The 111,729-nt window shown below is 58.6% G+C and carries 116 protein-coding genes and 1 pseudogene; 58 read left to right on the top strand and 59 right to left on the bottom strand.

What is annotated here, in order from left to right:
* Nucleotides 1–163 precede the first annotated feature (163 nt).
* Nucleotides 164–784 carry a DUF106 domain-containing protein gene (locus tag HL45_RS02280; RefSeq protein ID WP_049969481.1) on the top strand — a complete coding sequence of 207 codons (621 nt, stop codon included), beginning with the start codon at nt 164–166 and terminating at the stop codon, nt 782–784.
* Between the two features lie 12 nt (nt 785–796).
* On the opposite strand, the gene rio1 is transcribed toward HL45_RS02280, so the two are convergent.
* Nucleotides 797–1,660 carry a serine/threonine-protein kinase Rio1 gene (rio1, locus tag HL45_RS02275; RefSeq protein ID WP_049969480.1) on the bottom strand — a complete coding sequence of 288 codons (864 nt, stop codon included), beginning with the start codon at nt 1,658–1,660 and terminating at the stop codon, nt 797–799.
* A gap of 84 nt (nt 1,661–1,744) precedes the next feature.
* Nucleotides 1,745–2,410, bottom strand: a complete 666-nt coding sequence (locus HL45_RS02270; protein ID WP_049969479.1) for a nitroreductase family protein — start codon at nt 2,408–2,410, stop codon at nt 1,745–1,747.
* A gap of 318 nt (nt 2,411–2,728) precedes the next feature.
* Here HL45_RS02270 and HL45_RS20680 point away from each other — a divergent pair, with 318 nt between their 5' ends.
* Nucleotides 2,729–2,881: a hypothetical protein gene (locus HL45_RS20680; protein ID WP_158413648.1), complete on the top strand. Its 153-nt coding sequence runs from the start codon at nt 2,729–2,731 to the stop codon at nt 2,879–2,881.
* Between the two features lie 6 nt (nt 2,882–2,887).
* Here the strand turns inward: HL45_RS20680 and eif1A are convergent, their stop codons facing one another.
* A complete protein-coding gene (gene eif1A, locus HL45_RS02265; RefSeq protein ID WP_049969478.1) occupies nt 2,888–3,172 on the bottom strand; it encodes a translation initiation factor eIF-1A in 285 nt (94 codons plus the stop codon).
* Between the two features lie 140 nt (nt 3,173–3,312).
* On the opposite strand from eif1A, the gene HL45_RS02260 reads away from it, so the two are divergent.
* From HL45_RS02260 to HL45_RS02250, 3 genes are all read left to right on the top strand, one after another.
* On the top strand, nt 3,313–3,516 hold the full coding sequence (locus HL45_RS02260; protein WP_049969477.1) for a DUF7470 family protein: 204 nt from the start codon (nt 3,313–3,315) through the stop codon (nt 3,514–3,516).
* 221 nt (nt 3,517–3,737) lie between these two features.
* Complete coding sequence (locus tag HL45_RS02255) at nt 3,738–4,214, top strand: cupin domain-containing protein (RefSeq protein WP_049969476.1); 477 nt, start codon at nt 3,738–3,740, stop codon at nt 4,212–4,214.
* A gap of 116 nt (nt 4,215–4,330) precedes the next feature.
* Nucleotides 4,331–5,257 (top strand): DMT family transporter, encoded by a 927-nt coding sequence (locus HL45_RS02250; RefSeq protein ID WP_049969475.1) that lies wholly within the window; start codon nt 4,331–4,333, stop codon nt 5,255–5,257.
* A 78-nt stretch (nt 5,258–5,335) separates the two neighbouring features.
* Here HL45_RS02250 and HL45_RS02245 read toward each other — a convergent pair whose 3' ends face one another.
* Nucleotides 5,336–6,313, bottom strand: a complete 978-nt coding sequence (locus HL45_RS02245; protein WP_049969474.1) for a tyrosine--tRNA ligase — start codon at nt 6,311–6,313, stop codon at nt 5,336–5,338.
* Between the two features lie 99 nt (nt 6,314–6,412).
* Between HL45_RS02245 and HL45_RS02240 the strand changes: the two genes are divergently transcribed.
* Nucleotides 6,413–6,613 carry a hypothetical protein gene (locus tag HL45_RS02240; RefSeq protein ID WP_049970063.1) on the top strand — a complete coding sequence of 67 codons (201 nt, stop codon included), beginning with the start codon at nt 6,413–6,415 and terminating at the stop codon, nt 6,611–6,613.
* Between the two features lie 346 nt (nt 6,614–6,959).
* On the opposite strand, the gene HL45_RS02230 is transcribed toward HL45_RS02240, so the two are convergent.
* The 3 genes from HL45_RS02230 to rnz all read right to left on the bottom strand — a co-directional run bounded on the left by HL45_RS02230 (nt 6,960) and on the right by rnz (nt 11,075).
* Nucleotides 6,960–8,999: a DUF460 domain-containing protein gene (locus HL45_RS02230; RefSeq protein WP_084156777.1), complete on the bottom strand. Its 2,040-nt coding sequence runs from the start codon at nt 8,997–8,999 to the stop codon at nt 6,960–6,962.
* A gap of 84 nt (nt 9,000–9,083) precedes the next feature.
* Nucleotides 9,084–9,950 (bottom strand): peptidoglycan recognition protein family protein, encoded by an 867-nt coding sequence (locus HL45_RS02225; protein WP_049969472.1) that lies wholly within the window; start codon nt 9,948–9,950, stop codon nt 9,084–9,086.
* A gap of 198 nt (nt 9,951–10,148) precedes the next feature.
* On the bottom strand, nt 10,149–11,075 hold the full coding sequence (gene rnz, locus HL45_RS02220) for a ribonuclease Z (protein ID WP_049969471.1): 927 nt from the start codon (nt 11,073–11,075) through the stop codon (nt 10,149–10,151).
* Between the two features lie 84 nt (nt 11,076–11,159).
* Between rnz and HL45_RS02215 the strand changes: the two genes are divergently transcribed.
* Both HL45_RS02215 and HL45_RS02210 read left to right on the top strand, forming a co-directional pair.
* Complete coding sequence (locus HL45_RS02215; protein WP_233274664.1) at nt 11,160–13,415, top strand: DUF7282 domain-containing protein; 2,256 nt, start codon at nt 11,160–11,162, stop codon at nt 13,413–13,415.
* Between the two features lie 112 nt (nt 13,416–13,527).
* Complete coding sequence (locus HL45_RS02210) at nt 13,528–14,589, top strand: AAA family ATPase (RefSeq protein ID WP_049969470.1); 1,062 nt, start codon at nt 13,528–13,530, stop codon at nt 14,587–14,589.
* A gap of 566 nt (nt 14,590–15,155) precedes the next feature.
* On the opposite strand, the gene hisG is transcribed toward HL45_RS02210, so the two are convergent.
* The gene (gene hisG / locus HL45_RS02205) at nt 15,156–16,004 is read right to left on the bottom strand and encodes an ATP phosphoribosyltransferase (RefSeq protein WP_049969469.1); all 849 of its coding nucleotides are present in this window, start codon (nt 16,002–16,004) and stop codon (nt 15,156–15,158) included.
* Nucleotides 16,005–16,100: 96 nt separating this feature from the next.
* Between hisG and HL45_RS02200 the strand changes: the two genes are divergently transcribed.
* A complete protein-coding gene (locus HL45_RS02200) occupies nt 16,101–17,405 on the top strand; it encodes an amidohydrolase (protein WP_049969468.1) in 1,305 nt (434 codons plus the stop codon).
* 126 nt (nt 17,406–17,531) lie between these two features.
* Nucleotides 17,532–18,815, top strand: a complete 1,284-nt coding sequence (locus HL45_RS02195) for an adenosylhomocysteinase (protein WP_049969467.1) — start codon at nt 17,532–17,534, stop codon at nt 18,813–18,815.
* A gap of 19 nt (nt 18,816–18,834) precedes the next feature.
* On the opposite strand, the gene HL45_RS02190 is transcribed toward HL45_RS02195, so the two are convergent.
* Nucleotides 18,835–19,629, bottom strand: coding sequence for a formate/nitrite transporter family protein (locus HL45_RS02190; protein WP_049970061.1), 795 nt, complete (start codon nt 19,627–19,629; stop codon nt 18,835–18,837).
* Nucleotides 19,630–19,817: 188 nt separating this feature from the next.
* Between HL45_RS02190 and hjc the strand changes: the two genes are divergently transcribed.
* The gene (gene hjc, locus HL45_RS02185; RefSeq protein WP_233274688.1) at nt 19,818–20,309 is read left to right on the top strand and encodes a Holliday junction resolvase Hjc; all 492 of its coding nucleotides are present in this window, start codon (nt 19,818–19,820) and stop codon (nt 20,307–20,309) included.
* Nucleotides 20,310–20,352: 43 nt separating this feature from the next.
* On the opposite strand, the gene HL45_RS02180 is transcribed toward hjc, so the two are convergent.
* The gene (locus HL45_RS02180) at nt 20,353–21,036 is read right to left on the bottom strand and encodes a hypothetical protein (protein ID WP_049969466.1); all 684 of its coding nucleotides are present in this window, start codon (nt 21,034–21,036) and stop codon (nt 20,353–20,355) included.
* Between the two features lie 776 nt (nt 21,037–21,812).
* On the opposite strand from HL45_RS02180, the gene HL45_RS02175 reads away from it, so the two are divergent.
* Nucleotides 21,813–22,016, top strand: a complete 204-nt coding sequence (locus HL45_RS02175; RefSeq protein WP_049969465.1) for a DUF7472 family protein — start codon at nt 21,813–21,815, stop codon at nt 22,014–22,016.
* 47 nt (nt 22,017–22,063) lie between these two features.
* Here the strand turns inward: HL45_RS02175 and HL45_RS02170 are convergent, their stop codons facing one another.
* On the bottom strand, nt 22,064–23,131 hold the full coding sequence (locus tag HL45_RS02170) for a DNA primase large subunit PriL (protein WP_049969464.1): 1,068 nt from the start codon (nt 23,129–23,131) through the stop codon (nt 22,064–22,066).
* 145 nt (nt 23,132–23,276) lie between these two features.
* Here HL45_RS02170 and HL45_RS02165 point away from each other — a divergent pair, with 145 nt between their 5' ends.
* A complete protein-coding gene (locus HL45_RS02165) occupies nt 23,277–23,864 on the top strand; it encodes a DUF7474 family protein (protein WP_049970059.1) in 588 nt (195 codons plus the stop codon).
* 45 nt (nt 23,865–23,909) lie between these two features.
* Here HL45_RS02165 and HL45_RS02160 read toward each other — a convergent pair whose 3' ends face one another.
* Entirely contained in the window at nt 23,910–24,653 is a 744-nt protein-coding gene (locus HL45_RS02160) for a DNA polymerase sliding clamp (RefSeq protein WP_049969463.1), read from the bottom strand.
* A gap of 422 nt (nt 24,654–25,075) precedes the next feature.
* Here HL45_RS02160 and HL45_RS02155 point away from each other — a divergent pair, with 422 nt between their 5' ends.
* Nucleotides 25,076–25,834, top strand: coding sequence for a 23S rRNA (uridine(2552)-2'-O)-methyltransferase (locus tag HL45_RS02155; RefSeq protein WP_049969462.1), 759 nt, complete (start codon nt 25,076–25,078; stop codon nt 25,832–25,834).
* Between the two features lie 39 nt (nt 25,835–25,873).
* Here the strand turns inward: HL45_RS02155 and HL45_RS02150 are convergent, their stop codons facing one another.
* The 4 genes from HL45_RS02150 to HL45_RS02135 all read right to left on the bottom strand — a co-directional run bounded on the left by HL45_RS02150 (nt 25,874) and on the right by HL45_RS02135 (nt 29,810).
* The gene (locus tag HL45_RS02150; protein ID WP_049969461.1) at nt 25,874–26,329 is read right to left on the bottom strand and encodes a hypothetical protein; all 456 of its coding nucleotides are present in this window, start codon (nt 26,327–26,329) and stop codon (nt 25,874–25,876) included.
* A 62-nt stretch (nt 26,330–26,391) separates the two neighbouring features.
* Nucleotides 26,392–27,117, bottom strand: a complete 726-nt coding sequence (locus HL45_RS02145; protein WP_049969460.1) for a queuosine precursor transporter — start codon at nt 27,115–27,117, stop codon at nt 26,392–26,394.
* Nucleotides 27,110–27,283 carry a ribbon-helix-helix domain-containing protein gene (locus HL45_RS02140; RefSeq protein ID WP_049969459.1) on the bottom strand — a complete coding sequence of 58 codons (174 nt, stop codon included), beginning with the start codon at nt 27,281–27,283 and terminating at the stop codon, nt 27,110–27,112. Before HL45_RS02140 ends, HL45_RS02145 begins: the two co-directional genes overlap by 8 nt.
* A gap of 46 nt (nt 27,284–27,329) precedes the next feature.
* Nucleotides 27,330–29,810, bottom strand: coding sequence for a twin-arginine translocase subunit TatC (locus tag HL45_RS02135; protein ID WP_084156776.1), 2,481 nt, complete (start codon nt 29,808–29,810; stop codon nt 27,330–27,332).
* A 94-nt stretch (nt 29,811–29,904) separates the two neighbouring features.
* On the opposite strand from HL45_RS02135, the gene tatC reads away from it, so the two are divergent.
* Nucleotides 29,905–30,768 (top strand): twin-arginine translocase subunit TatC, encoded by an 864-nt coding sequence (gene tatC / locus HL45_RS02130; RefSeq protein WP_049969458.1) that lies wholly within the window; start codon nt 29,905–29,907, stop codon nt 30,766–30,768.
* 207 nt (nt 30,769–30,975) lie between these two features.
* On the opposite strand, the gene larE is transcribed toward tatC, so the two are convergent.
* Nucleotides 30,976–31,875 (bottom strand): ATP-dependent sacrificial sulfur transferase LarE, encoded by a 900-nt coding sequence (gene larE, locus HL45_RS02125; RefSeq protein ID WP_049969457.1) that lies wholly within the window; start codon nt 31,873–31,875, stop codon nt 30,976–30,978.
* A 161-nt stretch (nt 31,876–32,036) separates the two neighbouring features.
* Between larE and HL45_RS02120 the strand changes: the two genes are divergently transcribed.
* The 5 genes from HL45_RS02120 (at nt 32,037) to HL45_RS20245 (ending at nt 36,961) form a co-directional block, all read left to right on the top strand.
* A complete protein-coding gene (locus HL45_RS02120) occupies nt 32,037–32,300 on the top strand; it encodes a hypothetical protein (protein ID WP_049969456.1) in 264 nt (87 codons plus the stop codon).
* A 103-nt stretch (nt 32,301–32,403) separates the two neighbouring features.
* Complete coding sequence (locus HL45_RS02115; RefSeq protein ID WP_049969455.1) at nt 32,404–34,383, top strand: MutS-related protein; 1,980 nt, start codon at nt 32,404–32,406, stop codon at nt 34,381–34,383.
* A gap of 95 nt (nt 34,384–34,478) precedes the next feature.
* Nucleotides 34,479–35,198 carry a TIGR00266 family protein gene (locus tag HL45_RS02110; RefSeq protein WP_233274661.1) on the top strand — a complete coding sequence of 240 codons (720 nt, stop codon included), beginning with the start codon at nt 34,479–34,481 and terminating at the stop codon, nt 35,196–35,198.
* 94 nt (nt 35,199–35,292) lie between these two features.
* Nucleotides 35,293–36,474 (top strand): pyridoxal-phosphate-dependent aminotransferase family protein, encoded by a 1,182-nt coding sequence (locus HL45_RS02105; protein ID WP_049969453.1) that lies wholly within the window; start codon nt 35,293–35,295, stop codon nt 36,472–36,474.
* Between the two features lie 64 nt (nt 36,475–36,538).
* Complete coding sequence (locus tag HL45_RS20245; RefSeq protein ID WP_144239985.1) at nt 36,539–36,961, top strand: hypothetical protein; 423 nt, start codon at nt 36,539–36,541, stop codon at nt 36,959–36,961.
* A 13-nt stretch (nt 36,962–36,974) separates the two neighbouring features.
* On the opposite strand, the gene HL45_RS20240 is transcribed toward HL45_RS20245, so the two are convergent.
* From HL45_RS20240 to HL45_RS02095, 3 genes are all read right to left on the bottom strand, one after another.
* The gene (locus HL45_RS20240) at nt 36,975–38,006 is read right to left on the bottom strand and encodes a hypothetical protein (RefSeq protein WP_144239984.1); all 1,032 of its coding nucleotides are present in this window, start codon (nt 38,004–38,006) and stop codon (nt 36,975–36,977) included.
* Nucleotides 38,007–38,115: 109 nt separating this feature from the next.
* The gene (locus tag HL45_RS02100) at nt 38,116–38,325 is read right to left on the bottom strand and encodes a hypothetical protein (RefSeq protein ID WP_233274660.1); all 210 of its coding nucleotides are present in this window, start codon (nt 38,323–38,325) and stop codon (nt 38,116–38,118) included.
* Nucleotides 38,322–38,936 (bottom strand): DUF3267 domain-containing protein, encoded by a 615-nt coding sequence (locus HL45_RS02095; RefSeq protein WP_049969452.1) that lies wholly within the window; start codon nt 38,934–38,936, stop codon nt 38,322–38,324. Before HL45_RS02095 ends, HL45_RS02100 begins: the two co-directional genes overlap by 4 nt.
* A gap of 110 nt (nt 38,937–39,046) precedes the next feature.
* On the opposite strand from HL45_RS02095, the gene HL45_RS02090 reads away from it, so the two are divergent.
* From HL45_RS02090 to HL45_RS02070, 5 genes are all read left to right on the top strand, one after another.
* Nucleotides 39,047–39,247 (top strand): hypothetical protein, encoded by a 201-nt coding sequence (locus HL45_RS02090; protein WP_049969451.1) that lies wholly within the window; start codon nt 39,047–39,049, stop codon nt 39,245–39,247.
* Nucleotides 39,248–39,306: 59 nt separating this feature from the next.
* Complete coding sequence (locus tag HL45_RS02085; RefSeq protein WP_049969450.1) at nt 39,307–39,516, top strand: hypothetical protein; 210 nt, start codon at nt 39,307–39,309, stop codon at nt 39,514–39,516.
* Between the two features lie 64 nt (nt 39,517–39,580).
* On the top strand, nt 39,581–40,858 hold the full coding sequence (locus HL45_RS02080) for an O-acetylhomoserine aminocarboxypropyltransferase/cysteine synthase family protein (protein WP_049969449.1): 1,278 nt from the start codon (nt 39,581–39,583) through the stop codon (nt 40,856–40,858).
* Nucleotides 40,855–42,024 (top strand): homoserine O-acetyltransferase MetX, encoded by a 1,170-nt coding sequence (gene metX / locus HL45_RS02075; RefSeq protein ID WP_049969448.1) that lies wholly within the window; start codon nt 40,855–40,857, stop codon nt 42,022–42,024. The genes HL45_RS02080 and metX overlap by 4 nt, the downstream gene beginning before the upstream one ends.
* A gap of 45 nt (nt 42,025–42,069) precedes the next feature.
* Nucleotides 42,070–43,158: a S1C family serine protease gene (locus HL45_RS02070; protein WP_049969447.1), complete on the top strand. Its 1,089-nt coding sequence runs from the start codon at nt 42,070–42,072 to the stop codon at nt 43,156–43,158.
* A gap of 11 nt (nt 43,159–43,169) precedes the next feature.
* On the opposite strand, the gene HL45_RS02065 is transcribed toward HL45_RS02070, so the two are convergent.
* Both HL45_RS02065 and serB read right to left on the bottom strand, forming a co-directional pair.
* Nucleotides 43,170–43,589, bottom strand: a complete 420-nt coding sequence (locus HL45_RS02065; RefSeq protein ID WP_049969446.1) for an Hsp20/alpha crystallin family protein — start codon at nt 43,587–43,589, stop codon at nt 43,170–43,172.
* A gap of 85 nt (nt 43,590–43,674) precedes the next feature.
* On the bottom strand, nt 43,675–44,310 hold the full coding sequence (serB, locus tag HL45_RS02060; RefSeq protein ID WP_049969445.1) for a phosphoserine phosphatase SerB: 636 nt from the start codon (nt 44,308–44,310) through the stop codon (nt 43,675–43,677).
* A gap of 319 nt (nt 44,311–44,629) precedes the next feature.
* On the opposite strand from serB, the gene HL45_RS02055 reads away from it, so the two are divergent.
* The 4 genes from HL45_RS02055 (at nt 44,630) to HL45_RS02040 (ending at nt 49,203) form a co-directional block, all read left to right on the top strand.
* Entirely contained in the window at nt 44,630–45,619 is a 990-nt protein-coding gene (locus tag HL45_RS02055) for a prohibitin family protein (RefSeq protein ID WP_049970057.1), read from the top strand.
* Nucleotides 45,619–46,089, top strand: a complete 471-nt coding sequence (locus HL45_RS02050; RefSeq protein ID WP_049969444.1) for a hypothetical protein — start codon at nt 45,619–45,621, stop codon at nt 46,087–46,089. The genes HL45_RS02055 and HL45_RS02050 overlap by 1 nt, the downstream gene beginning before the upstream one ends.
* Before the next feature lie 100 nt (nt 46,090–46,189).
* Nucleotides 46,190–47,770: a phosphoglycerate dehydrogenase gene (serA, locus tag HL45_RS02045; protein ID WP_049969443.1), complete on the top strand. Its 1,581-nt coding sequence runs from the start codon at nt 46,190–46,192 to the stop codon at nt 47,768–47,770.
* 206 nt (nt 47,771–47,976) lie between these two features.
* Nucleotides 47,977–49,203: an MFS transporter gene (locus HL45_RS02040; protein ID WP_049969442.1), complete on the top strand. Its 1,227-nt coding sequence runs from the start codon at nt 47,977–47,979 to the stop codon at nt 49,201–49,203.
* Here the strand turns inward: HL45_RS02040 and HL45_RS02035 are convergent.
* The 3 genes from HL45_RS02035 to HL45_RS02025 all read right to left on the bottom strand — a co-directional run bounded on the left by HL45_RS02035 (nt 49,200) and on the right by HL45_RS02025 (nt 52,877).
* Nucleotides 49,200–50,444, bottom strand: a complete 1,245-nt coding sequence (locus HL45_RS02035) for an FAD-dependent oxidoreductase (protein ID WP_049969441.1) — start codon at nt 50,442–50,444, stop codon at nt 49,200–49,202. The two genes, HL45_RS02040 and HL45_RS02035, sit on opposite strands and share 4 nt — an antisense overlap.
* A 71-nt stretch (nt 50,445–50,515) precedes the next feature.
* Nucleotides 50,516–51,784, bottom strand: a complete 1,269-nt coding sequence (gene thrC / locus HL45_RS02030) for a threonine synthase (protein ID WP_049969440.1) — start codon at nt 51,782–51,784, stop codon at nt 50,516–50,518.
* A gap of 97 nt (nt 51,785–51,881) precedes the next feature.
* A complete protein-coding gene (locus HL45_RS02025; protein WP_084156775.1) occupies nt 51,882–52,877 on the bottom strand; it encodes a CapA family protein in 996 nt (331 codons plus the stop codon).
* A gap of 169 nt (nt 52,878–53,046) precedes the next feature.
* Between HL45_RS02025 and HL45_RS02020 the strand changes: the two genes are divergently transcribed.
* Entirely contained in the window at nt 53,047–53,523 is a 477-nt protein-coding gene (locus HL45_RS02020) for a hypothetical protein (protein ID WP_049969439.1), read from the top strand.
* Between the two features lie 25 nt (nt 53,524–53,548).
* Here the strand turns inward: HL45_RS02020 and argF are convergent, their stop codons facing one another.
* From argF to HL45_RS01975, 9 genes are all read right to left on the bottom strand, one after another.
* Complete coding sequence (argF, locus tag HL45_RS02015; RefSeq protein WP_049969438.1) at nt 53,549–54,484, bottom strand: ornithine carbamoyltransferase; 936 nt, start codon at nt 54,482–54,484, stop codon at nt 53,549–53,551.
* Entirely contained in the window at nt 54,481–55,572 is a 1,092-nt protein-coding gene (locus tag HL45_RS02010) for a [LysW]-lysine hydrolase (RefSeq protein WP_162833837.1), read from the bottom strand. Before HL45_RS02010 ends, argF begins: the two co-directional genes overlap by 4 nt.
* Entirely contained in the window at nt 55,569–56,702 is a 1,134-nt protein-coding gene (locus HL45_RS02005) for an aspartate aminotransferase family protein (RefSeq protein WP_049969437.1), read from the bottom strand. The genes HL45_RS02010 and HL45_RS02005 overlap by 4 nt, the downstream gene beginning before the upstream one ends.
* The gene (locus HL45_RS02000) at nt 56,699–57,664 is read right to left on the bottom strand and encodes an acetylglutamate/acetylaminoadipate kinase (RefSeq protein WP_049969436.1); all 966 of its coding nucleotides are present in this window, start codon (nt 57,662–57,664) and stop codon (nt 56,699–56,701) included. The genes HL45_RS02005 and HL45_RS02000 overlap by 4 nt, the downstream gene beginning before the upstream one ends.
* On the bottom strand, nt 57,661–58,737 hold the full coding sequence (gene argC, locus HL45_RS01995; protein WP_049969435.1) for an N-acetyl-gamma-glutamyl-phosphate reductase: 1,077 nt from the start codon (nt 58,735–58,737) through the stop codon (nt 57,661–57,663). Before argC ends, HL45_RS02000 begins: the two co-directional genes overlap by 4 nt.
* Nucleotides 58,737–59,597, bottom strand: a complete 861-nt coding sequence (lysX, locus tag HL45_RS01990; protein WP_049970054.1) for a lysine biosynthesis protein LysX — start codon at nt 59,595–59,597, stop codon at nt 58,737–58,739. Before lysX ends, argC begins: the two co-directional genes overlap by 1 nt.
* A gap of 60 nt (nt 59,598–59,657) precedes the next feature.
* The gene (gene lysW / locus HL45_RS01985; protein WP_049969434.1) at nt 59,658–59,822 is read right to left on the bottom strand and encodes a lysine biosynthesis protein LysW; all 165 of its coding nucleotides are present in this window, start codon (nt 59,820–59,822) and stop codon (nt 59,658–59,660) included.
* A gap of 148 nt (nt 59,823–59,970) precedes the next feature.
* On the bottom strand, nt 59,971–61,467 hold the full coding sequence (argH, locus tag HL45_RS01980; RefSeq protein ID WP_049969433.1) for an argininosuccinate lyase: 1,497 nt from the start codon (nt 61,465–61,467) through the stop codon (nt 59,971–59,973).
* Nucleotides 61,460–62,629: an argininosuccinate synthase gene (locus tag HL45_RS01975; RefSeq protein WP_049970053.1), complete on the bottom strand. Its 1,170-nt coding sequence runs from the start codon at nt 62,627–62,629 to the stop codon at nt 61,460–61,462. The genes argH and HL45_RS01975 overlap by 8 nt, the downstream gene beginning before the upstream one ends.
* A 353-nt stretch (nt 62,630–62,982) precedes the next feature.
* Here HL45_RS01975 and HL45_RS01970 point away from each other — a divergent pair, with 353 nt between their 5' ends.
* The gene (locus HL45_RS01970) at nt 62,983–64,077 is read left to right on the top strand and encodes a hypothetical protein (RefSeq protein WP_049969432.1); all 1,095 of its coding nucleotides are present in this window, start codon (nt 62,983–62,985) and stop codon (nt 64,075–64,077) included.
* Nucleotides 64,078–64,122: 45 nt separating this feature from the next.
* Complete coding sequence (locus tag HL45_RS01965) at nt 64,123–64,623, top strand: 2'-5' RNA ligase family protein (RefSeq protein WP_049969431.1); 501 nt, start codon at nt 64,123–64,125, stop codon at nt 64,621–64,623.
* A gap of 27 nt (nt 64,624–64,650) precedes the next feature.
* On the opposite strand, the gene HL45_RS01960 is transcribed toward HL45_RS01965, so the two are convergent.
* Both HL45_RS01960 and HL45_RS01955 read right to left on the bottom strand, forming a co-directional pair.
* Nucleotides 64,651–66,834, bottom strand: a complete 2,184-nt coding sequence (locus tag HL45_RS01960) for an ATP-dependent DNA helicase (protein WP_049969430.1) — start codon at nt 66,832–66,834, stop codon at nt 64,651–64,653.
* A gap of 682 nt (nt 66,835–67,516) precedes the next feature.
* Nucleotides 67,517–68,488: a cation diffusion facilitator family transporter gene (locus tag HL45_RS01955; protein WP_049969429.1), complete on the bottom strand. Its 972-nt coding sequence runs from the start codon at nt 68,486–68,488 to the stop codon at nt 67,517–67,519.
* Between the two features lie 105 nt (nt 68,489–68,593).
* On the opposite strand from HL45_RS01955, the gene HL45_RS01950 reads away from it, so the two are divergent.
* Entirely contained in the window at nt 68,594–69,115 is a 522-nt protein-coding gene (locus HL45_RS01950) for a metallophosphoesterase (RefSeq protein WP_049969428.1), read from the top strand.
* Nucleotides 69,116–69,235: 120 nt separating this feature from the next.
* On the opposite strand, the gene HL45_RS01945 is transcribed toward HL45_RS01950, so the two are convergent.
* Nucleotides 69,236–69,874 (bottom strand): ArsR/SmtB family transcription factor, encoded by a 639-nt coding sequence (locus HL45_RS01945; RefSeq protein ID WP_049969427.1) that lies wholly within the window; start codon nt 69,872–69,874, stop codon nt 69,236–69,238.
* Nucleotides 69,875–69,959: 85 nt separating this feature from the next.
* Here HL45_RS01945 and HL45_RS21060 point away from each other — a divergent pair, with 85 nt between their 5' ends.
* Entirely contained in the window at nt 69,960–70,112 is a 153-nt protein-coding gene (locus HL45_RS21060) for a DUF7859 family protein (protein WP_162833836.1), read from the top strand.
* Between the two features lie 5 nt (nt 70,113–70,117).
* Here HL45_RS21060 and HL45_RS20675 read toward each other — a convergent pair whose 3' ends face one another.
* Together HL45_RS20675 and HL45_RS01940 are read right to left on the bottom strand one after the other, a co-directional pair.
* A complete protein-coding gene (locus HL45_RS20675; protein ID WP_158413647.1) occupies nt 70,118–70,291 on the bottom strand; it encodes a hypothetical protein in 174 nt (57 codons plus the stop codon).
* A gap of 73 nt (nt 70,292–70,364) precedes the next feature.
* The gene (locus tag HL45_RS01940) at nt 70,365–71,381 is read right to left on the bottom strand and encodes a threonine aldolase family protein (protein WP_049969426.1); all 1,017 of its coding nucleotides are present in this window, start codon (nt 71,379–71,381) and stop codon (nt 70,365–70,367) included.
* Nucleotides 71,382–71,533: 152 nt separating this feature from the next.
* Here HL45_RS01940 and HL45_RS01935 point away from each other — a divergent pair, with 152 nt between their 5' ends.
* Complete coding sequence (locus tag HL45_RS01935) at nt 71,534–72,616, top strand: aminopeptidase (RefSeq protein ID WP_049970052.1); 1,083 nt, start codon at nt 71,534–71,536, stop codon at nt 72,614–72,616.
* A 344-nt stretch (nt 72,617–72,960) separates the two neighbouring features.
* On the opposite strand, the gene HL45_RS20670 is transcribed toward HL45_RS01935, so the two are convergent.
* Entirely contained in the window at nt 72,961–73,206 is a 246-nt protein-coding gene (locus tag HL45_RS20670) for a hypothetical protein (protein ID WP_049969425.1), read from the bottom strand.
* An 8-nt stretch (nt 73,207–73,214) separates the two neighbouring features.
* Between HL45_RS20670 and HL45_RS01925 the strand changes: the two genes are divergently transcribed.
* Together HL45_RS01925 and ligA are read left to right on the top strand one after the other, a co-directional pair.
* Entirely contained in the window at nt 73,215–73,754 is a 540-nt protein-coding gene (locus HL45_RS01925; protein ID WP_049969424.1) for a YIP1 family protein, read from the top strand.
* A 74-nt stretch (nt 73,755–73,828) separates the two neighbouring features.
* Nucleotides 73,829–75,892, top strand: a complete 2,064-nt coding sequence (ligA, locus tag HL45_RS01920; protein ID WP_049969423.1) for an NAD-dependent DNA ligase LigA — start codon at nt 73,829–73,831, stop codon at nt 75,890–75,892.
* Nucleotides 75,893–75,918: 26 nt separating this feature from the next.
* Here ligA and HL45_RS01915 read toward each other — a convergent pair whose 3' ends face one another.
* The 3 genes from HL45_RS01915 to HL45_RS01905 are packed head-to-tail and all read right to left on the bottom strand — an operon-like array spanning nt 75,919 to nt 78,013.
* On the bottom strand, nt 75,919–76,800 hold the full coding sequence (locus HL45_RS01915) for an ABC transporter permease (RefSeq protein WP_049969422.1): 882 nt from the start codon (nt 76,798–76,800) through the stop codon (nt 75,919–75,921).
* Complete coding sequence (locus HL45_RS01910; RefSeq protein ID WP_049969421.1) at nt 76,797–77,714, bottom strand: ABC transporter ATP-binding protein; 918 nt, start codon at nt 77,712–77,714, stop codon at nt 76,797–76,799. Before HL45_RS01910 ends, HL45_RS01915 begins: the two co-directional genes overlap by 4 nt.
* A 44-nt stretch (nt 77,715–77,758) precedes the next feature.
* Nucleotides 77,759–78,013 carry a hypothetical protein gene (locus HL45_RS01905; protein WP_049969420.1) on the bottom strand — a complete coding sequence of 85 codons (255 nt, stop codon included), beginning with the start codon at nt 78,011–78,013 and terminating at the stop codon, nt 77,759–77,761.
* 89 nt (nt 78,014–78,102) lie between these two features.
* Here HL45_RS01905 and HL45_RS01900 point away from each other — a divergent pair, with 89 nt between their 5' ends.
* A complete protein-coding gene (locus tag HL45_RS01900; RefSeq protein ID WP_049969419.1) occupies nt 78,103–78,699 on the top strand; it encodes a hypothetical protein in 597 nt (198 codons plus the stop codon).
* A 28-nt stretch (nt 78,700–78,727) separates the two neighbouring features.
* Here HL45_RS01900 and HL45_RS01895 read toward each other — a convergent pair whose 3' ends face one another.
* On the bottom strand, nt 78,728–80,197 hold the full coding sequence (locus HL45_RS01895) for an arylsulfotransferase family protein (protein ID WP_049969418.1): 1,470 nt from the start codon (nt 80,195–80,197) through the stop codon (nt 78,728–78,730).
* 243 nt (nt 80,198–80,440) lie between these two features.
* Here HL45_RS01895 and HL45_RS01890 point away from each other — a divergent pair, with 243 nt between their 5' ends.
* Both HL45_RS01890 and HL45_RS01885 read left to right on the top strand, forming a co-directional pair.
* On the top strand, nt 80,441–82,174 hold the full coding sequence (locus HL45_RS01890) for an excinuclease ABC subunit C (RefSeq protein WP_049969417.1): 1,734 nt from the start codon (nt 80,441–80,443) through the stop codon (nt 82,172–82,174).
* A 718-nt stretch (nt 82,175–82,892) separates the two neighbouring features.
* A complete protein-coding gene (locus HL45_RS01885) occupies nt 82,893–84,017 on the top strand; it encodes an SPFH domain-containing protein (RefSeq protein WP_049969416.1) in 1,125 nt (374 codons plus the stop codon).
* An 8-nt stretch (nt 84,018–84,025) separates the two neighbouring features.
* On the opposite strand, the gene uvrB is transcribed toward HL45_RS01885, so the two are convergent.
* Nucleotides 84,026–86,104, bottom strand: coding sequence for an excinuclease ABC subunit UvrB (gene uvrB, locus HL45_RS01880; protein ID WP_049969415.1), 2,079 nt, complete (start codon nt 86,102–86,104; stop codon nt 84,026–84,028).
* A 280-nt stretch (nt 86,105–86,384) separates the two neighbouring features.
* Here uvrB and HL45_RS01875 point away from each other — a divergent pair, with 280 nt between their 5' ends.
* Nucleotides 86,385–86,786: a carboxymuconolactone decarboxylase family protein gene (locus tag HL45_RS01875; RefSeq protein ID WP_049970051.1), complete on the top strand. Its 402-nt coding sequence runs from the start codon at nt 86,385–86,387 to the stop codon at nt 86,784–86,786.
* Nucleotides 86,787–86,807: 21 nt separating this feature from the next.
* Here the strand turns inward: HL45_RS01875 and HL45_RS01870 are convergent, their stop codons facing one another.
* Nucleotides 86,808–87,134 carry an HVO_A0114 family putative DNA-binding protein gene (locus HL45_RS01870; protein ID WP_049969414.1) on the bottom strand — a complete coding sequence of 109 codons (327 nt, stop codon included), beginning with the start codon at nt 87,132–87,134 and terminating at the stop codon, nt 86,808–86,810.
* Nucleotides 87,135–87,276: 142 nt separating this feature from the next.
* On the opposite strand from HL45_RS01870, the gene HL45_RS01865 reads away from it, so the two are divergent.
* Nucleotides 87,277–87,528, top strand: a complete 252-nt coding sequence (locus HL45_RS01865) for a DUF7718 family protein (protein WP_049969413.1) — start codon at nt 87,277–87,279, stop codon at nt 87,526–87,528.
* Nucleotides 87,529–87,534: 6 nt separating this feature from the next.
* On the opposite strand, the gene HL45_RS01860 is transcribed toward HL45_RS01865, so the two are convergent.
* Together HL45_RS01860 and HL45_RS01855 are read right to left on the bottom strand one after the other, a co-directional pair.
* A complete protein-coding gene (locus HL45_RS01860; RefSeq protein WP_049969412.1) occupies nt 87,535–88,665 on the bottom strand; it encodes an ORC1-type DNA replication protein in 1,131 nt (376 codons plus the stop codon).
* Nucleotides 88,666–88,739: 74 nt separating this feature from the next.
* Entirely contained in the window at nt 88,740–88,898 is a 159-nt protein-coding gene (locus tag HL45_RS01855; protein ID WP_076430610.1) for a DUF1059 domain-containing protein, read from the bottom strand.
* Between the two features lie 170 nt (nt 88,899–89,068).
* On the opposite strand from HL45_RS01855, the gene HL45_RS01850 reads away from it, so the two are divergent.
* The 3 genes from HL45_RS01850 to HL45_RS20235 all read left to right on the top strand — a co-directional run bounded on the left by HL45_RS01850 (nt 89,069) and on the right by HL45_RS20235 (nt 91,790).
* Nucleotides 89,069–89,860, top strand: a complete 792-nt coding sequence (locus HL45_RS01850; protein ID WP_049969409.1) for an alpha/beta fold hydrolase — start codon at nt 89,069–89,071, stop codon at nt 89,858–89,860.
* 61 nt (nt 89,861–89,921) lie between these two features.
* Nucleotides 89,922–91,409 (top strand): class I adenylate-forming enzyme family protein, encoded by a 1,488-nt coding sequence (locus tag HL45_RS01845; protein WP_049969408.1) that lies wholly within the window; start codon nt 89,922–89,924, stop codon nt 91,407–91,409.
* Nucleotides 91,410–91,523: 114 nt separating this feature from the next.
* Entirely contained in the window at nt 91,524–91,790 is a 267-nt protein-coding gene (locus HL45_RS20235; protein WP_144239983.1) for a hypothetical protein, read from the top strand.
* A 17-nt stretch (nt 91,791–91,807) separates the two neighbouring features.
* On the opposite strand, the gene HL45_RS20230 is transcribed toward HL45_RS20235, so the two are convergent.
* Nucleotides 91,808–92,332: a hypothetical protein gene (locus tag HL45_RS20230; protein ID WP_144239982.1), complete on the bottom strand. Its 525-nt coding sequence runs from the start codon at nt 92,330–92,332 to the stop codon at nt 91,808–91,810.
* A gap of 315 nt (nt 92,333–92,647) precedes the next feature.
* On the opposite strand from HL45_RS20230, the gene HL45_RS01840 reads away from it, so the two are divergent.
* The 3 genes from HL45_RS01840 to HL45_RS01830 all read left to right on the top strand — a co-directional run bounded on the left by HL45_RS01840 (nt 92,648) and on the right by HL45_RS01830 (nt 95,241).
* On the top strand, nt 92,648–93,340 hold the full coding sequence (locus tag HL45_RS01840) for a type 1 glutamine amidotransferase (RefSeq protein ID WP_049969407.1): 693 nt from the start codon (nt 92,648–92,650) through the stop codon (nt 93,338–93,340).
* Nucleotides 93,341–93,420: 80 nt separating this feature from the next.
* Nucleotides 93,421–93,834, top strand: coding sequence for a DUF7344 domain-containing protein (locus HL45_RS01835; protein WP_049969406.1), 414 nt, complete (start codon nt 93,421–93,423; stop codon nt 93,832–93,834).
* A 243-nt stretch (nt 93,835–94,077) separates the two neighbouring features.
* Nucleotides 94,078–95,241 carry an acyl-CoA dehydrogenase family protein gene (locus tag HL45_RS01830; protein WP_049969405.1) on the top strand — a complete coding sequence of 388 codons (1,164 nt, stop codon included), beginning with the start codon at nt 94,078–94,080 and terminating at the stop codon, nt 95,239–95,241.
* A gap of 102 nt (nt 95,242–95,343) precedes the next feature.
* On the opposite strand, the gene HL45_RS01825 is transcribed toward HL45_RS01830, so the two are convergent.
* On the bottom strand, nt 95,344–97,677 hold the full coding sequence (locus tag HL45_RS01825) for a hypothetical protein (RefSeq protein WP_049969404.1): 2,334 nt from the start codon (nt 97,675–97,677) through the stop codon (nt 95,344–95,346).
* 280 nt (nt 97,678–97,957) lie between these two features.
* Here HL45_RS01825 and HL45_RS01820 point away from each other — a divergent pair, with 280 nt between their 5' ends.
* Together HL45_RS01820 and HL45_RS01815 are read left to right on the top strand one after the other, a co-directional pair.
* A complete protein-coding gene (locus tag HL45_RS01820; RefSeq protein WP_049969403.1) occupies nt 97,958–98,404 on the top strand; it encodes an MOSC domain-containing protein in 447 nt (148 codons plus the stop codon).
* Nucleotides 98,405–98,635: 231 nt separating this feature from the next.
* Nucleotides 98,636–99,517, top strand: a complete 882-nt coding sequence (locus HL45_RS01815; RefSeq protein ID WP_233274659.1) for a cupredoxin domain-containing protein — start codon at nt 98,636–98,638, stop codon at nt 99,515–99,517.
* Nucleotides 99,518–99,546: 29 nt separating this feature from the next.
* Here HL45_RS01815 and HL45_RS01810 read toward each other — a convergent pair whose 3' ends face one another.
* Nucleotides 99,547–100,338 (bottom strand): aldo/keto reductase, encoded by a 792-nt coding sequence (locus HL45_RS01810; protein WP_049969401.1) that lies wholly within the window; start codon nt 100,336–100,338, stop codon nt 99,547–99,549.
* Between the two features lie 65 nt (nt 100,339–100,403).
* Nucleotides 100,404–100,817, bottom strand: a complete 414-nt coding sequence (locus tag HL45_RS01805) for a hypothetical protein (RefSeq protein WP_144239981.1) — start codon at nt 100,815–100,817, stop codon at nt 100,404–100,406.
* Between the two features lie 522 nt (nt 100,818–101,339).
* Between HL45_RS01805 and HL45_RS01795 the strand changes: the two are divergent.
* Nucleotides 101,340–101,609 (top strand): annotated as a pseudogene (locus HL45_RS01795) (ArsR family transcriptional regulator); the annotation flags it as partial.
* A 54-nt stretch (nt 101,610–101,663) separates the two neighbouring features.
* Here HL45_RS01795 and HL45_RS01790 read toward each other — a convergent pair.
* The 3 genes from HL45_RS01790 to HL45_RS01780 all read right to left on the bottom strand — a co-directional run bounded on the left by HL45_RS01790 (nt 101,664) and on the right by HL45_RS01780 (nt 103,329).
* Complete coding sequence (locus tag HL45_RS01790; protein WP_049969397.1) at nt 101,664–102,251, bottom strand: protoglobin domain-containing protein; 588 nt, start codon at nt 102,249–102,251, stop codon at nt 101,664–101,666.
* 75 nt (nt 102,252–102,326) lie between these two features.
* Nucleotides 102,327–102,794 (bottom strand): cupin domain-containing protein, encoded by a 468-nt coding sequence (locus HL45_RS01785; RefSeq protein WP_049969396.1) that lies wholly within the window; start codon nt 102,792–102,794, stop codon nt 102,327–102,329.
* A 67-nt stretch (nt 102,795–102,861) separates the two neighbouring features.
* Nucleotides 102,862–103,329, bottom strand: a complete 468-nt coding sequence (locus tag HL45_RS01780; protein WP_049969395.1) for a cupin domain-containing protein — start codon at nt 103,327–103,329, stop codon at nt 102,862–102,864.
* A 211-nt stretch (nt 103,330–103,540) separates the two neighbouring features.
* On the opposite strand from HL45_RS01780, the gene HL45_RS01775 reads away from it, so the two are divergent.
* Both HL45_RS01775 and HL45_RS01770 read left to right on the top strand, forming a co-directional pair.
* A complete protein-coding gene (locus tag HL45_RS01775) occupies nt 103,541–103,861 on the top strand; it encodes a 4Fe-4S dicluster domain-containing protein (RefSeq protein WP_049969394.1) in 321 nt (106 codons plus the stop codon).
* Nucleotides 103,862–103,974: 113 nt separating this feature from the next.
* Nucleotides 103,975–104,352: a hypothetical protein gene (locus HL45_RS01770; protein ID WP_049970050.1), complete on the top strand. Its 378-nt coding sequence runs from the start codon at nt 103,975–103,977 to the stop codon at nt 104,350–104,352.
* A gap of 21 nt (nt 104,353–104,373) precedes the next feature.
* Here the strand turns inward: HL45_RS01770 and HL45_RS21055 are convergent, their stop codons facing one another.
* Both HL45_RS21055 and HL45_RS01765 read right to left on the bottom strand, forming a co-directional pair.
* On the bottom strand, nt 104,374–104,538 hold the full coding sequence (locus HL45_RS21055; RefSeq protein ID WP_162833835.1) for a DUF6757 family protein: 165 nt from the start codon (nt 104,536–104,538) through the stop codon (nt 104,374–104,376).
* Between the two features lie 38 nt (nt 104,539–104,576).
* The gene (locus HL45_RS01765; protein WP_049969393.1) at nt 104,577–105,365 is read right to left on the bottom strand and encodes a PHP domain-containing protein; all 789 of its coding nucleotides are present in this window, start codon (nt 105,363–105,365) and stop codon (nt 104,577–104,579) included.
* Between the two features lie 139 nt (nt 105,366–105,504).
* Between HL45_RS01765 and HL45_RS01760 the strand changes: the two genes are divergently transcribed.
* A complete protein-coding gene (locus tag HL45_RS01760; protein WP_049969392.1) occupies nt 105,505–105,789 on the top strand; it encodes a DUF5789 family protein in 285 nt (94 codons plus the stop codon).
* Between the two features lie 113 nt (nt 105,790–105,902).
* A complete protein-coding gene (locus HL45_RS20225; RefSeq protein WP_144239980.1) occupies nt 105,903–106,100 on the top strand; it encodes a hypothetical protein in 198 nt (65 codons plus the stop codon).
* 18 nt (nt 106,101–106,118) lie between these two features.
* On the opposite strand, the gene HL45_RS01755 is transcribed toward HL45_RS20225, so the two are convergent.
* Nucleotides 106,119–107,153: a DUF5784 family protein gene (locus tag HL45_RS01755; protein ID WP_049969391.1), complete on the bottom strand. Its 1,035-nt coding sequence runs from the start codon at nt 107,151–107,153 to the stop codon at nt 106,119–106,121.
* A gap of 212 nt (nt 107,154–107,365) precedes the next feature.
* Here HL45_RS01755 and HL45_RS01750 point away from each other — a divergent pair, with 212 nt between their 5' ends.
* Nucleotides 107,366–107,539, top strand: coding sequence for a DUF5786 family protein (locus HL45_RS01750; RefSeq protein ID WP_227776974.1), 174 nt, complete (start codon nt 107,366–107,368; stop codon nt 107,537–107,539).
* 21 nt (nt 107,540–107,560) lie between these two features.
* Here HL45_RS01750 and HL45_RS01745 read toward each other — a convergent pair whose 3' ends face one another.
* Nucleotides 107,561–108,427 carry a YkgJ family cysteine cluster protein gene (locus tag HL45_RS01745; RefSeq protein WP_049969389.1) on the bottom strand — a complete coding sequence of 289 codons (867 nt, stop codon included), beginning with the start codon at nt 108,425–108,427 and terminating at the stop codon, nt 107,561–107,563.
* 72 nt (nt 108,428–108,499) lie between these two features.
* Here HL45_RS01745 and HL45_RS01740 point away from each other — a divergent pair, with 72 nt between their 5' ends.
* The gene (locus HL45_RS01740) at nt 108,500–108,832 is read left to right on the top strand and encodes a hypothetical protein (RefSeq protein ID WP_084156771.1); all 333 of its coding nucleotides are present in this window, start codon (nt 108,500–108,502) and stop codon (nt 108,830–108,832) included.
* 120 nt (nt 108,833–108,952) lie between these two features.
* A complete protein-coding gene (locus HL45_RS01735; RefSeq protein WP_049969388.1) occupies nt 108,953–111,385 on the top strand; it encodes a lamin tail domain-containing protein in 2,433 nt (810 codons plus the stop codon).
* Nucleotides 111,386–111,729 lie beyond the last annotated feature (344 nt).

Genomic DNA, 111,729 nt, shown 5'->3' with positions numbered 1-111,729 from the left:
CCCGGTTGTGTCGTCTGCCGTTTTCGGTGGTCGCGTCGTCTTCCGAAACGGGTGCTGTCTTCTCTGCCACAGATGAGAAGTCGTAAGCTGAGGAAATTCGAGACACGGCTCAGAAATACAGCCGTGGGAAATGTTGATAAGGGATTGAAAATAACACACAGATATGGAATCGAAGAACGGCGGTTCGTGGTCGAAATACGATAAGCTGGCGGGGCTGTTGGCAGTCGGCCTGTTTACCGGCTACTTTGTTCAGCCGATAGAGGCGGCTATTGTCACCGTCGTTTCGCCGCTTCTCTCGCCGCTCGCGGTGTGGCTTCCGTTCTCGCTGTTCATGTTCACCCTCGCGGGAACGACGGGGCTGTACACCGCGATTTTGCAGACGAAGCTCCGCGACACGGAGCGAATGGAGCGGCTTCAGGAGAAGATGAAAACGCTTCAGGAGAACGTGAAAACTGCCCGAAAAGAGGGAGACGAGGACGAACTGGACGATCTGCGTGAGGAACAACAAGAGCTGATGCAGAGCCAGCTAAAGATGATGAAAAGCAGTGTTCGACCGATGGTATGGAGCCTTCTAGTTACCGCTCCGGCGTTCATTTGGCTCCGATGGGTACTCACGTCGCCTGCCGCCGCAATCACGCCAGTGGCGTTCTTCTTCCCGGTTATCGGCCAAATCGCGTGGACGGCGACAATCGTCGGGCCGCTACAGGTGTGGCTGGTTTGGTACATCGGCGCGTCGATTTCCTCGGGGTACGTCAGCCGAAAAATCGTCCAGCGAGTTGCGTAAGCGCGGTCGTTTTTATTTATCCGGGTCTGCGTTCTCCCGAATCCACGTTTCCAGTTCGTCACCGTGAACCTCCATTCCTTCCCGCTGGAAGAACGACGCGATGTTCGCACAGTCCCGAGTCAGAAACTCCCCGCTGTTGGGGTGGTGGTAGGTTACGGCCTGTCCTACGTCGATAATGCAGAGTTCGCCGTTGCTGACGAGGATGTTATACTCCGAAAGGTCGCCGTGGACGAGGCCTGAATCGAACAATCGGCGCATGTACTCCCTGACGACTTCGTAGGCCGTTTTGGGGTTTTCGAGTCGGGCGTCCGCGAGCGTCGGCGCTCGTCTACCGTCGTTACCCATGAACTCCATCACCAGCACGTTTCGCTGGACTGCAAGAGGTTCCGGCACCCGAACGCCCGCTTTTATCGCGCGCTTCAAGTTGGCAAATTCCTTGCGAACCCATGCGAGGACGACCCGTTTTTTGTCTCCGCCGAGTTCCTCGAATCGCGGGTCACCGACGAGATATTCACGCATGTCGCGGAAGTTGCTCGCATTGATTCGGTAGATTTTGACTGCGACTTCGCCGTTCTCCTCGTCCCCAAGCGCGCTGTAGACGGTCGCTTCCTTGCCGGACGAAATCGGCCCGCCGAACGCCTGCACGTAGCCGTCCTGCACGAGTTTGTACAGCGCAGCGAGCGTGGCGTCGTCAAAGACGGACTGCTCGACTTTGAACTGGTCTGAGTCTTTGACCCGCTCTCTGAATTGGCTGAACTCTCGGTCGCGCTTTCGCGCGATGCGGTCGGCTTCAGTGTCGGAAACGTCGATTTCCTCCCACTCGTCGCCGGGTGCCTCGGTGTTCTCTGGGTCAAGCAGTCCGTACTCCTCACTCATCTATCCCCGTCTATGGGGAGGAGCGGTAAAAGGGTGGCCTGTTTCGAAGACGACGATTCGTCCTGAATACTGTGATTTTTTCGGTCAGTACGATTCCTTGTGCAGGATTTCTTCGACAGAGCGCCGAGGAAGACGGTCGGATTCCTCGCCGCCGCTTGGGCCGACTGCGAGAAGCATCACTGGAATCTCGTCGTCGGGCAGGTCGAGGAACTCCGTGATACGCTCTTGGTCGAACCCAATCATCGGCGTGGCGGTCAGTCCTCTCGCGTGTGCGGAGACCATTAGATTCTCGGCGGCGAGGCTGGCGTTCCGAATCGCGTAGTCGCGGCCCATCTGCTCGTCGTCGTACATGCCGACCGTCTGGGCTTTCGTCTCCGCCGCAGTTTCCTCGTCCAGTCGGCCCGCTTCGACCCACTCGTCAAAAACGCGGTCTGCCGTCTTCGCGTCGGTGTGACCCACGACCAAAATTGCGGTTCCAGCATCGCGGATGTGTTCTTGGCCGTAGGCGATTTCTACGATTTCGTCCAATCGTTCGTCGTCTTGAATCGAGACGAACTCCCACGGCTGGAGGTTGTACGAAGACGGGGCGATTGCCGCGTCTCGAATCAGTTCTTCCAGCGTTTCTTCGTCCAACTCCTCATCGGGGTCGAAGTTGTGCCCCGACCGCCGGGTGTGGAGTGCTTCGATGACGTTCGGAAATTCGGCGTCGTGGTCTACATCCAACTCCTCGGGAGACAGATTCTGTGACATCGTGCTCCGAATTATGCACTCAGTATTTAACCCGAATGCGGAAACGGTCGAGATTTCCGATTGCGATGTGGTACCGTAGCTATGAAAATAACGAACAGGGGAAGAGCAAATCGAGTTCCCACTGTGAGTGGTAGGCCGAAGGAATAACCGCAGAAAAGCAGCGATTTACACATTCCCAGAAATCAGCAGTCTACACAACCGCCAGTGGCCAGCAGTTCACCGGAAGACCTGCGGTCTTCCGAGCCATCAAAATTGAACGCCAATTTTGAGACACCGCGAGCGAGGAGTAAAACGACGAGCGAGCGGGCCGACGACTGAATGGAGCTGGAACGTCTTTCGGTGCTTTTGGTACAGCTTTTACGGGAATGCGAGATAGCAGAGCTATCTCGTTCCGTCACGGACATCGCCCGTGAAGAAGACTGCCAGCGTCCGCGTCAAATCGACGCGGACGCTGGCTTTCGACCGTCGTAAAAGGTGTTAGCCGATATGCCCTTCTTCACGCAGTTGGTCGGCCTGCTGTTTGTCGTAGCGCCATTTGATGTCGGCTTTCTCGTCCTGCCAGTCCCACGGTTCTACGAGGACGATGTCGTCCTCCCGAATCCACACGCGCTTTTGCATCTTCCCGGGGATTCGAGCGGTTCGTTCCGTTCCGTCTGCGCACCGAACTTTGACGCGATTCGCACCGAGCATGTTGGTGACGGTAGCGAATACCTCATCATCGTCAGGCATGCGGAGGTTATTGCGTCCGCTGTTGTCACTCATACCCCACAGTTGGAGGTCATTGGTTTTAAATCCGCTGTCCCGCGCCAGATACGCCGACACGCCCCTTAGAAATTTCCGAACGAGACGAATCAATCCGCGCAACTGCCACTTTTAAGACGCTTCCGGACAGAGTCCGGGCTATGCTTGGAAAACTCGGTGCCAAAGGCATCGTCGGTCTGCTCGCACTGGTCGCCGGAATCGCGGTTATCGCACTCGAAAGTTACATCATCGCGGCAGGGATGGCCCTCGTCGTCCTCGGCTTCGTCCTGACCGCGTGGGGACTCGTTTCGGGCGTGCTGGAGAGTTTCGGAATGGGTGCGATGATGGGCGGCGGATTCGAGTAATCGAGCACCAATCGGACGATCGCCGGTTCGACTGTTCTAAGCGCTGAAATAGAGATTTTTACCGTTCGTTTTGGGGAGTTCATGCTACATTTTTTGAACGTATTTTATTCTCTAGACCTAAATATTATTTTAGTAGATTAATATTAGATTTTTTCAACTACACAAGTTAAGAAATATTAAGCAACATATAATTTAGTATGTGTAATGAATATTAATGTCATATGAGCGTTGATAGATCAAAGTCCGAAATCGAAGCAGCATTCACACAACTAGGCGACCACGAGGAGTACGACTGGGTGCCACTCCCTGGAGATCGTTTTGAGGGAGTGTACAACAAAGTGCTCTACACGAGTCGTGCAACAGGTGAAGTGTACGAACTGGTCAAAATAGAGGAGGGTGCCGAGTTCCCCACACACTATCACCCGACCCTCCAAACGCTGTACCTCACTGAAGGTAAACTCCGCCATCCGGACGGCGAAGTAACGAACCCCGGACGATTCGAGGTCATACCTGCTGGTGAAAAGCACGGCAACTACGTCGCCGAAGAAACCGCAATCCAGCACAAACACTTCTCGGGAACACCGATGTTCCATCTGGAAGATGGAAGCACCTACATTTATCAAGATGACGGGCACGTCATCGACTGTGGAAAACTTGATATGGGCCAGCGGCTGAATCAAGAGAACATGCTTCGATAAAGCTGGAAAGAGCGACGGCCAAACTTTTTCGTTCGCTGCTATAGCTTAAAATAATATAAAATATTATAAGAATCATTAAAGAGATTGTCGGTAGAATCACTACGCAAGAGCGTTTCATGGCAAATTACAAAAATTTCATTCTTTTTGTCGCTCTGGCAGCACTCTGGGGAATCGCTTTCATGGCTATCAAAGCAGGATTGGACTACTTCCCGCCGGTTCTTTTTGCGGCGATACGATATGACCTCGCTGCAATCATTATGTTGGGCTACGCATGGCTCGTTTCCGAACGTTGGATTCCGAAAACACGGAGTGATGTGTTTGCAGTCGTCATCGATGGAGTGCTATTAGTCGGAGTGTACAACGTTCTCGTTTTCTTAGGTGAACAAATAGTTACGAGCGCAGTTGCAGCGATTCTCGTGAGTTTGAATCCGATTCTCTCGACGGTCTTTTCACGGGGAATACTGCCCAGCGAGCGACTGACAAAGGCAGGAATTGGCGGACTGTTCATCGGATTCGTTGGCGTCGGCTTGGTCAGTGGATTGGAGCTTTCGGAACTAGGTACGAACAATATCGTTGGCCAACTGTTAATCGTGGGTGCAGCGGCGAGTTTCGCGTTCGGGAGCGTTGCCGTTCAGCTAATCGACGATGACATTTCGACGGAAGGCACCACAGCATGGGCGTGTGTCGTCGGTGCAATTGTCATACATTTAACAAGCTTTGGTCTCGGTGAAAACGTTACTAACGTTACGTGGAACATCGAATCGATTACTGCACTCGCGTACCTCGTCGTTGGGTCGAGCGCTATCGGCTACTTCATCTATTTCGACTTGCTGGAAAAGCTCGGCCCGATTGAAATCAACATGGTCTCTTATGCGGCACCCATTTTCGCAGCCGCCTCGGGATGGCTCGTTCTCGGAGAAACAGTGACGGTAAAGACTGTACTCGGATTTGTCCTCATTTTCGCGGGATTTAGTATTGTAAAACGCAGACAGCTTCGGGACGAATTTATAAAGGTATCGAGTGAGCACAGTTCCAGCGATTGATAGCGACTTGCGGGACATCGTAGCGAACGTGCGATGGTAGATGCGTTCCAACGGTGTGCGCTCAAAACGAACAGTTCGTTACTCTGCCTGCTGAATCTTTTCTCGTCCGGGCGCGATGAGGTTGTCCAAGTAGGACGAAAGCGCGCTCTTTGCGTCTGCCGGATGCAACTCGCCGCTCTCCAAATCGTCTTCGAGCGAGTGGTAGTCGTCGTATTCGAGATTGCCGCCGTACTTGTCGGGACGTTCGACAACGACCTGCTGGAATCGCGGGAAGACGTGGTATTCGAAGATTTGAAGCACCGGATTTTCGAGGTCGCCCTCGGGGTCGCGGGTCGGCGGGCAGAACGCCGAGTTTACCTTCTCCTCGATGTCTTCGGTCGAATCCTCCATCGAAATAGTGATGCCCTTGCTGGAGGACATCTTTCCTTCGCCAGAACCGAGGTCGGCGATGAGTGGCGTGTGGATGCAGGTCGGTGCGTCGTAGCCGATGCTCGGGAGGGTGTCGCGGGCGAGCATGTGGACTTTTCGCTGTTCCATGCCGCCGATTGCGAGGTCTAAGTCGAGGTATTCAATGTCGAGCGCCTGCATCAGGGGGTAGACTGCTTGGGAGACTTTCGTGGATTCGCCGCTCTGGATTTCCGACATCGCCCTTCTCGCGCGGTTGAGCGTCGTCTCCAGTTCGAGGCTGTGGAGGTCGAGGACGTAGTCGTCGTCCATCTGGAACTCGGAACCGAATCGGAACTCGGTGTTTTCCTCGTCCAGTCCGTAGGCGATGAACTGCTCTTTCATGCGCTCCGCAGTCTCTCGAATTTCCTCGAAGGTGCCCTTGTCGTTCAGGTAGGCGTGGACGTCGGCGAGGAGGATGACGACTTCGAAACCGGCCTCCTGCAAGTCGATGAGTTTGTTCGCGGTGAGCATGTGCCCGATGTGGAGGACACCGGAGGGTTCGTAGCCGACGTAGGCGCGCTTGCCTTCGGGGTCGGCGGCGAGGTCGCGCACCTCCTCTTCGGTCACTAACTCGTCGGCGTTCCGGGAGATTAAGTCGTAAGCGTCCATGCACGCAAAAAGATGGCTCATCGGCTTTAGGGTTACGTCATCTCGTCGGAGCGAAGAGAATGTCCCAACAGCCAAGTCGGATGGCGAGAAATGCGAGGTATGAACGCGGCGAGAATCGGACTCTGGTTGGTCGTCCTCGGTGGCCTCGCTCTCTTTCCGGCGATATATTTCGGAATGGGAGTCGGCACGACGACGAGCGAGTACGTGTTGTTGTACGCGGCGATACTGGCGGTTGGATTCGGAATTGCACTCTGGTTGCTCCACATCCTGCGGACGTTTTCGGTGGAATGGACGACGTAAGGGAAAGAATGATACATCAGATTCTTCCCAATAGGGAAGGGAATACTATGAAACGAGCGACACGAATCGGGTTTTGGGTAACAATCATCGGAACACTCCTGTTCGGCGGAATGGTCGCAACAAGGCCAACGGGCGGTTGCATTCCAGCAGTTGGGCGAGATCATAGCGCGCACATCAGCCATATCTCTGCCTCGGAGATACACTATACCTTCCTGGAGCGGACGTGCTACGTCGAAACCACGTATCTACTCGGATTCGTCGGATTCGCTCTTGCGATTTCCGGCGCGTTTCTCTGGAATTCCGGTGAACTGTCGAATGAACAAGCTTCGAAAAATAAATCTCGGAACTAATTGCCGAACGAAGAGGACGAGGAAGATGAAGACGAAGTAGATGAAGAGGACGACGACCGACGTTCGTCGGCCCTGCGCTCGGCGCGGTGTTCGCTGATGAGTTGGTCGAGTTGTTCCGTTTTTTCTTCTTTCCGGCGGTCTTCCGCCCGGTCACGCCACTCCTCGATGACCGTCTCTACTTCCGCTTCACGCGCGACTGCGAGTTCGTCGATTTCCTGAATCGTCACGTCGCTCGCAGGCCCGACCGGAATGTCGTTGTCGAACAGCAGTTCGTCGGCCACCTCCGAAATTCCGCCCGCCTTGAGCACGACTCGCGGACTGATGTCCGCGAGTCGTTTTGCAGTCGAGCGACCTGCTCCACTCGCGTCCCGGAGGTAAATCACGTCGTTCTCGGCGAGTCCGTAACTTTCGTGAGCAGCATCGATTGCGTCGTTGGTGAACTTCGAAATCGGTTTGACGGCGACGAGTCCGGCCTTCTGTTCGGCTACGTCGCTGAAGTTCGAGTGGTCGAGTTTCCACAGTTCTTTGAGTCGTTCCAGTTTGCCGTCCAACTCCTCGATTCGGTCGTCACGGTCATCCAGTTCGTCCTCCAGTCGGTTGTTCTCGCGCTGAAGTCGAGAGATTTCGCGTCTGGCGCGAACGTTTTCGCGCTCTTCGCGTCTGGCGTCCGAGAGGTCGCCTTCGAGTCCCTCGATTCGGTCGTCTTTCTCTTCCACGGTTTCCCGCAGGTCGTCAGTGTGCGACTGCAACCGTTCGACCTGCGATTCGAGTTGCTTGATTCGCTTTTCCTCGGCGGAGAGTTCCCGAACCGTGTGTTCAGACTTCTCTTCTTCCGGTTCCGGGTCGTCCGAGAGGGCTTCAACGGCGGCCTCGACGCTCTCGTCTCCCGCAACCACGCGGGCGGTGACTTCGCTCGGATTCATCCCTCCCGGGACTTTCCGAGCGATGCGCTCGAACTGGTCTTCGTGGCCGTCGAAGGCGAAAAACGCGGCGGCCATGGCGTCGCGCTGATGGTCGTTGTCGTAGTTTTCCTCCCGAGTTCGATGCTGTTTTTCGTCAATCGGAAGGTCGGTTTCGGGCGTCCACGGGGCCGCGTCGAAACTCCGGCGAATCTTCTCGACGGTTTCCGGCATCGGCGTCACGTCCGCGGCGACGATAATCGGGCGTCCGCGTTCGATTATCCATTCGATGACGTCCGCGGTGTCCGCGGTTCGCGTACTCCACACGTCGAGGAGCGACCCGTCCAAACCGGTCAGCGCGACTGCCGTGGTCGTTCCGGGGTCGATACCGACGATGACGTGGTCGCGGCGCTTGACGAGGGGTTCGAACTCGATGCCATCCCGACGGAGGCGCTCGATTTCGACGCGAACGTCGCCCGCTCTACGGGAGGAAACCGGAATGTCGCCCGGGCGTGCGGACACCTCGAACACCGCGTTGGAGTAGCCGCCGTACTTTTCGGTGACTTCGCGTTCGTACTCCAATCCGGCGCTCCGAAGTTCGGATTCGACTTTTCGGGTGGTTTCTTTCACGGAACCGTGGATTCTGCGAGTAAAGCGGTCTTCGCTCCACCCACCTTTTCCGGTCGAACGGCCGCGAGAAACCTTGACCCGAGTGGTGTCGGTGAACGCCGTTACTTCGTGGCCGACGTTCATCGCGGCGAGTCTGGCCGCCGCCTCCGCTTCGCGCATCGGCTTCTTGCCGTAAGGTACCCCGTGTCTGGATGCGACTCGGGAGAGCGGTTCCGGTCGTTCCGCACCGGTTACTTGAACGAGTCGCGTCACGTCCGGAAGCCCCCGAAGGAAGTGGACGAGGGCGTCCTTGTTCTCGGCGAGTTCGTACATGTTGTCCGTCGCCAACAGCGCGGGTTCGTCGCGCTCTACGAGGCGGCGGAGTTTCCGATAGGAAACGACATCGCGGTCTACCTGCTCGCCATCGTAGACGACGAGCGCGTAAGAGGGAGAATTACCCCGCACGTCCCCGCTTTGGATGTCAACGCCGTAGACGAGAACGTCGAGGGCACTCGTTCGCTCGCTCACGCTTCGCGGTAGGTGCCCTCGAAATATAAATCCGGCGCGGAAAACACCCGACGGGGAAGAGAGAACCGGTCGGTCGTGACGAGCCTATGCGTCGGCGAGGTACTGTTCGACCGACCAGCCCCACACGTTGCGGTCGAGCCAGTGGACGCCCCACCAGCGGTAGCCGTCTTTATCGACTGGGCCGTTCATGATTTCGCCGACTTCGCCGGGCGAAATCGTGGCGACGATTGGTTGGTCGGTTCCGGGTTGTTCGCGCGTATTCAGGTTGGCAGTCGGCGTAATTCGGTCGCCGTCAGCGAACCTGTTTCCGCCACCACCGCCGCTGTCACCGTTGACGAGGCTCATGAAGTAGTCCCAGTCCCACGTCGAACCGGGGTCGGTGTGGTCGTTGTAGCCGCAATCGGATTCTGGCACTTGATGGTGACCGATGATGCCGCTTCCGTCTCGGGCGTCGCACGGCGCAACTCCGGTTGGATGGGTCTTCGAGATGCCGTAGGTGTCACAGAGCCAACTGACGATGTTGGCGGATTTCTGGTACAGTGCGTCGGTGAAGTTCGTCTCGCCGACCCAGCCTTCGTGTTCGATACCGACGGAGTGGGCGTTGTAGTTCGTGCCGCCAGCGTGCCACGCGGTATCTTCGTTGTGAACCATCTGCGTGGTGTGGCCGTCGGAGTTCCGCATCACGTACTGGGCGCTGACGTTGGAGTCGGGATTCTGGAGCCAACTGACGGCCCCGGAATAGCTTCCCTGCGTTACGTGGATGACGACCCAATTAATCGAACTCGCACTCCTGTTCGTGTTCGAATAGTTGCTCGAATCCGCCGCGACCCATCTGTCCGCGTAGGGGTCTTGGACGTGTGCACTCGCCGTTCCGGACAGTCCAACGCTTCCGAATCCAACTGCACCAACCGCTCCGAGCTGTTTCAGTAGGTTTCTTCTATTCTGTTTCATCGCAGTTTATTTAATATACCTACCCATTATAATATTTTTTACCGTTAGTAAATATGTTCAAAGATGAATTTGCGGTCGTGAAATAACGGGACATCGAGGAAACGGGAGACCATCGTCTGCGTCGATTCGACCATTCAGAATCTCTGCTCGTTCCGCATTCGGGGATAACTCGTTACTCGTTCGCGCTACTCGTTCGCACTATTCTTCTCGATACGGGACGTCGATGATTTCGCCATCGTCGGGGGCGAACACCTCGCCGTCGAACTCCTCGCGGGCTTCCCGAAGATGTGCAGAAACGTTGCCCGCGTAGCGCGAGGAAACGTGCATCAATGCGAGTCGAACCGCCTCCGCTCGTTGGGCGATGTTTCCGGCCTCTGCCGCAGTCGAGTGAGCGGTCTTTTTCGCACGGTCGGCTCTGTCGTTTGCGAAGGTCGCATCGTGAACAAGCAGGTCGGCGTCTTCAGCCACCGAAACCACCTGTTCCGACGGGCGCGTGTCCGCGGTGTAGACGAATTTGCGGCCGGGTCGCGGGTCGCCGACGACCTGTTCGGGCTTGACCACGGTTCCGTCTTCGAGTTCGACCGGATTTCCGGCGTGGAGTTGCTGGAACTTCGGCCCGACCGGAACGCCGAGTTCTTCGGCATGTTCGCGGTCGAAGCGACCTTTTCGGTCGTCTTCGACCAGCGCGTAGCCCAAGGAATTAGTTTCGTGCTTGGTTCGAAACGCGCGGACTTCGTAGTCGTCGCGCCGGACGGCCACCTCGCCGGGCGCGACTTCCGTTATGTGAATCGGAAACGACGGCTGACTGCCAACCGCGTGAACCAGCGTGTCGATGTCGTCGCCGGTTCCGCGCGGCGTGTAAATCATCAGCGGGTCGTCACGGTCGTTGAAATTCCACGTCTGGACAAGGCCGGGAATCCCGAGGACGTGGTCGCCGTGGAGATGCGAGATGAATAGGTCAGAAACCGTAAATCCGGTTCCAAAGCGCATCATCTGGCGTTGGGTTCCCTCTGCTGCGTCGAACAGCAAACGGTCGCCTTCCCGGTTGACGAGGATGGCACTCGGGTTTCGCTCCGTCGTCGGCACTGCCCCACTGGTTCCGAGGAAGGTGACTCGCATCGACATCTACTGGCAGTTCGTGGACGGATAACTAAACCGCCTTCGAAACGGTCGTTCGATTCGGCGGGAAATACTGGCCTATGGGTCACGATGTTCGAGGGTACGGACGGCAGGAACGTCCTAACCCACCGAATCGGCGTCTTATCCCGTGAACGGTCGAAGCCGTTTATCGGGTGTGTCGCCGTCACCTCGTTCGCAGATGAGGAGGGAGATATGACACGAATCCCGAGAACAGTTAGTGCCACATTCGTGGCCGTTCTCGTGGTACTCGCCGGCGGTGTTGCGGTATCGCTCGGTGCCACGGGACAGACGGACACAGCAGCAGAAACGCGGGTTACAAACCTACAGGAGGAAGCACAATCGAACGTAACTATCAACGAACAGCAAAGTGACGGCGAAACCGTCGTTATCGAGTCAGTGACCATGTCGGAGGGCGGATTCGTCGCAATTCACGACGAAAGCCTGCTTGAGGGGAACGTCGTCGGAAGCGTCCTCGGCAATTCGGTGTATCTCGAACCCGGGACGCACGAGAACGTCACCGTGACGCTCGCACGATCCATCAACGAGACACAGACGCTCATCGCCATGCCGCACCTCGACACGAACGACAATCAGGTGTACGACTTCGTCATCGGCAACGGAACCGTTGACGGCCCGTATACCGAGCGAGGTGCGCCAGTCACCGAAGGTGCAGAGATTTCGGTCGATGAACCCGAAGAACAACCGGAAGACAACGTGACGGACGGGCAACTGCCCGACCAACTCGTCTTCCAAGTCGAATCGATGAACATCGACGAATGGTCGTTCATCGTGGGTGATAGCACCGAACCCGACCGCACCGAAACCGTGAGCGGCGTGGACTTGCAGGACGAGACGGTTCGTCTGAACACGACGGCGCTCCTTCAGAACGAATCCGCGCAGGAAGTCGTCCAGCGCGGACAGGACGTTTCGCAGGAGGACGTAGAGAAAACGATGGAATCGAGCAACGTCTCGGTTCCGAGTGACTTAGAAACCGTCCGCGTCGTCCTCCGCGACATCAGCGTGCAGAACGTGACGTTCGTGGTGGAACTGCCACCGAACCTGAACGCCACGATGATGCCCGAGCAGCCGGGCGTGCCCGAGCAACCGGAGGAACTCAACGCCAGCGTCACCTTCGAAGACCAAACCACGAGCGGTGAGACGGTAACCGTCGATTCGGTTACCATGTCGGAAGGTGGCTTCGTGACGATGCACGACGAGAGCCTTCTCGAAGGGAACGTCATCGGCAGCATTCTCGGGTCGTCGGAATACCTCGAACCCGGGACGCACGAGAACGTCACCGTGACGCTCGATGAGTCACTCACCGAGAGTCAGACGCTCATCGCCATGCCGCACCTCGACACGAACGGGAATCAGATGTACGACTTCGCCACGTCCGGGGGAGAAGAAGACCTCCCCTACGTCGTGGACAACGAAGTCGTGGTTGACCCGGCGAACGTGACCGTCGAGGACAGTGCGGAGACGACGACGCCGACAGAGGAGACAACAACTCCTGAAGAGACGACGACTCCGGCTGAAGAAACAACCACTCCGGAAGAGGAGACAACTACTCCGGCAGAGGAGACAACAACTCCGGAGGAAACCACGACGCCAGCGGAGGAAACAACAACTCCTACTGAAGAGACAACAACTCCGGAAGAGACGACCACCGCCGAAGACGACGGTGACGTCAGCAACGTCTCCGACCTCGGCCCGTCGCTGGACGTGCAGAACTTAGAAGCGCCGCAGAACGCGACGGTCGGCGACACCGTCACGGTGAACGCGACCATCACCAACCCAACCGACCAAGAACTCTCGCAGTTTGTGGACTTCCGATTGGACGGTGATGTTGTCGAGCGCAAAGACGTAGCACTCCCACCGGGTGGAAGCGTGGACGTGGCGTACCAAATCGACACCAGCGGAGTCGAACCCGGTACGTACACCCACGGCGTCTACACGGCTAACTTCGGCGAAATAGCGACCATTGCGATAGCGGGTGCCGAAGAAACCACGACGCCTGCCGAGACGACGACTCCGGCGGAAACCACGACGCCAGCAGCGGAAACGACCACCGTTGAAGAAACGACGACAGCAGCAGAAGAGACGACCACAGTGGCCAACGAGACGATAACTGCCGAGCCGGAAACCACCGTTTCCGAGGCGACGACGACTGCCGCCGCGGAAACGACGGTTGCGAATCAAACGACTGCTGTGAACCAGACGACTGTTGCGGACGAAACCACCGTCGCGGGTGAAACGACGGTCGTTTCGGACACGACGACAGAAGCAGGTGCCGCGACGACTATTGCAAACGAGACGAGCGCGTAAGCGAGTCTCGTGAACGCAGGCATTCCAAACATCCTTTTTTCGGCGAATCAGGGAGCGGATTCACGCGTCGCAACCGACCGATTCTTGTCCGGCGACCTGCTACGGTAGTTCGATGGAGTCGCCGCTGTGGACCGAAACGTATGCGCCCGACCTGTCCGACCTGCCCCAGCCAGCGGTGCGCGACTATCTGGAGCGGGCGGTAACCGAGCCGATAAACCTCGTTCTCTACGGGCCGGAAGGGAGCGGCAAAACCGCCGCCGTGCGGGCGCTAGCCCGTGAGGCGCACGACGACCCGGACAACGACCTCGTGGAAATCAACGTCGCGGATTTCTTCGATCGGACGAAAAAAGAGATACGGAACGACCCGCGATTTTCGAACTTTTTGCAGGGAGAAACCGCGTTCTCGAAGCAGTACCGCCACGGGTCGAGCAAGCGAAAAAAGTACAAACGGCAGTGGTCGAAACGGGAGATGATAAACCACGTTTTGAAGGAGTATGCAGGCTACGCGCCCTCCTCGGGCGAGTACAAAACTATCGTGCTGGACAACGCGGAAGCAATCCGCGAGGACTTCCAGCAGGCGCTTCGCCGAGTGATGGAACAGTACCACGAAACCACGCAGTTCGTCATCACGACGCGCCAACCGACGAAACTCATCCCGCCCATCAAATCGCGGTGTTTCCCCGTTTCGATGCGGGCACCCACCGAAGACGAGATTATCGGCGTCCTCGAACCGATTCTGGAGGCGGAGGAGGCAGAGTACGACGAAATGGGTCTTCGATTCGTCGCTGGCTACGCGAAGGGTGACCTACGCAAGGCGATTCTCGGTGCCCAACTGCTGTACGAACAGGAGGGTGCGGTTACCACCGACGCCTACGAAGTTCTCCGCGAGTTCGGCATCCGCGGGCGCGTGGAGGAAATGATGACGCAGGCCGAGAAGGGTCAGTTCACTAACGCTCGGAGTTCGCTGGACGAACTCCTCATCGACGAAGGCTACAGCGGCGGGGAAGTCCTTGAGGAGATTATGGACGCCTTCGGGCGCTCGAACAAGTACACGGGAGATGCGCTTGCAGAGGCGGTTCTGTTGGCCGCAGAGGTCGATATGGATTTGACCGAGGGAACCAACGACAGACTGCATCTCTCGCATCTTCTCGCGGAACTCGGTGCTGAATCGTAGCTAGCAGAGAAGAGGTAGGCAAGCGGGATTTCTTGTGTTTTAGAAGCCAACTGTTCGAACTGTGTTGGATTTGGAGTGTTTGTTTGGTTTGCCACCGATTTCGGCAGGACGAATTTCCGCAGTAGACGGCTAACCGAATTTGGGTTGCCGGGCGTGCTCGCACGCCCGGTCTTGCGTCCTGGTGTCCTGAAAAATCGGAGATTTTTCGGATGTGACGAACGCGGTGGTTCGTAACCAGCAGGGAAGAACGTGCTTCTTCCCGTGGCAACGGGCGAGAGAGAAGTGAGCGACTGGAAGGAGCGAACGACGAGGGAGGGCCGGGGGAAATCGGAGATTTCCTCGGGTGAGCAAACGTATCGCGTTTGCGAGTCACGGAAAACCGATGGTTTTCAGGTGCCGCGAAAGACGGAGTCTTTCGCAGGCGTGGCGTAGAGTCGTGAGTTGCAATAGTCACATCGACGGAACCAATTTCGGTAGCTTGTCGCCATCTCTTAGCAGTCACAACCCTGTGTTCACAAATTCGAGCTGAAAAACGACTGCAAAAACAAAATCCTCAACCCACGAAATTAGTCAACGAGTCGTTCGATTTCGGTCACCAAGATTCCACTTGCACCCAACTGCTTGACGTCGTTGATGGTTTCGAACACCTTGCGCTCGTCAACGACGGTATGCACCGCGACTTTGCCGTTACCGGCGATGTCCATCACGGTCGGGCCGCCGAGGCCGGGCATCACGTCTCGAATCTCGTCCAGTTTGTCCTCGGGCGCGTTCATCATCAGGTAGCGTTTGCCCTCGGCGGAGATGACGGATTCGAGTGCCATCATGACCTGTTCGACTTTGTCGTCCTCGGCCACGTCGTCGCGGGCGAACAGTCGAACCGAACTGGAAAGTACCTCGTCGATGATGCCGAGTCGATTGACCTTCAGCGTCGTGCCCGTGCTCGTGATGTCGATGATGGCGTCGGCCATATCGACGTGGGGCGTGAGTTCGGTCGCACCGGACACTTCGACGATTTCGGGTTCGATGTCGGTTTCGGCGAAATACTGCTTTGCGATGTTGGGGAACTCGGTAGCGACCGTCTTTCCGGCGAGGTCGGCGACCTCCTCGATGTCGCCGTCTTCCGGCGAAGCGAGAACGAGGCGACACTGGCCGTAGCCCAAATCGAGCAGGTCAACCACGTTGCCGGGGTCGGCTTCTCGCATCTGGTCGAGTCCGGTGATGCCGATGTCCGCCGCGCCGTCGCTCACGTACTCCGGGATGTCCGCCGCGCGGGCGAACAGCAGTGTCACGTCCGGGTCAACAGTCGTCGCGTACAGCTTTCGGTCTGCTCCGTCCACGACATGCAGTCCCGCGTGTTCAAGCAGTTCCATCGACGGGTCGTGCAGTCTGCCCTTGTTGGGGACGGCTATTCGCATTATCTCGGCATCTGTCCGCCAGACGGATTACTCTTGCTTTCCCGGCGCGAACTGCAATCCACCAAAGTCATGCAAGAGGATGGACAACCAGTAGGCATGACAACCCTCCGAATCGCGGGCGGGCAGGTACTGCGACCGGACATGACCGTCGAAGAAGCCGACGTGCTGGTTGACCAAGACGAGGGCGAAATCCTTACGGTCGGCCCGGCAGACGACTTTGACTCCGACGCCGACGAGACGCTGGACGCCGACGACGGACTCGTGATTCCCGGCCTCGTCAACGCGCACTGTCACGCCGCGATGACGCTCCTCCGTGGCTACGCCGACGACAAGCCACTCGAATCGTGGCTCAGAGAGGACATCTGGCCCGTCGAAGGCGAACTGACGCCGGAGGACGTTCGTGCCGGAACCGAACTCGGCCTGCTTGAGATGATACAGACGGGAACGACCGGCTTTGCGGACATGTACTTCCACGTCGAGAAAGTGGTCGAAGCGGTCGAAAACGCAGGCCTTCGCGCCCGACTCGGCCACGGCGTCGTCACGATTGGCCGGGACGAAGAGGCCGCCCGCGAAGACTTCGAAACCAGTCTCAAAATCGCGGCGGAGTTCGACGGTGCCGCTGACGGACGAATTTCGACGGCAGTGATGCCTCACAGTCTGACGACTGTCGGCGAGGAGTACTTGGAGGAGTACATTCCGCAAACGCGCGAACTCGGGGTTCCGCTGCACTACCACGCAAACGAAACGGACGACGAAGTCGCGCCAATCGTGGACGAACGCGGAGAACGACCGCTGGAGTACGCCGACGAGATGGATATGGCTCGTGCGAGCGATTTCGTGGCCCACGGCGTCCACGTCGACGAACCGGAAATCGAACTCCTCGCGGAGACGGGAACCGGCGTCGTTCACTGCCCGGCCTCGAACATGAAACTCGCCAGCGGGATGGCACCAGTGCAGGCAATGCTCGATGCAGGCGTCACGGTCGGACTGGGAACCGACGGCGCGGCGTCGAACAACGACCTCGACATGTTCGGCGAAATGCGCGACGCGGCCATGCTCGGCAAACTCGCCAGCAACGACGCCAGCGCGGTTGACGCCGAATCGGTCGTCCGGATGGCAACCGAGGGAAGCGCGACCGCCCTCGGTTTCGACAGCGGGAGAATCGAGGAGGGTGCGAACGCCGACCTCGCAGTTCTCGACCTGTCGGCGAGTCATCTCACCCCACGTCACGACCTCGTCAGCCACCTCGCCTACGCGGCACGTGGCAGTGACGTGAAACACACGATTTGTGACGGGAGCGTACTCATGGAGGACAGGGAGGTACTGGTTATGGACGAGGCATCCGTTCGAGCGACTGCCGACATCGGGGCAACATCGGTCGTCGAGCGCGCCACCCGATAGCGTCGGGCGCCGTTTTTTAACGGAGCGTTAGCACGGGAAACGGGAGACAAAAGGCCTATTTTCGCGAGAGTATCGAAGCCGACCGCCTTCGGTAGCATTTTGGGTGCGCTCCGCTTTCTCCGACGTATGGCAGAGTATCCATCGATTAGCGAGCAACTCGACGATGTCGAGAGTGCTCGCGTCGAAGGGCATCGGAAGATGGACTGGGCGCGACAGCACATGCCGATTATGACGGCGGTCAGAGAGGAGTTCGAAGGAGAGAAACCCCTCGACGGCCAGCGAATCGGGATGGCGATGCACGTCGAAGCGAAAACCGCCGTGTTGGTCGAAACCCTCGCAGACGGTGGCGCGGACGTCGCCGTCACGGGTTGCAACCCGCTTTCGACCCACGACGACGTGAGCGCCGCGCTGGACGAACACCCCAACATTACCTGCTACGCCAAACGCGGCGTGGACGACGAGGAATACTACAAAGCAATCGAGGCCGTCATCGACATCGAACCCACCATCACGGTGGACGACGGGATGGACATGGTCGCCGCGATTCACGAGGACTACCCCGAACTCATCGACTCCATCGTCGGCGGATGTGAGGAAACCACGACCGGCGTCCACCGACTCCGCGCGATGGACGCAGACGGCGCACTCGACTACCCCGTTTTCGCCGTCAACGACACGCCGATGAAACGCCTGTTCGACAACGTCCACGGCACGGGCGAATCCTCGCTCGCAACCATCGCCATGACGACGAACCTCTCGTGGGCCGGGAAAACCGTCGTTGTCGCTGGCTACGGCTACTGTGGCAAAGGCGTCGCAAAGAAGGCCGCGGGCCAGAACGCGAACGTCGTCGTCACGGAAGTCGAACCGCGCCGTGCCCTCGAAGCCCACATGGAAGGCTACGACGTCAAACCGATGACAGAGGCCGCGAAAGAAGGCGACGTGTTCATCACGACGACGGGCAACCGCGACGTGATTACGGAAGACCACTTCGGACAGATGAAAGACGGCGTCCTGCTCGCCAACGCAGGTCACTTCGACATCGAAATCGACCTAAACAAACTCTCCGACCTCGCCGTGAGCGAGCGAGACGCCCGCGACGGCGTCCACGAGTACGAGATGGAAGACGGTCGCCGCCTCAACGTCCTCGCCGAAGGTCGCCTCGTCAACCTCGCTGCACCGCTCGCGCTGGGTCACCCGGTCGAAGTGATGGACCAGAGCTTCGGCGTGCAGGCCGCCTGTGTCCGCGAGATGGTCGAAAACAGCGAGAAGTACGACGCTGGCGTTCACGACGTGCCGGACGAGTTGGACAAGGAAATCGCGGAAATCAAGCTCTCTGCGGACGGCGTCGAGTTCGACTCACTCACCGACGAGCAAGCCGACTACATGGGTAGCTGGCAGCACGGCACGTAAGCGACCAATCGCCTTCTTTCTATTCACCGCCGCGAACGACGTGGCTGTACTTCAACAGCGCGACGAACACGGTGCCACCGATGGCGTTGCCGACGGTTGCGAGCGCGAGGAATCGAAGATAGTGAAGAAGTGTGATTTCCGCGGACACGACCGTACCAGCCAGTACCTCGACGTTGCCCGCAATCGAGTGCGGGAGGTGGGCGACGCCGATACTCATCGTGACGAGCCAGATGGCGAATATCCGTGAGGTCGTTTCTTGGGACGCGGAGAGAAGCCACGAAAGTAGGCCCATCATCCACCCGGCGAGGACGCCGCCGGCGAGCAACACGAACGGCCCGTGGTCAACGAGTTTCTCTGCGATGTCCACGAACGCGCTTGTTTCCGCGATGCCATAGGCCGGGGCAAGGTACGCCATCGAAACGGCGAACATCGCACCGCCGACGATGTTGCCGAGATAGACGATTCCCCACAGGCGTCCGAGTTGCTTGACGGTGGCTTTTCGGTCGAGAACGGGCAACACCGCCAGCGTCGTGTGTTCGGTGAACAGTTCCGAGCGTCCGAGGATAACGAAGATAAAACCGACGGCGTAGGCGTTAGCGATGAGAAGGGTCGTCAACGGCGTTCCCCACGAACTTCCGACGAGTGTCGCCAAGACGACCATGAGCAGAGGGCCGAACCCGATATCCAATCCCGCCGACAGCGCGGAGAGAAACAGGCCGTTCGTGGGGCGTTCGAGTTCATTCAATCCCTCATCTATCTGTGATGCCAGAATCGACTCCCTCGGTTTCTGCTGGTCAGTGGGTCTGTCCTCGATTTCGGCGGTGTCGAGGTTCTGTGAAGTCACTACTATTCGGAACAGGAAGCGAGTCCAAAAATTATCCGGCCATCGGAGAATCGAGGTGTTGTCGGTTCGTTTCACTTTCACATCGCTTACGAGGGACTTAACACGCCGAAAGAACCATTTCCCACAATGAGCGAATCGGTGGCCATGCGGGGGCTATGGTGATGGCGAACGCGAAAGGCGATAGGCGGGAGCGCGAACTCGTCAACAAGTTGGACGAGGAAGGATTCGCGGTCATGCGCGCTCCTGCAAGCGGGGGTGCGACCCAGCGCGAACTGCCGGACGTGCTGGCCGGAAACGGGGACGTGTTCTACGCCATCGAGGCGAAATCCAGTTCCGGCGACCCGATTTATCTCTCCGGAGAGGAGGTCGAAGCACTCGTCTACTTCTCGCAGAACTTCGGCGCGAAACCGAAAATCGGCGTGCGCTTCGACCGCGAGGATTGGTACTTCTTCCACCCGGCGGACGTACATCAGACCGACGGGGGAAACTACCGAGTGAAAAAAGAAACCGCGCTGGAGGAGGGCAACCCGATGGTCGCCCTCCAAACCGACGACGAAGACGAGGGGTCGGAACACGAAATCGGCGACGTGTTGAACGCAGTTGCGGAAGGAATCCTCACGGTGGAAGAAGCGGAAGAGATGCTGAAGTAGGAACTGGCTCGAACGAGAATTTCGGCAAAAAACAACGGCGTGACTACTCGACCGATATCTCCGAAAAATCCGTCAGTTCGGACTGGTCGGCGGGCGGCTCGGGACGCCGGAGCCGCGAGCACGGGAACGAATATCGGCGCAGGTGCGACGGTTTCAACTGCTCGGGGCGCAGTCCCGTCGGAATCGGATAGAGGACTTCAACCACGGGGTCACTCTCCGGGTAGCTCTCGTTCGCGGGGTACTCGGCCACGGTACAGTCCTTCCCGGGCACGTCCACGGAATCGGCGCGGTACCCCGGCATCTTGACGACGACCATGAGGTCACCCGTGTTTCGGTCGATGACCGCTTCGCCGGGGTGGAGTTCGCAGTGGTCACAGAAGTGGATTGCATCCGCTTTCTGTTCGTCCACGAAAACGGTCGATTCACAGCGGGCGCATTCGACCGCCTCCTTGCCCGGCGGCGGAACTCGCCCCTCGTTGATTTCGATGGCCACCCGACGGAGGTGTTTGCACCGAACCCCGCGCATCATGTGGTCGGGGCAGGTACATCGCCCGCCGAGCAGGTCGGCGAAGTAGGTGTGGTCGCTCTGGCTTTCGACTTCGTACAGACCGCCACCGAGCGGCGTGACGGCCATCCGCTCCGCTCTGGCGCGCTGTGAGCGAGGGTCAGTCTCGCCAGTGTCCGCCAGCGGAGCCAACGATACTTTTCTGGAAGCTGTTGTGTTCATACTAGTGCTTCCTCCTACGCGAAACGAATACGGCGAAAATCGGCGCGTTCCGACGTCTCTACGCTCGTTTCTACGTACTAACTGTACGCGCCGGACGGTCGTAAGGCTTTCACCCGTTTTCACACATCGGTCGTGTATTTTTGCGTGGTTTCGACGGTAATGGCTCGTTGAAACAGGACGCATGGAGGTGGTTTTCGAAAGTTCGCGTTTGGTTTTGTGAATTTCCGATTGTGGTTTTGCTTCTTCAGTTGTGACCGCAGTTGCCGACTCCAACGAAACCGCCACCGTATGCAGGCGGGTGCGCCGACCACTGGCGCACCTGCCTGCCACGTCCCCTCTCCTCCCCGCGTGGTTGGACGCTTCGCCGACCGCTGGCTCAGCGTCCACCCGGCGCGTCCAGTGGGTTGGTCAGTCTGCCGTTTTCGAAATCTACACACCCGGCTTGAGGACGCGCAGTGAGGGGGTCTGCGCCAGCGGTCGGCGCAGGCACGCGAACGTCGGGGAGGGCAGGGGAAACGAGGCAAGCGGTCTGCCTCGATTGCGAGCGGGGAGGGACGACCCGCGAGCGCCGCTCCGCATACGGTCATGTGGAGTCGTGACTTGCAGTCACAGCATCCGAGAATGTAGCTGTGCTCACGAAGAGGTAATCGAGAACCGCGGAATCCCCGTCACTGACAAAAGCAGAGAGTCACGGTTAATTGAAACCGCACTCGAAGAATTCTCGCTCTCGGCTTCGAAACGGAGAACTTTTGACCGAACCGTGGGAAACGCCAAACATGAATATCGAGGGCGAGACGATTCGTGACATCGTCGTCTCCGTCGTGTCGGTCGGTCTATTTATCGCAGCCACAGTTTTCGTCGGCACTCAGTACGACAGCGGCGGCCTCACGGAACAGGGCGCGCTCGCACTCGTCGCCGTCATGGTCGGCTTCGTGTTCCTGATGACCGGCGTCGGTCTCTGGCTAGCGAATCAACACTAAGCGTCGAAAAGAAGAACCGCACCGAGGAGTCTGCCGACCGAGCGTGACTACCGGTCGCGCCAGTCCGTCACGGCCCCGTTCTCGTCCAGCGCGTCCTCGTAGTAGACGAGGGGATGCGTAATCGTCTCACAGCGGTCGTCTTTGTTCACGCAGTCGCCGTAAGCGTCCAGCGTCGCGCAACTGGGCGGGGCGAACTGCGCGCTTCGCTCGTCGCGGACACGTTCGACGCGGTAGCGCAGGCGATCTGCACGCGACGAATCGCGCACTTCACAGAGCGCCAGCACCTCGTCGGCGTCGAGTCCAATGCTGGCGAGAAACGATACGAGCGAAAACTCCGATGCGGGAGCAAGCGATTTCCCATCCCGCATATCCGTGAGCAGCGCCTTCATACACGGCGGGAAGAATCCGGGCGCGAGCGTGTCGATGTCGTGTGAAAAGTCCGCGTCGGTAAAGGACGATTCCAGTTCCGCCACTTCCGCCGAAAGCGCATCCGCGATTTCCTCCGGCACGGAAAGCGGGAGGTCAGAGGCGATTCGTTCTTCGGCCGCGGCGCGAAGCAGTTCGTGGAGTTCCGCCTGCGACACCCCGACTACGCCGTCCGAAAGTCGCCGCGAAACGAGTCGCCAGTCGTCGCCCGGAAAATCGCCGACGAGCGAGAGATAGGTGCCGACCGCAACGCCGAAATCGTCCTCGCGTCTCGTCACCGACCCGGAAAGGTCGAAATCAGAAAGGAGCGATTCGAGCGTGAGCGAGGTACCTTGCGTGCTTTTCAGGCCGTCGTCGGACGATTCGAAATCCCCGACGAACTGCTCGTAGGCCGTTCCCGCCTCCGCACTGGCGTACTTTTCGACTGCGCCGGGGGCATCGAGCAGCGACACCAACATCCGGGCGATGGGATACGAGAGGACTTCCGCGGTCACACCCCATCGCGGGCCGTCTGCGGGTGAACGAACCGTCCCGTCCAGCAGTGCGCGGCGCACGCGCTCCACGCCACGCTCGACCGCGGGATGGCGGTCACCCTCGCCAGCGATGACTTCGGCGAGGACGAGATTCGCGTCCCGAACCGCCTCACGGGAACTCGTGAGGAACGGGTATCGGGCGTGGAGCGAGTTCATACTCGCCAATTTGTGCGGTCACGAATAAACGCGACGGTCGCTCGGTAACGGACGATTACCTCGATTTGGGAGAATGGAAACGCGAGATTTCCAGAGCGCGCTGGAATCCAATCATCTATTACCGCCGCGCGAGAAACCGATTTCTGTGCCACGTTTCGCGTATCCGTGTCCCGACTGCCGAACCACGACGAACCTCCACGGTCCGGACTGCCGGTTCGACGGCGAACCGTGGGCCGACATCGAGAAGTCGTACACGGACATCGTCGCGGTGCTCTCCACCGATTCGCACACGGAAGAAGAGCTTCGTGAGACGATTCACGGGCGCTGGGATGGCCTTCACGCGGCGGCGCTGAGTCGCCTCAAACACGAAAAACGAGTGGTCGAAAGCGACGGCGCGCTCCGCCTTCTCAGCGCAGAGGAGTTCCGCGAGACGGTGTCCGAACCGAGTTTCGAACCGATGGAGACGATTTACGAGAAAGGGAGCGTTCCCGGAACCCACGACAACGCCGTCTTCGCCATGATTGCGTGGTACGAAATGGTCGGCCTGTCGTGGCCCGAAACACGCGAAAACGTCGTCGAGTGGCTCCACAAAAGCGGGACGTGGGGACGCGGCGGATTCGAAGAATCCTCACCCGAGGAACTGGTCGAAAACAAGCGTCACGTCTACGAGGCGGGCTACGGATGGAAGGAAAAAGCCCAGTCGGCGAAGGCGGTTATCGACCGGAATCTGTGATTTCGGTCGGTATCGAACGAACAGGAATAGAAACGAATCGCGTCGTTAGTCGCTCTGAATACGCGGTGCGAGCATGTACGTCACTTCGCCCATGCCTTCTGCAGTCTCGAAATGAAGTTTCAACGGGAACTCCTCGCCGAGGTCGATGGTCACTTCGCCGTTTTTCGGGAGCGCCTTGTTCATATCCTTCAGATAGTCGAGACTGAACAAGGAGTGGGCCGGGCCCGCGGTGAGGTCGATGAGGTCGTCGGTGTCGAGTTTCAAATCGACGTTGTCGGTGTCGCCTTCCGCTTCGACGTAGAACACGTCCTCGTCTTCGTCAACGCCGAGTGCGATGTGGTCGGAAACCATATCCGCGGCTTTGACGGCGCGGTCGATGTCCGAGCCTTCGACGACGATGGTCGCCGGGAGGTCTAAGTCCGGAATGTCGGGTTCCTGCCGGATGGAGTCGGGGTCGATGAGTGCGAGAGTGTACTCCAGTCCGTCGATTTTGATGTGAAGTTTGCGGGTTTCTTCGTCCAGTTCCAACTCGATTAGTTGGTCGGAACTGGCCATTCCCGCAATGCTTTCGAGTCGGTCAAGATTGACGCCGATGACGCCGCCGTCCGCTTCGTAGGATTCGAATGCCTCGTTGGAGAGTTGGAGGTCAACCATGCCGACGTTGGCCGGGTCAACCGCCTTGATAGCGAGGCCATCCTCTTCGAGGTGGATTTTACACTCATCCACCAGTACGCCCACGGAATCAATCGTCGTCCGGAGCGTATCCGCGCTCACGATAGCCTTGAACATGTTGGCGATTGCTACGAAACGGCGGCATAAAAAGTCACCCGTTCGCGCGCGCGACGTGTGCGTATGACAAACAGTTTGTGCCCATCTTACCGCCTGCACACGATTATTACGCTCGATAACAAACAGATTTTTGATAAACGTTTTACGGGAGAAGGTACTCTTCTCATATATGTCGCAGGAGTGGCGGCCAGAAGGATACACGCTCGATGAAGATGACCCACGTTGGGGAATATGCGACTATTGCAATAAGAAAGTCTTCGTCGGCGGGAAGAATAAATCGGATCTCGTCCGGCATCAGGACGAGTGTGAACATCGCTGACACGAACTTTCCGGTGGTTATTTTTCATCGAGAAGTCCTGACTACGAGGACGACGGACGAACGAAGGGCGTTTACGCCTCGGAACGATACCATTTAGCAACAAATGGCTCGCAAAGACCAGTACTACAATAAATCCAAACAGGAGGGTTACCGCGCTCGGTCGGCCTACAAACTAAAACAGTTGGACGAGGAGGCGAACCTCATCGACAGCGGCGAAACGGTCATCGACCTCGGTGCCGCCCCCGGCGGGTGGCTACAGGTTGCAAAGGAGACAGTCGGCGACTCCGGAACCGTCGTCGGCGTTGACCTCCAGCGAATCGACGAACTAGACGGCGTCGAGACGATTCGCGGCGACATGACCGAGGAGAAAACGCGCGACAAAGTCCGCGAGTCGGTCGGCACTGCCGACGTGGTACTCTCGGACATGGCACCGAATATGACCGGTGAATACAGTCTTGACCACGCCCGCTCTGTCTACCTCGCCCGGCAGGCGTTCGAGACGGCGCTAGAGATACTCGATAGCGGCGGCGACTTCGTCGCAAAGGTGTTTCAGGGGCCGGATTTGGCCGACCTGCGCGCCGACATCGAAGGCGAGTTCGAATACGTCAGGACGATGAGTCCCGACGCTTCGCGCGACGAATCCTCGGAAGTGTATCTCGTTGCTCGTGGCTATCTCACCGCACCTGTCGAAGCGGGCGACACCCTCGAAGTGACCATCAAGAACGTCGGAAGCGAGGGCGACGGCATCGCAAAAGTCGAAGGCTACACGCTGTTCGTTCCGAGCACGGAGGCCGGTGAAACGGTCGAAATTCGCGTCGAGGAAGTCAAACCGCGATTCGGCTTCGCCCAGCGAATCGACTAACTCGTTGGTCGATTCGCGCGAAAAGCGGTTTGCGACTCGTCACGAGCGTGGGGCCGCGAAGATGAAGAGCGAAGTCACGATTCCGAACAGTCCGAGGAGAGTCAATCGCACGACGCCAAATCCGTCGGGATTCAGCATCGGAATCGCCGCAAACGCGGCGATTCCGACGACTGCGAGCACGGCCGCGAGAATCCGGTCGTACTTCTCGTCGTACTCGATATTCGCGGCCCGAACCCACGGATTTTCGTCCGGGTCGCTACTGTAGGTGCGTCGTCGCCGCTCGATTCCATCCACGGTTCTGACGGCGTAGAACACCCGCCGCATGGACACCAAAATAGCGCCGAATATCGCGCCGACGAACAGGCCCACAACGAGATTGTCGCCGCTCCCGAGGGTGGCCACGGCGAGTCCGAAACCAAGCGTCGGAAGGAGAAACAGGCCAACCAGTTCCAGCATATCGACGACTGGTACCGTTTTCTCCTGCGGAGATTGCATCAGTGTATTGGATACTATTTTCTCATCACGTATAGCTGTATCCCGAAAATAACGAATCGCCGTCAGTCCGTCGCAGTCGAATACGGCAGTGCGTGACCTTGCGAGCGCAGATAGCCGACGACGGCGTAAACGAACGGCGTGTCGATGGCCGCGATGAGCAGTTTGAAGATGTACTGTCCGACGATGAGCGAGAGGATGACGTTTCCGGGGAGTTGCGCCCCGATGCCGAGATACTGGGGGAAGACGAAAAACGCAACAGTGACGAAAATGACCGTGTCGATGGCCTGACTGCTCGCCGTCGAACCGATGTTGCGCGCCCAAAGGTGCGCGCCGTCGGTGAGTTCGCGGATTTTGTGGAAGACGAAAACGTCCCAGTTCTGGCTCACAACGTAGGCCAACAGACTACCGACGACGATTGGCGTACTCGCGCCAAGGACGGTTTCGAACATCGCCGGGTCAACGCTAGACTGCGCCGCGGGCGCTTGGATGGTTGACCAGACGAGGACGAGCATAACGAAGTTCATGACCAAACCGACGTTCACGAGTCTCGTCGCGGCGCGTCGTCCGTACAACTCGGAATAGCAGTCCGACGCGAAGAAGGTCAGCGCGTAGGCCAACGCCGCACCCGGAAGAACCAACGCGTCCTTGGTAATCGGGAGCGAAAACGGAAGGCCAAAGGCCAGTACTTTCGCGGCGGTGAGTTGGGCCGTCACGAGGGCCGTGACGAACAGTCCGGCGATGGCGAGTTGGCCGGTGGCGAGAGCGGATTCTGGCCTTCTATCAGTCATCCTGTAATCTCCCGTGGCGCTCGTCTATCTCGTCTAAAACGTCCAGCATCTTCCTGACGGAGGCACGAATCGCCTCGCTTCGGTTGACGAATTTGCCGTCCTCACCGACGTGTGCATCCAAGTCGGCCAGCAGTTCGTCGGGCACTTCGACGCTTATCTTGCTCATACCAGAAGAATATCGGAAGAATACAATAAGTCGTTCGGGACGAGCGTTATCGCTGTCGCGCTCGGTGAGACCGCACCGCGAACGCAACCAGTCCGACGACGAGCGAGACCAGCGCACTAGCCACCGAAGCGACGGTGATGGCGGTTGTTCGGTCGCGTCCGAGCAACTGCTCCACCAACAGCGACTCCGGTTGAATCGCGGTCGGAAGCGCCGAGAGGAAGGCCTGATTCAGCCAGACGTCGCCACCACCGAGGAAGAAGGCGTACACTGCGAGGAAGCCAACGGTAGCGATTCCCAACAGATGGAGACCTTTCGTTCGGATGAGGCGACTGGAGCCGAGCATCGCCAGTCCCAGTCCGTACGCCAGTGAAGTCGGGATTGCGACGAGGAACATCGTGTAGAGGCTGTCCGGCGTCACCAGTCCCGCGATTGCGAAGGTTCCGACGACAAACACTCGCCAGCGGTTGCGCATCGACTCGTAGCTGAGGATGCCGCCCGTGTGGAACAGCAACATCGAAACCGGGATGTTTGCGAGCAGGCCGATACCGACTGTGGTGAAAAAGACGAGCCAGAAGAAGCTCTTCACCCGGTAGGAGATCATCATCTCCGCGGCGTGCGCGTCGGTAACGAGCCACGAAATAATGCTCGGCGCGATGAGTCCGTAACCGATGGCACTCCCGACGGCGAGGCCGATGAAGAGCGCCAGACCCCAGACGAAGAACACGTTGCGGTTCCCCTTGACGAGTTTGCGCTCTTTCATCGCGGGCCAGCCGTAGTACAGCACCATCGGAAGCACAGAGACGGCGGCGAGCAGGGTACTGATTTTCACCTCGAAGATAAGCGCCTCGACGGGGTGAAGCGTCACGATGTTGAGCAGGTCACCCTGTCGAACGATTTCCTGCGGGACGCGCTGCGTGAAGTCGTCGTTGATCTCACCCATACCGCCGTTGTAGAGCCAGACGAACACACCCGCAAGGACGAGCATGAACATCCCGACGATGCGGAACATCTTCGACGTGAGGCTCCGGAAGATGAACGCGATGTCGTAGTAGTAGCCGCCGATGTCGTCTTCCGTCGTTTCGTCGTCGGTAAAGGCGTTTGCCATCCCGGCGGCCGTGCTTTGAACGACGTTTCCGTCGTCGTCCTTATTATGCTGTCTCGCAACGTCCTCGGCGAGTGGAGCACCGTCGGCGTCGCGGGCTTCGGGGTCTTCTTCTTCCTCGTCCTCTTCGTTGACTTCGTCCCAGCGGTCGAGGATGAGCTGTGCTTTGTCGGGGTTATCGTTCTCCATCGCGGTGCGCGCGTGGTCAAGCGACTCCCCTTCGCTCATCTCCTCGAACACTTCTGGTGGGGCCGCTCGAACGCCCGCCGAATCGAGTTCGTCAACATCGAGCGCGCTCGGCGCACCCGATGGCTCCATCGTCGAACCGGCTTCGAGCGAGGCGAACAGGAAGTAGAGAACTGCGATAACGATTCCCAAGAGCGCGAATCCGGCGACAACCGCGATAATGGCCGTCTCTCGCGGAAGACCGAGGAACTGCTGAAGGGTCGGGATGTCGTTCACTGGGCGGTACTCCGCCGGAAGCATCGGAAGCAGTTCGTTCTGGACGTAGAGGCCACCACCCTGCGAGATGAACAGGTACGCTCCGCCACCGGTGACCAGCATGATGCCGACGATGTGGTTCCACTTCTCCCGAACCGTCCTTCCGAGGCTTACCTCCTCACTTCCGCGACGGATGGTGACGACGATTTTCGTCAGGTAGAGGCTGAACGCGTACAGGACGAGCAGTGGCGCGGCCCACATAATCTGCGTGAAGGGGTCTGGCGGGGAGAAAAACGCGCCGAAGACGAAGATGCCGATGACCGCGTATCGCCACTTGTCGCGGAACGTTTCGTAGCGGACGATGCCCGTGTAGCCGAGCGAACTCATGACGAGGGGCATCTCGGCGGCGAGGCCGAACGAAAGGGTCAGAACGAGAACGAACTCCGTCCATTCGACGATGCCGTAGTTCGGGCTGAATCCCGCGTTGACCGCGTTCTCGGCGAGAAACCCGAACATTATCGGGAAGAAAAGCGAGTAGCCGTAGGAAAGACCCCCGATGAAGAGGACGATGGCGAGGACGACCATCGGGAAGATTTTCCAGTACGAAATCGAGAGGTCGGGGTACCATTCGCGTTGTCGAAGCGAATCGCGGCTAAGATACAGAAGGACGGGAAGCGCAATGAGTGCACCGGCAATCATCGCTATCTTCGCTTGCAGGAGGATGACGTCGAAAGGCGTCACCGCGACGATGTTGACTTGGTTCATTATTCTGTCCGGCATCCCCGAAGTCGTCACATCCTCCAAAAATGGCCAGACAGCCATCGACATCGCGTAGAACGAACCGAGGAAGCCGAGAACGAATACGATAAAGACTTTTTGCAGATGCTTCTGCGCGCTCGAAAGCATCGCACCAATCGTCTCACGGCCGCTGGCGACCGTCTTCGCGGTATCTTCGCCGATAAGGCTGTTCCCCGAGGTAGACATTCCTTGCGAATGGTAACCCCGTCCCAGTTATCAATCTTCTCGTCTCGCAAGATGAAGAAAGCCTATAATAACCCGGATGCTTAGCACCGGGTGAATGGGCGAAGAATCGGAGGCGTCGGCAGGAAGTAATCTATCCAAGACTCCGGCCCCGGAGGAGGGTCGAGAGCCGCCGGAGGAGAAAGAGCACCTGTACGCGCCGGAAGACCCGGAGCCGGCAGTCGAGCGACCGAGCCAGCCGACGAGCGACCAGGAGATGCCGCTGGCCGACCACATCGAGGAGATGATAAAACGGCTCGCGGTCGTCCTCATTATAGCTGGCGTCGTGAGCGTCGTCACCCTCCCGTTCGCGGAGAGAGTCATCAACTTCCTGTGGTACTCGGTGCTTCCGGTTGACCCCACCACTCGTCCGCGACTCTACCACCCGCTCGCGCTCGTCATGACGGAACTCAAGGTCGCCAGTCTCGCCGGAGTTCTCATCGCTCTGCCCGTGATGGTGTACCAGACGTACCTGTTCATGCGCCCCGGTCTGTATCCGAACGAGCGCCGCTACTACCTCGCCGCAGTGCCGACAAGCCTCGTCCTCGCCTTCGTCGGCGTCAGCTTCGCCCACTTCCTCATCCTGCCAGCCATCTTCACTTACTTCCTCTCGTACACGGATAACGCGGCCGTCGTCGATGTCGCGTTCGGACTGACAAAAACGTTCGACCTCATCCTGATGATGATGGGCGTGCTGGCGGTCGTGTTCCAGATTCCACTGCTCATCATGCTCGCCATCATGATGGGGCTGACGACCCGGAAATGGCTTGCGGACAAGCGGCTGTACTTTTGGAGCGGTTTCCTCGGCTTCTCGTTCCTCTTCAGCCCCGACCCGACGGGAATGGCACCGTTCCTCGTCGCGCTCACCATGGTCGGCCTGTTCGAAGGAACGCTCCTGCTGTTGAAGTGGACGGGCCGGTAACGGCCTCCTGTTCTGTCTTCACAACAAAATATTCCAGCCGTACAATGACGGCTTTCGGAACTCGTAACCGGCTTATAACTAAGGGAGGTGGTTACGTATCACGTGGTAGCGTTCGTGCCTGTGCCCTTAGCTCGCGTGCCAGCAGCTACAGACCGCAGTTCGCGTGCCAGCAAACTGCCACCCGTTGGGTGCGAACGCCGTCGATTTCTATGAATCACCGGTCGGATAGTCGGTGCTAAACACGTCTTCGACCAGCGGTTCGTCGGTGTGCTTCGACTCGCTTTCAGCATCCGCTGATTCGCCTTCCGGACTCACGCTCCCCGTCCTGTAGCCACCTAAATCGAGCGTAACGTGGTCGAAGCCGAGTTCCGTGAGATAGTTGCGGGCGGCACTGGCGAACTCCTCATCCAGCGCGCGTGAGAGTTCGTCTGCACCGACTTCGATACGCGCGAGGCCGTCGTGGTCGCGGATGCGAAACTGGGAGAATCCCCACTGTCGAAGGAGGGTTTCCGCGTGCTCGATTCGGGACAGCCGTTTTTCCGTCACCTCCAAGCCAGTCGGAATCCGAGAGGAGAGACACGCCATCGCGGGTTTGTCTGCGACCGAGAGGTCGTACATGTCCGCGATTTCGCGCACTTCGGCTTTCGAGATGTCGTGTTGAAGAAGCGGCGAATAGGCGTCGAGTTCTTCCACCGCGCGCAAACCGGGGCGGTGTCCGGCGTCCACGTCGTCGGCGTTCGTCCCGTCACAGACGATGTCGATGCCGAGTTCGCTCGCGCGCTCGAACATCGTCCCAAGTCGCATGGTTCGGCAGTGATAACAGCGGTCGTCGTCGTTGGCGACGAACACGGGGTCGTCCAGTTCGCTGAACTCGGCGATTTCGTGCCGGATTCCGATTTCCTCGGCTACTTCGTTTGCGTCTTCCAGTTCGGCGTCGGGAAGTGTTTCGCTCTTTGCGGTACAGGCGACGGCGTCGTCACCGAGTGCATCGTGCGCAAGGGCGGCGACGACGCTCGAATCGACCCCGCCGCTGAACGCGACGAGGACGCCGTCGCGATCGGCGAGGTCTGCTTTCATCGCGGCCAGTTTCTCCTCGACGGTCGGCATACAACGTCCTCGCATCTACGCACGCAAAAGCCCCTCGTGATGGAAGTCAGGAAGCCGGAAAGAAACGAGTGATTCTACTCAAACGATGTGAGGTGGGAGAACGAGGCATTAATTTTATCTCTGATTTAATATTAAATAATTATAAATGGAGTTATTTATGTATGTCCCACGATAACACAGACGGCTCGGAGACGAGTCGCCGAACGCTCCTCAAAGCAATCGGTGCTGGTGCAGTCGCGGGCGCCGGAATAGCCGCTAGCAGTGCAACAGGCGCAGCAGATCCCTCGAACTGCTACACCGAGTACGACTGTAGCGGTGCGGAATATCAGTACAGAGACGCCTACCAGCGATACAGTCGGCAGTGCTGTGACTACGGCGATGGCACATACCAGTGCGGAAGTTGGGAAGAAGACGGTTGCTGTTAGGCAGCAAGTGACAAAACGCCAAATCGGATTTCTATTTACTCTCCACACAATCCCGCCTCGCGTCGGGAACGTTTTTTATGGGTGACGAAATATCACGGAGCGAATGGATTTCGAGGCGATACCGGGTGTCGGTGCGAAGACGGCCGACGCGCTCGCGGAACTCGACGGCTCCGTAGACGCGCTTGAAACCGGCGATGTGGCCACTCTCGCACGGGCACCCAACATCTCGGAGGGGCGCGCCGCGGCCATCGCGCGCGCCGCAATCAGGATTCGACACGACGACCCCGGCGGCTTTCTCGCAACCGACAGATCACGCGAACTGTACCGTGACGTTCTCACCCTGCTCCAAGCGCGAGCCGTCACGACCTACGCCGAAAAGCGCCTCGAAACGCTGTACCCCAGCGCGACGGCCTCCCGAATCGAGGAGGTGCACGAGTTCACCGCGCAGGCGATGGAACGAGAACCGACGGCCGAGGTTCAGAATGCATTGGCGGACGTCGAACCCCTGTCGAATCCGCGCGACGTGACCGTTCGCGACCGCTGTCTAGCGACGACGGACGCCGAGCGGTACGCAAAAGCCCGCAAAAAGATTCCCGAACTGCCCGTCGAAGTGGTCGAAGACGCCCGCGAGTTGGCCGAACTGGCGCGCGGATACTCCACCGTCGTCGCGCTGGACGAATCGTTCACGGGCGTCACCGTCGAAGGAGACGTTCGCGTCGAACCCGGCGCGCTGGAAACTCCGTCGGAACTCGTCCCCGAGCGACCGCTCGCCTTCTTCGCGGAAAATCGGGACACGCTTCTCGCCGCCGTGGACGTGCATCAGGTCGCGGGAATGGACGCACCGCTCGACATCGAAGAACTGGAATCGGCGCTCGCCCGCGTGACGACGGACGGCAACGTGACGGGCGACGACGAACTGGCCCGTTTGACCGATGCGATTTCCGATTTGGACGCTGGCGTGTCGATGGCGGAAAGCGTGGCTAACGACCGCCTTCGGGACGCGATTCGGGAGCGCGACGTGACCATCGAAGGCTCGGATTTACTGTCCTTAGTCGAACAAGGTGCAGGTGTAGATTCCCTCCTTTCACGCGAACTGGCGGACGAGTACGACGCCGCAATCGAGTCGGCACGAGGGCATCTGATTGAGACGCTTTCGTTGGACGCTGGCGAAACAGAAATCGCTCGGCAGTCGTTCCCCGACGAACCCTCGTTTCCGGTCGAACACGACGAGAGCGTGATTGCGCGTCTCCGGGAGCAGTTGGAGGCCGAGAAATCCCGTCGGGAAGAGCGACACAAACGCGACTTGGCGCGGACGCTTGCGGACGAACGCGAGTCGGCGGAGGAACTCGTCCACGCCGCGCTCGAACTGGACGTGGAACTCGCGGTTTCGCGGTTCGCGCGGGATTTCGACTGTGTGTTACCGGAGTTCGAAACTGGTGGAAACGGCTTCGAAATCGTCGGTGGACGGTCGCCACTGCTGGACGTTGATTTTGCTGCGGTCGAACCGGTCGATTACGGCGTTTCGGGCGTCGCACTTCTCTCGGGAGTCAACAGCGGCGGGAAGACCTCCACGCTCGATTTGGTGGCCCTCATCGTCATCCTCGCCCAGATGGGGCTTCCAGTGCCCGCCAAATCGGTTCGATTGGGCCGATTCGAGGAACTGCACTATCACGGCAAGACGCAGGGGACCCTCGACGCCGGGGCGTTCGAGAGCACGCTTCGGGAGTTCGCCTCCCTCGCGGACGGGGAGACGGGCCGACTCGTGCTGGTGGACGAACTCGAAAGCATCACGGAACCCGGTGCCAGCGCGAAAATCATCGCCGGGATTTTGGAAGAACTCGGCGAGCGCGACGTAACCGGCGTGTTCGTCTCCCACCTTGCAGACGAGATTCGTGACGTTGCCGACGAGGATGTTGCAGTGGACGGCATCGAAGCCAAGGGGTTGGTTGACGGCGAACTGGTCGTCGAACGTTCTCCAGTAAAAAACCATCTTGCGCGCTCGACGCCCGAGTTAATCGTGGAGAAGTTAGCAGATGGCGGTGAAAGTGGGTTTTACGAACGACTGCTTGAGAAGTTCGAGTAGGAAACTTATCGCTCCGTTCCTCCGTCGCAATGTGCATCTCGGATACATGCTTCGCAACTAGCACATCAAACACGCGTCAAGAGGCCACGAGGGCTATGAATCTTCATCCCGTGGTTCGTGCGAGTATGGAGTACGAAATCACGAATCAACCGGGGTTCGCACAACTCGATATGACACTGGATACGGAGGAGGAGATTCGGGCCGAAGCAGGGTCGCTGGTCAGCCATTCTCGGGGAGTGGAAATCACGGGGAACGAAGCTGATGGAACAGACTCACCGAGCCATGTACTGCAGGAGAGTAACCGACCGTTCGCCACGACGTTCACCGCGGAACGACCCGGCACCGTGACGCTAGCACCGCCGTTTCCGGGCGATATCTTTCACTTCAAACTGCGCGACGAAATCCTGTACGCTCCCTCCTGTTCGTTTCTCGCGGTCGAGTTCGGCGTCGAGTTCGACGCCGAATTTGGCGAAAACGAAACGTTCGTGGAGTGCGAAAACGACTTCCTGCTGGAACTGTCGGGTACTGGGTCGTCGTTTCTGTCGAGCTACGGCGCTCTTTCGGTCGTCAGTCTCGACCCCGAAGAACGGTACGAAGTGGACACGGGTCACGTCGTCGCGTTCGAGGAAGCGGTCGATTTTTCGGTTCGCCGGGAGAGTAGCGTGACCTCCGTCTCTGGACACGGCGACGGACTCCTGTGTGAGTTCGAAGGACCGGGAACCATCTGGACGCAGTCGCGTAGTCCAACCGCACTTCTGGCGTGGGTCGTTAGAAACAACCCCGGAAGCGGCGGAAACGCTTCGACGGACGAATAGTGAAATTATCGCCCGGTATAATTTGACGCGACGACAAGTGGCGGAAATTGCGCTCCGCACGACGCTTATTTAGTGGGAGGTTGAACGAACCTGTATGCGAGAGGATTTTCTCCTACTCAACCCCGGCCCAGTTCCCCTCGCGCGTGAGGTTCGAACCGCGATGAGCGAACCGATGGTTTCGCACCGCTCCGCCGAGTTCGAATCGGTGTACGAACGCGCACAGAACAGTCTCGATTACATCTTCGAGCGGTCGTCGCTCGACGGAACGAAAACAACGAGCGGGGGAACTAGCCTCGTCTTCAACGGCACCGCAACGATGGCGATGGAGGCCGCTGTGGCCAATCTCGCTGGCGAAGGTGACGAAGTCGTCACCGTCGTCAACGGAAAGTTCGGTCGGCGATTCAAGCGAATCGCCGACCGATACGCGAACGTCACCCCCGTCGAGTTCGATTGGGGTCACTCCATCGACCCAGAAGCAGTCGCGGAGGCCGTCAGCGACGACACGAAAGTCGTCACGATGGTTCACAACGAGACGAGCACCGGCCTCCTCAATCCGGTCGCCGAAGTCGGCGAAATCGCGGCCGAACACGACGCCTACTTCGTCGTTGACGGCGTCACCGCCCTCGGCGGCGACGAGTTCCTCGTTGACGACTGGAACGTCGATGTCGCGGTTACGGACGCGCAGAAATGTCTCGCGGCCCCGCCGGGCACCAGCGCGATGTACGCCACGCCGCGCGCACAGGAGGCCTTCGACGGCGAGAATGCGCCGTTTTACGAGGATTTGGACTGGCATCTTCGCAAGGCGGAGTCCCACCAGACGCCGTTCACGAGCGCCGTTCCGCTCTTCCGCGGCCTCGCGGTTGCAGTGGAGAACATCGAGGAAGAGGGCATGCCGGAACGGATTTCCCGCCATCGGAGCCAGTCGCGGGCGTTCCGCGCCGCATTCATGGCGATGGGGCTGTCGATGTTCCCCGAGAAAAACGAGGAATCTGCGTATTCGAACACCCTCACTGCGATTTCGCTCCCCGCAGGCGTCCGCGAGAATCCGGACGCCTTCTTCGACGCGGTGACCGACCGCAGTGTCAGCATCAGCGGCGGGCAGGCACATCTCGGCGGCGAGATATTTCGCGTAAGCAACATGGGTAATCTCTCGTCGGAGCAGATTCTTCGCGGCGTCCGAGCCATCGGCGAGGCGTTCCACGAAGCTGGCGAAGACGTGGACTTGGAGGCCGGGATGGCCGCCGCGCGCGAACGTTTGAACCAATCGACAAACTGAGCCTATAGTAGTAAAGAGATTGTACAGCAGAAAACTTTAACATGGTGTCACAATATATTTGAACATGAAACGAAGAGAAGTCATTTTCTCTACTGTTAGCATTTTATCTTTGGGTGGTTGTAGTAGTATTGGAGAAGAAAAAAGCACAAAATTATCAGATATATCTATATTAAATTTGGACAGTTCCGGGCACACACTAAAATTAAAAATAAAAAGTGGAGAAGATATAAAATATAATAAGGTGATGAATTTGCCCAAGAGTTCAGAAATAGGAACCAGCGAAAATCCAGCACCGGTAATCAATGAAGATTGGATGAACGAACCATCAACATTTACTATTAAGGCTCGAGTAGAAAACAACGACTGGCATGAACTGAAATTGCCAACAAGTAACCGACCGGGTTCATGCTACTGGGTAGTAATTAGAATTAGAGAAGATGGCTCCCTTGAGATGCCATACGATGCAAACGCGAGTGGATGTGAATAACTCGTAGGTTAGATTAAAACTGTGTACTGTGTGCGCAGAGTGTCATGGGATACCGTTCAACTATGTTCACTATTTCTTGGCCTCTTGCCCGGAACAATCTTTTTTCTTCTGCAGTTGGCTCACGGACGCCATATTTTTCCTTTTCTTTTGTAGTCATACTTAGTGTCGACGGTAGTCCATAGAAATCTTCTTGTTCTAAACCTGCTGTACTAGACCTGAGCATATTACTATCAGAATCTTCTATTTTCGCCGTAGAGTATGAGGGATCGGTAGGATCACCAATTAGTCCTGGTGGGTCACCACTAATGAAGTCTATTTTGTTACCAAGACCATCTGCAGTACTTCGGACAGACCATGATGTAGTAGATGATGATTGGTGTCTGATTACTGGATCCATTTGGTGACTAACGACATCATGTACTGCACCAGAATATGCCCACTCCCATTTTTTCCGATCGGTTGGCTCATAATAGTTGTCAAAATGGTTTATCATATTTGAAACTAATTGTGCAACTGGAATTGACCGTCCAATCGTGTTTGATAGCTCTGAGCCTGCCTGTCCTAGCAGAGTTTCAAAAACTGACTCTACCGTTCCAGAACCTCCAGAACCTGGCGAAGCTCCAACATACGGAGAGTCATTATCTTGAGCGTAGTCTACGTTGATACTAGATTCTGTAGCATCCCACTCGAATAGTTGTGCATTTAGTCCATTAACTTTGTCCCCGTTTTTATTCGTTTGGCTAGCAATGGAAACCAGGTTGTAGCTGTGATTGTAACGCCCATCAGCTAATTCCTGCGTTCCCAGGTGGTCTACTGAGGTTGTCACGCTGATTGTATCATCTGAGTTAATAAGGTCGCTTTGCTCAGAGGTATAGGTGATTGAAGAACCTCCTCCACCACCGCTACATTGAGTACTTATATCCGAACTACAAATGACAGGATCTGCATCTGCAACTCCTGCGATACTCAAACTGCTTAGTCCTAAACCCGTGGCACCAATCTTTCTCATAAACGATCTTCTTCCGCTATTTGGTTTTCTAACCATACAGTTGATATTATTGGTCTAATCATATATTAATATATTAATCCATACATTAAGTATTTGAATAAATTATCCAATATTATATTTGTTAAAATGGTATAATCTTCACGTACTATACTTTTGAGAAATTAATTATAGAATAGAAGAATAAGAAAAGAACGAGCGCGAACGAGAGAAACATCGTCGGCGCGGAGAGATATCGTGCGGTTTCGTAGGAAAGCAGAAGCCGACCGAATCCGAGCAGGAGAAAACTCAGGAGAATGAGGGCGAACGTCCCGAGTCCCAACAGAACGAACGTGCGCTTTTTCATCGGTTTTTTCATGGTTTCCCGACACCTATAGCGGTGTCGTTCGCCGGTTCGAAGACGTAGCTGTGTCGAATATCCGTATCGTAGAGGACGGTTTCGGATGGCATCCGCCAGAGTCGCCACAGGAGGTATAGGTCGCCGACCGACCCCGAGGTGTTGATCAGCAGGGCGAAATACGCCGCCAGTGCAACTGGCATCGGCCCAGCCAGCAGTGGAATCCCGACGAGGGTCATCACGACGAGAGGCGCGACTCCAACCAACATGTTGTCCCGGCGCGTGACGAACTGGCCGAACGCGGCGGTGTAGAGCGCCGGAATCCGCGGTTCGAATCCGTAGGAGACGCGGTAGCCCAATCGCCGAAAGACGAGTCCGTGAATCGCTTCGTGGACAACCAGCGTGCCAACGAAGACGCCAAGTCCGGCGAAAAGCGGGAGAAAATCGCGCCCATTGCTGATGGTAATACTGACGCTGAGTTCCTCCGGTCTACCCTGAAACAACCAGAGCAAACCACCGAATCCGATTGCGGCGGCGACGAACACGATGACGGAAAGCACCCCGAGCAGAAGCGACGAATAATGAAATCGGGTCGGTTGGCGGTATCCGGCGGGAGTTTCGGGCGGGGACATACCAAGATAAATACAGTCTATCACCTTTGCCGTTGCGTGCTAATTGGTATCCCGGCAGAGTAAGACGCTGATTCAAAAATACTTTCTTCGAAAACTGAAACGATTAGTCGATGACAGACATTGATACGCCCAACATCAACCGAAAACTGGACAAAATCGCCAAACTGCTGGCCCTCCTCGTTCTCTTCGAATTTCTCAAAATGGCCGAGAAACTGCTGACGATAACGGCAGATGGTGGTATCTTCCTCATACTCCTCATCATCGTCGTATTCGTGCTGTTGGTGGGGATTCTTGCCATCATGACGAGTTGAATTTCGGTTCTTGTCCGGTAGTCGAAATGATTATCCTCCAAAAGGAACCACGAACAGCCATGGCCGACTCCGATTTCGAACACCTCCACAAAAAGCAAAATCTTCTCACGACGCTCGTTTTGTTTCTCGTCTTCATCGAACTCGCCCGGATTCTCACGACACTGAACTGGAGCCATCGGAGCAAGCGCAATCGCCGTCTTCCTCACCGCAATCGCGTGGTCACTCGCATATTTCTCGTCGTAAGCCAACTGTTGTTCGCCACTCGCTAGCACACTCTGCAAACGTTGCCGTAACTGCTGGTTATAAAATTATGCGGAAATATGCCCACTACACATGAGCGACGACCAGCCCCGATTCGACACCCGGAGCGTTCACACGGGGCAGGAGCCTGACCCCGCGACAGGGGCGGTTGCTCCGCCCCTCTACCAAACGACCTCCTACGCCTTCGAAGACGCCGACCACGCCGCAGACCTGTACGCGCTGGAAGCCGACGGGCACATCTATTCCCGTCTGAGCAATCCCACAGTCGAAATGCTGGAAGACCGCATTGCCTCCCTCGAAGGCGGCGCTGCTGCGGTCGCCACCGCCAGCGGGATGGCCGCGCTCGACTCGCTGACGCTCGTTCTCGCGGAAGCGGGCGACAACGTCGTCGTTTCGACCGACACCTACGGCGGGACGACGGCCTACTTCTCGCACACTGCGTCCCGTCGCGGAATCGAGGCTCGGTTCGTGGAAACGCTCGACTACGAGGCTTACACCGAAGCAATCGACGAGGACACCGCGTTCGTCCACGTCGAAACCATCGGCAACCCGTCGCTCGTCACGCCCGGTTTCGGCCGGGTGGCCGAAATCGCGCACGACCACGGCGTTCCGCTGGTCGTGGACAACACGTTTGCCACACCGGCCCTCTGTCGCCCCCTCGACCACGGCGCGGACGTGGTCTGGGAATCCACGACGAAATGGCTCCACGGAAGCGGAACCACGGTCGGCGGCGTCCTCGTTGACGGCGGCGATTTCGACTGGGACGGCTATCCGGAAATCGCAGGTGACAATCCTGCCTACCACGGCATCGACTTCTCGCGGGACTTTTCCGACGCACCGCTCGCTGGCGCAGTCAGGTTCCGGTCGCTTCGAAGCCTCGGCAATCAGCAGTCCCCGTTCGACGCGTGGCAGACGATTCAAGGGTTGGAAACGCTTCCGCTCAGGATGGCTCGCCACTGCAACAACGCCGCCATCGTCGCGGAGTACCTCGCAGACCACGACGAAGTCGCGTGGGTCGCCTACCCCGGACTCGAATCCCACGAAACGCACGGAAACGCGAGTCGGTTCTTGGACTCTGGCTACGGCGGCATGATTGCCTTCGGACTCGGCGAGTACGAGGCCAGCAAGACGTTCTGCGAAGAGGTCGAACTCGCATCCTTCCTCGCAAACATCGGCGACTCGAAAACGCTGGTCATCCATCCAGCGAGCACGACGCACGCCCAACTCTCGCCCGAAGAACAGAAGTCGGCAGGCGTGACACGGGATTTGGTTCGCCTCTCGGTCGGTATCGAAGACCCCGCGGACATCCTCGCCGACCTCGATTCGGCAATCGAGGAGGCGACGCGATGACTGCGACTGCGTCCGCATCCGTATCCATGGGTTCGTTCGAATTTGAATCCGGCGAACGAATTCCGGAGTTAGAAATCGCCTACGAAACCTACGGCGAATACACCGGCAACAACGCGGTTCTCGTCTGTCACGCCCTCACCGGCAGTCAGCAGGTGCGCGGTTCCCGCGACGGCCAAGGAACCGGCTGGTGGAACGAGATGGTCGGCCCGGGCAAACCTATCAACACCAGAAAGCAGTACGTCATCTGCGCAAACGTGCCGGGGTCGTGCTACGGAACCACCGGCCCGCACAGCACGAATCCGGAGATAGGTGAACCATACGGTTCGGATTTCCCTGCTGTCACCGTCGGCGATTGGACGCGCGCCCAGCACGGTTTGCTCGACCACCTCGGAATCAGTGACCTGCGAGCAGTCGTCGGCGGAAGCGTCGGTGGCATGAACGCCCTCGAATGGGCGAAGCGGTTTCCGAACCTCGTCGAGAAGGTGATTCCAATCGCCACGTCCGCACGACTCGACCCGCAACTGCTCGCCCTCTCGGCGGTTTCCCGGCGGGCTATCGTCTCCGACCCGGCGTGGCAGGGCGGCGATTACTACCCCGACCACCCTGATACTGGGTTAGCTCTCGCTCGGCAGTTGGGCCACGTCACCTACCTCTCGAAGGATTCGATGGCCGAGAAGTTCGGCAGGCGACTCGCCGATTGTCCACCCCGGCAATTCGGCACCGGGGACGATTCGGATGAATCGTCCCCGGCCTTCGCCCCCGACCCGGACTCCTACCGCGACGTGGAGAGCTATCTCGACTATCAAGCCCAAAAGTTCGTCAAACGATTCGACGCGAACAGCTATCTCTCGCTCACGCATGCGATGGAAAATTACAACCTCGCCGCGGGCTACGACTCCGACGCGGACGCATTCGCCGACTTCGACGGTGAAGCCCTCGTCCTCTCGATTTCTGGGGACTGGCATTTCACGGTCGAGCAGTCGAACCACCTCGAAACGGCATTCCGCGGCGCAGGCGTCGAAACGACCCATCGCGTCATCGAGAGCGACCACGGACACGACGCCTTCCTCACCGAACCTGAGTCAGTCGGCCCGCCAATTCGGCGGTTTCTGGAACCAGAAACGGGACGATTTGCGCCGGTTCACGCCAGTCTGTTCGCGCACTGAATCGGCCGCCGAACTGATTGTCCTTCGCGTTGTCCGGATGGTGAGATGACACATCGACTGTTCGTCACCGTACTCGTTTTGATGCTGGCGGTCGGGGCGGTTCCCGCACATCTTGGCACCGCTACTCAGTCCGGAACCGCGACTGCGACACAGGCGCAAGACGGCTGTAACTACGCGCAGCTGTACGACCGAACCATAGACTCCGTGGTTTCGATTCGCGTCGGAACCGCTGGCGGGCAGTTCGGCCAAGGCTCCGGATTCGTCTATCGATCCGGCGCGAACGGAACTGCAAACGACACCGGTCTCATCGTGACGAACAACCACGTCGTTGCGAACGCGACGACGGTCGAAGTCCAGTTCAACCGCGGCCAGTGGCGATCAGCAGAGGTCATCGGCACCGACGCCTACAGCGACCTCGCAGTCCTGCGCGTCCAGCGAGTTCCGGGATACGTCGAATCGCTTTCGGTGGCGAACGACTCCGCGGAACAGGGCGAAGCGGTCGCCGCACTCGGTAACCCCCTCGGATTGCAGGGGTCGGTGACGGAAGGCATCGTTAGCGGTCTCAACCGCTCGCTCCCAACCCAGCAAGGGTTCTTCATTCCGAACGTGATTCAAACCGACGCCGCCATCAACCCCGGCAACAGCGGCGGCCCACTGGTGAACTGCGACGGAGCAATCACCGGCGTCAACACCGCCGGTATCAGCGGCGGGGAGAACCTCGGGTTCGCCATCCCTGCGAGTGTCGTCCGGCAGGTCGTCCCGTCACTCGTGGAAAACGGTACCTACCGTCACAGCTACCTCGGTATCGAATCCGTGGGCGTCTCGCCAATCGTCGCCCGAGCGAACGGCCTTCAGCAAGCACAGGGCGTCCTCGTCGCCAACGTCGTTTCTAACAGTCCTGCAAACGGGGTTCTACAGGGAAGCCAGCGGACGGAACGCGTTCGTGGCTTTCCAGTCCCGGTCGGTGGGGACATCATCGTCGGCATCGACGGCTATCGCGTTCGCTCGTCAGAAGATTTGTCCAGCTATCTCGCAACCGAAACCCGGCCGGGCGAAACGGTCGAACTCACGGTTATTCGGAACGGTGAACGCCAGACAGTGAACGTAACACTCGGGGCGCGCCCACAGCCGTAAACCTCAAAAAATCAGTCGCTGATTTCGATTCTGTCGCCGTCGTCGGCCTCTTCACCGTCTGCGATTGGGAGGCGAACTTCGAGGACGCCGTTGCGGTAGGACGCAGCGATGTCCTCTTTTTCAACCACCTTGGGCATCGTCACGCGTTCGGACAGTTCGCGGGCACGAGTGAAGTCGTCACCAGTCACTTCGTGTTTCGCAGAGACGGTCAGCACGTCGTCGCTGAACGAGAGGTCGATTTCTTCCTTCTCGAATCCGGGGAGGTCGGCGACGAGGACGAACTGTCCGTCGTGTTCTTTCAAATTCATGTGGGTTCCCGGCCGTCCGTTCAGTCGCTGTCCCCCACTTCGCGGGTCTTGGAATCCCCACATCCGCGAGCGCATCTGTTCGAACATTCGGTCTACATCCTCGAAGGGGGTGTATCGTTCCATTACAATCACCGACTGTATTAGAGGACTCGTGAGATAATAAAGATAGTGAGATACGGAATATCACGTGTCTCTGGTCTTCTACCACCTAGATAGCGTTCTTCGTTTTGAGAATGTCGTGAAGTTCGTTCATGTGGGAAACGATGGTGTCACAGGCCGGAGCGACCGCTGGTTTCGGGTCGAATCCGACCGACAATCCGGCGACTTCCAGCATCGGCAGGTCGTTCGCTCCGTCGCCGACTGCGACAGTGTTTACCATGTCTGCGTCGTGTTCTTCCGCCAGCGATTCCAGCGCCTCGTCTTTCGTCCCCTCGATGAGCGGCCCGTCCACGTCGCCGGTCAACACCTCGCCGTCGTCCGGCAGTCGATTGGCGATGATAGTGTCCACGGACACGCCTTCACGGTCGAGTGCGGCCTGCACGCCGCGCTCGAACCCACCGGTCAGAATGGCGACGTGGGTTCCCTTTTCCGACAGGTCGGCAAGGATTTCCGCCGCGCCCGGGCGAAGTCGAACGTCCGCGAAGGCATCCGCCGCGTCCTCTAGTGGAAGTCCTTCCAGCAACGCAGCGCGGTCGCGGAGGCTCTTCGCGTAGCTGATTTCGTCGTTCATCGCGCGCGCCGTGATGTCTTCCATTTGGTCGGCAACGGCCTTTCGCTCACCCAGAAGCACCGTCATTTCCGAGTCCGAAAGCGTCCCGTCGAAGTCGAAGGCGACTATCTTCATTCGAATCGTGATTAGGGCTTTTGGATGTTAAATGAGCGTGGTCGGCGTGGAAATTGCCGAGAGGGGACATCGATTCCCAACCAATTCGTCTCGAAGTTCACGTAAATCGTCAGCAGGGCCGGCGTGCATGCATGCCCGGGGCAAAACAAATACGACAACAGACACAAGCTGTTTGCTGACCCTCTCGATTTTAATCGAAAAATCAGTTCGACGCACCATTTTTCGACCGAAATTCCCGTACCGTTAGAATATTCGAGTCGGTATGAACGGAAGATGACAAGAGCTATGGTGTTCTTCCATCATTTCTCGAATGTTCTACATGAGTTCTGGCAACGACATTCCAATCGACCCGTCAGGGTCGTCGAGTCCGATACCGGATATCGACCTTAGCAATATTTTGGGGAACACACTTCTCATCGGAATCGCCATCGTCGTCATCGCCGCGCCGATTGTCGGATTTATGGCGTGGGAACCCGTCGAGGAAGGGAACGTCAAAGTCGTCAAAAAGTGGGGTGCGGCCAGCGGAACCGTCTTCGAACCGGGTGCACACTTCATCAACCCCGTCGCTCAGAGTACGGTTTCGCTCTCGACGCGCCCGCAAGCGTACACTATGTCGAGCCAACAGGGTGATGGCAATAGGGAGAACACCGACGACGCGATAACCGTCTTGACGGAAGACGGACTCCGGGTGGACATCGACATCACCATCCGGTATCGCGTCGATTCCGCGCAAGCCGTGAACTTCTACAAAAACTATCGCGGTACCGACGCCGCAGAACAGCGACTCATCCGCCCGAGCATTCGGTCGGTGCTCCGAACCGAAGCGGGACGCCTCCCGGTCACCGAAATCTACACTGGTGAGGGACAGACGAAACTGAAAGCGGCGGCACAGGAGACGCTCCAACGGGATTTCAACGAGGACGGTCTTATCCTCGAAACGGTACAGATTCGAAACGTCAATCTGCCACAGGAGTACGCTCAATCGGTCGAACAGAAAGAAATCACGAAACAGCGCAGACAGCAGAAAGAAAACGAACTCGAAGTCGAAAAGCTGGAAGCCGACCGAAAACGAATCGAGGCGGAAGGACAGGCCGAAGCGAACCGCATCCTTAGCGAGTCGCTCGACCAGAACGTCCTCACCGAAAAGTACATCGAGAAGCTGAACGAAACCGACACGGTGTACATCCCCGTCGGCGGCGAGGGCTACCCGCAGTTCGTCCGAAATATCGAGGGTGGCTCCGGCCAAAGCTCCGGTCAGAATACCGCCCAGAGTACGAACGGTGGTTCGACCAATCAGTCTTCAGCGTAATGACCAGCGCCGCCGCGAACCGGCCAGTGAAGTGGGCGCTCGCGCTGGCGGGCATTCTTTTGGGAGCCGCATTTTTGGGCGTCGTAGCCAAATCGCTGGTCAGTTGGAAGGCACTCCTCCTCTTGCTCGCCGTTTTCGTTCCGGCCTTTCTTCTTTCGTACCGATTGAGTAAGGCACAGCGCGCCTACGACTCGGGGCGGTACGGAATCGGACGGCGCGTGGTCACCGAACAGACGACGCTCTCGGATGGCTGTTCGGTCTGTGACTGCGCCGAAACTCGACAGCAACCGGGAATCCGACGACGGTTCGTCAAAGAACTCGTCGTCGATGGTGTTCCCGTTGCGCTTGTTGCAGACGGACAGAACGATTACTGTGCGGAGTGCGCCGAAACGGCTCCAGAGATCGATAGCGAGATGAATACCGAATCGCAGTCGCAAACGGGTTCCGGGGAACGGGAACGCACCGAATAACCCGTGGACAAATTTTCTTACAAAATATAGAGGAAATTATACTGGCAATCTTCGCGATGAGAGAAAGCGTTAACGGGCGGCAGGTGTTTTCTCTCCATCAATGAAGGTTCTGGTCACCGACCCCATTGCCGATGCGGGACTCGACCGACTCCGCGAATCGGGATACGAGGTAGAGACGGCCTACGACGTAGAGGGTGATGCACTCTTGAACGCAGTTGCAGATGCAAACGGACTCATCGTTCGCTCCGGAACGGACGTGAACCGCAAGGTGTTCGAAGCCGCATCCGAACTCGTCATCGTCGGCAGAGCGGGTATCGGCGTGGACAACATCGACATCGAGGCGGCAACAGAACACGGCGTCATCGTCGCCAACGCACCGGAAGGAAACGTCCGCGCCGCCGCGGAACATACGGTTGCGATGGCCTTTGCCGCCGCGCGCTCCATCCCGCAGGCACACGTCCGACTCAAGAACGGCGAGTGGGCCAAGAGCGACTATCTCGGAACCGAACTGAACAAGAAGACGCTCGGTATCGTCGGCCTCGGCCGAGTCGGGCAGGAAGTCGCCAAGAAACTCGACAGCCTCGGCATGGAACTCGTCGCCTACGACCCCTACATCAGCGAAGACCTCGCCCGGCAACTCGGTGCTGAACTGGTCGAACTGGACGACTGCCTCGACCGCGCCGACTTCCTCACGGTTCACACGCCGCTCACCCCAGAAACCGAGGGCCTCATCAGCGACGAGGAACTCGCGCAAATCGAAGGCGGCTACGTCGTCAACTGCGCCCGCGGCGGCGTGATTGACGAGGACGCACTCGCCAGAGCGGTCGATGACGGAATCCTCGCAGGTGCGGCAATCGACGTGTTCGCCGAGGAACCGCTTTCGAAGAACAACCCGCTGCTCGACGTGGACGACGTCATCGTCACGCCGCACCTCGGCGCGAGCACGGAGGCGGCACAGGAAAACGTCGCTACCAGCACCGCAGACCAAGTCGTCGCGGCACTCCGCGAAGAACCGGTCATCAACGCGCTCAACGCGCCGTCCGTCGAGGAGAGTGCATTCCCGCGCGTCCGACCGTACATCGAACTCGCGGAGACGGCGGGCAAAATCGCCACGCAACTCCTCGATGAGCGAATCGAGCGCATCGAGGTGAACTACGAGGGCGACATCGCAGAAGAAGAGGTTGACCTCGTCACCGCCAGCGCACAGAAAGGCGTCTTCCAACCGCTCGAATGGCAGGTCAACGCGGTCAACGCGCCGCAAATCGCGGAGGAACGCGGCGTCGAAGTCACCGAGAGCAAGACTCGACAGGCGGAGGACTTCCAGAGCCTCATCGCGGTCACCGTCGAAAGTGCAGACGAGGAAATCACGGTCGAGGGAACCCTGTTCGCTGGTGACGACCCCAGAATCGTTCGCATCGACGGCTACCGCGTCGATGCGATTCCGCACGGCCACATGCTGGTTGCAAGAAATCACGACAAACCCGGTGTTATCGGGTTCGTCGGCACCGTTCTCGGCGAACACGACATCAACATCGCGGGGATGTTCAACGCTCGCGAAACCGACGGCGGGGAAGCACTCTCCGTTTACAATCTGGATGACGAACTCTCGGAGGCCGCGAAACGAGCGCTCGAAGCCGACGAACGCATGATAGAGGTGCGGAGTATCGGGCTGAACGGTTGAATCGCTGATGCAACCAGCGGACGAGATTTTTTATACGGAGACGGAACCAGACACACGTAATGACAATTCACAAATTAGAGAACTCGCCGGGAAAGCGCGTGGAAGTAGAGCTATCGACCCGAATGACCTGACGCCGCTCGACGAACTCTGACCCCACCCTGCCGCGAAAGCCGGACTCAAGTACCCGCCATACTTCGCTTCGAACCGTGGGCGAGGAACTCGTGGATAGCAAGCAATCGACTGGGAAAGAGCGACTGGTAACGGGCTACTCGGGAAAACTCCTCCTCGCCGTCTCGCTGGGCTGGGCGATGATTCAGACGGGCAGGCTCGTCCTGTCGCCCATGCTTCCGACCGTGATGGAGTCGCTCCGAATCACGGAATTTCAGGCCGGATTGGCATTCACCCTGCTCTGGGGCCTGTACGCTCTCGGCCAGTATCCGAGCGGGCGACTCTCCGACCACCTGTCGCGGAAGACGCTCCTCGCCACCGGACTTTCGCTCCTTATCGTTGGGTTCGGCGTCCTCGCCAGCGCGCCGACCTACGCAATGTTTCTGCTCGGTGCGGCAGTCGTCGGAACTGGAGCGGGACTGTATCCGACCCCGGCGAGGGCGCTCGTCTCCGACTTGTTTGTCTCGCGCCGAGGACAGGCCTTCGGCCTCCACGGCGCGTCGGGAGACGCTGGCGGCGCACTCGCGGCAGGGCTTGCAATCGTCGTCCTCGCAGTTGCGACGTGGCGGTTCGCGTTTCTTCCGGTTGCAATCGCTCTGCTTGTCGTCCTCGCCCTGCTCCACCAGTGGAACCGCGAAGCCTACACGCCGCCGCGAATCGACGCCGATGCTGGGAGAGCAGTAGTCGGCGATGTTCAGAAGACTGGGAGGCGGTTCGCCAACCGCAGAACCGCGGCCTTGCTCGTCGCCTACTCGCTGTACGCGTTCGTCTGGCAGTCGGTTACCGGATTTCTCCCGACATTTTTGCAGGAGGCAAAGAACTTTTCCCCGGAACTCGCGGGCGGTGGCTTCGCCGTGCTGTTCGTCGTCGGCGCGCTGGTGAAACCGCTGTCAGGGTCGCTCGGCGACCGGATTTCGCGGCCCGTCGTCGCCGCCGGGTCGCTGGTCGTCGCAACGCTCGCTCTCGCGGGGGTCATTCTGACAACCAGTACGCTCGCAGTGACCGCGAGCGTCGTGGTCTTCTCTGCGGGATTGATGGCCTACCCGCCAGCGATGCAGGCGCACCTGATGGACGTATTTCCGGACGGAAGCATGGGCGGCGACCTCGGTGCGACAAGGACGATTTACATCGGCCTCGGCAGTCTCGGGACGACCTACGTCGGATTCGTCGCGGGACAGGCCGGATACACAATCGCGTTTGCAGGCCTGCTCGTGTGTTTGCTCGTCAGCGCGAGCATCGTCCTCGGACTTGCCCGGATTCATTAATCCCGAATCACGTCGGAGGCTAGTTCCTCCGCGGGCGGAAGCGGGCCGAACTCGTCCAGTGTATTCCGAAGTTCGTCCGGGTCGTCCCGACCGGGGAGCGGTTCCGTCGCGGTTCGACACGGTTCGCTCACGCCGAGTTCTGAACTGACGTGGTCGGAAACCGCCTCAGCCATCTGCCGATACGTCGTCAACTTCCCGCCGACGATGGTCGTCATTCCCGGTCTGTCGTCCCGCTCGCCGTGGTCGAGAAGCGCGAAATCGCGGGTCAGCGCGCGTCCGTCTTCGAGGGTTACGTCCGTCCCGCCGAACAGCGGTCTGACGCCCCAGTACGACCGGATGGTTCTCGCTGTCGCAATATCGGGAATCGTCCTGCTCGCCTCTTCAATCATCAAATCTTCCTCCCACTGCGCCTTCGGGTAGTCATCGGGATTCTCGACTTCGACGCTCGTCGTCCCGATGATGGCCGTGTTTTCGTGTGGCAGGACGATGTCGCCGTCCGTCGCCGGGCGACAGTGGTTGACGACGGTGTCGAGTGACGGGAAATCCACGACGACCATTACTCCCTTCGACGGCCGCATGGGAATCTCGATGTTCGCCATCGCGCCGACCGATTCGGCCCATGCACCCGTCGCGTTGACGACGTGTCGGGCACGAATCGTCTCGATTTTCGATTCCTCTCGATACCGCACTTCTGCCCCTACCACGGCCCCGCCCTCGACGAGTATATCCACGACTTCCGCGTGCGTTTCGATGATTCCACCGTGGTCGCGGGCATCGACGGCGTTAGCGACCGTGAGCGGGAACGGATGAATCACGGCGTCGGGCACTCGAAACGCCCGTTTCGTTTCCGATGCGAGGTACGGATGGTCTTCTCGGATTTCTTCCGCGGAAACCGATTCCACGTCGATACCGCAATCGAGACAGGCCTGTCTCGACCGCTCGAAGTGCGATTCGTCGTCCTCCGCCAGTTGCACGAAGTAGCCGCCGGTTTCATCGACGCAGTGGCTCGCAATGTCGCGCAGAATCCGGTTTTCTTCGATACAATTCCTCGCACTCTCCGGGTCGGCGACCGCGTAGCGAGCGCCACTGTGCAGGAGGCCGTGCATGTTTCCGGTCGCTCCGTCCGCGAGTCGCCCCCGTTCCACGACCACCGTATCCAAACCGCGGAGTTCGAGGTCGCGTGCGATACCGGTTCCAGTGATTCCTCCTCCGAGAATCAGAACGTCGGTTTCCTCCACCATGTTTTTCGTTCAGGGAGGGTATCGTTTGACGCTGTTGGCGGTTCGAGGTGAGGGGGCCGACAGGGTCGCGGTCACCGCGACAGATGTTCCAGTACGTCGTCGGTGTCGGCGGGAACGGGTTCCGGTTCGACGCCCGCCTCCGCGGCGGCGTCGGGGTCTTTCAGCAGGTGTCCCGTGGTCAGGCAGACGACGTTTTCGTCCGCCGAAATTTCCCCGGATTCGCGGAGTTTGCGAAGGCCAGCAACGCTGGCCGCGCTGGCAGGTTCGACGCCGATTCCGTCACCAGCCAACGCTCGCTGAGCGTCCGTGATTGCTTCGTCCGTGACGGCGATTGCGGTGCCGCCGGTTTCCCGAATCGCGGGGAGGGCTTTCGGTGTGTTGACCGGATTGCCGATTCGGATGGCAGTTGCGATGGTTTCTACCTCGTCCCAGCGACGGACTTCGTCCGCGTCGGTTTCGACGGCTTCGACCATCGGAGCTGCACCCTCTGCTTGCACCCCGGTCAAAACTGGCACTTCCTCGGGTGTCAGTTCCTCTGCTGCCACGAGTTCGCGGAACGCCTTGAACAGCGCGCTGGTGTTTCCGGCGTTCCCCACTGGGAGGACGATTCTGTCGGGAAGGTCGCCCGTCTGGTCGCGGAACTGCTCTACGATTTCCAAGCCAATCGTCTTCTGTCCTTCCAGTCGGAAGGGATTCAGCGAGTTGAGCAGGTACGCCTCGCCGCGATTTGCGAGTTCGGAGACGATGTCGAGGCAGTCGTCGAAGTTGCCGTCAACTTCGAGAATTCGCGCGCCGTGGAGACTCGCCTGCGCCACCTTTCCGGCGGCGACTTTTCCGGCGGGAAGGAGAACGAGAACCTCGGTTTCTGCCCGCGCGCCGTAGCACGCTAACGCCGCGCTGGTGTTCCCGGTGCTGGCGCAGGCCAATCTGTCGGTCCCGAGCTTTTCGGCGACTTTCACCCCGAGCGTCATCCCGCGGTCTTTGAAACTTCCCGTCGGATTCATCCCCTCGTGTTTGACCCGCAGGTTCGAGACGCCGACTTCCTCCTCGATGGTCGGTGCCGCGTACAGCGGCGTGTTTCCTTCCTCGATGCTCACGCCGGATTCGACCGGAAGGGCGTCTGCGTACCGCCAGACACCGCTCCCGTCCGATTCCGCGAAATCCTCGAAGGTCGGGTGGTCTTCGTAGCAGACTTCGAGTAGACTCTCGCAGTCCGGACACCGATAACGGATTTCATCGAACGGCGGGCCAGTCCACTCACAGTCGATGCAGGCGAGCCATACCCCGTCGTCCGCGCTGTCGGGAACCGGCGCGGTCGGATTCGAGAGCGTCAGGTTCATTGCCGGGGTGGATGCGTTCCGAGGTGAAAAAGGCGCGGACGGTGGCAACGCTGGCAAGGGTGAAAGTCGAAACGGATTCGAAAGGCGGAAATCGGCGTCACAGCGACAAGACGAGTTCGTCGTCTTCGCGCTCGAACTGCGTTCCGAACGCCGAGGAAAGTGAATCCATCTGTTGCATACTCCAGTTGCCCGCGTAGTGTTCGGCCTCGTGAACCGCGAGGTCGTAGATTTCGGTCGGATGTAATCTGAGTTCCGCAAGTTCGTCGCCCTCGACGGTCAGTTCGAACACGAAACTGCGGTCGTTGTGTCGTTCGGAATCGACCGCGTAGTCGTCTAGAAAATCGCCAGTGTCGTACAGGACGACCGTTCCGTCAACGACCTCCACGCCCTGAAAGACGTGCGCGCTGTGGCCGTGAACGATGTCAACGCCCTGCTCCGCCAACCAGCGGGCGAATTCCCGAAATTCGACGGTGGGTTTGGTGCGCATGTTCAGGCCCCAGTGGAGCGACGCCACGAGCAAATCGGGGTTCGTTTCGCGGGCCTGTGCGAGCGAGTTACCGATGATTCGCGCCGCCTTATCGTTCGTCACATCAAATTCGACGTGAGCGGTTCCGGGACTGTCCGATTCGGCGGCGAACTCCGGCGTGTTGTCGGTGAACGAGACGAACGCGATGTCGAGGCCGTCGATAAAAACGAACGCGGGAGCGCGGGCCGATTCCACGTCGATTCCCGCGCCGGAGTGTGCGATTTCGGCGTCGCCCAGATAGGAAATCGTATCGCGGAGTGCGTCCGGGCCGTAATCCAGCATGTGGTTGTTGGCGAGGTTCGCCCAATCGACGCCGACCGCGTTCAGCGCCGGAATCGCCCAATCCGGGTCGGCCCGAAAGTGAAACGGTCGATAGGTGTCCGTCCACGGCGTTCCGCGGGCCGACAGACAGCATTCGAGGTTGATAAACAGCCCATCCAACGCTTTGAGATGTCTCTCGACGTTTCCCCAAACAGCGGTGACACTCCGCTGTCGCTGTCGTTCATCCACCAACCGCCCCAGCATTACGTCCCCCACAAAACCGAGTCGCGTCGTATCCTCTCCCATCGTGAACCCCGTATTCCCTTCGGGTGTTGGAAGCAAAAGGCTACCCGTCAATCAACTGGTCTTCAAAACTCAAGCCGCCACAAACGGTTGTTTTGTGCGTTCTTACTGCGGTCTGTCCTGTCCATGCTCTGCGGAAATTCCTATCGTTATTCGTGGACTACGCTAATGCATGGCACAGAAAAGAACGAGACGCATCAGTGAATCCGTCCGACAACGAGGAATAATCAACAAAACGTGGTCGAGTTCGATTCTCGGCGGGCTGGCGGGTGGCATCGTCTTCGGCATCCTCATGCAGTCGATGGGAGTGATGCCGACTATCGCGTCCCTCTACGGACTCGACGGCGCGACGATGGGGTGGGTTGCCCACCTCTTCCACAGCATCGTGTTCGGCCTCGTCTTCGGGGGTATCATGACGATGACCAGTCTTAGAAAATACGCCGACAGAATCGTTCCGACGACCGGTTTGGGAGCAGTGTACGGCGTCCTCCTGTGGTTCGTTGCCGCGGCAATCATCATGCCGCTCTGGTTGGGTGCAGTCGGGATGGAAATGCCGCCGGTTCCGAATCTCGACCCGACGAGCCTTGTCGGTCATCTCCTGTATGGCGTCGTGTTGGGCGCGGTGTTTGCCGCGGCCTACCGGCGCTAAACTGTTGACCTACTGGACACCCGTACTACCGTTTTTCGTCGAGATACGCCAACAACGCCTTCTGTGCGTGAAGCCTGTTTTCGGCTTGATTCCACGCCAACGAGCGGTCGCTTTCCAGCACGCCGCCAGTAATCTCTTCGCCGCGATGGGCGGGCAGACAGTGCATGACATGCGCCGAATCGGGACGCAGGTCATCGTTCAGTTGGAAACCATCGAACGCGGCCAATTTCTCCTCGCGCTCGTCCTCCTCGCCCATGCTGACCCACACGTCAGTATAGACGATGTCCGCGTCAGCCACCGCTTCCTCAGGGTCGTTCGTCAGCGCAGGCGAGCGACCGCGGTCATTCGCTCGCCCGAGTGCGTCGCTCGACGGTTCGTACCCTTCAGGCGTCGCAACCGTCAGGTCGAGTCCGACCGTCGAAGCCGCGATTGCGAAGGAGTTGAGCACGTTGTTTCCGTCGCCGACCCACGCGACCGACACGTCTTCGAAGGCTCGCGGGCCATGCCCGCTCGCGGGTTCCGAGGCGTCTTGTGCCTCGACGAACTCCCGAATCGTGAGCAAATCGGCGAGCGACTGACACGGATGCGCGATGTCCGACAGGCCGTTGATTATCGGAACCGTCGCGTACTCTGCCATCTCGACCAGACAGTCGTGGTCGAACACGCGCCCCATGACGAAATCCACGTAACGCGAGAGCACTCTCCCCGTATCCGAGACGGGTTCTCCGTGGTCGAGGTGGGTGTGTTCCGGCCCCATGAAGACGGCGTGCCCGCCGAGTTGCGTCATTCCCGTCTCGAACGAGAGACGAGTGCGCGTGCTCGGCTTTTCGAACAACATGGCGAGCGTCTGGCCCGAGAGTTCTGACGGCGAGCCGTTTTTCTTGAACTCGGCCGCGAGCGAAAGCACGTCGGCCAGTTCGCTCGGGGACAGGTCGTCCACGTCGAGGAAGTGGCGAGTCATAGTTTCTCCCCCAGCGATTCACAGACCGCCGAAAGGACGGCCACGGACTCGTCGAACTCCGCGAGTTCGAGGTGTTCGTCCGGCGTGTGGTCGAGCGACGAATCGCCCGGCCCGTAGGTCACGACCGGGCAATCCCACGCCTCGGCGTAGATGTTCGCGTCGCTGGTTCCGGTTTTACGGAGCAAACTCGGGTCGCCATCCTCGCCTCGAATCGCCACGCGAAACGCCCGCGCCAATTCTGTGCGCGGACTGGCCATGGTCGGCTGAATCGAATCGTGCCACGAGACTTCCCCCGCATCCAGTTCGGATTCGGCAATCTCACAAATCTCGTCCGCCGTCGTCCCCGGCGGGATTCTGAACTGGACTTCGATTTCGGCTTCCGTTGCCAAACCATCTGCCGCGAGTCCACCGTCGAACGAAACCGGTTTCGCAGTCACGGATTCAAAGACGGAACCCGACTCGTCCGTCGAACCCGCCTTTCCCGTCGAATCGGCGTTTGAGTCAAAGGCCGATTCGATTTTCGACAGCCAACTGACCGCGTGCTGGATAGCGTTCGCTTCCGGCCGCGAAGTGTGGACGGATTCGACGGAAACAGAGTAGGTTCCCGAGAGGAAGCCACGATAGCCGAGCGTGACGGCGTCCCAACCACTTGGTTCGCCATTGACAACAAATTCGGGTTCCTCGTAGTTTTGGACGAGGTGACGCGCACCGCGTGAGTCGGTTTCCTCGCCAACGACACCGACGAAACTCGCTCCTGTCTGGATTGCTGTCACCGCCATCGCCGCGAGCGGGCCTTTGGCGTCCACGCTTCCGCGACCCCAGAGAACGCCGCCATCGACTTCGACCGGGATTTCCCCCGGAACCGTGTCGATGTGCGACGTGAGCAGGACTCCGTTTCCCGGCGCGCGGACGTTTCCGGCGTCGTCTATCCACGCCTCACGGCCCTGTTCCTCGAAGAACGAGGCGAGCAGTTCGGCACAAATCTCCTCGTTTCCCGACACTGACGGCGTTTCGACCAGTTCGACCAGCAAATCGTGTGCGTCTGATTGCGCGATTTTCGGTGCTGTCATGGCTTTCGATAGCGTCATTCTTCCCCTCCCAACACGTCCGACAGCGCCGCAACTACCCTGTCGAGATGCGCCGTTTCGACGGTCAGTGGCGGAAGCAGACGCAGAACGCTCCGTCCCGCCGGAAGTGCGAGGATTTGGTGAGAGAGCGCGAGTTCCTTCACGAGACGGTTCGCGCCGCGTTTCACTTCGATTCCGACCAGCAGGCCGTGACCGCGAATATCACGAACTGGGAGGTTCGCGGCGTGCAGTTCCGACTGAAGATATTCGCCCATCTCCGCCGCGTGTGCCGGAAGGTTCTCTTCGACGAGTACCGAGAGGGTCGCCTTCGCCGCCGCGCTGACGACCGGACTCCCGCTGAAGGTCGAACCGTGCGACCCGGCGTCCTCGGCAATCCAGTCGGCACAGAGGGTCGTGCCGATTGGCAGACCGCTGGCCAATCCTTTCGCAGTCGTGAGGATGTCCGGCGTCACTCCGGCGTGTTCGCATGCCCAGAACGCGCCCGTCCGGCCGAGTCCGGTCTGAATCTCGTCGAACAGCAAAGCCGTGCCCGATTCGGCGGTCAGGTCGCGCGCGGTTTGGAGATAGCTCTTCGTCGCGGGATTGACGCCGCCCTCGCCCTGCACGGGTTCGAGGATGACCGCGGCGGTGTCGTCGTCTACTGCTTCCGCGAGTTCGTCCTCGTCGCCGTAGGTGACGAACTCCACGTCGTCCACGAGCGGTTCGAACGGGGTGCGATATTTCGGCTTCCACGTCACCGAGAGCGACCCCATGGTGCGCCCGTGAAAGCCGCGCTTCGCGGCGACGATTTTTGACTTGCCGGTGGCACTTCTGGCGAACTTCAGCGCCGCTTCGTTCGCCTCCGTTCCGGAGTTACAGAGCCAGACGTTTTCGAGGCCGGAAGGCGCGACGGTCGCCAACTTCTCGTACAGCGAATCGCGCGATTCCGTCGGATACGAAGCGTGAACGAACAGCAATTCCGCGGCCTGTTCCTGCACCGCTGAAACCACTTCGGGGTGGCAGTGGCCGACCGGCGAAACCGCGTAACTCGCGCCGAAGTCGAGGTATTCGGTTCCGTCCTCGGCGTAGAGATAGACCCCCTCGCCACGCTCGATTGGAATGGGTTTCTGGGAGTAGACGAACTCGCTCATTGTGGTCCCTCCACTGCGGCAGGCGTGAACTTCGTTCCGTGGCCCTTCTGGGCCGCGGTAATCGGGTCGCGGTTGTTCGCGTCGGCGATAACGACCGATTTCGCCCCGCCGTTCAGGGCCTCCGTGGCCGCCATGACCTTCTTCGTCATGAACCCTTCCGCGACGTCCTTCGCGGTCGCCATCTCCGCAGGAGTGGCGACCTGCTCGATGAGCGTCGTCTCGTTGTCCGGATTTTCGAGCAGTCCCGGAACGTCCGTCAAGACGACCAGTTCGCCACCAAGTGCGCCAGCGATTGCGGCGGCGGCGCGGTCAGCGTCGGCGTTGACGGGCGTTCCGTCGTCGGCCAGCATCGGCACCGTCACGACAGGCGTGTAGTTCTCCGCGAGGAGCGTTTCCAACAGCGAGGCATTCACCGACTCGATTTTTCCGGAGTGGTCGCCGCGGCGGATTTTCTTCTTGCCGTCTTCGACGACTCTGACGGCGGACTTTCTTAGCCCAGTGAGGAGCGAACCATCAACGCCGGAAAGCCCGACTGCGCGGACGCCTTCGGCCTGCAGATCCGCGGTCAGGTCGGTGTTGAGTTTGCCGGGCATGACCATCTCGAACACCTCCATCGCGCGCTCGTCAGTAAAGCGCCCGACGATGCCGTTCGGCGATTCCACGTATTCGGGCTCTTCGCCCAGTGCTTCGAGCGTGTCGTCCACGGCGGTCGAACCGCCGTGGACGACCACCACGTCCTCGCCGTTTGCGGTCAGGTGGGCGATGTCGCCCAGCGCGCCTGCCGGATTCACCGCGCGAGCACCGCCAATTTTCACGACGATTGGGGCATTTTCGTCTTCGTCATCGATGATGCCACCATCAGTCCAAAGGTCGTCCTCTGCATCCTCCGGAACGTTGTCGTTGTCGATGAGGTGGTCGTGTGCGGAAAGCAGTTCGTCTTTCGTGTACTGTTTTCCATTCATGGCGACCCCACGGGGTGAAGCCCCTGAAACGCCAGTCCGGCGGTTTCCTCGAATCCTAATGCGACGTTCGCTGCGTGGACGGCCTGCCCCGCCGACCCCTTCATCAGGTTGTCGATGGCGCTGAAGACGACCACGCGCTTGTTGCTCGGGTCGAGTTCGAACCCGACCTCTGCGTTGTTCGTCCCGGCGACTGCCTTGGGTTCGGGATAGCGATAGACGCCGCTTCCGCCCGCGACGAGGCGGACGAACGGTTCGTCCTCGTAGCAGTTTCGGTAGGCTTTCCAGAGGTCACCCTTCGAAACCGGTGAGTCGGGGAAAACGTGACTCGTCGCGGATGCCCCGCGAACCATGTCCACGGCGTGGGCCGTAAACGAGACGCTGGTTCCCAGAATCGCTTCGATTTCAGCCTCGTGGCGATGACCTATCGGTGCGTATGGACGAACGATACCCGAACGTTCGACATGGCTCGACGCCTTGCTCGGACTCGCGCCGCCTTCCGACGAACCGACTTTCACGTCAACGACGATTTGCTCGCTTCCGGACAGGATTCCGGCGTTGAACAGGGGATACAGGCCGAGAATCGTCGCGGTGGCGTTACAGCCACCCGCGGCAATGAGGTCTGCACCGGGCAGTTCCTCGCGGAATATTTCGGGCAGGGCGTACACTGCCTCGTCCAAGTATTCCGGGCAGGTGTGGCCGTCGTACCACTCGTCGTACTCTGCCTCGGTTTCGAGGCGGAAGTCCGCGCTCAAATCGACCACGGTGTCTGCGGATTCCCCGAACTCGTCTACGTGCTCCATCGAGACGCCGTGGGGCGTTCCCGCGAATAGCACGTCCACGGATTCAAGGTCATCGGGTTCCGAAAAGCGCAGGTTTGCCCCGCGAAGGTTCGGATGTACCGAGCCAACCGTCTTGTTGGCGTACTCCCTGCTCGTGGCTTGGGCCACCTCGAAGTTGGGGTGGCCGGAGAGCAAGCGAAGCAGTTCGCCGCCGGTGTAGCCGCTGGCTCCGATAACGGTGGCGGAGAGCGTTTCTTCGCTCTCCACGGTCTGCTCTTCGGTCGCGGCGGCCATCAGGCCACCACCTCCATCTGCACCTTCGATTCCAACCAATCGACGACTTCGGCAGGAACGTCCACGTCAACCGCATCGTTCAGCGCTTTGAACTCGACCGTGTGGTTCACCTCGTGAACCGTGTAGCCCGATTCGGTTTCCATCAAATCGACGCCGAGCAGGCCGCCGCCGACCGCATCACTGGCTTGCTCGACCAGCGATTTCGCTTCCGAATCCAGTTCGAACGTCGTCGTTTCCGCGCCTTTCGCGGCGTTCGTCAGCCAGTGGTCGTCGTGGCGGGCCATCGCCGCGACCGGTTCGCCGTCGATTGCAAGCACGCGGATGTCCCTACCGGGTTTATCGACGAACTCCTGCACGTAGAACACCTTGTGCTCGTAGTGGCCGAGTGTAGCCTTGTGTTCCAAGATGGCCTCGGCCGCACTCTCCGAGTCGATTTTCGCCATGAGGCGACCCCACGACCCGACGACGGGTTTGAGCACGCATGGGTAACCGAAGGATTCGATGGCTTCCATCGCGCTGTTCGTCGTAAATGCGACCTTCGTCGCAGGCGTAGGGATGCCCGCCCCTGCGAGCGCCAGACTGGTCTTTACCTTGTCGGCGCAGATGTCCGCCGTTTCGTGGCTGTTGACGACGGGGATGCCGTAGGCCTCGCAGAACTGCGTAGCGTACAGGCTTCTGCTCGTCGCCAGACAGCGGTCGATGGCGACGTCGAGGTTGGCGAAGGTGTCCGGCGCGTCCGTCAGATCGAACGTCTCCTTGCGCACGTCGATTTTGGTCACTTCGTGCCCGCGGTCGCGGAGTTCGGCGAGCAGGAGCTTTTCGTCCTTGCGGATACGGGAGTAGAGCAGTCCTACGTGCACGCGAACCACTCCTGTTGAGTTTCCTGAGCCAACTGGCTCGATGAGTCAGTGACGCGCAATTTACTCCCCCCAGTCCTCTTCGAGCTCGGGTGCCCGGTCGAGGACTGGCGGGTTCACGTCGATGACTTCCAATTCCACGCCGCAGGTCGCACAGTCGATGATTTCGCCCGATTCCAAATCGTCGTGCAGGGGTACGTCCGCCCCGCACTCAACGCATTCTGCCATTGTACTCTCCCCTATCGTGCTATCGGACTTAAATCCATCGTTATTAATTATGGGAAAAGTCGCAGACCTCCGTCTCACGGCGTGAGAAGTCGAATTTCGCGGTTCGGATTAGTGTTCAAATAGATGCCCCCGGAGGGGTCGCGGCAGTTCAGACATAGTCGTTCACCTCTGTCTGTAGCAGTTCGTTCGCGGCGTCGAGCGATTCGACCAGTTCGGCCGCCACTTCTTCGTGGACGACCAGCGTCGCTTCCGCATCGCTCAGGCTTTCTGCCATCGGGTCGCCAGCGGGGCCGCCGTGCGAATCGCGCATCTCGACGCTCGTATCGGGGTCGAGCGCGGATTCGACTTCCTCACGGGGGACGTACTCCGCGAGCGGTGCGCCGAGCACGTCTTTCGCCGCGGAATCCAACGCGTCGTAGTCCGCCTCGCCCGCCGTCGCAACCAGTTCGTGTGCGGTGCGGAACGGCACGCCGCACATGGCCAGCAGGTCGGCGACGCCGGTTGCGGTCGAAAAGCCCTCCGCGGATTCTTCGGCCAGTACGTCCTCGTTCCACGTTGCGGTCGCCACCGCGCCCGCCGTGACCTCGACTGCGTCGGTCACGGCGTCGATGGCGTCCCACGCGTGGGGCGTCGCGCGCTGAAGGTCGCGGTTGTACGCGCGGGGAAGTCCCTTGAGCGTCGAAAGCAGACCGGACAGTCCGGCGTGCGCATCGCCCGCCACCGCACGAACCAGTTCGAGGGTGTCGGGATTTTTCTTCTGGGGCATGATGGACGACGTGGACGAGTAGTCGTCCGACAGTTCCACGAACCCGCGATTCGAGTAGATGACGAGGTCTTCCGCGATTCCGGACAGCGTCGTGGCGAGGGTCGCCAGCGCAGAAACCGTTTCTACCAGAAAATCGCGGGCAGACGAGGCGTCCATCGAGTTCCCCAAAACCGATTCGAATCCGAGCAGGTCGGCCACGCGCTCGCGGTTCACATCGAACGGCGTTCCAGCGAATGCCGCAGCGCCGAGAGGCGACTGGTTCACTCTTCCGTAGGCGTCCAGCAGGCGTTCCGTATCGCGCGAAATAGCCTGGTCGTAGGACGCGAGGAAGTGCCCGATCGTGGTTGGTTGAGCAGGCTGAAGGTGTGTGTAGCCCGGCATCACTGTATTCGCGTGCGACTCCGCCGTTTCGAGCAGTGCTTCGCGGAGTGCGAGTGTGGCATCCAGCACACCCAAAATATCCTCGCGGAGGCGATAACGGATGCAGGTCGCAACCTCGTCGTTCCTGCTTCTGGCGGTGTGCATCTTCCCGCCGTCACCCCCGACTTTCTGAACGACCGACGTTTCGATTGCGGCGTGAACGTCCTCGCCATCGGGAAGCGACCCGTGGCCATCCACTTCAACCACGTTCAGCGCGGTGAGAATCTCGCCCGCCGTTTCGTCTTCGATGATGCCCTGTTCCGCGAGCATCACGACGTGGGCGCGGTCTACCGCGAGGTCTGCCGCGAAGATGCGCTCGTCCGCGGACAGCGACGAGAGGAATGCACGGGCGGGGCCGCCGCTGAAGCGGTCGCCGCGGACGACATCACTGTCGCTGTTTCCGCCGTTTCCGCCGTTTCCGCTTTCATCGCTCCCGATTCCACTCCCTTGCTCACTCATTATTCGCCAAGCGTGACTGATAGCCGTGGTATTTCGCCACACCTGTCGCGTCGGCCTGCTCGATTTTGCCGACGGTTTCGGTGTTGAACGAAGCGGCGTCCTCGGAGTAGACGGCATACTCGCTCTCGCGGGCGACCGGACGGGCCTGTCCACCCTCGAATTTGACCGTCACCGTGCCGGTAACTTTCTCCTGCGTGGTGTCGATGAAGCCGTCGAGGGCGTCCACGAGGGGTGCAGAAAGCAGTCCCTCGTAGGCCTTTTCGGCCCACTGCTGGTCGATTCCGGTCTTCGAGGAGCGTTCTTCTTTCGTCAGCACCAAGCCTTCGAGGGCTTGGTGCGCGTTGAGAAGGGTCGTCGCCGCCGGATGTTCGTAGTTCTCGCGCACTTTCAGGCCGAGCATGCGGTCTTCCATGAGGTCGGTGCGGCCGACGCCGTGTTTGCCAGCGAGTTCGTTCAGGTATTCGATGAGTTCGACCGAATCGTAGGATTCGCCGTCGATGGCGACGGGTTTCCCGTTCTCGAACTCGATTTCGGCGAGTTCGGTTTCGGCACCCGGTTTCGTCGTCCACTCGTAGATGTCCTCCGGCGGAACGTAGCCTGGGTCTTCCAGATTGCCACCCTCGACGGAGCGACTCCAGAGATTCGTGTCGATGCTCCAGACGCCTTCGTTGCCGCCCTCCACGGGCAAGTCGTGGTCGTCCGCGTACTCCATCTCCCATTTGCGGGTCAGGCCGAGTTCACGCACGGGGGCGATAACTTCCAAATCGGAGGCGCGCCACACTGCCTCGAAACGCAACTGGTCGTTTCCTTTTCCGGTACAACCGTGCGCGACGGCATCGCAGTCGTTTTGCTTCGCCACGTCGAGAATCGCTTCGGCGATTACCGGGCGGGCGAGCGCTGTCCCGAGCGGATAGCCCTGATACGTCGCGTTGGCTTTCACCGCGTCGAGACACTGTTCCGCGAACGCGTCTTTCGCGTCCACAACGTAGTGTTCCAGATTGAGCGCTTCCGCGGTTTCCTCTGCCTCTGCAAATTCTTCTTCAGGTTGTCCCACGTCTACAGTGACGCCGATTACTTCGTCGTAGTCGTACTCCTCTTCGAGGAGTGGGACGCATACTGTCGTATCGAGACCGCCCGAGAAGGCGAGTGCAACGGATTTCATTGTGGACGTTGCCAAGGACTCCACCATCTTAAATTCTTCCCAAATTATTGAGAAATAATATCAGAGAATAGACTAACGGCGAGTTGGTACGGTTTGAGGGTGCGTTGAACAAACGACGGGTCGGGGTGGAATAGGTATTAATGGGACTAAAAAAGCCCCGGTCGCCGTCGCACGCAGAAGGAGTCGGATGCGGACTCGTCACTCACGACAGGGGCGACCCCGGTAGCGCGAGTCCACGACATTATCGAACCATTCTGGCTTGGATCATATAAAGACTTTCGGCGCGGCAATGGTTGCCAGCGGTTCGTTTCTGCTGGCAAGAGTTTATTACATTTCGATATAAATAGTCACGAATGCGACGACTCCCCGCCCTCCTGTTCGCCTTCCTCGTCGTGACTTCCGGCTGTGCGGAGTACATCCCGTGGATGCAACAGTCACCGGAACCGGAGACGAACACTCAGGCCGACGTGAATCCGCCACCCGGCGCAAACACGCAGTGGATATTCGATGCCGAGCGACTGCTCTCCACGCACGACTCCATCCTTGCGAAAACGAACTACAGAAAACAGGTTCGCATTCGGCCGAATCACAGCCTCGGCCCGCGAGAGTGGACGAATTTAACACTCGATGCGCACGTCGGGAAGGAACGAATCCGAATCGACCAGCGCGGTAGAGGGCCCAGTTTCGGCGAGCAAGGTTCATACACAGCGTATCTGTCGGAGAATAGGTCGATATGGCACGTCCTACCGCGTGAAGAGAGGCCATATCATTCCGAATGGAATTTACATCTTGCGGTTCGCAAGGACATTCAGAGCAACGACCAGATGAACCGGATTCTTTCGAGTTCGGATTTTATGTGGAACGGAACGACGGTTCGTAACGGAACGAAACTGTATCGGTACGAATCGAGTTCCGACACCGAACTTCCCGACACGAAATCCCTCTCGGCAACCGTGTTCGTGGACGAGCGAGGATTCATTCACGAAGTTTCGGGAACGCTCCAAACGACCGGTAGTCGTTCCGTCACGGCTAATTTCTCGTACGAATTTTCCGAAGTAGCTTCTCTGCCGACGGAACCCGAATGGGCCGAGAAAGTGCCACAGATGAGCATGAACTTCGAATCCGGCAGTATCACTATCGAACACGAAGGCGGTGCAGTCGTTCCCGCGGGAACGACCATCCAATTCACTTTGATGAATAATTCGGACACCGCACCGGGGACGGTTCAACTGTCGAAGCCACTCGAACCGGGAGATACCGCGCAGATCACCGTCCAAGGAATCCAGGAGGACGAACACGAACGACTCACGGCTGACGGAACTGTAGCAGTAAACCAGCCACCAGTGAACGAATCTTTGAATCCCTATTCCGATTGGGGCGTACATGTCGGTATCATCACCGACAACTGGCGATTCCAAGGTTACAGCAGGTCGTCCGAAAGAGACTGACGACGAACGCCACCCTCATATTCTCCCGGTTTCTCGAGTCGAACAGTGTACAGCCTCAACGTTCCCGTTCCCGGCGAAGTTGCCCGACTCGCGGAGGAACTCCGACCATCGCTCTACCAGTTCGACACTGTGCGCGACCAGCACACCTTGGTCGCCAAGCGATTCGGCAACCGCGACGACTACGACCGGCTCGAAATGCAGGTTCGAACCGCGCTCGCCGGTTCGCCCGCCTTCGAGGCACGAATCGCGGAAATAGATAGGTTCGAAAATCCGGCACGGGGCGATGGGCCCGTGGTCTATCTCGCGGTCGAAAGCCCCGGCTTGCGAAAACTTCACCGCGAACTGATTTCCGAGTTCGACTGCATCGAGGGAATCGAAGGCGACGACTACGTTCCGCACGTGACGCTCGCCCGTGGTGGAAATCTCGATGTAGCCCAGCAACTCACAGAACGCGAAATCGACCCGATTACGTGGAATGTCACGCGACTACAGCTCTGGGATGCGACCTACGACGAACCGACCGCGACGATTTCGCTTCCTGCGTAATTCGCTTGACGGAACCGGATTCACCATTCACTGCGGTTTCGGCGGTTCCTCGTCCCACGCATCCTTGTCTGTAAAGAAGTTCAGCATGGCGAATTTGAGTTTTTCCGGGGCGATGTCCAGCATCTCCTCTCGCTCTTCCGTCGGGAAGGTTTCTCGGACGCTGTACTTGCCCATCTCTCGGACGCTTTTTTCGGTGTAGCGTTTGTCCAACAGCACCCTGATGCCGAAATCCTCGGGCGAGCGAATTACTCGTCCGAGTGCCTGTCGCGTCTTCCGAATCGTCGGAATCTCGACGGCGTACTCCCAGCCCGAATTTCGTCCGGAGCGGTCGGCGAACACCCTGTCGTAGGCATCCTGCACGGCATCCATCCGGTCGTCCAGATGCGGGTATGGAACGCCGACGACAACGACAGTTCGAGCGTCGTTTCCGTCGAAGCTGACGCCCTCGGCCAGCGTCCCCCAGAGCGAGGTAAAGAGAACGCCGTTCGAATCACTGGTGAACCGCTGGCGGAGTTCTTCGACGGGCGTTCCTGCCTCATCGAAGTACAGGGTTCCGTCGATTCGGTTTCGCACGAGGTCGCGGTAGCGTTCTGCCTCGCTGTAACTCGGGAAGAAGACGAGCGTATTCCCGGCGGTGAATTTGACGGTGTCGGTCAGCACGTCCGCGATGGTTTGTTGGGTTTCCTGCTCGCTCCGCTCGCTAGCGAACAACGCGGGCGATTCGACGGCGAAGGTTCGGCGGTTTTCCTCGGGAAATTGGAGTCCGTAGGCTAGCGTGACTGGCTCCGTGAGTCCCAGTACGTCGGACAACACGTCGAATGGACGCAGAGTCGCGCTCATCAAAACTGTCGCATACACCTCATCGAAGAGGGCTTTCGTCACTTCGCGCGGGATGCAAGTGTAGAGTTCTGCGCGTCCGTACACTTCGTCGGTGCCTTCGTCGCGCCGAACCGCGGCAACCGGGTACTGGCCGAGTTCGGCCCCCTCGTCCATGTAGGATTTGACGAAGTTCGCGGCCTGAAGCGTCTGACACTCCTGTCGGGTTTTCGCGTCGCCTTCTTTGTACGCCTCCTCGTACTGCTGGTCGAGTTCTTTGGCAAGGCCGAGCGCGTCGTCCAGTTCGTCGTCGATTCCCTTCCCGGTGTACTCTTGGAGGAAGTTGAGGGTGAGGTCGTCGCGCTTGTTCTCGTTTGCTACCGGCACGTCCTGCCAGTTTTCGCCGATTGTCTCTCGCTCGCCGAATCCGAACGAATCCTCGTAGGTCGCTTTCAGCGCGCGCTGAAATGCGGCGAGAACGTTGAATCCGGACTCGCTTCGGAAGTCGTCGCTCTCCTGCAACTCGTCCAGTGCGCTGTCGAGGGTGTTCTCCGTAAGGGTTCTGGAGGCGTGGTCGCGCGCCGTCCCCTCGATGTTGTGCGCCTCGTCGAAGATGGTGATAACGTCCTCCGGGTCGCGGTCTAACCACCGGAAGAACTGCTCGCGTATCATCGGGTCGAGGAGGTGGTGGTAGTTGCAGACGACCAAATCGACGCCCTCCATGCCGTCTTTCAGCAGTTCGTAGCCGCACATCCCCTGTTGCTCTGCGTACTCGTAAATGTCGTCGGGCGTCCGAACGTCCTTGTAGAGCCACTGGTAGAACTCGCCCGTGTCTTCGGTGAGATTGTTGTAGTAGTAGTCACAGACGTTCGCTTCGCGCAGGTTCTCGACTTCGTCCTGAATCTGGTCGAGTTCGTCCATCACCGCACTTCGTGCCTCTGCGGCGGTTTCGTCGCCATCCTGCATCACTTCGAGCAGTTCGCGCTGGCGCTGTTCGAGTTCCTGTTTGTCGCGTTCCTTATCCACGACTTCGTAGGTGTTGTCCCGGAGTACCTGACACTCCTGGTAGTCCACGTCGATGTGGCACATCGACCCCTTCCCGCGGAAAACGACGGCACGAAGGGGTTCGTTTTCGTTGATTTCGCGCGCCTCGGTCACGAACTGGCGCATCTGCTGGTGGACGTTGGTCGTGATAACCACTGTTTTGTCCTCCTCGCGGGCGAACTCCAGCGCGGGCGCGAGCGACGAGAGGGTTTTTCCCGTCCCGCAGGCACCCTCGAAAACCACGTCCTGTCCGCGAGCCAGTCCGTTGTAGATACGGTCCATCGCCTCCTGCTGGTTGTCGTAGGGCGACTCGTAGGGAAAGAACCGCATATACTCGTTCGTCGTGGACACGATACGGAGTATTCGCGGCTTGGTTCAAAAAGTCTTGCCTACGTGAGAGATACGCATCGTCCGGTGTGCTACCGTGATCTTCTCGAAAACTCTATTTTTTGTTTGCTTGTGGGGGATTCACTGTGTTTCGTTTATTTCTGTGTTGCTAACTACTGCCGACTCCAATCAAACCGCCACTGCACCGCCCCGTGCCACGTCATCCCCAACCGATTCCCTCGTCGATCTGCTCCTTCGTACCTTTCAGTCACTCAGTCATCCACCGGAAGACGTTCCTGCTCACTACGTTGCGCGGCCTGCGACTTCCGAGCCTTCCGTCACTTCGTTCGGAAGACCTCGCGCGGGCGAACCGCGGGTTCGCCGTCGCGCGCCAAGTGGTTCGTCCAAATTCGCGAATTTTCACATAATCCAATGGCGCGTGCGTCGGGAGGCTTGCGGGTATCCCGCAGGCCTCCCGATTATCACGCGAGGGGCGACTGAGTGACTGAGAGGAACGGAGGAGTCGGTTGGGGAGGCGTGAGGGCTGTTGGGGAGGCGGTGCGGTTTCAGTGGAGTCGGTAATTGATGACTGCTCTTCAACAAAAACTATAATACTCATGTATATTGGCAACTATTCAACAAAGCCTGAAATTCTCACAGCAGTCATACACAATGTCTCAAACCCAAAAAACAGCACAGAACGTGTTTATGCCACAGATTCCGATGTCTCCGCTACTTGCACTTCGGGTTCGATGTACACCTTTTTCACGTGTTCGTTCGCCTTGAACAGGTCGTTTTCGAGGGCGGTAATTCGGTCGTCTATCTCACCCGTGTCGAGTTCCGGGTCGAACGCCACGTCGCCAGCGACGAGGGCTCTCCCCGGGCCGAAGTAGACGGTTCGGAAGTCAATAATCTCGACGACGCCATCCGCCTCGGCAAGCATCGTGCGGAGCACGTCTTCGTCCTCCTTCGGAAGGCTCTCGCCGAGGAGCAACCGTTTATTCTCCCACGCGAGGGCGACGGCGAAGCTCATCAGCATGAGGCCAATGATCAGGGCAGACGCCGCATCGTACATCGGATTGCCGGTGTATCGGGTGAGGAACACACCGAAAAGCGCGATTCCCGCCCCGCCGAGGGCGATGGCGTCCTCGGTGAGCGCCGTCAGAGTCGTCACGTTGCTGGTTTTGCGGAAGGCTTCGCGAAAGCCGCTCCAATTCCGGCGATTGATTTCGATTTTCATCGCCTTGTACGCCTTGGCGAACGCGTAGGTTTCGAACAGGATGGCCGCAATGAGGACGGCGTAGTTGACGTACACCGCGTCGAACGTGAACGAGAGGAGGGTCACGTCAGCAATCTCTTCCATGTGCGGATTCATCAGCGCGTGATACCCGTGTTTCGCGCTCTCCCATCCAGCGATACCGAACAGGAGGACGCTCACGAGAAAGCTGTAGAAAAACTGCGCCTTGCCGAATCCGAAGGGGTGGCCGCGGGTCGCTTCGCGCCCGCTGTACCGGATTCCGATGAGAAGGAAGATCTGATTCCCGGTGTCGGAGATGGAGTGATACGTCTCCGAGAGCATCGCCGGACTCATCGTGAGGAGATACCCGACAAACTTCAGCACGGCAATTGCCCCGTTCGCAAAGAGGGCGGCAATCACCACGGATTTGCTACTCGCCATTACCGAATAGCCTCGCGGAGGTGTCAAAGACCTTGCGACGGGAAATTCTGCACAAGAAAGGAGCACGGCGGAACACGCAAGGTAGTTCGATTCTAACGCGGGAGTATGATTACTATCGTCTCCGACACGCACAGCGAGACGGGCCACGAACTCACCGGCCGAACCCTGGAGGCCGTCCGCGAGGCCGACCTCGTCGTTCACGCCGGGGATTTCACGACCGAGGCTGCGCTCTCTGCCTTCGAATCGGAGAGCAACCGACTGGTCGCGGTTCACGGCAACAACGCGACGCCGGGAGTGCTCGACCGACTGCCGAAAGTGCAAACGTTCGAAGAAAACGGCGTTCGGTTCGTCGTCGTCCATCGCCACCGTAGCGGGAGTACGGGATTGGAACTACTCGGACGCGAGCGAGACGCGGACGTGGTTATTTTCGGCCACTCGCATCGACATCTCGTAGAAGACACTGGCGAGGTGTTGTTGTTGAATCCGGGCAGTCACGCCCAACCGCGGGGCGGATTTCGGACACATCTCGAATTGGAACCGCGGAAGGAGGGCTTTGGTGGTGGGGTTCGTCGTGGGGATGGAGAACTTCTTCAGGAGTTCTCCGTTGGAGGGATGGTGGAAAGCTGATGGCGTTCGCGGAGGGCCGAAGCAGGGCGGTTCCGTTTCATCATATGCAGGCCGGGATAATGTACTCTTGGTAAACTCAAAAAAGCGTTTTAGTTATCGGTTTCACACCGGAAATCTCTGTCAGTCTCTGATAACGTACCACCAGACGGCACTGAGCGCGAGAACCAACGCCCCTCCTGCGAAGAACAGCACTCCCGGTGGAATCGTGGCGATGACGCTATCTGCGGCGGTCTGAGCCGGTTCAGAAGATTGGACGCTAAACGTTCCCCCGCCACCCGTGTCCGAACTTTCCGCCGCCTGTTCGCCGATTCCCAACATTCCTTCCGTGACGGCGTACTGAATCACCGCGCTGACCGCACCGAGCAGAACTGCCACGCCGAGGACACGAGAAAGGGCGTCTTTGAGTCCCGTGGTCTGGTCTTCGCGCCCGGCGAACAGGATGAGCGGGCCGTCGGTCGGCGCGTACACTTTCATCTCTCTGCCTTTCTCGGAGTAGATGGTGTCCACGGCGGAGATGAGTTCTGCGTCCTCCAACTTCTGAAGGTGATACTGGGCGTTCTGGAGCGAGGTATCGACTTCGTCGCTCAGTTCGGACGCAGTGGCGGGTTGGTCGTGAAGTGCGGAAAGGAGGCTCCGGGCGGTTCCTGACGAGAGTGCCCCGAGCAAATCGTCGGCGTCGTCGCTATCGACGCCGAGTACCCGCGGGTTGCCGCCCGTCGGGGGTTCTACGTCCGTGCTGGAGGGCAAGAGGTCTGCCATATTTATGCGTATGAAACTGCTCGTCAATCAACTTTGTCACTAGCACGGCGAAACGAATTTGGTTCGTGAACTGATAGGCACGGGTATGCAACCAATCGACATCATCGGAGAGTACATCGGCGACCCCGTGTTCGTCGGCCTTCTCGTCGCCATCCTCGCGTTCGTCTTCTTCATCTACCTGTTCATCCGCCGGACACTCACTGGATTTCAGGAAGGAGTACAGAAAGGCCAGCGGTAGTCGAATTACGATTTACTTCCGGTGAACTGATTGGCAACCACGCCACCTACGCCGACGAAGAGGCCGAGCCACAGCGTTATCACTGCCCATTCATATGAAAATACCACATCGCCGAGGATGGCGACTCCGCCAAACAGCACGAACAAAATTCCGAGGAGGAGGAAGTCCGTCGTTTTCATACCTCACTGTGTAATTGGTAAATCAAATACTTTCTGCTGGTTGAGCACGAACCGGCTGTCGAGCCAATTCCATTTAGAGCGCGTCTCGAACGTTCCCGGCCGCAACTTCCACGTCCTCCCTGCTCACGTCCCAGTGCGTACAGAATCGGGCGACGTGCGTGTCGAACTGCGTGCCGAGAACGCCCATCTCCTCGCAGGCGGTGAGGAATTTATCCGCCGTCAGTCCGGCGTCTTCAGTGTTCACGAGAACGATGTTCGTTTCCGGAGATTGCACCGAAAGGCCCTCGACATCAGTCAATCCCTCGGCGAGAACGCGCGCGTTTTCGTGGTCGTCCGCGAGGCGTGAGACGTTGTCGAGCGCCAACAGTCCCGGCCCGGCCAGCAGGCCGACCTGCCGCATTCCGCCGCCGAACAGCTTTCGCGTGCGGCGTGCACGCGCGATGAAATCTTCGCTTCCTGCGAGCATCGACCCGACCGGCGCGCCCAGTCCCTTCGAGAGACAGAACATCACGGAATCCACTTCCTTGGTAAATCGCGCTGGCGACACGTCGTGAGCGACGGCGGCGTTACAGACTCGTGCCCCGTCCAAGTGAACCGGAACACCGATTTCGTGGGCCGCCTCCGCTGCGGCGTCGATTTTTTCGGGGGAAATCGCAACGCCGCCCTTGCTGTTGTGCGTATTTTCGAGGCTTAAAAGACCAGTTCCGGGGCGATGTGCGTCTTCCTCGACGTAGCCCGATTTCACTTGTTCAGGCGTTGGAATCCCTCGGTCGCCGCCGTTGAGGGTTCTGACTTGCAAGCCTGCGTGTTGGGCCAATCCACCGAGTTCCCATTTGAAAACGTGGCTCTCGCGCTCCACGAGGATTTCCTGTCCGCGGTCGGTGTGGACGCGCGCGGCAATTTGATTGCCCATCGTTCCCGTCGGAACGTAGAGCGCAGATTCCGTTCCCATCAACTCGGCGGCGCGAGTTTCCAGTTCGTTCACCGTCGGGTCTTCGCCGTATACGTCGTCGCCAACGTCGGCGGTGTGGGCCGATTCGCGCATCTCCTCGCTCGGTGTGGTTACCGTGTCGCTCCGAAGGTCTATCATGTCCGCCCCTTTCGCGGCGGTGGACAAATAATCGAGGGTAGGGACGAAATCGGCGTCGAGACATGATTGAGAGGAGGAGTGGGATGGAGGGTAAAACGACTCTCCGTGTTACGTATCGAAAGCGGTTTCCGGCATCCATGAAATCGATTATCATGGACTCTCGGATTCGGAAACACGCCGAAATCATCGTTGACCACTCTCTCGACATCGACGCGGGCGACAAGGTCGTCCTTCGCGTTCCGTCGGTTGCCGACGACCTCGCAATCGCACTGTCCGAACTGCTCGGTGAGCGCGGTGCCTTCCCCCTCGTCACCGCTGGACGCCGCGACCGAAAACGCGCCGCATTTCTCAAATCTATCGACCCCGACGCGCTCGACACGCCAGCGCACGAAAAGGCACTGTTCGAGGCGGCAGACGCAGTGGTTCACGTTCGCGCACACGAGAACGCCTCGGACATGAGCGACGTAGACGCGGAAACCCACGCGGCGTACAACCAAGCGCATCAGCCGGTACAGGAAGAAATCCTCGCGATGCCGTGGTGTCTCACACAACATCCATCGCCGGGAAGCGCGCAGTTGGCCGAGATGAGCACCGAATCCTACGAGGAGTTCGTCTACGGCGCGATGAACAAAGATTGGGACGAACAGCGCGAGTTCCAGCAGGGGATGGTCAAAATCTTGGACGCTGGGGACGAAGTTCGAATCGTTTCGGGCGACACCACCGACCTCACGATGTCCATTACGGACATGAAGACCATCAACGACCACGGGAAGAATAACCTGCCCGGCGGCGAAGTGTTCACCGCGCCGGTTCCCGATTCGGTCGAAGGTGAAGTGCTGTTCGACAAACCGCTCGTTCATCAGGGGCATATCGTGGAGGGCGTTTGGCTGAAATTCGAGGAGGGAGAAGTCGTTAACTTTAGCGCCGAAAAGAACGAGGAAGTGCTCGCGGGCGTTCTCGACACGGACGACGGCGCGCGCCGACTCGGCGAACTCGGCGTCGGTATGAACCGCGATATCGACCGGTTCACCTACAACATGCTCTTTGACGAGAAGATGGGCGACACTATCCACCTCGCCATCGGCATGGCCTATGACATCTGTGTACCCGAAAGTCAGGAACAGAACGAAAGCGCAGTTCACGTCGATATGATAGTCGATATGAGCGAAGAATCGCGGATAGAAGTGGACAGCGAAGTCGTTCAGCGGGACGGAACGTTCACGTTCGAGGAATAGCGCGAAATCAGCGACACGCCGATATTCGACCCATATGTCAATGTATTTTAATCTGGGCGAAAAATAGCGTGCCTACTACGCAGGCATGAATGTAATTTTTAGTACATATAGAAAACGCCTTTCGGTATTTTCCTATATAATTGTTGTGGCCCGCGTAATTTAAGTGGCTCCGGTAGCATAGCAATTATCGTGTCAAAAGTACCCTGTCCAGACTGTCGTCGGAAAATCGCGTTCCACGAGCTGGAAACAAAGACTATCGCCCAGTCGAGTGGGTTCGCAACAAACTACCGCTGTCCGTTCTGCCGCAACGCTATCGAAAACGTCGCCGAACTGTTGTAACTCCGCTACCGAAACGGAGACAGCAGTCGCGAAAGCGACTGCGATAGCGCCCGCGACAGTAATCGCGCACGTAGTCGTTCCCCGCCGATTTCGTGTTTCCCGAGCATCTCGTGTCCATTCCGCGCCCAGTCTAGCGTCGCCGTCGAGTAGCGCGCACCCGGAAAGTCGTCGGCCATGCCCCACGCGAGAAACGGCGCGTTGAAAGTCGTTTCCGTTCGCACGGAACAGGTTAATGTGCCGTTACTCCCCATCTTCTCTCATGCTCGAAATTTTCTACGACCCGAACCGTTTTTTCGAGGAGCGAACGCCGCTCTCCGTGATTCCGCCCGCAACAGTCGTTTTATTGGCAAGTCTCGTGGCCGCGCTTTCGACGGTGGCAACGGTCGTGCAAGCAACAGACCGATCAGTTATCATGTCGATTCTAACCGCCATTCTGAACGTGCCGCTTTCGTTTATCTGGGATTTGCTGCTGCTCGGAATCTACAGCACAGTCCTCTACGTTCTCGCTTCGTCAACCTTCGAAGGTGATGGGTCGTTCAGCGCGACCATCAAGGTTGCCGGCTGGGGCTTTCTCCCGCTTATCTTCTCGCGTCCGCTGACGACGCTTTCTTACACATCCGAACTACAGTTCAGCCCGTGGCTTCCCTTCGCCATCAGTGTGCTCTCTATTCTTTGGCAGGGCGCGATTTGGTCGTTCGGACTCCGGCACACGCACGACCTTTCACGCCAAGATGCGGCGTTTGCGGCGGGCGTTCCCGTCACGCTGATGCTCGCGCTCGCCCTGCGCGGAGTCGTCTAAGTCATCACGAGTGCAACGATTCTGCTCCGCGTGCTTCTGAACTATTTTATCCGAAGACGAACAACCCCCGAGCAATGGCTGAGGTGAGTGCGGAGGAAAACCCCTACGTCGAAGACCCACAGACCGATTTCGAGTCGGTCGAAGCACTGAGCGAAGAACGGGCACGCGAACAGGCCGAACTCCTTCGGGAGGCGATTCGCCACCACGACTATCGCTACTACGTCGAAAACGACCCCATCATCGCCGATAGAACCTACGACGCGCTTTTCACGCGCTTGCAGGAGTTAGAGGATACATTCGACATCCAGACGGACGACAGCCCGACTCGCCGAGTCGGCGGCGAACCGGTGGACGAACTCGAAACCGTAGACCACGTTACGCCGATGCTGTCCATCGACTCAAGCGGCGAAGCCGACGACGTGCGCGACTTCGACGACCGGATTCGAAAGGAAGTCGCCGACCCGGAGTACGTCTGTGACCCGAAGTTCGACGGGCTTTCGCTGGAAGTCGTCTACGAGAACGGGGAATACGTCCGCGCCACGACCCGCGGGAATGGACGGGAGGGCGACGACGTAACCGAAAACGTTCGTACGATTTCCAGCATTCCACACCACCTTCGCGGCGATTATCCCGATTTCCTCGCGGTTCGCGGCGAAGTGTACATGCCTCGGGACGCGTTTCAGGCGTTCAACCGCGAACGAGTCGAAGATGGCAACGACCCGTTCGCCAACCCGCGAAACGCCGCCGCCGGGTCGCTCCGGCAGCTCGATTCCTCTATAACTGCGGAACGTCCCTTGGACTGTTTCTTCTACGACGTGCTGGACGCGAGCGAGGACTTCCCGACACACTGGTCAGAGTACGAGGCACTGCCAACCTACGGCTTGAAAGTGGCGAACAGAACGGAACTCGTGGACGACATCGAGGACGCAATCGACTACCGTGACGACCTGATGGCCGAACGCGAGGAACTGAACTACGAAATCGACGGCGTCGTCATCAAACTGAACGACCGGGCCGCCTGTGCGGAACTCGGAGCCACCGCGCGCTCGTATCGCTGGGCCTACGCCTACAAGTTCCCGGCGCGTGCGGAAGTGACGGAGATTACCGACGTGATAATTCAGGTCGGGCGAACCGGACGATTGACTCCCGTCGCTCTACTCGAACCGGTAGATGTCGGCGGCGTTACCGTCTCTCGCGCGAGTCTCCACAATCCGGATGAAATCGCGGAGAAGAACGTCAACGTCGGCGACGAGGTGCGAGTCCAGCGCGCAGGCGACGTGATTCCCTACGTTTCCGAAGTGGTCGAAAAGGGGAGTGAGGGACACTACGAATTCCCCGACCATTGCCCGGTCTGTGACAGTCCGGTCGAACGCGACGGCCCAATCGCGTTCTGTACCGGCGGCCTCGCCTGCGATGCACAACTCCGGCGTGCTGTAGCCTACTACGCGAGCGACGACGGCCTCGACATCGAGGGATTTGGCGAGGAGCGCGTCGAACAACTCATCGACGAAGGACGCATCGAATCCCTGCCCGACCTCTATGAACTGAACGCGGACGACCTACTGGAACTCGACGGCTGGGGCGAAAAGAGTGCGAAAAACCTCCTCACCGAAGTCGAAGCTTCGAGAAGCCCACCGCTCGCGGATTTCATTTCCGCAATCGGGATTCCCCGCGTCGGTACCGAAACGGCCCGCGCGCTGGCCCGAAAATTCGGGTCGATGGACGACCTGCTGGACGCATCCCGCGACGAACTCGAATCGGTGCCCGACATCGGGCCAATCGTCGCCGAACAGATTCGAGAGTTTTTCGACTCCGAGAGAAACCGAGAAGTGGTTCACGAACTCCTGACCCACGTCGAACCCGAAGCGGAGGAAGTAGACGGCGGCGACGAACTCGCCGGACTGACGTTCGTGTTCACCGGGTCGCTCTCACAGCCACGTTCCGAGATTTCCGAGTTGGTCGAAGCCCACGGCGCAAACGCCACGGGGAGCGTTTCGGGCAACACGGATTACCTCGTTATCGGCGACAATCCGGGGCAGACGAAGCGCGACGACGCCGAAGAGCGAGGTGTGCCGGTACTCGAAGAGGACGAGTTCTGGAAGTTGTTGGCGGAGAAGGGAATCGAACTGGAAGGATAGTTCAAGTCGGCTCGAACCAACCAATCTCAGAGTTCCGCCCTGTCGAAGAGCAGGTACCCAACCGCGACCGGAATGAGCAACCAAAGGAGGAACTGCGCCACCACGACGGCGTCGGAGAGATAGAACGGCGTCTCGCCGAGGATTTGTGCGTAGGCTTGGCGAACTCTCGCCGATTGCTGATATAGTCGAGCGTCGAGCGTGCTACCCATGTAGAGCGTTGCGGCGAGAGTTTCGTAGGCCCGAATGGGGTTGAAATATTTAACAAACATGCTGTATTTGGCAAACTGCGCTGTCTCCCACCCGAGTGAAAGTCCATCGTCAACGTAGAGGAGCATTCGGCGAACGTAGGTCCACAGTTGCGTGAACAGGACGTACAGCGCGACGGAAACGACCATCGAACGGCGGTTCGTGGACGTGGCGGCCGAAATTCCGATAGCAATGCTGACGAACGTCACGCCGAGCACAATCGTCAGCACCGTAAACAGCAGGTAGTTCACGATTTCGAGGTTGATGCCGAAGACGACGAGAGTGATTCCGGCGGCCACCATGCCGAGCAAAATCGGAACGGCGATGACGCCGCTCCGTCCCAGTAGCTTTCCGACCACAACGTCTTGCCGAGAGTGGGGAAGCGACAGCATGAGCTTTATCGTACCCGATTCACGTTCCCCAACGATGGCGTTGTAGGCGACGACGAGCGCTATGAGCGGGACGAGGAGTGCAACGACTCGTCCACCCAGGAGAGCGAGGAATGCGTCAGTGCTGACCTGCTGGTCTATGTCTCCCAATCCCGCCCCGACGAAGTACGCGCTCCCGATGAACAGGCCGATGAAAATCGCAGAGATGACCCAGAACCACCGCGACCGGAGCGAATCGCGGAAATCCTTCCGGGCGACTGCTTTCCACGTCATGCTGTAGCCTCTGTCTCCGTGTAGCTAATGAAGAGGTCTTCCAGCGAGGTTTCGTCGGTTTCGAAGTCCACGACGTCCGCACCTGTATTTTCCAGCGTGGCGATGACGGTCGTTTTCGTCTCCGAATCGCAGTTCACGAACAACTCGTTTCCGTCCCGGTTGACGTTCGTCACGCCGTCGAGGTCGCGCACCGCGGACACCGCGTCTGTAGAAAGCGACTTCGTTTCGACCGTCATCGCGGTGTCGCCGCCGACGTTCTCTTTGAGTCCTTCGATGGAGTCCTCCGCGACGAGTTCGCCTTCGTTGAGAATTCCGACTCGGTCACAGACCGCTTCGACCTGTCCGAGGATGTGACTGGAGAAGAAGATGGTCGCGCCGCGCTCTTTTTCCTCTCTGACGATTTCGCGCATCTCACGCGCCCCGTTCGGGTCGAGTCCGGTCGAGGGTTCGTCCAGAATCAATAGGTCGGGGTCGCCCACGAGTGCCATGGCGAACGCGAGTCGTTGGGCCATCCCCTTCGAATAGCCACCCGCCTTTCGGTCGGCGTCTTCCGCCGACAGTCCGACTCTGTCGAGCAGTTCGTCGGGGTCGTCGTTCGTCTCCTTCGATTCGATGGCGAACTCCAAATGCTGTCTACCGGTCAAGCGGTCGTAGACGGAAAATCCTTCGGGGAGGACGCCGATTCGTTCTCGAATCGCGACGCTCTCTTTCTGTGCATCGTGCCCGAGGACGGAAACGGTGCCTTCGCTCGGCCGAATAAAGTCGAGAAGGAGATTGATGGTCGTCGATTTCCCCGCGCCGTTCGGCCCGAGAAATCCGAACACCTCTCCCTCTTTCACGTCGAGCGAGAGGTCGTTGACGGCGGTGACGCTACCGTAGCGTTTCGTCACGCCGTCGAGTCGAATGGCGGTCATGGTTCCGGGTTGCTGGAACGAACATAAAACAGTACTGTTCTATGTCACACCGTATCGCTCGGGTCGTGTTTGGCAGCCATTCGCGTTACTTCCTCAGCATAGCGTTGCTGACGGCTGTCGTCCGCCACAGACGACAGCCTGTCTTGTCCGACTTCGATTGCGGCGGTCGTCTCGCCGCCGAGTCGCCCGGCCAATTCCTTTTGGAGATACTGCTCGCCGTCCGGCGTCGCATACACCAGCGTCAGCAGGTCGCGGTCGCTGTACGTCCGTTCCACGAGCCAGACGCGCACGTCGGTCATGGCCCACTGTTCTCCCGTCGCGGATTTGTATCTGGCGAGGGATGCCGTAGCCGCAACCTTATTTAACTCCGTGATTGACCCGATAAACGATGCGACAGTCCCCGCTGTCCGAGGCATCGGACGACCGCCTGCTGGATATGCTGTTCGCGGGCGAGGACATCGAGGAGGAAATCGAACTGGAAGGGGCGCGAATCGCGGTGACGAGCCATCGCGTGCTCGCGTTCATGCCCGAAGGTGGCGGTCGGCGATTCGACCACGCAGACCGCCCGAACGTCCTCGATGCCAGCGTCCAACCGACCGGTCACGACGGCTACCTTTCGTGGGTCATCCGGAGCGTCGTCTACGGAATCATTCTCCTCGGCGGAGGATTTTTGATAAACAGCAGCGGTATCCTCGCCAAACTCGGCAACACCGAAGCACCAAACGACCAAATCATCGGCGGCGTCGGCCAGATGATTTCCTCGATGGCGGTTATGTTCGGCGTTCTCACAGATGCCTTGCTGCTGATTGGCGGTGTGTTGCTGTTCGTCGCGTTCGTCCTCGGTGCGCTGTATTTCGTCACTCAGTCGGAAGAGTTGGTCATCGAACGCGCCGGAAGAGAGCCGATTTACGTGCCCGTAAACGGCAAGGAGGCCGAAGACGCCGCTCGGCGGATTCGGACTACACTCGGGCGAGAAAAGGCGTAGTTGAGAAACCGATTCTGAAACCCTCGGCTCAGTCCATCGACTGCTCTTGTTCTTCAGGTTGCTCGCTGGTAATCTCTCCGCGGCGCTTCCGGTACCAGTTCGCTTCGATGCCACCCCAGATGAGGGCGGCAACGAGGCCGAGCGCGATGGCGAACACTTCGGGGACGCCCATCCAGACCGGCGTGATGTACATCAAGCCGTTCAGATATTTGCCGGGGATGAAGTTCTTCACGGCAATCCAGAACTGGTCGCCGACGTTTCCGGTGCGGGAGGCGATGTCCGCGGATTGGGCGCTCGGGCCGCCTGCGGATTCATCACCGGTTCCGAGTCGTTCGACTTCGTAGGGGAACGCGATGTTGAGTTGCCAGACGACTTCGCCGTTTTCATCGACTTCGAAGACGCGATTGCCGTTCGAATCGCCGATGAGGGTGTGGCTGTTCGGCAGGCGGTCTGCGTCTCGGGGCCACTGCATTCTGCCATCTCGCCAAATCCACGACTGTTCCCACTCTCCGTTTCCGTTCCGCTGATATTCGATGACGCGGTTGTTCTCGCTGTCGGCGACGATTTCAGCAGGCCCGCCGTTGGATTCGTTGACGTAGTCGGGGTTGTGCTGTTCGTAGAGGATGTCGTAGTTGTCCTCCTCGCCGAGGGTGTCCGATTTGATAGCGGAGTGGTTGTCCGGGGACAGAAACACCACGCGGTCGAGATTTCGAGGACTCACCGTGATTCGGCCGTTTTCGAGGACTTCAACGTCGTTGATGTGCGACCAGTCTTTCGGGTATGGGCCACCGGTTGCCTCGGGGTCGAAGTCGTCGGAGGCGTTCCAGCGCCACACGATGTCGTCGGATTCGGTGTTCACGACGAACACGCCGTCGAGGTAGATGTCGGCGACGACGAGGTGCGTCTCGTTGATGCGGTCAACGTCGTGGTAGCGCGAGGCCTCTTTTCCGGGCGTCGGGTGACCCCACACGTCCTCGACCTCGCCGGTCGTGAGGTTCACGCGCTCAACGCCGTTGAACGTACAGGCGTTGATGTCGCCGTGGGTGTCGTAGTAGGTATCCCACGTCTCTTGGTCAACGCCGTAGTCGCTCGCGTTCCACTCGTCGGCGCTCGGACACTCACTTCCTTCGAGATGGTCGGCGTAGGAGTACTCGACCGTCGCGTCCGTGCCCGGAACCGGGTCAACGTCCCAGTAGCGCGTGTGGGAGTCGTTGTAATACTTCACCGTCCCGTTGGGATTGAGCGCGACGAGTTCTGCGCGCGCGCGCGGCCCTTCGCTGGCCTGTCCTCGCCACGAGTTCGAGTCCGTGGCAATGACCGTGATGCCATCCGCTTCGGGGGCGACTTGTGCTTCTCTATCCACGTCACTTCCGTCGATATGGGATTCAAACGTCGTCTCCGTCCACGATGTCGCAACTCCGTATCCGACTGTCAGAACCGACAGCATGAGGAGGGCGGCGAACACTGCTCGAAGGCGGCGTTTCGAGATTGAAATCATTAGAGGTTGCTAGCGATGAACGTCAGTCCATCCGGTTCGGTTTGCAATCAGTACCATCGTTTTCTTGCGGTTGACCATGTTCTGTCCCCACTAACGTGACCCCACCGAATAAAAACGAGTGGTTGAACGCGGCAAACGCTGTATTACTACCGAGCATTACAGGGTGTCATGGTAACACACTAAATCACGAACAATCCCCCGGTAGGGACAGGTTCAAACTCCCACGACGACTAACCGAAATCGATGGATGCGGCAACGGTCAGAGAGCGTGCGACGGAACTTCCCCGCGACCCCGGCGTGTATCAGTTTTTGGAGGGCGACACCGTCAGGTACGTCGGAAAGGCGGTTGACCTCCGCGCTCGCGTGCGGTCGTATGCAGACCCGCGAAGCAACCGCATCGGCCGGATGGTCGAACGCACCGACGCGCTGGATTTCGCGGTGACCGACACGGAAACGCAGGCGCTTCTGTTGGAAGCGAACCTCATCAAACGCTACCAGCCGCGCTACAACGTCCGCCTGAAGGACGACAAATCGTATCCCCTCGTGCAGGTGACCGGCCACGAGTTTCCGCAAATCGAAATCACCCGCGACCCAAATCGTGAGGGTGCGACCGTTTTCGGGCCGTTCACGAGCAAGACGAACGTCGAAACCGTCGTCAAAGCACTCCGGGAAGCCTACGGCATCCGAGGCTGTTCGGACTTCAAGTTCGCCAACCGTGACCGCCCATGTCTCGATTACGACATCGGCCTCTGTACCGCCCCTTGCACGAACGAAATCGGACGCGAGGCGTACCTCGCCGACGTGGAGAGCGTCGAGCGATTCTTGGGCGGCGAGACGGACGTGCTGGCGACCCCGCTCCGCAAGGAAATGGAAGAATCGGCACAAAGCAAGGAGTTCGAGCGCGCGGCCAACCTCCGCGACCGACTGGAAGCCGTCGAATCGTTCCACGGCGGCGACGCCGCCGCGATTTCCTCGCAGAGCGACGAACGAACCGTGGACGTGCTCGGTGCCTCCGTCGAGGGCGAACGAGCCACCGTCGCCCGACTGCACAGCGAGCGCGGGCAACTGGTTGACCGCGACCGACACACGCTTTCCCTGCCGGACGGCGACGACGTGGCCGCGGTCTTCGGCGGCTTCATCCCGCAGTTTTACGCCGAGCGCGAACTGCCCGATGCTCTCTTGCTTTCGGAACGTCCGGACGACATGGACGTGCTGGATTGGTTGGACGCAGAGGACGTGTCCGTCCGCGTTCCGGGCGCAGGTCGAGAAGCCACGCTCGTCGATTTGGCGCTGAAAAACGCCCGGCGAGGGGCGAACGCGCCCGACGAACTACGAGCCTTGGCCGATGAACTGTCGATGTCTTCAATCGGGCGAATCGAAGGATTCGACGTGAGCCACGCGCAAGGGTCGTCCGTCGTCGGCAGTAACGTCGTCTTTGCGGGTGGGTCGCCCGAGAAATCGGACTACCGCCGGAAGAAACTGGACGAGAAAAACGACGATTACGACAACATGCGAACCCTGATTCGCTGGCGTGCGGAGCGAGCAGTGGTGGGCCGTGACGAGCGTCCCGACCCCGAGTTGCTCCTCATCGACGGCGGGAAGGGACAACTCGACGCCGCGCGAGAGGCACTGGACGAAGTCGGGTGGGACGTGCCCGCCGTCGGCCTCGCCAAAGCCGAAGAAATCGTGGTGACGCCGACTCGAACCTTCGACTGGCCAAGTGATGCACCGCAACTGCATATCCTTCAGCGAGTGCGCGACGAATCCCACAGATTCGCGGTGCAGTACCATCAGACGCTCCGGGACGACGTTTCGACGGAACTGGATGGCGTTCGCGGCGTCGGCCCGGAAACCCGGCGAAAACTGTTCCGTCGATTCGGCAGTTTGGACGGGATTCGCTCCGCGTCGGATGACGAACTGCGAGAAGTCGAAGGAGTCGGTGAGAAAACGGTTGCTTCGATTCGAGAACGATTTTGACTAGCAATTTAGCGAGAAAACTGGTTGAGACGAGATTTTTACTTTGAGGCTGGAATTTGTTTAGCAGTGGCGCTAGCTACTCCCGACTCCAATCAGACCGCCACCGCACCCGCCCACACACCTCCTCAACCGACTCCCTCACTCGCTCGCGCTCGTTCCAGTCGCCCACCATCAAAGGCACGCTCTGATGAGCCATTCGCTCGCTCCGGAAGAGCACAGCTCTTCCGTGCTCTCGTTCGCTCCTCCGTCACTCACGAGAACTCCTCCGTCGCTCACGAAGACCTCGCGCGAGTCGCTTCGCTCCCGCGCGCCAGAGTGGATGTGAAGATTCCGAAAATTCGAATTTCCACATGGCGCGCGCTGGCACAGCACCGAGGAGTTCACCTCCGAGGGGCTATGCTAACAGCGTGCGAGGGACGAGGTTTGCAAGACGCTTTGCGCCTTGCTGACCTGCGGCCGTGGCCCGCAGGCATCGCAAGGAGCGAAGCGACTGGGAAGCGCAGTCGGTTGGGGAGGATGTAGGGGAGTGCGGTGCGGGGGCGGTTTGCGGTCTCATTGGAGTCGTGATTTCTTTCGATAAATCATCTTCGCTTAAACTGCTAGCCGTTGTTTATCGTACAAAGCGCAGTTCCAATTCACAAACCAAACACCAATCCCCCGTTGATGCGCTATTCGTTAGCACGTAACTGTTAAGCGATTGGTGCCTTAACTCTCATACATGAACCACCCGCTGTACACGCTCGGCAAGACGACGGCGAGGCTCAGTTTCGGGACGGTGCTCCTCGCAATCGTCTTCGGCGTTCTCTTTTTCCTCGCGCTACCGTACCTCGACGCGGTCACAATCGTCGGAATCCTCCTTCTCGGCCTCGCCGCAATTACGGTAAACAGCGCCGTGGAAATCGTCGGCCCCTACGAAAAGCGAGCGCTGACCGTCTTCGGCGAGTACCGCGAACTCCTCGACCCCGGCATTCACTTCATCCCGCCGTTCGTCAGTGCGACCCACCGTTTCGACATGCGGACGCGGGTGTTCGACGTACCGAAACAGGAGGCCATCACCGCGGACAACTCACCCGTCATCGCGGACGCCGTTCTGTACGTCAGGGTGATGGACCCGGAACGGGCGTTTCTCGGTGTGGACAACTACGAAAAAGCGGTGTCCAACCTCGGCCAAACCACGCTCCGGGCCGTGCTTGGTGATATGAAACTCGACGACACGCTAAGTCGCCGGGACGTTATCAACACGCGAATCCGCGAGGAAATCGACCCGCCGACGGACGACTGGGGGATTCGCGTCGAGAGCGTCGAAGTCCGCGAGGTCATGCCGAGTCGCGCCGTCACCGACGCGATGGAACAACAGACCAGTGCGGAACGCCGCCGCAGGGCAATGATTCTCGAAGCGCAGGGTGAACGACGAAGCGCAATCGAGACGGCCGAGGGAGAAAAAGCCTCGAACATCATCCGGGCGCAGGGAGAAAAACAGAGCCAGATTCTCGAAGCACAGGGTGATGCGGTTTCCATCGTCCTCCGCGCGAAATCCGCCGAATCGATGGGCGAGCGGGCAGTCATCGACCGCGGCATGGATTCGCTGAAACGAATCGGCGAGAGCGACTCGTCCACCTTCGTCCTGCCGCAGGAACTCTCGTCGCTGGTCGGACGCTACGGCAAACACCTCTCGGGAAGCGACGTGCAGGGCAACGGCGCGATGCTTGAGAGCAACGAGTTCGACCCCGAAACGGAGAAGATGTTGGGCCTAGATGATATCGAGGAGATGCTGTCCGAACTCGACAATGACGTGGACGATGCCGCAGAAATGGGCGGCGAGATGGAACCCGAGCGGAACTGATTTTTTCGTTAGAACTCCTCGAACTCGCCGCCGAACTCCGGTTCGACGCCCTGCTCGGGTTCGATGCCCATGTCCACCTCGAACTCCGCGCGAACGTCCTGAATCCGGTCGCGGATGTCGGCGGCGAGTTCGAACTCCAGATTGCTCGCGGCCTCCTGCATCCGGGCTTCGAGTTCCTCGATGTACTGGGCCGCCTCTTCGTCGGTTTCGGGCGCGCTTCCCGTCACACTGCTGGTGTCGGTTTTGCTTCCCGGCAGGTTCGCCTCCGAAACCTCCTTGTCGATGGTTTGTGGTTCGAAGCCGTGCTCCTCGTTGAACTCTCGCTGAATCTCGCGCCTGCGACGGGTTTCGTCCATCGCGGCTTCCATCGCGTCAGTCACCTCGTCTGCGTACAGCACGACTTCGCCGTTGACGTTTCGCGCCGCCCGACCCATCGTCTGCACGAGCGAGGTTTCGGAGCGCAGGAAGCCCTGCTGGTCTGCGTCCAAAATGGCGACCATCGAAACCTCGGGGATGTCCAGTCCCTCACGAAGCAGGTTGATGCCGACCAGCACGTCGAACTCGCCTAATCGAAGGCCGCGAACCAGTTCGTGGCGTTCGAGGGTGTCCGTCTCGTCGTGCATGTACTCCACGGCGACGCCTGCTTCCTCCAAGTATTCCGTGAGGTCTTCGGCCATCCGTTTCGTCAGCGTCGTGACGAGGACGCGCTCGTCGTTTTCGACTCGCTTGTCGATTCGACTCATCAAATCGTCGATCTGGCCCGACGCATCGCTAACTTCGACCATCGGGTCAACCAAGTGCGTCGGTCGAACGATTTGCTCTACGATTTGCTCACTCTCTTCTTGTTCGTAGTCGGCGGGCGTCGCGGAGACGTACAGCGTTCTCGCGCTTTTTTCCTCGAACTCCTCGAACGTGAGCGGGCGGTTGTCGTAGGCCGTGGGAAGCCTGAAGCCGTTTTCGACCAGCGAATCTTTTCGGGATTTGTCGCCCGCAAACTGGCCCTTGATTTGCGGCACCGTCTGGTGGGATTCGTCGATGACGCAGAGGAAATCGTCGGGGAAGTAATCGAGCAAGGTGAACGGCGCTTCGCCGACTTCCCGGTCTGAGAGGTAGACGGAGTAGTTCTCGATACCCGAACAGTAGCCCGCTTCTTTCATCATCTCCAAATCGAACGTCGTCCGCTCCTCGATTCGCTGGGCGGCCACGAGGTCGCCGTTTCGCTCGAAATACCGAATCCGGTTTTCCAAATCCTCCTCGATTTCGGCGATTGCGTCTTCCATCGTCTGCTCCGGAATCGAGTAGTGTTCTGCCGGGTGAACGAGAACTGCAGGTTCTTGGGATTTCACTTCACCTTCCAGCGGGTCGATTTTCACCATCCGGTCGATTTCGTCGCCCCAGAGTTCGACGCGAACCGCGAACCGCCCGTACATCGGGAAGATTTCCACGGTGTCGCCGCGGACGCGGAAGGTACCCTGCGTGAAATCCATGTCGTTGCGCTCGTAGTTCAAATCCACGAGACGGGCGAGCAGTTCGTCGCGTCCGATTTGCTCGCCGACTTCGAGGCGCAGGCTCATCTCCTCGTAGTTTCGCGGGTCGCCCAGTCCGTAAATCGCGGACACCGAAGCGACCACGATTACGTCGTCTCTGGTCAGCAGTGAGCGAGTCGCGGAGTGGCGCAGGCGGTCGATTTCCTCGTTGATGGAGGCGTCCTTGTCGATGTAGGTGTCAGTCTGCTCGACGTAGGCCTCGGGTTGGTAGTAGTCGTAGTAGGAGACGAAGTACTCGACGGCATTATCTGGAAACAGGTTCCGGAACTCCTCGTACAACTGTGCCGCCAGCGTCTTGTTGTGGGCGATGACCAACGTGGGTTTCTGGATTTCCTCGACAGTCCACGAAACCGTGTTCGTCTTTCCCGACCCCGTGACGCCCAGCAGGGTCTGTTTTTCCATTCCCTCGTTGTACCCCGCCGCCAACTGCTCGATTGCTTCGGGTTGGTCGCCTGCCGGGTCGAACGGGGCGTCCACCCGGAACTCGGTTTCCGCGTCCGGGTTGTCGGGCCTGAGCGGCCCTGACTGGGTGTCACTCATGGTATTTTGGATAGGGATTCGAGGTACTTTAGCGGGTCGTTTGTCGGATTTTGAGGAATGGAAAATAGGATAGTTATCGAATCGATTCGGCCTGCAAGGTTCCTGTTTGTATGTGTAGTAGTGTGAAATTCGCAAATCGACTCAATAATGCAGCGTTCGTCGTATCAGACCCCATTAGATGATTTTCTTTGCGCTGGTGGTTGTATTTATAAGCGGATTTCCAGTGCACGACGACTGGGGAACGACGAACGCACCCGGAAATCCAATGGGGGGAGAAAGTATGGTATCGACCGAAACGCGGAACGAAATCGAAGAACACTGTGGGCTGGTTCCAACGTGGATAGAAAATCTCACAGAACCGGCAAGCGACCACAGTTGGGCACTCGTGCGAGATCTCGAATTCGGGGAAACCGAACTGTCTGCACGGGAGAAAGCACTCATCGGGGTCGGTGTATCTGCCGCCATCAAATGTCCGTACTGTAGCCACTTCCACAAAGAAGAAGCACGGATGGAGGACGTGACGGAGGTCGAACTCGAAGAAGCAGTCAACCTCGCCAGCACGACGCAGTACTTCTCGACGGTTCTGCACGGAAGCGAAGTCGAGATGGACGATTTCGTCGAGGAGACGACCGAGATGGTCGAGTACATCGAAGAACAGCGCGCGGCGGCGGAAGCCGACTAATCGACCTGCGTCTGTTTATTTTTAGAAAATCGGTTCGACCAGCACCGTCTCGTGTTTTGGCACCGGTATCTTTCGATTTCCGTCTCGCTCGTACTCGATGATGTCGTATTGAAAAAGTACGTTGAGGTCACGACTCACTGCGGCTTTGTCGCGCCCGACTTGCGTTGCGAGTCCTCGAACTGATTCGATATCCTCATTTTTGATCTCATCGAGTAGTTCCCTGCGTTTCTGTGTGAGAACTCGCTCGGCGGAGTCGTAGTCAAGGAGGAGTACGTCATCGAATCCTCCCGAAGCGAGTGCCCGAGCGAGTTTGTCGTGCTTGTGTAGTCGGTTCGTCTCTACAGCCATCTTACGTTGATATTCAGCATCAACGAATAAGTAATTACGGGTGCTATCACAGCGAACGTTTTTGTCGGATACCCGAACCAGAGTCCCCGTGTCGGAAGAATACACGAGTTTACTGGGCCACTAGGGAAATCGACCGTACTTTTTGACGGTTCGGACGTCATCGAATTTCAATCACGTCTCTGACTTCGCTGTAACTATCCACAACAACGACGACGAAACCGAAAGCGAAGTCCAAGTCGCTCGTATCGACACTGCTCACGGGGTCACGCATTTCGACAAATTGTTTCGTCCCGACGAGCCGAAAGCCTCCTTCGATGGAACCATTTGTGACGCAATCGACCGCCTCACCGACAACTGGCGACGGTATGCAGAAAGCTACGAAAACAACAGATAGAACGCCTCAATCATCCAACCGTGCCAACACCGCATCCGGATCGTATCGCAGTGACAGCGACCGCGACCGACCGCGGCCTTCGATATTGGTGTAGGTGGCGTCGATGATGCCGAGTTGGTCGAGTTTGTTGATGATCTCCGAGTAGCGTGTGTAGCCCAACTCCGTCTCGTCGTGGAACACCTCGTACACTTCGCCCGCCTGCTCGCCGTCGTGTTCGGCGATGACACGGACGAGAGCGACTTCGTTGTCGCTCAGTGCGTGCAGACTGTGACTGAGGTGAACGAACTTGGATTTCTCGTAGGCATCCTCTACGTCCTGCAAACTGACGGTTCGACTGGCGCGCATTTCGGCGTTCAGTCCGGCCCGGCGGAGCAGGTCGATGCCGACCCGGAGGTCGCCGCTTTCGGCGGTCAGTTCGGCCACGCGCTCAAGCACTTCCGGGCCGATGACGCCCTCGTGGAAGCCGCGTTTGACGCGCTCGCCGAGAATGCCGACAATCTCTTCGCGGTCGTAGACCGGGAAGTACACATCTTCCGGCCTGAAGACGCTCTGAACCCGTGTATCCAGTTCCTCAATAACGTCCAGATTGAGGTCGGAGGAGACGACGATGACGCCGATTTTCGCCCCGCTGTGGGCTTCGTGAGCGCGCAGGAGCGAGTAGAGGGTGTCCGAGGCCTCTCCTTCGTAGAACAGGTAGTTCACGTCGTCCAGCGCGACGACGAGGACTTCGTCCTCTTCGACCAGTTTTTCGGTTATCTGGCGGAACAGCTTTTTGAACGAAATGCCGCTCGACGGCGGTTCGTACTCGAAAATACCCTCGAAGATACGCGAGAAAATCGCGTATCGCGTCGAATCCACCTGACAGTTGACGCGCACGGTTCGAACCTCGGTCTGGGCCGACAGTTCGTCGAACAACTTCTGTACCGCGGTCGTCTTGCCAGTCCCGGGCGGTCCCCGTGACATGACGTTGAGGGGGCGCGACCCACGAACTGCTGGCCTGAGCGCGTACTGAAGGCTCTGCATCTGGGACGCGCGGTGTTCGAATGTCTCCGGCACGTAGTCGATTTCGAAGACGTGCTCCTCGCGGAACACCGACTCGTCCCACGATAACATCCCCTCGTCGGGGTCGTCTGCCATCACTTTCACCACGCTTCCGGAGGTACTTAATCCTTCGCCAGCGACAAAAAGGCAGGATTCTGGCTGTCTCGGCTCTAGCTCTGCCGAATTGCGCCTTCGATGTCGTTTCTGTCCATCGACATACCGTGCCGATTTTGGGCGTGTTCTTGCACCATTTCGATGACTTCGTTCTCGTCGTTCGCCCGTACCATGAAGTCACAATCCTGTTGCGTGCATTCGAACTGTTGTGCCATTGTTGGATTCTCCGTCTGTGCGATTTCCCCCTCGTTGGGGTGCAAACCGTGACGGGTGGTGTGTAGGTAATATTTTTGGCTGCCACGGGTGACCGTTCGCCAGAGATTGCAGTGGTGCTCCCGACGAATGAACGAGTTGAAACACCTGACCATCGTATCGTTCCGGTAGAATGCCTGTTGCGGAACACGACGGCGTCTCGCTATACTACGAAACGGACGGGACGGCGAACCACGACACGGTCGCGTTCATCGAGGACATCGGATATGGTGCATGGCAGTGGGGGTGGCAACACGCCGCCGTCGCTGGCCCATTCGAGTCGCTGGTGTGGGACAATCGCGGAACCGGGCGCTCGGACGCCCCGAACGGCCCGTATTCGGTTTCACAGATGGCGGGCGACCTCGATTCGGTGTTGGCCGACCACAATCTCAGGAAGGCGCATCTCGTCAGTGCGGGACTGGGCGGGATGGTCGCACTCCAGTACGCCAAAAAATATTCGCGGGCGAAAACGCTGACACTCATCGGCACGTCCGCAGATGGCTCAGAACTCCAAACGGAAGTTCGAGAGCAACTGCTCGCCGAGAAAACGCCGGACGAACTCCACGAATCGCTCCGCCCAGTGGTGAGCGAGGAAGCGTTCGACGCCGGGTTGGAAAACCTCGTAGAATGGCGACTAGAAGGTGACGCCGAACTCGACGCCCAACGCGCCCAGTTCGACGCGATGGCGAACTTCGACGTGAGCGATACTCTGTACCAAATTACGACTCCGACACTGGTGCTTCACGGAAGCGAGGACGAGGTTTTCCCGGTCGAAGCAGGTCGGAAACTGGCGAACGGACTCCCTCGTGGTGACCTGCGGGAGTTCGAGGGTGCACCCCACTTCGTCCACATCGAGCATTCGAAAGAGGTCAACGACGAACTGTTGCAGTTTTTGGAGGCGAACGCGGACGAGACGTTCGAGTGAGGTTCGGATTGTCCCTCGAATCGCACAGAACTGCTAACACGGTTCACGTTCAATGGGAGGTATGTCGCTATCATTCGAGCGACACGCCGACCTCTGGGGGAATCGGGTCGCCGTCGTCGAGGGAAACGAGGAATTCACCTACACCGACTTCGCTCGACGAGTGAAATCCGTTGCGAACGAACTGAGCGAACTCGGCATCAGCTCCGACGACCGAGTCGCCGTCGTCTCCCGAAACCGCGTCGAGGTGCTCGTTCTGTTGTTCGCCACGTGGCGCGGCGGCGGCGTGTTCGCACCGGTTTCACATCGACTCACGCCCGCGACCGTTTCGACCCCGATGGAGCGAATCGACCCCGACATCGTGCTGTTCGAATCAGCACAACGAGACCTCGTCCGACAGTTCGACGCCCACTCGTTCGAGGAGATAGAACACGAAAGGCCGGCCATTGACGGAGAACCGGCCGAGGCAGGGGAATCGACCGCGGCCGCGGTCGATTCCCCACATGCGAACTGCGACCAAACTGCGACAATCGAGAAAGACGACACATGTCTTCTCGTTTCCACCGACGACGGCGAGAACGTCGTCCGCTTGTCCAGACGGGCAGTCGAATGGAACTCCATCGCGGCGGTTTCCGGGTTCGGATTGGGCAGAACCGACTGCACCCTCCCACTGCTTCCGCTGTCGCTTTCCGACTGTTTGTTCAGATTCGTTTTACCACTGCTTACCGTCGGCGGGTGCGTCGTCCTCCAGCGCGCGTTCGACCCGGAACGCGCACTGGCCGCAATCGAGCAACACGGCGTCAGCTGCCTCGACGGCGGGCCGACCGAATTTCAGGGACTGGCTGATGTCGATGGAAAAACGAACCGTGATTCGCTCCGTTCGCTTTCCTCCCTCGATTGGCTGACGACCCGTGCCCGCGTCCCGCCGGACGTGCGCGAAGCGTTTCCGGTTCCGTTCGTTCGGGTGTACGGTCGCCCGGAAACCGGCCTGAACGTTCTCCGTGAGTCACCCGGAAACGAGCGCACTGCACATCCGTTTCCGGACTGCGACGTTCGAATCGAGGACGAAACGGGCGAACTGTTCGTTCGCGGGGCGACCACCGCAGGCGGGTATCTCGATGGCAAGCGATTCGGCGACTGGGTTCCGACCGGCGACCTGTTTCGGCGTGAAAACGGGGAAGGCGGCGGAAACGTGAAAAGCGGCGAAAGTGACGGCGACGAATCCGCCGGATTCGTTTTCGTCGGACGCGCCGACGAACCGTTCGAAAGCGAAGGAAAGCGAATTCATCCCCGAGCAATCGAAACCGTCCTCGAATCACACCCCGACGTTCGGTCGGCGGGCGCCATCGAAGGAGTTGCGGAAACCGGCGGAGCGGCACCGAAAGCCGTCGTCGTCGGCGACGCGTCGCCGGGCGAACTGCGGGAGTTCGCGGAGGAGCGACTCGCACAGCACGAAGTTCCGCGGGCAATCGAAGTGGTCGCCTCGCTTCCTCGTCGCGCGACGGGAGAACTCAATCGGGCAGAACTGCGGACGCGGTTCGGTGGGGGGTAAAGAAGTGTAAAAACCACCTCCAGATAAATATTAATATAGAATGAAATGCACATTTATACGGTATAAAGAATCAACAGACTAATTTAGTTCTACTTGGTACCATATAAAGAAAGAATGTTCGAAATTGTTGATTTGGAGAACAAAATTGCCCATGGAATAATTATTATTATACTTGGGGTAGCCTCCTCTCTATACTTTCCTCTTATTTCACCGGTTATGGCAGTATACTTCTTTTATCGTGGATGGAATTGGTATATTTCCTCGGATTCAACACGTGAGAAAATGGGAATATTACTCATGGTTTTTGGAGTTTTTTTAGTTGGCTATTCCTATTTTGCCATAGCCGGATATATAACTAGTCCCGGTTTCGAGAATAATTAATAAATTGGATTTTTGAACTAGTTTGTTTTATAATTTGATTCAGTATGACTGCTACCATCTTCATAACCGTAATGTTCTATGTACGGTGTATGTGATTTGAGACAGCCAAGACCGATAGGTTCACAATATGAGAATTTACCTTGTTTATATACCACACAGCTATCATCATGAACTCTTTCATTCTCATCAATCATGTTCTTCCAATGCCACATGTAGTGGTTAGTTGAAACTGCATGAGTTGAACTCACATTTCTAACGCTAGAGCCACTAAATTCCCAAGTAGCTTCAACACCGAACGACCAAACTTCGACGCCATCTACACTTTTTGCATAAGCCCTTGCCGTAGCTTTCCCAACTCGCCAGTCCGGCCCTGCAACTTGTTGAATATCTACATCTTTGGTGATCTCTTTTTCATCAGTGACAACCGTGATTTCTTGTGGTTGCAGAACCTCACGAACAGCTTTTATTTGCTTATTACTCAAGTGGTTGAATACTTCTTTTATATCCTCTACTTCATTTAAATTCCAAGCAAATTTGACCACATCGTCTCTATCTGTCGGCTTGAAACCTGTATCAATATCCTGACTGCTCTCAGATTTCTGTGCCGAACCAATACCACTTAATCCAGCACTTGCGACAAGACCAGAACATATTGTTTTAACACTTTCCTTCTTTCCACATTTTATTTCGATATTTCATTTTATATTCTAATACTTACTTAATAGTTTTTCAATATGCTATAAATATACATAAAATGGCAAATTTTTTATCAAGTATTAAATAAGTATCCATACCTTAGAAGACCAAATTCCCGGTAGCGAAATCCATTTGTTGGTTCCGGTTGCTACTATGGTTCAATGAGTCGGCTCCGAATCGCATTTCTGAACGCCGCGCACGGGGACGAAAACACGCGGCGAAACTTCCGCAGAGAACTCGATGCAGACCTGACCGAGTTCGACGTGACGGAAGGTCACCTCCCGAACAGTTTCGACTTCGACGCTGCCGTCGTCTCCGGGTCGCGGTCGTCGGTGTACTGGGACGAAGCGTGGATTCCACCGCTGAAAGAGTGGGTCGAAGTCGCAATCGAATCCGGCATGCCCATGCTCGGCATCTGTTACGGCCACCAACTGCTTGCCGACGTGCTCGGCGGCGACGTGCGCGACATGGGCGAGTACGAAATCGGCTATCGGGAAGTCGAACACGTCGGCGAATCACCGTTGTTCGACGGTATCGAATCCGAATTCGTCGCCTTCACGACCCACTCGGACGAGGTCGTGGAACTTCCGCCGGGAGCGAAATCCATCGCCAAAAACGACTACTCCAACCACGGCTTCCGGAAGGAGGACGTGTTCGGCGTCCAGTTCCACCCCGAATACGACATGGATACCGCAGAGGAGGTCACACGGGGCAAAGACCTCTCCGCGGAACGCCTCCAGCAAGTGTTGGACGGTATCAACGAGGAGAACTTCACCGCCGCGTGTGAGGCGAAAATCGTCTTCGAGAACTTCACCGACTACGTCCGCGAATCGGGTGACCTCTCCGCCGACTGATTGTTTTTGCCCAAATCGGCATAAACAACCTGAATGGGTAACCACCAGAGTGACATTCGTCGGGAGCGTGGAGATAGTTCATGGCAGATCCGACGACAGACGACGATGGTTCGTCACGCGCTACGTCGCCATCCGGCCCCAGTGCCAACGTGCCCTCACTCTCGCAGGACGCCCTGTTCGACGCGCTCGCGTCCCGCCGGAGTCGCTACATCCTCCACTACCTTCGCCAAGAGGAGCCGCCCGTGACACTACCCGAGCTTGTGGACACCATCGCGGCGTGGGAGATGGACAAGACCATCGACCTCGTTTCGGACGAACACCGACGAAACGTCTACATGTCGCTTCAACACACGCAACTCCCGAAGCTGGCGATGTCCGGACTCGTCCAGTACGACGACGACCGAGAACTCGTGGACAGCGGCGTCCACTCGGAACAGGCCGACGCCTACCTCGACATCGCGGTTGCGCGGGACGACGCGGTTCCGAAAGAGTAGGGGTTTTCGCAAGAGTGATCCGTAGAGGACTTCTTCGCCGCTATCGAGTGGCGAGTAGTAGCCACTGTTCTCTACCCACGAAGTAAGCCACTCATCGGCAGTTTTCACAGAGAGTTTGCCTTCTCTAATGTCGGTCGTGTAGGATAATGAACGTTGTCTCATCCCTATCTTTGTAGTTAATTTTTCGTCGTCCAGTTCCCCGGAGTAGGAGCGTTTTTTAGCCTCCCCTCCGGAGAGTTGTCCATGCTCGATTACGTGGAACTCGAAGCTGACCTCGGACAGGAAGAGCGAATGGTTCGAGACACCGCCCGCGAGTTCGTGGAAGAACACGTCAAACCCGACATCGGCGACCACTTCGAAGCCGGAACGTTCCCGAAAGAACTCATCCCGGAGATGGGCGAACTCGGATTTTACGCGCCGAACCTCGACGGCTACGGTCTGCCGAACTTGAGCGAGACGGCCTACGGCCTGCTGATGCAGGAACTCGAAGCCGCGGACTCCGGCCTGCGCTCGATGGCCAGCGTGCAGGGCGCGCTCGTGATGTACCCGATTCACGCCTTCGGTTCCGAAGAACAGAAAGACGAGTGGCTTCCCGACCTCGGGGAAGGAAAGGCAGTCGGTTGTTTCGGCCTGACGGAACCTGAACACGGGTCGAACCCGTCCGGCATGGAAACCTACGCGGAAAAGGAGGGCGACGAATACGTTCTCAACGGGTCGAAAACGTGGATTACCAACTCCCCGATTGCGGACGTGGCGGTCGTCTGGGCGCGCGACCGCTCCGCCGATGATTCCCCGGTTCGCGGCTTCCTCGTGGAAACCGAACGCGACGGCGTGACGACCAACAAAATCGACGAAAAGCTCTCGCTCCGCGCGTCCATCACGGGCGAAATCGGCCTGCAAAACGTGACGATTCCGGAGGAGAACGTCCTCCCCGATGTCGAGGGAATGAAAGGCCCACTGTCCTGTCTCACGCAGGCCCGATACGGAATCGCGTGGGGTGCAATCGGCGCGGCCCGCGACTGCTTCGAGACGGCGCGGCAGTACGCGACCGACCGCGAGCAGTTCGGCGGCCCGATTGCGCGCTTCCAACTCCAACAGGACAAACTGGCGGAGATGGCCACTCAGATTACGACCTCGCAACTGCTCGCCCACCGCCTCGCCGACCTGAAAGAGCGTGGCGACCTGCGACCCCAGCACGTTTCGATGGCCAAACGAAACAACGTCAGAATGGCCCGCGACCAAGCCCGCATCGCCCGCGAGATGCTCGGCGGCAACGGCATCACGACGGACTACCCGCCGATGCGCCACATGGCGAACATGGAGACGGTCTACACCTACGAGGGCACCCACGACATTCACACGCTTGTTCTCGGGCAGGATCTCACTGGCATCGCCGCCTTCGAGTGACGCGATAGCGGCACGAGAAATGTGGCGATACAGTGAGCCGACCGGGATTTCGGTGTTCGAGTAGCGCGCTTCACCGGTTCGCTGTAATCTCCTCCTGCGGTTTCAGTTCGTCTCGAAATAGTGGTCTGCGCCGCCCCAGTCGCGGGGACTCACACGGATGCCGTTGCGGTAGTCGAAGCTGTCGTTTCCGCCGGAGACGGTTCCGGTGGCAATGCGACCCGAGATGTCGTCGCCACTGTTGATGCTCGAATTGTTCTGTCCGCTCTTGCCGAGGCCGCCAATGGCGGCGATTTTGTAGTCTCTGTCCGGCCCATCGCCCTCGATAGTGACAGTGTTCTTGTCGAGCGACGGCGTGATGACCTCCTTGTCGTCCACGTAGGTGTGAATCGCGCCCGAATGAGTGAAATCGGTGATACGACCGGTGAAGATGTAGGAATCGGTGCCGCCGGTGACTGCGCCGCTGGCGGTGTTTCCGGACACCGAATCGCTGTCGTTAGCTTTCTGACCCTTCTTGACCGAGCCAGTGACCGAGAACTCGTAGGGAACCCTGACACCGTCGTCGTAGTCTTCGATTTCGAGTTTGTGTCGCCGCGTCACGTCAACCGTCGCAGTACCCTGGTTAAGTCCGATACGCGAAAGTTCGCCCGTGAACTCCCACGTGTCGCTTCCCGACCCGACGAGACCATTCACCGAATCACCGTTCGGAGAGACCTCCACATCGTGGTTGTCGGAGCTACCGGTTGGGTAGAGGTCGCCGGTGACTTCCAGATAGTACCCGTTGTTGTAGCCGTCGTCCACCCCTTCGATGGTGATGGTTTTGTCGGAGCCGTCGAGGTGAACGGTCATGTAGTCGCCGAGGTTCAGGCTCATTCCGGCGATGTCCTGTTCGAACAGGTACGTGTCGCTTCCGGTGCCGGTGGTCGAGCCGTCGCCGCTGTCGCTCCCGACGTCGTCTTCGCCGCCGATTCCGCTTTTGCCTTCGACGGCGTTGGTCGCCCGGAAGTAGTAATCGAACGTGTCCACGTTTCCGCCGGAGAACGTGATGTCGTGTTTCGGCCCGCGCGGGTCGCCGGGTTCGTCGCCGGGATTGCCGGGGTCCGGAACCGGACAGTTGCTGTGGCTAATGTTGTTCGTGGAAACACTGCCGTTGAACCCACCGCCGTTCGGCATCGACTCACAGCAGTCCGAAACCGTGACCGGTGCGTTGTTTCGATTGCTATCGACGGCAGGAACCGACCCCGACCCGGTGAACGAACAACCCGTGACATCTACGTCGTTCGCGCCCGGCGGGTAATATCCGCGGGGGCCATCGCCGAGTCCCTGGACGCTAATGGTCGTCGCCGACGAGGTGTTGTTCTGGAACCGACAGTTACGGATATCCATCCCACCCGCGTTGCCAGCGACGCGAATCATGCCCTGCGACCGCACGTTGCTGTCGAAAATGAAATCGCAGTTCTCGATGTACCCGCCGGATGCTCCTTCGCGGGCGTTCTCCCACCAGAGGCCGCGCACGTTGTGCGGGTCGCCCGTGTCGCTCTCGCGGAAGTACCCCTCGTCACGGTCTACGACGATTGTCGCGTCCTTCATGTACGACCCGGAGCCGCAGATGCGCATGTTCGTGTTCGCGTTGTTCTTGAACAGACCGCCTTCGACGCGGACGGCGCTGGCTTTCGAGGCGTAGGCGGCGTGTTCGCCCTTGTTCTCGATGTGGCAGTCGCGCAGATACACCGTCCCTTTCGAAGAGAGTCCGACGAACACGCAGATGGTGTTGTCCGGGTAGTCGATGACGTCGCATTCACCGGTACTCACGTAGTTCTCGACGACGACCGTCCCGTCGGAGTCGGTCGCTTGTACCGCGAGCAGTTCCCCGAGGTCGTCGTTGGAACCCATCTCGTGTTCGTTCGGCGTGTAGCCGAGCGTGTGAACGTCGTGGATTTCTCCGCCGTCGGAGACGTCCATCGTGACGCCGATGCCGGTGTTCGTATCGGACGTCTGGTCGAATGCGACGTTCTCGATGAGGTAGTTGTATCCGTTCGTGAGTGCGAGAATCTCGCGGGCGTTCCCCTGCGGGATGGTGAACCGAACGTCGGTCGGGTCGTTGCCGAGGCCGCGAATCCCGAAGTTGTGCTGGCCGACGACGGTCTGTCGGCTCTGAATCCGGTATTCACCCGGCGGAAACTCGATGAGCAGGTCGTTGCTGTTCGTCGGGAGTTGGCTGTCGATGGGGTCGTTGCCGTTCGGATCCATCCCGAGGTCGTTCACGGCGTTCTTTACTGTTCCGAATGAGATGCCGTGTCGGGTTGTGGCCGCACTCGCAGTGGTAGACGCAAACGAGAGTCCCGCAGCGGTGGCGGCGGTTGCCCCCGTGAACTTGAGATAGTCGCGTCGGTCAAAGTGTTGGCCCGTATCGCTATGATGTGCGTCGTCGTCTGACATACAGATAGCACATACGAGGACTACAATATAATTTTAATTTAACAAATTATAAATTTAAATTATGTCAAAAGGTATTTTTATATTTTCTGTTTTCGCCTTCGTCCGTCGGTGAGTCGTCTACCAGTCGTGTTTCGACCCAAATCGACAGTCTCGACCACCCGGAACCGGCACGGCGGTAGTCACTGTGTACGTTCGTCGACGAGGAGTCGGAACTGGCTTGGAAGAAACTGAAGAATGCCGCCGACCGCGGCTTTAAGCTGTCCGGGGGAAACCCTAAATTATGGATGGGACAGGAACCGTGGAGGCGATCCACCTCGCCTCCGAGTCGGCAGAGAAGACAGAAGCGGTCGAGTCGGTCGAAGCAGTCGCGGGGGCGGGTCTGCGCGGCGACCGGCATTTTGACCCCGACTCTTCGGGCGACGACATCACGCTCATCGAAGTCGAGGCGGTGGAGGCCGTCGAACAGGAGTCCGGAATCTCGCTCGAACCGGGCGAACATCGCCGGAACGTGACGACGCGAGATACCGCGCTGAACCACCTCGTTGACGAGCGATTTCGAATCGGCGAGGTGGTTTGTGAGGGTGTCGAACTCTGCGAACCCTGTTCGCATCTCGAATCGCTGACCGAGAAAGGAACACTTTCCGCGCTGGTTCACCGCGGCGGCCTTCGCGCGGTCATCGTGAAATCGGGCGAAATCGGCGTCGGGGACAGTGTGGAGTCGCTGTAAAATCGTCGTGGTAGGGGCGACACTCCAGTAGGAAGACCCTACGGGGCAAACTGACGCGGTCTACTGCAAAATTGGTTCTCGAATCGATTGCCCGAACCGTTCGAAGGGATTCCGTACTCGAACGAAAAATCGGTCAACGACAGAGTGTTTATTTTCGTTCTTGTATGTAAATTACCCATGCGCCGTAGAAGATTTCTGACGGCTTCCGGAACTGTGTTCGTCGGAGGAGCTGTGGCGGGATGTACTGGTTCCGAGCCGGAAGACGGCGGGAATGGGAATAGTTCACCAACGAAGGGGAACGGCTCCGGTACACCCACTGGAAAGAGCGGAAATGGCGGTGGCGATGGTAGAGGAGATGGAAATTCGGGCGGCGAAAGCACGGCAGACGGCCAGTTTTCGCTCGTTTCGTCCGACGTGCCGAAGGAAGTCGTGTTGGGTGAACAGTTCACACTCGGGTTCACCATCAAAAATAACGGCGACTCCGCAAGCACGTTCGAATCACCAATTGAAGTAAACGGAAGCGAGGGCGGCTCCCAGCAGTCCGGGACGATACAAACCGAAGAAATCCCGCCGGGAGAGACGACGACGTGGTCTACTGAACTTAGCTATCCATACGAGTCCACAGTGAACTACCTGATAGGTGCTTTCGAGAAATCGATTTCCGTCAAAGTAGTCGGGCCAGATCTGTCCGTCAGCGAAACGTTCGTCAGCCCGAACGAACTAGCGATTACGGTTCGGGATATCGTCCTGACCGACCACTATCGGTATGAGTCTGGTGCCGGACCAATGGAAGACGTTGAAGCGGACGACAACCGCCAGTGGGCCTTCGTCACCGTGAACGCCGAAAACCGCTTCCGGATGCGTCAGTCGCTTCCGAAGGGTGAGACGTTCTCCCTCCTCGTCGGTGGCCGCAAACAGAAGCCGTCTGACATCGCCAAGCAGGAAGGCAAATACGAACTGGAGCGGTTCGGAAGCCGCGACGTTGCGTCCGGCGAAAGCCTCTCCGGATGGTTGGCCTACGAGATTTCAGCAGACCGCTCCGCCAGCGATTTGGCTATCGAGTGGCAATCGGGCGACGGCAGCGGATCGTGGTCGGCGCAGTGGAGTCCGTAGAAATCGGTGAAAATCTCGTTAGACGCTCGTTAGTTCCACGCGGCCCCGTCCGGGTCAACGAGCCGTTCTTCGCGGTTGATGGAGTCGATTTTCTCCACATCTTCGGCGTCGAGGTCAGGAAGCGAATGATTCTGCTGAAGGTGTTTTTCGCCCGTCGATTTCGGAATCGGGACGACGTTTTCTGCCTGCTTGAGCCACGCGAGACTGATTTGGGTCGGCGTCACGCCGTGCTTTTCGGCGATGTCGCGGAGTTCAGGTACGTCGTCGGCTTCGCCCTGCATAATCGGCGAGTAGGCGACCAGCGTGATGTCGTGTTTTTTCGCGTAGTCTCGCAGTTCCTCTTGCTGGAGAAGCGGGTGCATCTCGACCTGATTGGCGAGGACTGGGTTGTCGAGGATTTCGCGCGCCTCGTCCAGCAGTTCGGGCGTGAAGTTGCTGACCGCGATGTTTCGGACTTTGCCCGATTCCGAGATTTTGTCGAACGCGGGTAGGGTGTCTTCTGCGTCGTAGGCCTTCATCGGCCAGTGAACGTAGAGCAAATCGACGTACTCCGTGCCGAGTCTGTCGAGGCTTTCGTCGGTGGTTTCGAGCACGTCGTCGTGCGCGAGGTTGTCCGGCAGGACTTTCGTGGCGAGAAACACGTCCTCGCGGGAGACGTCGGCGCGGGCGATGCCCTCACCGACCGGTTCCTCGTTATCGTACATCTGCGCGGTGTCTACGTGGCGGTAACCCAGTTCGAGCGCGGTCTGTACGGTTTCGGCACACTGTCCCGCGTCTTTGTTGCCGGAGGTTCCCAAGCCGGGTGACGGAATCTCTGTCATGGAGTGAGGAAAGCGCGCGCGGGCGAAAAAGGTCAGTGTCGCGGAAAAGGTGGCGGATTCGTCTGTCAATCGTCCTCGTCAGCAGGCCCCGGCGGCAGTCGCGTCGGCGTTCGTTCCACCTCGTCCTGCCACGGTTCCGTATTGGAACACAGTCGGGCCAGATACTCCTCCGTGACGTACTCCAAATCGAAGACGAGTTGCCGGGCCGTCTCGACCTGCTCTTCGCTCAGTTCGTTGCCCCAGTAGAGGGTGTCCCCAATCGGGTCGAGCGTGATTTCGGCGTCGCGGGCGTACTGCACCAGCACGTGTTGCAGTGTCTCACGAGCAACGCGCTCCCAGCGGTCGTTTTGCTGTTCGGAATCGTCCTTCGAACCATTCCGCGAGTCATTCGAACCGTCCGGCGAGTCGTCGGTCACGCCGACCCACCGCCCGAAATCCGGTGGTTTCCAGTGGAAACGAAGGGGCACGGAGAATGCCATCGAAGGCCACATTCGACAGACCGCGTTCGACCCGAATCAACCTGCCGAAACGGTGCGATTTCGGCCCGATTTTCGAGAGAGGGAGGGGACGTTGTGAACAGTTGTCGAACCCCCTTTGTTCGGGTGGAAAACCACCGAACTGATTCTCCGAGAGTTGCGTTTCGCGTGCAACTCCGCCCTCGTGGAGAAAGGCCACCGTTTCGGGTGGAAATCGGTGAGGTATCGTCTTCGCGCGATTCGTGGGTGCGTGCGGGAGGTTTTTGTCCCACGGTTGGGTAGGTGGTCATGCTTCCGTGGGCTTCCGTGGAAGCGTTCGCGGGGTTGGTGTCTTCAGCATCGCCCCGTTTGATTCATCATCGAACTACTGGCGAATTCTCAGTGGCTTCATGGCAGGGTTTTCGAGGAGATTTACCATATAATTACCGATAGCAATTATTGTCCAAAAATACTTTTAGCAATTTCTAATGATAGTAAGTAATTTTAAGAATCACTGGTAGCAATCGACTCTAAGGTAGTAAATTCGTGAAACTTCAGCGGCCTACTGATTTTCTAATATTGGAGGCTCTTTCCGACGGTCGCCGAAATGTGGCCGCAAACATCTCTGTCGAAATCGGAAAGAAGCGAACGCATCTGAATGTCCGTTTGCCAATTCTCGAAGACTACGGACTGGTTCAAAAAATCGGGCCTGCCGAAAGTTCAGGCTTGTACGAAATCACGGAGACAGGGAAAATCGCCCTGAGACACAGAGAGCAGTACGATTCTGCGGATGTGGATTTTGACGAGTTGGTGGAGCGAGAACTGGAAAACGTCGAATAGTTTATTTTACCACGAAACCGGTTTCTCGCCTCAGAAATCCCCGTCCTTAACGTAGGGTTCGCTCCACAGTGTCACCTGCAACACAACCGCTTTGAACCACGCGCTGTGCATCCTCTCCACGTCGTCTCCGCTGTACTCCCCGTTTTTCAGAAACGGCTTCATCGTCGCCGTTATGGGGTAGATGAACGCCGACATGTAGCGGAAGGGGATGTGTTCGACCGAATCCACGTCGTCGGTTTCGTTCTTTTTCGCGTTCGTGTGCCGCAGGGCGATTTCCTGCTGGTAGTTCAGCCAGTCCTCGTCGTAAGGTGGGCTGCAGGTGTCCCGAATCCACTGGCCGAATCGCTCCCGCACGCGGTCGAGATAGTCCTCGATTGGCTCGCCCTCCGGCGTGCTGAAATACTGAATCAGATGCGGATGGTCGGCGATGAACTCGTACCACGTATCGAGGACGTCGCCGATTTGCCCGTCCAGCACCTCGCCCGCCATCCGGAGATATTCTTCGTCCTCCTCGGTGAACAGGACGGTTTCTTTGAGCCGATTGAAGGCGGGCATGTCGATTGGCGATTCGGGGACGGACTCCTCGCCGAAGGTGTAGCCGGGAATGTCGTCGCTCATGAATGCTCGCACCAAAGGTCAGCATACGTATCAATAATCGTGACGGCCAGAGAATGAGGACGGCAAACCGTCTTCTCAGTCCATCGTCCCGGTCACAGTGTCGCAAGTGAGACAGTACACTTCAACGACGTTCTTCTCGTCCGGGATTCGCATCCAATGCTGTGTCTGTTCGCCACATTCGGGACAGTCACGCAGGAGTTCACCCGATTCGCTCTCTTCGGGTGCGCCAAGAGCCAAGGCCACCACGCGCTCGTCGCCATGGTTGTGTCCGCGCTGGTAATCGCCGGGCGCGAATCGGACGATTTCACCCGCTTCAACGACCACGTCCTCCTCTTTCGTCTCGAACGTCGCAGTTCCGGACTGGACGTAAAACACCTCCTCTTGGTCGAAGTGGGTGTGCAGACCGGGCGAGAAGCTATCACCCGGCGCGAGTTCGTAGTAGTTGATAGCCATATCGCTCGTTCCAAGCGCCTTCCCGACCGGACGGGTGACCGACGCCGCGCTCATGAAGCCGTCCACATCGTCAATCGTGGTTTTCTCCATATCTCCTAATACCTCGGTAGGCGGAAAAATCCATCCGTCAACCAAATCGGTTCGAGTAAACAATCATCTAATCGAACCGTCCGGTTTCCGCTCCACAGTCGAGACAGTAGGTCACGAGTTCCTCGCCTCTGTCGGCCATTTCGAGCGTGTTCGGGGTTTGCTCTCCACACTCCTTGCAATCACGTCGCATTTCGTCCAGTTCGGAATCCTGTGGTGCGCCGAGTGCCAAGGCCACCACACGCTCGTCGCCCTCGTTCACCCCGCACTGGAACTCGCCGGGAGCGAACCGAACGATTTCTCCGTCTTCGACCGCCACGTCGCCGGTTTCCGTTTCGAACGTCACCGAACCCGATTGGATGTAGAATACTTCTTCTTGTCTGACGTGGGCGTGATAGCCGAACGCAAAACTGTCGCCGGGGGCGAGTTCGTAGTAGTTGATGGCCAAATCCGTCGACCCGAGGCCGTCGGAGAGACCTCGACGAACGTCCGCCGCGCTCATTCGGGAATCCACGTCCTCGATGGTGACTTTCTGCATGCGCGTCTCTCCGCAGGCCACGAAATAAAACCACCTGCTGGATTGTGATGGTATTTAAAGCCTCTGTCGGTCGAAAAACGAAAAGACTAGTTTCGGGCGCTCTTTTGCGGTTTTTTAGCCTAACCTAAAAATATGGGAGATGGCAAGGTTTTAAGTAAAGTACTCGGGTTTAAGTATGAGCATATCCTCTACCTGCATAGGTGAGAGACAGATGGCTATCGACCCACAGTTCCACGAAAACCGCGAAAAGGTAGACGACCACGACGGCCACGACGTATGGGGGCCAGTGGACGAACCGGACAAACTCGGCATCCACGGCACCCACGTCGCGGTTGACTTCGACCTCTGCATCGCAGACGGTGCCTGTCTCGAAGACTGTCCCGTGGACGTGTTCGAATGGGTAGACACGCCAGGACACCCAGAAAGCGAGGAGAAAGCAGACCCGGCAAACGAAGCCCAATGTATCGACTGCATGCTTTGCGTGGACGTGTGCCCAGTTGATGCCATCGACGTTGACGCCGGACGAGTCTGAGAGCCGGTAACAACAGTCATTTTTTCAGCTATCCTGTGGATATTTATATCTCCGCTCGTATGTTGTGATATGCACTCACATAGTGCCCTCCAACTCTACACGAGGTGGAAAACGTGAGTCCGGCGACGAAGCGGGAATCGGACGACGTACTCGACCTGCAACTCGATGACGAAGACTCGATTCCTTTCGAGCCCGAAGGTGTCCTCGGAACCGAGCACGACGGAGACGTTCTCACAGTGTACACAGTTTCCGGCGGTGGCGCATCGCTCGTCCTCACAGAGGAGTCGTTCACCCGCGATTCCTGCACGCTCCACGAAAACGATCTGTCTGCAATCCTCCGAACCGGTCTTTCCTATCTCTTCCGCGAGGGCGTCGAAACGGTTCGCGTTCGCTCCGATTCCGATTCGATTGCTCGTGCGCTCGACGGATTCGACGATGCGCCCGCATATCGCTACGAAGACGTGCTGTTCACCGCACGACTCGAAAACTGAACTCGTTCGATTTTCCGGCGGTTATTCCGACTTCTCGGCATCCAAGTCCCGTTGTAGAGACTCCAGTGCGTCGGACTCTGCGAAGCTCTCGAATCGCTCGCGGAAGTGAGTATCGCAGAGGCCGACCTGCACGCCGCCCATTTCCGGTGCGAACGTCGCCGTCCGGTCGCAGTAATGACACTGCATGCGAACAGCTACGTTCGCAACCGAATTGAATCCTGCGTTCAGAGCGTCACTGCACTGCGGAAATGTCGATACTCCTCCTTCGACAATCCCGCCTCCCCGAGCACGTCTTCGTGAACATCGCTCCCGCCGGTTGGAACGAGGTTGTTGTCGGCGATTGCGCGCTCGATTGGTCTGGGGTCTACCTTGCGCCCGTAGGGATAGTATCGCTCCACAGCATCGAGTTCGCTCGTCAACGCGAGCGCGGACGTGGGGTCTGCGTACCGGAATGGATGTGCCAGACCGACCAAGCCACTCGATTCGGAGAGCAGGGAGACGGCGTCCTCGAAACTCGGGACGTCGCGGGCGACATAGCACGGTTCATCCGTGCCGATAACTTCGGCAAAGGCGCTGTTGAAATCGTGTTCCGTGCCGGAACTGGCGTCGATTGCCCGTGCGATGTGCGGCCGACCCAACCCCTCGCGCGATTCCAAATCGAGGTCGATTCCGAGGTGGTCTTCGACGCAGTCGATGATGGCCTGTCCGCGTTCCATCCTGTCCGCTTGCAGACGCTCCAGTTCGGCGACGAGTTCCGGCGTCGGATAGACGCCGTAGCCGAGCAAATCGACGTGCTGGCCGTCGGGCGCTTCGGCCCGCAGTTCGATACCGTGTACGATGGTCACGCCTTCGATGACGGTCACGGGCGTCGGCAGGTCGGGGTGGAGTCGGTCGTGGTCGGTGATTGCGACGACGGACACGTCGGCAGATCGCGCGACTGCGGGAACCTCCGGGAGTTCCATCGACCCGTCCGAGTTGGTCGTGTGAACGTGGAGATCCGCGAAAACACTCATGTGTTCGTTCGGTAACGACGGAGCAAGGAGGTTTCGATGTTCACAGTCGATAGACCATAATACCGATTAAACACCTTATAATCATAATGATTGTATGGCAACAACCTTTATAATGAACTTTGGTGTAGGATGCTCCACGATGACGCTAAAACAGGCAAACCAGTTGCTCGATTCGTACCAGTATCCGGCCAGTGCGGAGCAACTCATCGCCGCCCACGGTGACTACGTTATCGACCTCCCGAACGGCACCGAAACGCTCGAAGAAGTGCTGCGCCGCGCCGGAGACGAGACGTATGACTCCTCGCACCAAGCCCGCGACGCGATGTACGGTGCCGTCAGCAGCAAAGCAATCGGGCGCAGACATTACAGCGACCGCGACCCGACGACGATGGGGACGAACGGGCCAGAACAGATTTCGTTCTGACGACATCACCGCAACACGGCATGCTATTTTCGAGATGTCGCTCACCGACGAGGAGACACAGATACTGAAAGAAATACGAAAAATTATAGTTCGGTAACCGATAGCTACAGCAAATGGTTTCCGGCGGGACAGACCTCGCTCTCACTGGTGGACTGCTACTACTGATGACTTTGCTGAGCCATCGGTTACTGACACGCCTCGTCCTTCATCGAAGCTGGCCGAATCCGCACATTCGCATTCTTGCCGTCACAGTTGGAAGCGTCCTTTCGGGAATACTCCTCGCTCTCGGTATCCTGAGTGGAATTCAGTAGTCGCTCCGTTCGTCCACCTTACCCCGTTTGCCACTGAACCGCCCCGTCGAGATGCAACGGCGGTGACCCCTTCCGATAGCCTTCGACGTGGCCGTCCGGCCGGGCGCGGAAAACGACGGCAGGGCGATGCCGAACGTCGGGTTGTTCGCCGATGACGGCAGACCACTCGTCGTCCCGAAAGCCGGAGCAGTCCACGAACAGCACCGCGCCGCCGCCGTGTTCGTTCAACTGGCCGTTGGATTTCGTCTCCGCCGTCTCCCGGAGGGCCGCGACCGGCGTACTCGCCGCCCGCTGGGTTGGTGGCTGTGGCCGCGTGACTTCCACGAGCGGCGACTGTCCGTGTTCGTGACCGGTTTTGTCGTGTTTCGGTTCGGCGCGGAAGTCGAGGGAGTGGCCCGTCGTCACCTCGATTTCGGGGACGACATCGTAGCCCGCGTCGGTCAGCAGTTTTGCGACGGTGAACTCGCTCATCGTAGAACTCATCCGGTTTTTATCGAAGTACTGGCTGGTGCCGAGTTTCGACGCCATCGTGTATCGGTAGTCGTCCAAGGCACCAGTTTGGAGAAATCGTTCGTAAAACGAGAGCGCCTCGTCCCGCGTCGCATCCGGAAATCCGGCGGCGTACTTGCGGAAGAAGGCCCGTGACGTTTCACGTCCGTCTTTGGAAAAGAACACGGGGAGGAAAAACCACGAGATGTAGTCGTATTTCGCCAACCACGGCGATTCGACGGCGAGGTCTGCGAGCAGTTCGCGCTGTCCCCAGCGGGCGATTCGATACGGAATCTCGTCGAAGGTGTATTTCGACGTGCGCCAGAGTGCTGGCGGCGTTTCCGTGTTGCCAAGCCAGTACGCGGTGTCGTCGTTCCACACGAATAATGCCATATCGCCGTTGTCCATCTCGAATCGACGGGCCTCGAAGCCGTTCGGTGTAGAGTAATGCGGCGTCAGCGAGCGTGCGCCGAGATTCGAATCGAGGTGAGAATACAACTCCTCGTTGATGCGGTCGTCGTCCCACCGCTCCTGAGAGCGGCGAAAGCGGAGCGGGCTTGCCACGCGAAATCATAGTAACCGGGAGTGCTTACGTGTTGTGCACCTCGATACGCCTTACCGCCCTTCTGCTACACGACGCACCACAATCGATGCCACGCGCCTCAACGGTACATTTTGCCGTCTCCTCTCCGTCTGACGATTTTCCAGCTTGGGTAAACGATGTGATTATCCGTTACATTAATAACGAGCTAACGCTTATCATGAGTGTGGTTGTCATGTCAATGGGTGCCTATGACGAAGAAGAACACGAGCGCCGTGAACGTAAAAACAGTACCGTGGACACGGATTTCGACGACGTACGCTCCGACTATCACGGCACTGTTGAGTACGACTCCGGCGACTCGGCGGAGGATTTGCTGAAGCAGTTCGAGAAGATAAAATCGCAGTAGTGTGGCCCTTTTCGGCAATATTCACCAACCGGGAGTGGGCGGTGCGCCGCGTTCATCCTCGACTCGCGTGGCTATCGACGGGTCTGGTTCCTCGTTTTCCGCCATCGCTTCCCAGTCGGTAATCGAACGTCCAACCCACGAATCCGCATCGCTACCCTCGTCCAACACGGTTTCGTACGTTTCGCGGTTCGTTTCGGTCGTTCCGGGGCGTCCCGCGACGGCGGCGGCGACGAATCGAGCGCCGTCGTCGTCGGTCAGTTCGCCCGCGACCAGACGAGAGATGACACCCTCCAACGTCGCTGGGTCGGGATAGACGAAGAGTTTCTGACCGATTGCCTGCGGCCCGAGCAGGAGTCCGGAAAGCCCCCCCGGCGGTTCCTCGTCCAGCAGTCGCTCGCCGCCGAACGCGTTCTCAACTCGCTCGCATTCAGTCTGTTGACCGAGTTTCAGGTTATGGCCGGGATACTCTCCACACTCTTGCGGATACACGTCCTCGTCGTGAATCCGACATTGGAGCGTTTTCGGGTCGAGAAAGGCGCACGTCGGAAGCCACATGGGTTCGGTTTCGAACGGGGCGACCGGTTTCGGCGGTTTGCGAATTCCCACGAAAAAGACGGGTTTGCCGTCGATTGCGGCGAGTTCGACGCCGTCGATTTCGACGCTCGATTGTGCTTTCTTGCCCGACTCGTCCGCCCACAGTCGCGGCGTCAGAGCATCTGCGAGTCCCGCGTCGAGGAAGGAAGTCACGTCTTCGCGCGTGAGTGGAACGAGATTGTAACTCCCGTCGAGCGGTTTCCGCGGCCCGCGGCGCTCGTGGTCGGAGGCGGCGGGTGCGATGGCGCGCCAGTCGATACAGCATCCGGCACAGCCTTCGCAGTTCACTTCCATACCAACTCTTCACGATGTTTGTAAGCATAAATCGTGGGGCAAAATTACGGTTCGTCCGCGCCAAGGAGTACTATGGGCGAAAGAACCGACGACGACCGCGACGAAGTAGACGCAAGCGACGACGCAGACGAAAAAGACGACGTGCGCGTTTGGCTAGTCGAGCGAACGTACTCGGACGACGAACAGAATCTCATCATCCTCGTGTATGCGACGCTCGACGGAGAACGCTATTTCAGAAAAGAGCGCGCGCTTCCAAGTTTCACTGGCTCTGCCCGGCAGACCTTCGCCGGACTCGACGTTTCGCCCGACCAGTTAGGAACGGTTGCGGACGACGAAACGCGCGATCGGTACGCAACGGAAGCACGGCGAATTGCAAGCGAACACGACCAGTCCGATTCTATATGATTATTTGTCTCTTATTTTGAAATTTTATACACAGTGGTGTATAGTAATATGTATGCTGATGGTTAAAATGCTACAAGAAAATGTAATAATTTATGTGTCGGCGGAATCCGTGTTCTGGTGATGCGACGACGAACATTCCTGTCCGCACTCGCAACGGCCACAGCATCAGCACCAATCACGGCTCATCTCAGCTCCGAGGTTCGGGCCGCCTCAGGCCAGATTTCGCCACTCGAATTCCACTCTTCGTCGAGCTTTCTCAACACCAGCGGCGGCGAACTGACCGACAGTTCAGTCATCGCCGTCTGGGCGGAAGACACCGCTACCAACAACGACGGCGACGGAAACGGCGACGCTACCATCTACAGTAGCGGGACGCCGATTCCGGTCGTCACGTCCGAGTCGAACGTCGTCGCCTTCGGTTCGCCCCTTGTTGAGGACAGTACCAACTGGCAGAATGGCAACGAGGAGTTCGTCCTGAACACGTGGGACGACGAACTCGGCGGTTCCGGCACCGTCCTCTGGGACAATGGCCACGGCCAGTACTACTCCCTCGGGAAGTTCTCGAACTTCGAGAGCTACGCGGAAGAGAACGGCTACACGGTTACCGGAACGAGCAATCTCACGGGGAACCTTGGTTCCGCCGATGCAGTCGTCATCACGTCGCCGACGCAGTCGTTCACCAACAGCGAACTAAGCGACCTCAGCAGTTTCGTCGCCTCCGGTGGAACCGTCTTCCTCCACGGCCAGTCCGACTACAGCGACTACGACGAGACGGCCAAGATGAACGACATTGCGAGCTATCTCGGCCTTTCGTTCCGGTTCAACGACGACGAAGTCCTCGACACGACGAACAACGGCGGCGCGGATTTCGCACCGCTCACCGACGAGTTCAACACGTCGTTCGACTACTTCGCCGACCGAACCGGACTCGGTCTTGAGAAGGACAAAACGTACACCGTCGATGTTACCGAGGTCACCGACGGCGACACCGCCACGGTGGAGTTCTCGGACGGTTCGACCGAAAGCATCCGCATCCTCGGTATCGATACGCCCGAGAAACCCGCGAGCAGTTCCGCCGAGCGCGTACAGGAGTGGGAAGGAATCGAGTCGCTCGACTACCTCGGAACGTGGGGCGAGAACGCGACGACCTACGCACAGGGCGAACTCAGTGGCAAGACGGTCGAGTTGTCCTTCGATTCGGAAGAGCCAGTCCGTGACGCCTTCGGGCGCGTCCTCGGCTACATTCACTACGACGCGGACGGCAGTGGCACCCGCGACGACTTCTACAACCGCAACGCAGTCCGCGACGGCTTTGCCCGCGTCTATGGCTCCGGATTCGGCTACCACGACAGTTTCTGGAGCGCGGAGGACACCGCACGCTCGAACGGCACCAACGTCTGGGGCGAGAGCGACCCCGAGAACACGACCGAAATCCGCAACCGCGCGGTTGACGACCTGTTCTTCCCGACGACGGCAAGCGTCGTGACTTCGACGGGCGCAGTCGCGGACTCCCGCGTTCCGGTGTACGCCGAAAGCACGGCAACCCAGAACGGCGGCTACTCCTACAACGGCGACATCCCGCTCGCGGCGGTTGACGAGTCCGCGAACGTCGCCATGCTCGGAAGCCCGCTCATCGACGAGACCTACGAGAGCGGCGAAGGCTTCGCGGTCGATACCGCCGGCTACGAGAACTTCGTCTTCCTGACGAACCTCATCGACTACCTCACCGACGCGACTGGCGACGTGCTCATCGACGGTGGCCACGGGCAGTTCGCCGCGGGCTACGCCCTGTCGAACGACGACGCCGCCTACTACCAGCGATTCCTCGAAGGCGTCGGCATCTCCTTCGAGCAGTCGAACAGCCTCGACACGTTCGACCTCTCGCGCTGGCGAGCAGTCGTCGTGACGACGCCAACCGATTCGTTCACGCAGGCCGAAATCGATGCCCTCTGCTCGTTCGCGGCGGACGGCGGCGCGGTCGTCCTCGTCGGTGCTGGCACGGCCCCATCCGGTGCCCGCACGAACCTGAACGACCTCGCGTCCGGACTCGGTTCCGACCTGCGACTCAACGGCGACCAAGTGACGGACAGTTCGAACAACGTCAACAGCGATTCTGCGATTCCGACGACCACGGTCTTCGACACCTCGTTCCCGCTCTTCGAAGCTTACGACGGTTCCCTCGGTGGGGGCGACGGTGGCGACGACGGCGACGGCGGCAGTGGCGAACTCATCGTTGCCGAAATTCACGAGGACGCGGCGGGCCACGACGGAAGCAACCTCAACGACGAGTACGTCGTCTTCGAGAACACCGGCAGCGGCGACCTCGACTTGACGGGGTGGTACGTACAGGACGAAGTCGAGAAGACGTACACCTTCCCGAGCGGTTTCACCCTCGGTGCAGGCGAGCAGGTGACGCTCCACACCGGAACCGGAACGGACACCCAGACCGACCTCTACTGGGGTCGCACCGGCAACGCAGTCTGGAACAACGGCGGCGACACCGTGTTCGTCTACGACGACAGCGACTCGCAGTATCTCAGCGAATCGTACTGAAACGAATAGCTGGGCGATTTGCTGGTTTCGTTTTTTGTTTCGGTTGGTACGCAGTTCATACCGGTGTCGATTGTGACGGAGGAGCGAACGAGAGTACGGAAGAGCGTGTCTCTTCCGGCGCGACCGAACGACACGTCAGCGTTTGCTCTGACGGTGGACGACCGAACGAGCGGTAGCGAGTGAGGGAGTCGGTTGGGGAGGGTGTGGCCTGCGGTTGCGGTCTCGTTGGAGCCGCGACTTGCCAACGACACTGAATCAACGTCGAGAGTATGGAATTGTAATGCCGTCGTTGCGGTGCGGAGGCGGTATTCGTTGTCGTGAGTACCTAGCACCACCTTAAAAAC

This window comes from Haladaptatus cibarius D43, assembly GCF_000710615.1.
Lineage (GTDB): Archaea > Halobacteriota > Halobacteria > Halobacteriales > Haladaptataceae > Haladaptatus > Haladaptatus cibarius.
This window is presented reverse-complemented; position numbering and strand designations above follow the sequence as displayed.

Bases quoted from the DNA above. Each gene is read 5' to 3' on its own strand.
- HL45_RS02280 (WP_049969481.1), top strand. From the start codon at position 164: ATGGAATCGAAGAACGGCGGTTCGTGGTCGAAATACGATAAGCTGGCG.
- rio1 (WP_049969480.1), bottom strand. From the start codon at position 1,660: ATGAGTGAGGAGTACGGACTGCTTGACCCAGAGAACACCGAGGCACCC.
- HL45_RS02270 (WP_049969479.1), bottom strand. From the start codon at position 2,410: ATGTCACAGAATCTGTCTCCCGAGGAGTTGGATGTAGACCACGACGCC.
- HL45_RS20680 (WP_158413648.1), top strand. From the start codon at position 2,729: ATGGAGCTGGAACGTCTTTCGGTGCTTTTGGTACAGCTTTTACGGGAA.
- eif1A (WP_049969478.1), bottom strand. From the start codon at position 3,172: ATGAGTGACAACAGCGGACGCAATAACCTCCGCATGCCTGACGATGAT.
- HL45_RS02260 (WP_049969477.1), top strand. From the start codon at position 3,313: ATGCTTGGAAAACTCGGTGCCAAAGGCATCGTCGGTCTGCTCGCACTG.
- HL45_RS02255 (WP_049969476.1), top strand. From the start codon at position 3,738: ATGAGCGTTGATAGATCAAAGTCCGAAATCGAAGCAGCATTCACACAA.
- HL45_RS02250 (WP_049969475.1), top strand. From the start codon at position 4,331: ATGGCAAATTACAAAAATTTCATTCTTTTTGTCGCTCTGGCAGCACTC.
- HL45_RS02245 (WP_049969474.1), bottom strand. From the start codon at position 6,313: ATGGACGCTTACGACTTAATCTCCCGGAACGCCGACGAGTTAGTGACC.
- HL45_RS02240 (WP_049970063.1), top strand. From the start codon at position 6,413: ATGAACGCGGCGAGAATCGGACTCTGGTTGGTCGTCCTCGGTGGCCTC.
- HL45_RS02225 (WP_049969472.1), bottom strand. From the start codon at position 9,950: ATGAAACAGAATAGAAGAAACCTACTGAAACAGCTCGGAGCGGTTGGT.
- rnz (WP_049969471.1), bottom strand. From the start codon at position 11,075: ATGTCGATGCGAGTCACCTTCCTCGGAACCAGTGGGGCAGTGCCGACG.
- HL45_RS02215 (WP_233274664.1), top strand. From the start codon at position 11,160: ATGTTCGAGGGTACGGACGGCAGGAACGTCCTAACCCACCGAATCGGC.
- HL45_RS02210 (WP_049969470.1), top strand. From the start codon at position 13,528: ATGGAGTCGCCGCTGTGGACCGAAACGTATGCGCCCGACCTGTCCGAC.
- hisG (WP_049969469.1), bottom strand. From the start codon at position 16,004: ATGCGAATAGCCGTCCCCAACAAGGGCAGACTGCACGACCCGTCGATG.
- HL45_RS02200 (WP_049969468.1), top strand. From the start codon at position 16,101: ATGACAACCCTCCGAATCGCGGGCGGGCAGGTACTGCGACCGGACATG.
- HL45_RS02195 (WP_049969467.1), top strand. From the start codon at position 17,532: ATGGCAGAGTATCCATCGATTAGCGAGCAACTCGACGATGTCGAGAGT.
- HL45_RS02180 (WP_049969466.1), bottom strand. From the start codon at position 21,036: ATGAACACAACAGCTTCCAGAAAAGTATCGTTGGCTCCGCTGGCGGAC.
- HL45_RS02175 (WP_049969465.1), top strand. From the start codon at position 21,813: ATGAATATCGAGGGCGAGACGATTCGTGACATCGTCGTCTCCGTCGTG.
- HL45_RS02170 (WP_049969464.1), bottom strand. From the start codon at position 23,131: ATGAACTCGCTCCACGCCCGATACCCGTTCCTCACGAGTTCCCGTGAG.
- HL45_RS02160 (WP_049969463.1), bottom strand. From the start codon at position 24,653: ATGTTCAAGGCTATCGTGAGCGCGGATACGCTCCGGACGACGATTGAT.
- HL45_RS02155 (WP_049969462.1), top strand. From the start codon at position 25,076: ATGGCTCGCAAAGACCAGTACTACAATAAATCCAAACAGGAGGGTTAC.
- HL45_RS02150 (WP_049969461.1), bottom strand. From the start codon at position 26,329: ATGCAATCTCCGCAGGAGAAAACGGTACCAGTCGTCGATATGCTGGAA.
- HL45_RS02145 (WP_049969460.1), bottom strand. From the start codon at position 27,117: ATGACTGATAGAAGGCCAGAATCCGCTCTCGCCACCGGCCAACTCGCC.
- HL45_RS02140 (WP_049969459.1), bottom strand. From the start codon at position 27,283: ATGAGCAAGATAAGCGTCGAAGTGCCCGACGAACTGCTGGCCGACTTG.
- HL45_RS02135 (WP_084156776.1), bottom strand. From the start codon at position 29,810: ATGTCTACCTCGGGGAACAGCCTTATCGGCGAAGATACCGCGAAGACG.
- tatC (WP_049969458.1), top strand. From the start codon at position 29,905: ATGGGCGAAGAATCGGAGGCGTCGGCAGGAAGTAATCTATCCAAGACT.
- larE (WP_049969457.1), bottom strand. From the start codon at position 31,875: ATGCCGACCGTCGAGGAGAAACTGGCCGCGATGAAAGCAGACCTCGCC.
- HL45_RS02120 (WP_049969456.1), top strand. From the start codon at position 32,037: ATGTCCCACGATAACACAGACGGCTCGGAGACGAGTCGCCGAACGCTC.
- HL45_RS02115 (WP_049969455.1), top strand. From the start codon at position 32,404: ATGGATTTCGAGGCGATACCGGGTGTCGGTGCGAAGACGGCCGACGCG.
- HL45_RS02110 (WP_233274661.1), top strand. From the start codon at position 34,479: ATGAATCTTCATCCCGTGGTTCGTGCGAGTATGGAGTACGAAATCACG.
- HL45_RS02105 (WP_049969453.1), top strand. From the start codon at position 35,293: ATGCGAGAGGATTTTCTCCTACTCAACCCCGGCCCAGTTCCCCTCGCG.
- HL45_RS20245 (WP_144239985.1), top strand. From the start codon at position 36,539: ATGAAACGAAGAGAAGTCATTTTCTCTACTGTTAGCATTTTATCTTTG.
- HL45_RS20240 (WP_144239984.1), bottom strand. From the start codon at position 38,006: ATGGTTAGAAAACCAAATAGCGGAAGAAGATCGTTTATGAGAAAGATT.
- HL45_RS02100 (WP_233274660.1), bottom strand. From the start codon at position 38,325: ATGAAAAAACCGATGAAAAAGCGCACGTTCGTTCTGTTGGGACTCGGG.
- HL45_RS02095 (WP_049969452.1), bottom strand. From the start codon at position 38,936: ATGTCCCCGCCCGAAACTCCCGCCGGATACCGCCAACCGACCCGATTT.
- HL45_RS02090 (WP_049969451.1), top strand. From the start codon at position 39,047: ATGACAGACATTGATACGCCCAACATCAACCGAAAACTGGACAAAATC.
- HL45_RS02085 (WP_049969450.1), top strand. From the start codon at position 39,307: ATGGCCGACTCCGATTTCGAACACCTCCACAAAAAGCAAAATCTTCTC.
- HL45_RS02080 (WP_049969449.1), top strand. From the start codon at position 39,581: ATGAGCGACGACCAGCCCCGATTCGACACCCGGAGCGTTCACACGGGG.
- metX (WP_049969448.1), top strand. From the start codon at position 40,855: ATGACTGCGACTGCGTCCGCATCCGTATCCATGGGTTCGTTCGAATTT.
- HL45_RS02070 (WP_049969447.1), top strand. From the start codon at position 42,070: ATGACACATCGACTGTTCGTCACCGTACTCGTTTTGATGCTGGCGGTC.
- HL45_RS02065 (WP_049969446.1), bottom strand. From the start codon at position 43,589: ATGGAACGATACACCCCCTTCGAGGATGTAGACCGAATGTTCGAACAG.
- serB (WP_049969445.1), bottom strand. From the start codon at position 44,310: ATGAAGATAGTCGCCTTCGACTTCGACGGGACGCTTTCGGACTCGGAA.
- HL45_RS02055 (WP_049970057.1), top strand. From the start codon at position 44,630: ATGAGTTCTGGCAACGACATTCCAATCGACCCGTCAGGGTCGTCGAGT.
- HL45_RS02050 (WP_049969444.1), top strand. From the start codon at position 45,619: ATGACCAGCGCCGCCGCGAACCGGCCAGTGAAGTGGGCGCTCGCGCTG.
- serA (WP_049969443.1), top strand. From the start codon at position 46,190: ATGAAGGTTCTGGTCACCGACCCCATTGCCGATGCGGGACTCGACCGA.
- HL45_RS02035 (WP_049969441.1), bottom strand. From the start codon at position 50,444: ATGGTGGAGGAAACCGACGTTCTGATTCTCGGAGGAGGAATCACTGGA.
- thrC (WP_049969440.1), bottom strand. From the start codon at position 51,784: ATGAACCTGACGCTCTCGAATCCGACCGCGCCGGTTCCCGACAGCGCG.
- HL45_RS02025 (WP_084156775.1), bottom strand. From the start codon at position 52,877: ATGGGAGAGGATACGACGCGACTCGGTTTTGTGGGGGACGTAATGCTG.
- HL45_RS02020 (WP_049969439.1), top strand. From the start codon at position 53,047: ATGGCACAGAAAAGAACGAGACGCATCAGTGAATCCGTCCGACAACGA.
- argF (WP_049969438.1), bottom strand. From the start codon at position 54,484: ATGACTCGCCACTTCCTCGACGTGGACGACCTGTCCCCGAGCGAACTG.
- HL45_RS02010 (WP_162833837.1), bottom strand. From the start codon at position 55,572: ATGACGCTATCGAAAGCCATGACAGCACCGAAAATCGCGCAATCAGAC.
- HL45_RS02005 (WP_049969437.1), bottom strand. From the start codon at position 56,702: ATGAGCGAGTTCGTCTACTCCCAGAAACCCATTCCAATCGAGCGTGGC.
- HL45_RS02000 (WP_049969436.1), bottom strand. From the start codon at position 57,664: ATGAATGGAAAACAGTACACGAAAGACGAACTGCTTTCCGCACACGAC.
- argC (WP_049969435.1), bottom strand. From the start codon at position 58,737: ATGGCCGCCGCGACCGAAGAGCAGACCGTGGAGAGCGAAGAAACGCTC.
- lysW (WP_049969434.1), bottom strand. From the start codon at position 59,822: ATGGCAGAATGCGTTGAGTGCGGGGCGGACGTACCCCTGCACGACGAT.
- argH (WP_049969433.1), bottom strand. From the start codon at position 61,467: ATGAGTGAGCAAGGGAGTGGAATCGGGAGCGATGAAAGCGGAAACGGC.
- HL45_RS01975 (WP_049970053.1), bottom strand. From the start codon at position 62,629: ATGAAATCCGTTGCACTCGCCTTCTCGGGCGGTCTCGATACGACAGTA.
- HL45_RS01970 (WP_049969432.1), top strand. From the start codon at position 62,983: ATGCGACGACTCCCCGCCCTCCTGTTCGCCTTCCTCGTCGTGACTTCC.
- HL45_RS01955 (WP_049969429.1), bottom strand. From the start codon at position 68,488: ATGGCGAGTAGCAAATCCGTGGTGATTGCCGCCCTCTTTGCGAACGGG.
- HL45_RS01950 (WP_049969428.1), top strand. From the start codon at position 68,594: ATGATTACTATCGTCTCCGACACGCACAGCGAGACGGGCCACGAACTC.
- HL45_RS01945 (WP_049969427.1), bottom strand. From the start codon at position 69,874: ATGGCAGACCTCTTGCCCTCCAGCACGGACGTAGAACCCCCGACGGGC.
- HL45_RS21060 (WP_162833836.1), top strand. From the start codon at position 69,960: ATGCAACCAATCGACATCATCGGAGAGTACATCGGCGACCCCGTGTTC.
- HL45_RS20675 (WP_158413647.1), bottom strand. From the start codon at position 70,291: ATGAAAACGACGGACTTCCTCCTCCTCGGAATTTTGTTCGTGCTGTTT.
- HL45_RS01940 (WP_049969426.1), bottom strand. From the start codon at position 71,381: ATGATAGACCTTCGGAGCGACACGGTAACCACACCGAGCGAGGAGATG.
- HL45_RS01935 (WP_049970052.1), top strand. From the start codon at position 71,534: ATGGACTCTCGGATTCGGAAACACGCCGAAATCATCGTTGACCACTCT.
- HL45_RS20670 (WP_049969425.1), bottom strand. From the start codon at position 73,206: ATGGGGAGTAACGGCACATTAACCTGTTCCGTGCGAACGGAAACGACT.
- HL45_RS01925 (WP_049969424.1), top strand. From the start codon at position 73,215: ATGCTCGAAATTTTCTACGACCCGAACCGTTTTTTCGAGGAGCGAACG.
- ligA (WP_049969423.1), top strand. From the start codon at position 73,829: ATGGCTGAGGTGAGTGCGGAGGAAAACCCCTACGTCGAAGACCCACAG.
- HL45_RS01915 (WP_049969422.1), bottom strand. From the start codon at position 76,800: ATGACGTGGAAAGCAGTCGCCCGGAAGGATTTCCGCGATTCGCTCCGG.
- HL45_RS01910 (WP_049969421.1), bottom strand. From the start codon at position 77,714: ATGACCGCCATTCGACTCGACGGCGTGACGAAACGCTACGGTAGCGTC.
- HL45_RS01905 (WP_049969420.1), bottom strand. From the start codon at position 78,013: ATGACCGACGTGCGCGTCTGGCTCGTGGAACGGACGTACAGCGACCGC.
- HL45_RS01900 (WP_049969419.1), top strand. From the start codon at position 78,103: ATGCGACAGTCCCCGCTGTCCGAGGCATCGGACGACCGCCTGCTGGAT.
- HL45_RS01895 (WP_049969418.1), bottom strand. From the start codon at position 80,197: ATGATTTCAATCTCGAAACGCCGCCTTCGAGCAGTGTTCGCCGCCCTC.
- HL45_RS01890 (WP_049969417.1), top strand. From the start codon at position 80,441: ATGGATGCGGCAACGGTCAGAGAGCGTGCGACGGAACTTCCCCGCGAC.
- HL45_RS01885 (WP_049969416.1), top strand. From the start codon at position 82,893: ATGAACCACCCGCTGTACACGCTCGGCAAGACGACGGCGAGGCTCAGT.
- uvrB (WP_049969415.1), bottom strand. From the start codon at position 86,104: ATGAGTGACACCCAGTCAGGGCCGCTCAGGCCCGACAACCCGGACGCG.
- HL45_RS01875 (WP_049970051.1), top strand. From the start codon at position 86,385: ATGGTATCGACCGAAACGCGGAACGAAATCGAAGAACACTGTGGGCTG.
- HL45_RS01870 (WP_049969414.1), bottom strand. From the start codon at position 87,134: ATGGCTGTAGAGACGAACCGACTACACAAGCACGACAAACTCGCTCGG.
- HL45_RS01860 (WP_049969412.1), bottom strand. From the start codon at position 88,665: ATGGCAGACGACCCCGACGAGGGGATGTTATCGTGGGACGAGTCGGTG.
- HL45_RS01855 (WP_076430610.1), bottom strand. From the start codon at position 88,898: ATGGCACAACAGTTCGAATGCACGCAACAGGATTGTGACTTCATGGTA.
- HL45_RS01850 (WP_049969409.1), top strand. From the start codon at position 89,069: ATGCCTGTTGCGGAACACGACGGCGTCTCGCTATACTACGAAACGGAC.
- HL45_RS01845 (WP_049969408.1), top strand. From the start codon at position 89,922: ATGTCGCTATCATTCGAGCGACACGCCGACCTCTGGGGGAATCGGGTC.
- HL45_RS20235 (WP_144239983.1), top strand. From the start codon at position 91,524: ATGTTCGAAATTGTTGATTTGGAGAACAAAATTGCCCATGGAATAATT.
- HL45_RS01840 (WP_049969407.1), top strand. From the start codon at position 92,648: ATGAGTCGGCTCCGAATCGCATTTCTGAACGCCGCGCACGGGGACGAA.
- HL45_RS01835 (WP_049969406.1), top strand. From the start codon at position 93,421: ATGGCAGATCCGACGACAGACGACGATGGTTCGTCACGCGCTACGTCG.
- HL45_RS01830 (WP_049969405.1), top strand. From the start codon at position 94,078: ATGCTCGATTACGTGGAACTCGAAGCTGACCTCGGACAGGAAGAGCGA.
- HL45_RS01825 (WP_049969404.1), bottom strand. From the start codon at position 97,677: ATGTCAGACGACGACGCACATCATAGCGATACGGGCCAACACTTTGAC.
- HL45_RS01820 (WP_049969403.1), top strand. From the start codon at position 97,958: ATGGATGGGACAGGAACCGTGGAGGCGATCCACCTCGCCTCCGAGTCG.
- HL45_RS01810 (WP_049969401.1), bottom strand. From the start codon at position 100,338: ATGACAGAGATTCCGTCACCCGGCTTGGGAACCTCCGGCAACAAAGAC.
- HL45_RS01805 (WP_144239981.1), bottom strand. From the start codon at position 100,817: ATGGCATTCTCCGTGCCCCTTCGTTTCCACTGGAAACCACCGGATTTC.
- HL45_RS01790 (WP_049969397.1), bottom strand. From the start codon at position 102,251: ATGAGCGACGACATTCCCGGCTACACCTTCGGCGAGGAGTCCGTCCCC.
- HL45_RS01785 (WP_049969396.1), bottom strand. From the start codon at position 102,794: ATGGAGAAAACCACGATTGACGATGTGGACGGCTTCATGAGCGCGGCG.
- HL45_RS01780 (WP_049969395.1), bottom strand. From the start codon at position 103,329: ATGCAGAAAGTCACCATCGAGGACGTGGATTCCCGAATGAGCGCGGCG.
- HL45_RS01775 (WP_049969394.1), top strand. From the start codon at position 103,541: ATGGCTATCGACCCACAGTTCCACGAAAACCGCGAAAAGGTAGACGAC.
- HL45_RS21055 (WP_162833835.1), bottom strand. From the start codon at position 104,538: ATGCAGTGTCATTACTGCGACCGGACGGCGACGTTCGCACCGGAAATG.
- HL45_RS01765 (WP_049969393.1), bottom strand. From the start codon at position 105,365: ATGAGTGTTTTCGCGGATCTCCACGTTCACACGACCAACTCGGACGGG.
- HL45_RS01760 (WP_049969392.1), top strand. From the start codon at position 105,505: ATGACGCTAAAACAGGCAAACCAGTTGCTCGATTCGTACCAGTATCCG.
- HL45_RS20225 (WP_144239980.1), top strand. From the start codon at position 105,903: ATGGTTTCCGGCGGGACAGACCTCGCTCTCACTGGTGGACTGCTACTA.
- HL45_RS01750 (WP_227776974.1), top strand. From the start codon at position 107,366: ATGTCAATGGGTGCCTATGACGAAGAAGAACACGAGCGCCGTGAACGT.
- HL45_RS01745 (WP_049969389.1), bottom strand. From the start codon at position 108,427: ATGGAAGTGAACTGCGAAGGCTGTGCCGGATGCTGTATCGACTGGCGC.
- HL45_RS01740 (WP_084156771.1), top strand. From the start codon at position 108,500: ATGGGCGAAAGAACCGACGACGACCGCGACGAAGTAGACGCAAGCGAC.
- HL45_RS01735 (WP_049969388.1), top strand. From the start codon at position 108,953: ATGCGACGACGAACATTCCTGTCCGCACTCGCAACGGCCACAGCATCA.